Here is a 113595-nt window from a genome sequence, read left to right as displayed (position 1 = left end):
CGGCGAGATCATGGCTTTTGTCGGCCAGGACTTCGTGGTCACGGTGCGGCACGGCCGACACGGCTCGCTGGGCCCGCTGCGCGAGGAGCTCGAGGACGACCCGGCGCAGCTCGCCAAGGGTCCGGCCGCGGTGCTGCACGCGGTCGCCGACCATGTGGTCGACGACTATCTGAGCGTCACCGACTCGGTGCAGGCCGACATCGACCAGGTGGAGTCGGCCGTGTTCGCGGCGGACGGTGTGCATGTGGACCCGGGCCGCATCTATCAGCTGAAGCGTGAGCTGCTGGAGCTGAAGCGGGCCGCCGTGCCGCTGGGCCGCCCGCTCGACGAACTCGCCACCCGGCCGATACGGGTGGTCGCCCCGGAGATACAGGCCTACTTCCGGGACGTCTCGGACCATCTGCTGCGGGCCACAGAGCAGATCGCGGCCTTCGACGAACTGCTCAACTCGATCCTCCAGGCGCATCTCGCGCAGGTCACCGTGGCGCAGAACGAGGACATGCGGAAGATCACGGCGTGGGCGGCGGTGATCGCCGTGCCGACCATGGTGTGCGGGCTGTACGGCATGAACTTCGACCACATGCCGGAGCTGCACTGGAGGTTCGGCTACCCCCTGGTGATCGCCGCGATCTCCGTCGGCTGTCTCGCGCTGTACCGCGGGTTCAGGCGCAACGGCTGGCTGTGACGGCTCTGGCCCGGTCCGCGCCGACGGGCGGACCGGGCCGGAACGGGGAGTGCGGGCCAGCGCAGAGGTCAGTGGCGGGAGCGTGAGTAGACGCTCTCGGCCCAGGAGGCGATCTGGTCCTCGGTGAGGTGCTGGGCGAGGTCGGCCTCGCTGATCATGCCCACCAGACGCTTGTTCTCGATCACCGGGAGTCGGCGGATCTGGTGGCCCTGCATCTCCTGGAGCACCTCGCTGACGTCGGCACCCGCATCGATCCAGCGCGGGGTGCCCTGGGCCATGTCGCCCGCGGTCACCCTGGACGGGTCGTGGCCCATGGCGACGCAGCCGACGACGATGTCCCGGTCGGTGAGGATGCCGCAGAGCCTTTCGTTCTCGTCACTGATGGGCAGTGCCCCGACGTTCAGTTCGCGCATGAGCCGGGCGGCGCGGTCCAGGGTCTCGCGGGCGGGGATCCACTGGGCGCCGCGGTGCATGATGTCTCCGGCGGTGGTCATGGTGTACCTCCCGGTGCCGGGCGGCCGGCACGGCGCGCGACACGCCGCTGGTACCGGCGCCCTACATTCTTGCCGCGCCGCCCGGGGTCCGCATGTCTTCCCGCCGTCCGCTCAGCCGTTCCACGCCGGGCGGCGGGGATCGTCGGCGCGTATCAGGACGTCGGCCGTGGCGGCCGGGTCGGTCTCGTCCGTGTAGCGCGCGAAGGCGGGCAGCATCCAGTGGTCGGATTCAGGGGTACGGCGGTGCAGGGCGCCCGGGGAGAGGAGGAGATGGACGGTCAGATCGAAGGGGAACCAGTGTTTCAGGAGGAGCGGACCGTGCAGCAGCAGCACCCCGCCGGGCGGGAGCCGGACATAGGGAGTGCGGGTGGCCCGGTCGGTGACCGGGTCCCACAGGTCGGGCAGGACACGGCCGTCGCCGCCGGGTTCCAGCGGGCCGAAGACCTCGCGCCACAGGGCGCCGGTGTCGAGCCAGCCGTCGTAGTACGACTCCGGGTCCCGGTGGCCGTGTTCCAGCCGCAGCGAGGCGGGGCGCAGGAAGCCCTCGGCGGCGACCACCAGCGAGGGGCGGCCGCGCACCCGCAGTGCCTCCGAGACCCGCTCGGCGAGGTCCCCCGGGCGCGCCGCGGGGGCGCCGTCGAAGGCGACGCGCGGCCAGGGACCGCCGTCGCCCGGCGCCAGGTCCAGCAGACGCTCGGCGAGGAGGTCGCCGAGCCGGTCCCAGGTGATCGCTTCGAGTCGCACAGGGCCCATGATGCGTCAGGGGTTGTGCCGTCCGTGCGGTGCGTCCGGGACCGGCCCGTTCCCCGGCCGTCCGGGGCGGGGAAGGAATCCTGCATGGCATCCCGCACCCGCCCGGCGCCGTCCCCCGCCCCCACCGTCACCGTCACGGGCCCTCTTGTCGTCCAGCCGCTCAGGAAGCGGCACTGTGCCCGGTGCCGGCGCGGGCCGTGCACGCTGGTCGTCCTCGACGAGGGGGTGCCGCGCTGCCTCGACTGCGCGGACCTGGGGCATCTGGTGTTTCTGCCACGCGGTGACACCGCACTGACGCGGCGGGCGCGGGAGGAGAGCGGGCTGTCGGCGGTGGTGGTGCGGTTCAACCGGCGCAGAAGCCGCTACGAGCGGCAGGGCGTCCTCGTCGAGGAGGCGGGGCTCGCCCGCGCCGAGGAGCGGTGTCTGGCCGACGCGGAGGCGCGGCGGCGGCGCCGGGCACGGGACGCACGGCACCGGGCGGCGCAGGACATACGGTTCGCGGACGCGTTCGCGTCGGAGATCCAGCGGCTGTTCCCCGGCTGTCCGTCCGGCCGGGCCCGGGACATCGCGGGGCACGCCGCGGAGCGGGGCAGCGGACGGGTCGGGCGGAGCGCGGCCGGGAGGGCGCTGTCCGAACGTGCGGTGACCTCGGCGGTCAGAGCGTCGGTGCGGCATCTCGACACGCCGTACGACCGGTTGCTGATGGAGGGGGTGCCCTGGCACGAGGCGCGGCGCAGGATCACGCCCGTGGCGGAGGCGGTGCTGCGGACATGGCGGGAGGCGGGGCGCGGCTCTGCGGGGTGAGGATGGAACAAAGCGGGGTGAAGGCGAGCAAGACGGGAACTCGGCTCGACGGGCGGGAGTTGAAGCTGACATGGACGGTGGGCCGTACATGGTGCTGGTGGTGCTGGGTGTACTGGGGACGGGGCTGATGGCCGGGGTGTTCGGCGCCTTCTCGTTGTTCGTCATGCGGGGGCTGGCCGCGCTGCCCCCGGCACAAGGTGTCGCCGCGATGCAGGCGGTCAACTCGTCCGCGACGACACCGGCGTTCATGGTCCTGTTCCTCGGCGCGGCGGTGCTGTGCGCGGTGATCGCGGTGGTCACGTTCGTGCTGTGGCCGGACGGCACGACGCTGGAACTGCTGCTGGGCAGCGCCCTGTATCTGACCGGCGCGTTCGGGGTGACGGTGGCGGCGAACGTGCCGCGCAACGAGGCACTGACGCGGATGGAGCCGGGGACGTCGGAGGCCGTCACGTACTGGCCCTCGTATGTGCGGGAGTGGACCATGTGGAACCACGTCCGCATGATCGCCTCGGGGGCCGCCGCGGTCTTCTACATAGCGGCTCTCGTCTGAGGGCTCTGAGGGCACGGACGTCGGGTCCGGCTGTCCGGACGGCGGCCGGCGCGGACCTCCCGCCGGCGGCGGGCCGACCCGCGCCGACCTGAGAGAAAACGTTGTCCCTGCCCTGCCCTGCACGGCCGCACGACGGGACGTATCGTGGCCGAAAGAGCGTCGCCCGCCGATGACGCATGCACGCCGTCGGCGCACGTCACGCCCCTGCCAGGCAGCGACATGCAAGGAACACGGCCATGGCCGATCCCAAGGGCTTCATGACCACGCCCCGCCAGGAGTGGCCCCGCAGACCGGTCGAGGAGCGGGTCCGGGACTGGACGGAGGTGTATGTCCCGGGCGGGCTGCTGCCGATCGTCAGCAGGCAGGCCGACCGCTGCATGGACTGCGGCATCCCGTTCTGCCACGAGGCCTGTCCACTGGGGAACCTGATCCCCGACTGGAACGACCTGGTCTCGCGCGAGGACTGGCGGGCGGCGAGCGAGCGGCTGCATGCGACCAACAACTTCCCGGAGTTCACAGGGCGGTTGTGCCCGGCTCCGTGCGAGGCGGGCTGTGTGCTGGCGATCAACCAGCCGGCCGTCACGATCAAGAACGTCGAATGCGCGATCGCCGACCGGGCCTGGCAGGACGATCTCGTGCCGCCCCGCCCGCCGGAGCGGCTGTCCGGGTGGAGCGTCGCGGTGATCGGGTCCGGGCCCACCGGCCTCGCGGCGGCGCAGCAGCTGACGCGCGCCGGGCACACGGTCGCGGTGTACGAGAAGAACGACCGGCTCGGCGGGCTGATGCGCTACGGCATACCCGAGTTCAAGATGGAGAAGCACCATCTCGACCGGCGGCTGGAGCAGATGCGGGCGGAGGGCACCAGGTTCCGTACGTCGACGACCGTCGGCCGGGATGTGGGCGCGACGGAGCTTCGGTCGCGCCACGACGCGGTGGTGATCGCCACGGGCGCCATGGCGTGGCGGGAACTTCCGGTACCCGGGCGGGAGTTGGCCGGGATCCATCAGGCGATGGAGTATCTGCCGCTGGCGAACCGAGTGCGCGAGGGCGACCTGGAGAGGTCACCGCTGTCGGCCGCGGGAAAACACGTGATCATCGTGGGCGGCGGCGACACCGGGGCGGACTGTCTCGGCACCGCGGTGCGGGAGGGCGCCGCGTCCGTGACCCAGCTGGACATCTACGGTCTGCCCGGCTCGGAGCGCGACGAGAACCGGGAGCCGTGGCCGACGTATCCGAAGGTCTACCGGATGTCCGCGGCCCATGAGGAGGCGCGCGAACTGCGTACGGCGCCCGCGGCGGACGCGGATGCACGGCTGTTCGCGGCGTCGACGCTCCGCTTCACGGGCGACACGGCCGGACATGTGCGGTCGCTCCACCTGGTCGAGGTGGACGCGGCACGCCGCCCGCAGCCCGGCACCGGGCGGACCCTGCCCGTCGACCTGGTGCTGCTGGCGCTCGGTTTCTCCGGGCCCGACCGGTCGGACGGGCTCGTCGACCAGTTCGGGCTGGCCATGGAACCGCGTGGCACGATCAGCAGGGACGCGGGCTTCGCGACGAACGTCGCCGGTGTGTTCGCCGCGGGGGACGCCGCGCGCGGCCCGTCGCTGATCGTGTGGGCGATCGCGGAAGGGCGTGCGGTGGCCGCCGCGGTCGACCGTCATCTGGCGGGGAGTTCGCGGCTTCCGGCGCCGATATCGCCGTACGACCGGCCGATGGCGGTGTGACGCAGCGCCGGCGGCCTCGGGGAGAGGCCCTGGGTGGGTGGCCGATGGGCCCGGTCAGGGCTTGCGCGCCACCGCTCCGTACCCCGGGATCACACCGTCGTCCTGTCCCGGAACGGGCTCGCCCAGTTCCGGATGCCACTTGTGGACGATCTCCACGCCGGGTTCGACGAGTTCGAGGCCGGTGAAGAAGCGGGCGAACTGCTCGCGGGAACGCAGCGCCAAGGTGACGCCGGCGGCCTTGAGCTTCTCGGTGGCCGCGGCCGACTCCTCGGGGGTGAAGTCGGCGGTCGCATGGGTCATCATCAGAAAACTGCCGGAGGGCAGTTCGGCGAGCAGGCGCTCGACGAGTTCGTGGGCGCCGTCCGAGTCGGGGACGAAGTGCAGCAGCGCGACGAGCGAGAGGGCCACCGGGCGGCCGAGGTCGAGGATCTTCCCGGCCGCGTCCATGATGGTGGCCGGATCGCGCACGTCGGCCATGAGATATTCGGTCACGCCCTGCGGGGTGCCGCGCATCAGGGCCGCCGCGTGGGCCAGCACGATCGAGTCGTTGTCGCAGTACACGACACGCGCGTCCGGCACGATCCGCTGGGCGATCTGGTGGAGGTTGGGTTCGGTCGGGATGCCCGTGCCGATGTCGAGGAACTGGCGTACTCCCTGCTGCGCGAGCCAGCGGGTGGCGCGGTGCATGAACCCGCGGTTGACCTGCGCCATCACGGGGACGCGCGGGTCGAGGGCGAGCATCTGACGGCCCATGGCCTCGTCGACGGGGTAGTTGTCCTTGCCGCCGAGGTACCAGTCGTAGATCCGAGCGGGGTGGGGCCTGCTCGTGTCGATCTCGGCAGGGGTCTGCCCGGTCATCTCGAACTCCATGGGGCCGTATCGCAAACAGTGATCAAGTCAGTGCCAAGATAAGGGAGTTGCCAGAACACAAGTGAGTGATAACCAGCCTAGCGACACCGGGCACGGGACACCGGCTGTCAGGACACCAGGAAGTCGGCCTCCCCCGCCTTGGCGCCCTCGATGAAGGCAATCATCTCGTCGGTGGTGTAGATCAGAGCGGGCCCGTCAGGGTCGGTCGACTGACGTACCGCGATACGTCCGTCGGCGAGCTTCATCGCCTCCAGGCAGTTGCCGCCGTTGCCGCCGCTCCACGGCTTGTGCCAGCCCTGGCTGCCCAGCTCCCGTGCCGGCATGCCGTTGTAGACATGTTTGCGCGGCTTGGTGAGGTCCATTCACAGCTCCTTGCGGAGATCCCGGAGGATCTCCTTCGTGCGTTGTGCAGTGGCGGCCTGCGCCGCCATGCGGTCCATGACCTCGAGGTGGGTGGCCACCTCGGGACGCGCGTCGAGATAGACGGCGCCGGTCAGGTACTCGCTGTAGACCATGTCCGGAAGTTCGGGCATGGCGAATCGGAAGAGCACGAAGGGCCCGAACGTGCCCGGGTGCGGCCCGCTCGAGAAGGGGGCGACCTGGAGCGTCACATTGGGCAGCTTCGTGGCCTCGATCAGTCTGTCGATCTGGTCACGCATCACCTCCGGGCCGCCGACCGGACGGCGCAGGACGGTCTCGTCCATCACCGCCCAGAAGCGCGGTGCGTCGGGGCGGCTGAGGAGTTCCTGGCGCTGTCTGCGCAGTGCGACATGGCGCTCGATGTCCTCGGGCCGGGTCTGGCCGATGGCTCCCGACTTCAGGACACCGCGTGCGTAGTCCTCGGTCTGGAGCAGACCAGGGACGAAGTGCGGCTCGTAGGACCGGATGAGGCCGGCCGCGCCCTCCAGGCTGACGTACATGGAGAACCAGCCGGGCAGGATGTCGTGGAACCGCTGCCACCAGCCGGGCTGATTGGCCTCCTCGGCCAGCTGGACGAAGGCCTCGGCCTCCTCGTCGGTGACGCCGTACGCCTTCAGGAGCAGTTGGAGGTACGGGATCTTGAACGCGACCTCGGCCATCTCCATTCGGCGGACGGTGGCCGGTGCGACGCGCAGGATGCGCGCGGCTTCCTCGCGCTTGAGACCCGCGCCTTCCCGCAGGTCCAACAGGCGTCTGCCGAGGACGACCTGTCCCACCGTCGGCGCGGACCGCGGTTCGCTCACGCTGCACCTCCACCCAGGATTCCCGACAGCCCGACGGCGCCATTCGAAGACCCGTTCGATGATCCGGCCGGATCCTCGCCGATCCCAACTGGCGCCGTTCGTCGTGCTGTTGCGAGCAGTGTGCCACGCGCTTCCACTTCGTCACACAGCACTCTGCATTTTCCATAGTGACACTTGCCAAGTGTTCACGACGGGGCGATAGTGGCAAGCGTGATTCCGTCCGCGCCCTTAGGAACAGACGCCGCCGCAGGCCGCCTCGGACTCGGCGCCGCCGCGGGAGCGGGCCCCTCCGGGGCCGCTGCCGAGCGCCGGTTCCGCTTCGAGTTGGCCGCACACCCTGGCTCCCCCGCACAGGCCAGACGGCTGACGCGGGCACGGCTGACCGGCTGGTCGGTGTGCGAGGACACCTGCGACACGGCGGCCCTGGTGATCTCCGAGCTGGTCACCAACGCCATAGTCCACACCGCGAGCAGCCATGTGGTGTGCGAACTGCACGACCACGACGACCTGGTGCGGATAGCCGTGCGCGACGAGGGATGCGCGCCCGGCGAGCCCCATCCGTCGCCGCGGCGGCCCGAGGAGGAGCACGGGAGGGGGTTGCTCCTCATCGAGGCGCTGTGCCGTGCCTGGGGTGCCCAGGAGAGCGGCACCGGCCTGCTCGTGTGGGCCGAACTGCCGCACGGGGAGGGCGCCGAGGCAGCCGGGGGCGCACACGGCCCCGGCGCCGCGGACGGCGCCCACGGCGACCTCGGCTGGGGACCCCGGCCGAAGCCGACGACGTCCGGTGGGCCGGGCGGGCCGGGTGGTCCCTGCGGGCCTGGCATGCCTGCAGAGGCAGTCGGGGCCGACAGGGCCGGCGGACCGGGTGCGGCGGAGGGATCACACCGGACCGCGGGACCACTCCCGGCCGCGGGCCGCGGGATCGACGCGGCCCACGGCCATGGAGCCGACGGGGTTGACAGCCACGCAGCCGAAGGCGTCCGCGCCACCGGGATCACGGCTGTTCCCTCCGTCGAGGGCGAGGCCGCAGGCCCTCGCCACGGCGTCGGCGAGGCCCTCCGGCAGGGCGTCGCGCAGCTCCGGCAGTACGGCCTGGCCGTGGGCCGCCCCCGCAACCCCGGAACGGAATGGGGGTGAGCGCGGTGCCCGGTGCCGGCGGTCAAGTACTCGGTATGGACACCCTGGTCCGGCTGGGACGCGAACTGCGCCCGCCCGTCATACCCCGGCGGCTGTCGGTGCCCGAGGGCATGACAGCACCGCTCGGCTGTGACGCGGTGGCCGTTCCGGCCGTCTTCGGCCCGCTCGTTCTGCCCCGGCTCCCCCGCGTGGGATGCGTCTACGCCGACGAGGCGCACTGGTGGTGGATCGTGCCGTCCGACTCCGACTACGCCCTCCAGTGGCCCGCTCCCGCACGCTACGCCGTCGGCGCGGTCCTGCCCGACGTCCCGCACGCCCCCGGCCTCATCCACCGGCCGGACGGCACGCTTCCGTACACCCCGCCGATCCCCCTCTACCTGGCTCTGTGCCGGGTGACCGGGACGACACCCGGCTGGTCACGCCCGATCAACGCCTGACCCGGGCGGACCGGACCGCGGGGACCGCGGCGGTTCCACGGCATGACGGCGCCGTACGGCGCAGAGGGCGCGCAGGCAATCCGTACCGCCGGGACACGCCGGTCGTGGGCGCCGTAGGGACACACCGGCCGCGCGGGCCATGGCGTCCGTCAGACGCAGGAGCCGTAGCGGCCGTCCGGACGCAGCAGGCCGCGGCGGGGCGCACCCGGCGATCACCGGCTTCCGCCATCGCGCACGCCCGGCGCGCACCCGTCCCACCGGCCCGCGCCCTGCCACCGGCACCGTCCACCCCGCAATAGTGGCCCTCCGTAGGCAGTCGGGGGAGGTCGACGGTGGGCAAGAAGCGTGACGCAGGGCAGCCCGAGGTGTCGGAGTCGGAGCAGCTGCTCTTCGGGGGACCGCTGCGCTACGACACGGGCTGGAGCCGGCATGATGACGCGTTCCTGGAGCTGAGCCTCCGTGCCATGGTGACCCGGCTGCCCGGACTGCTGGCGTCCAGCTTCCGGCTGGCCTGGCAGGCCGACCGGCGTGCCGCGCGGATCGTGCTGGCGGCCGAGGCGGGGCGGGGTGCGGTGCAGGCCGTGAGTCTGCTCGCGGTGAACACCGTTCTCGGCCGGGTGCTGGCGGCGGGTGCGATCGAGGACCGGCTGCGCGAAGCGGCGCCGGCGCTGGTCGTGATGGCCGCCGTCCTGCTGGTGGGCGCACTGCTGCGGGCGGCGTCGGTGTACGCGACCGGTCTGCTGGAACCGAAGGTGGAGCGCGTCGCCACCGAGCGCTATCTGGAGCGGGCGGCGGCCGTGGAGCTGTCGGCGATCGAGGACCATGCCTTCCACAAGCTGCTGGACACCGCGCAGTACGGCGCCTCCTCGGCCCGGCGCATGATCTCGTACAGTACGCGCGTCATCAACGCGATGATCTCGCTGATCACCGCCGCCGGTGTGCTGACCGTGCTGCATCCGGCGCTGCTCCCGCTGCTCGCCACGATGACGGTGCCGAGCGCGTGGAGCGCGCTGACGACCGCGCGGCGGCGGTACGAGTCGTTCCACATCTGGGTGCAGCACGCGCGCGCGGGGCATCTGATCAGCGGGCTGCTCACCGAACCGGAGGCCGCCCCGGAGATCCGTGTGCACGGCGTAGGCCCCTTCCTGTTGCGGCACTACCGCTCGATGTCGGAGGCGGCGGAGGCCGAGCAGGCACGGCTGGCGCGGCTGGCGGCCCGGACCGGGCTGATCGCGGCCGCCTTCACGGGCCTCGCGACCGTGGCGACGTACGCCACGCTGGGCGCGCTGCTGCTGACCGGGACGATGGCGCTGTCGGTGGCGGGGACCGCGGTGATCGCGATCCGCACCGGCTCGGCCAGCCTGGACAGTCTGGTGCTGGAGATCAACCAGCTCCACGAGGAGGCGCTGTTCGTGGGCGATCTCCAGCGGCTGTACGCCGAGGCGGCCGAGCGGGCGATCCCGGTCGGCGGGGAGCCGCTGCCGAAGGACCCCCGGGAGATCCGCTTCGAGAACGTCACCTTCCGCTACCCCGGCGACTCCTCCCGCCCGGCGCTCGACGACGTCACCCTCACGCTGCCGCTCGGCCGTATCGTCGCGCTGGTGGGTGAGAACGGCTCCGGCAAGACGACGCTGGTCAAACTGCTGGCGGGCCTCTACAAGCCGGACCGGGGCCGGATCCTGTGGGACGGCGTGGACGCGGCGGCAGCGGACCGGCAGCAGCTCGCCGAGCGCATCGCGATGGTGGCGCAGGACTTCAAGCGCTGGCCGTTCACGGCCAAGGTCAATGTCGCCGTCGGCCGGTCCGCCGCACCGCTGACCGACGAACGGCTGGCGTCGTCGGTGACCGAGGCGGGCGCCGAGGACGTGGTCGCGGATCTGCCGCACGGCCTGGACACGCTGCTGGCCCGCCAGTTCAGCGGGGGCCACGAGCTGTCCGGCGGGCAGTGGCAGCGCCTCGGCATCGCACGGGCCGCCTACCGGCGCGGGCACATCCTGATCGTGGACGAGCCGACGGCGGCGCTGGACACGCGGGCCGAACTGGAGGTCTTCGAGAAGATCCGCGCCCTGGCCGGGAGCGGCCAGTCGGTGGTCCTGATCACCCACCGGCTGGCGTCGGTGCGGCACGCGGATCTGGTGCACGTACTGGACCAGGGCCGGCTGGTGGAGTCCGGCACGCCCGACGAGCTGCTGGCGGCTGGCGGTGTCTACGCGGAGCTGTACTCGCTCCAGGCGGATCAGTTCACGGTGAAGCTGCCGGCTGCCCCGGTGCGCGAGGCGGGCTGACGCATGGTCCCGGGCCCTCCCGGCCCGGCGCCGGCACAGACCCTAGGCGACGGCGTCGGCCGTGTCACCGCTCCGTACGATGACCAGGAACGTGTCCGTGGCGAGGTCCATGACGACCTCGGCGGGCAGGCCCTCCAGACGTCGTGCCTGTGCGAACTCCTCCGCGGGCCACGAGCCGCGCGGCCCGCCGGCTGGGAAGCGTTCGAGCACCGTTCGCCCGTTCACCCTGCACCTCCGTGTTGTGCTGTACGTGTGTAGTTAAACGCCAAACACCGGGTGAACGCCTCGCCGAATGACCTTACTGAGACATAGTTGACACAGATTCCATACGCAGTGTGAGCCCCCTCTCAGCAACCTTGCGAACATTGGCAGCATTTGCCCGTATCGCTCCCCCATTGCCATGAACGGAGCGCATACCTCGGGCTTGATCGCTGTGCATGCCGAACGGCGCTACTCGCGGCGGCCCGCTGCGTCGGAGCTCAGGGGGTCCGTCAGACCGCCGCAGGTCCGTCAGACCGCCGTGGGCAGTGCGGGCTCGCGCAGGCCGAGGCTCCGGCGTCGGCGCTCCAGTTCGGCGAGGAGCCCGGCCAGGTGCTCGGTGTGGCGGGGGGTGAGCTCGCCGGCGGCGTCGAGGTGGACGGCGCACGCGGTGGTGGTGTCGACGAGCGTCTCCAGCAGCGCCGCGATCTCGTCGGTGCCCTCCGTGTGCCGGGCGAGAGCGGGCAGTTCGGCGGAGGCGAGGGCGATGGCGGCACGGGCCTCGGCGAGGGTGCGGTACGCCTCCCGGCGCAGCGCCCAGCGCTCGGCGCGGTCGGCGGTCGCCCCGGGCTCCCGGGACATGGCGGGCGCGCCGGAGGCGGTCGGCTCGCCGAGGACATGGGTGAGGTAGGCGTGCGCGGCCGTGTTGGCGGTGGTGAGCCGGGCGCGCACGCCGCCGCCCCGCTGCCCCGGCATCGGCAGATGGCCGACGATCAGTACGATCGCGCAGGCCAGCAGCGTCTCGAAGACGCGGCCACCGGCGGGCTGCGGTTCGCCGCCGGCCATGACGAGGGCCAGCACCAGAACGGTGACGACGGCGGTCTGCGCGGCGAAGTGCCGGGTGGCGACCGGGAGCAGCGCCCCACTGACGGTGACCAGCAGGATCACCCCGGCGGGCTGGGGCAGTACGGCGGCGAGCGCGGCGAAGCCGAGGGCGCCGAGCACGGTCCCGGCGGCCCGGCACAGCACCCGTGAGGCGAGCGGCCCGAGGTCGGGCTTGACGAGGAACACGGCGGTGGCGGGCAGCCAGTACCAGTGCTGGTGCGGCTGGTTGCCGTACCAGTGCGCGTGGCGCAGGACCTGGGCGATGGCCACGGCGGTGCCGAAGGACAGGGCGACGCGGAAGCCGTACTCGCGGCCGCCCGCGCCGAGGGCCGCCTCGAAGCGGTCGGCGGCACCGCGACGGCGCTCGTGCAGCCGGTGCCCGCCCTCCTCCTCGGCCCGGTCGAAGGCCTCGGCGGCACGCAGCAGTGCGTCGTCGAGGGCGCGCAGGGCCGGTACGGAGCGGCTGGGCGCGGGCAGCGGGCCGGTGGCGGTGTTGCCGCGCACGGCGGCGGCGAGCCGCCGGGGTCCCTGAGCGGCTCGTCCGGGGACGGGCTCCCCGGCCCAGGCGAGCGCGGTCGCGGCCTCGGCGAGGGGCAGTGCGGCGGTGTACTGGGCGTGCAGTCTGCGCTCGGCGGCGGAGCTGGCCCAGAACCGCAGGCGGGGCCCGGTGAGGGCGTCCTGCGCGTGGTCGAGGGCGGCGGTGAGCGCGGTGCGCCGGGCTACGGCGGCGTCGGTCCCGGCGGCTTCGAGCAGCGCGGCGATGGCGTCGTAGACCCCGGCGACGGCATCGCGTTCGCCGTCGAGGAGGTACTCGCGGCCGATCGCCCGGGGCGAGGGCAGGGCCAGCCGCAGCAGGAGCAGCCATCCCGCTCCGGCGAGGAAGGCGAGGGCCCGCAGCCAGCCCGGTTCGGGCAGCGGCAGACCGGCGCCCACGGCGGAGAGGGCCAGCAGTTGGGTACCGGCGCCGGAGGCCACCGGGCCCACGGCGATGACGCTTCCGGCGACGAGGGCGACGGCGGTGAGGAGCAGGGTCAGCGCCACGGCGCCGAGGTACTGTCCGGCGTACGTGCCGAGCAGCAGGCCCGCGACACCGGCGAGCGCGGGTGCCCCGATTCGCCTGACCGCGGCGCGGCGGCTGCCAGGGCGGTCGTTGATGCCGGCGAACATCGCGGCGATGGCGGCGACGACACCGACGCCGGTGTGGTGCGCGAGCACGCCTGCCAGGAGCAGCGGCCCGCCGGCCAGCGCCCCGCGGGTGACGGCGCTCCACGGCACCGGGCCGCGCTGGGCGCGCAGGACATGGGCGAGCCAGGGGGGCAGGGTGAAGCGCGGGGTCCGGCTCGGGTGCCGGGTGTGCGTCCGGGGACGGAAACGGACGGCGGGGCGTGACACAGGGCTCCTGTCGTGGTCGACGGCGGTGGATGCCTTCGGGCGACGGTGGCCGGGCTGGGTCTGCGGTCTCCATGGTACCGAGGGCGCCGCAGCGGGAGGGGTCGGGGGTGTTTCGCGACCATGACGGTCGCCGGGAACGGGAGCGGGCCCGAGGGCGTAGCCTGCCCCCGGGCCCTGTGAGGCCGCCCACGATCACACACCGGCACGCTTGAGAGCCCGGGTGAGGTTGATGTCGCCGCGTCCTGCCTTTGGACCACCGCGCATCGAGCTGCGCGGGCAGGACTTGAACCTGCATTTCGACGTCCGGGCCCCGGGCCCGGTCGATCCGGCGATCGGCGGCGAATGCTGAGTCTGGAGCGAGAGTCTGAGATTGATCGCGGTCTGCCTCTGCCAGTTGGGCCACCGCGGCATGGTGTGATGCCGCGGGGAGGGCTCGAACCTCCACCGGAACCGCTCCGTCACGACAAGCTTCAGCTTCAGCTTGCGCTCCTCGCGCACCCCGGTCGCGATGGACCAGGGAGTCTTGAAGACTACCCGAAGAGGTAGCCGAACACGGCGTCACCGATCCTCTGGTCGACGACGTCGACGCCGTTGGCCTCCTCGCGGGCGAACTTCACGGCCTGCTGCAACCTCTCGACGCGGTCGAGGAGTTCATTGACGCGTCGGGCGGGCAGCGCGCCGGAGAACTTCACGGTCGTCCAGTAACCGACCGGGATGTCCTCGTAGTACACCTCGACCTGGGCCGGGTGCTTCTCGGTCGCCTCCGCCTTGACGTGGTTGCGCGGGACCTTCTTGGTGCGCAGGGTCCGTACCGGCTCGGTCTTCCAGGAGTCGGTGGAGGGGTCCTGGATCCAGGACTCGGAGGCGTCGAGTACCGGCAGCTTCCGCACAAAGGTGTTGAGGTCGACGAGCTGCTTCTCGAGGAACAGCAGGTAGGCCACGGGCGCCTCGGAGAGGAGCACCCGGCCGTCCACCTTCACATCGGCGCGTGCGCTGCAGTTGGCCCAGTCCTTGGTGGCGGTCACGTCGAAGAGCCGGGTCAGGGTGGCCGCGGTCTCCCGCAGCACGTCTTCAGCCTTGACCTGCACCCGCGTGGACTCCGGCGGCAGTTGCTCGCCCTCCTCGTCCTTCGGCTGGTACGTCCGCGAGATACCGGCCAGCAACGCGGGCTTCTGCAGCCCGTGATGAGCTGCCGTCAGGTCCTGATGCGCCTTGGACTTGATGCCCTTCTCCACTGCGATGATCTGATTGAGTTTCGCCACGCCAGGGACGTTAGCAGCGGGAAGTCCATCACCTCGAAGCATTATTCGCCGTCACCCGCCGCCGGAGCGGGCGGAAATCGGGATGCGGGGACCGTTCCGGGGCCCGGAAGATCGGAGGGGTCCCTTCTTTTCCCTTCTTTCCCTGTCAGGAGTCCCGCATGATCCGGCGTGTTGTGGCACCTGGGCTGTTCTCGCCGCCCGTCTACTCGCATGCCTCCGTCGTCGAAGCCGGTGCGCGGCTTGCGTTCCTTGCGGGGGCGGTGCCGCTCGACGCCGAGGGGGAGGTGGTCGGGGTGGGGGATCCGGAACGGCAGGCCGAGCAGGTGATCGCGAACCTGGCCGAGCAGCTGAGAGCCGTGGGCAGCGATCTGGCGCATGTCGTAGCCACGGACGTGTATGTGGTGAGCGGTGAGCCGTCGGTGCTGTCAGCGGTGTGGGAGGTGGTGACGGCGTCGGGGCTGAGTCTGGGGCCGCATTCGTCGACGCTCGTCGGGGTGGCCTGCCTCGGGTACACCGGCCAGCTCGTGGAGATCACAGCCACCGCCGTCGTGCCCGACGAGACACCCGTGTGAGTGCCGCGGGCGGCGGTTCGGGGGCCGGCTCGTCAGCGGCCCGCCGACCGGACCGGCAGCACATGCAGCCCCGCCGCTGTCGCCGCCGTGCGCAGTACCTCCTGGAGCATCTCGGGGGTGAGGAGGCCCGTGAAGGTGTTGCGCTGGCTGACGTGGTAACAGGCGAAGAGGGCGAGGTCGCCCAGCTGTACCCGGGTGCCGTGGGCGAAGACGGGGCGGGGGCGGGGCACCGGCCGGCCCGTCTCGGCCAGCGCGGGCAGGGTGGCCTGCCAGCCCCAGGCTCCGAGGACGACCACCGCCCGCAGCGTCGGCCGCAGCAGCCGCAGCTCCTGGACCAGCCAGGGGCGGCAGGTGTCCCGTTCCGCGGGTGTCGGCTTGTTGTCCGGCGGGGCGCAGTGAACAGGTGCCGTGATCCGCACACCGGACAGCTCCAGCCCGTCGCCCGCGCTCACCGACGTCGGCTGCGAGGCCAGCCCCACGTCGTACAGCGCCTGATACAGCACATCCCCCGACCGGTCCCCGGTGAACATCCGGCCGGTGCGGTTGCCGCCGTGTGCGGCGGGCGCCAGTCCGATGATCAGCAGCTTGGCGTCCTGCGGGCCGAAGCCGGGCACCGGCCGTCCCCAGTACGTCCAGTCGGCGAAGGCCGCCCGCTTGACCCGGGCCACCTCCTCCCGCCACTCCACCAGCCGCGGGCAGGCTCTGCACCCTGCTATGCGCTCGTCCAGTTGTGCCAGTCCCCCGGCGGGTGGTCGGCGCAGATCGTCTTCCATGCGTCCACCGTAGGACCCGCCCTACGCCCCCGGGAAAATCCGTCCGCGTCCCGCCGCCCGGGAAGCTAAGGTCGGGAGCATGGCTTCCCAGGGTGACCAGGACAGGGACGGCGGACCGGGCACGGACGCCGGTGCCGGGCGCGCTGCCGACGGCCCGGCCACCGCCGCGGGCGCTCAGGGCGCCGTCGTCGATCCGAAGACCGCCGCCGCGATCGCCGCCGCCGAAGCCGCGGGGCCCGCCGACGGTGGGACCGTGCGCATCGACAGCTGGATCTGGGCCGTACGCCTGATCAAGACGCGTTCCCTGGGCGCCACCGCCTGCCGCGGCGGGCATGTGCATGTGAACGGAGAGCGGGTGAAGCCCGCCTACTCCGTCCGCGTCGGCGACGAGGTGCGGCTGCGGCACGAGGGGCGGGAGCGGGTCGTCATCGTCAGGCGCCTCATCCGCAAGCGGGTCGGCGCCCCCGTCGCCGTCCAGTGCTACATCGACAACTCCCCTCCGCCCCCGCCGCGCGAGGTGGTCGCCCCCGCAGGCATCCGCGACCGCGGCGCCGGCCGGCCCACCAAGCGCGACCGGCGCGAGATGGAACGCCTGCGGGGCTTCGGCGGTCTGCCCGGCGGACCGCCGACCGATGGTCCGCCGTCCCGCCGCCGGCCGTCCGCCGGGCGGTGATCGGTCGTCGGCCGACGACCTTCAGCCTGTCCCGTCGGTCGTCCGGTCCATCCGGGCTGTCCCGTCGGTCGTCTACTCCATCGGCACGGCCCTCACCCACGTCCCGTCCTCGGTCAGATACTGGTCCGCCTTCAGACCCGACTCCTTCAGCGCCTCCTCGAACTGCTCCTTCGTCAGGGGCCGGGTTCTGAACGTCTGGGTCCAGACCGCGTCCGGGAACGCATACTCGGCGCGCACCGAGTTCGCCCCGTCCCCGAGCGGCTCCGCCGACAGCATCCGCACGGTGAAGCCGGCGGGGTCGACCCGCTCGCGCGGTATGTCCGTGTGCCAGTCCTGGCCCTCCCGCTGGATCAGCACCTGACCGCCCGACGCGACATGCCGCACACAGGTCCGCAGCAGACCGCGCCGCACCTCCAGGTCTCCGGCGTGCACGAGGAACGACCCCAGCATCACCACGTCGAACGACTCGCCAAGATCGAGATCCTCGATCGGGCCGCATATCGTGCGCGCCCCGCGGACGCGTGCCAGCATCTCGGCGGACTCGTCGACCGCCGTGACCGTGAAACCCCGCTCCAGCAGCGCGTGCGTCACCCGGCCGACGCCGCTGCCCAGTTCCAGGATGTGCGCGCCCGCCGGGACGGCCGCGGCGATGACATCCGGCTCGCTCCCCACCGGCAGCCGCGCGTACAGTTCCACCGCGCAGCCGTCCGGGGTGATCGCTCCGGGACCCGTTCCCTCATACCCTTCACGCATTTCCAGCTTCATACCCGGACAACGGCCCGCGTCCGCACGCCCGTTCCCACACCGTCCCCGGTTCACCCTTTCGGGTAATCACGGCGCCGACACCCGCTCCCCCGGTCCCGTGGAGAACCGCGTCGGCGGAGAGTACGTTTCAAGCAGGAGCAGTGGTCACGATGCGTACGGGCAGTGAACCGGTGACCGCTCGCAGTGCGCTGCGGGCCCGGTTCTGGCTGAGCGTATGGGGGCTGATCTGGGCCGTTCCGGGGACGGTCGCGTTCGTGCTCGTCGGACTCACCGGCTGGGCCGTGGTCTGCGGGGTGCTGAGCGCTGTGATCGTCGTCGACCTGGCGATGATCGTCCGGCACATCCGGCAGGGCCCGCACTATCAGCCGGGGCGCGATGTCCCCCCGTACCGTCCACCGTATCCCCCGCCACGGCACCGCCATCCATGACCCGGGCGTCCATGCCCCCGAGCAGTGTCCGCGAGCCCCGCCCCCTCACACGTCGAACCGCGCCGCCTTCAGATACTGCGGGTTGGGGTCAAGGGCCGCGGCCAGCCGGAAGTGACGCTTGGCCTGGTCGGGGCGCCCCTGACGTTCGTAGGTGCGGGCCAGCGCGAAGTGGGCGAACGCGTTGTCCGGCTCCCGCTCCAGCACGACGGCGAACTCGAGTTCGGCGGGCCTCAGTTGCGCGGCGGCGAAGAACGCCCGCGCGCGCAGCAGCCGCGCGGCCGTGTTCTCGGGGTGCGCGGCAATGACTCCGTCGAGCAGCTTCACCGCACCCCGTGGGTCCCGTGCGGCAAGCAGTTGCTCCGCGGCACGGAAGTCGATGACATGCGTCTCCGGACTCCGTCCGGGTGAACCGCTGGTCTCGGGCACGGCGAAATCCTTCCCTCGCTGCCCCGGTTCAACGCCCGTGACAGGCCCACTATTCCGATTCTTCGTCCCGGTTCAGGGCGCCCACGGTCCTGTTATGCACGGTTAGGGCCCTGGCGAGCCCCGGACACCGTCGTGATCCGGCCACATCGGACGAACCCCGCCGGGACGGCGGTGAAACGGCCGCGCGGCAGGCAGTCACACGCGCCGCAACGGTCGTCGACGCGACAGCCACGCCACCGGGACGGTCCTGGGAAAGACACTCATCCCTGCCGGGACGCGCGCTCCGTCAGCTCCGTCCACACCTCATGGACCCGGCGCCGCAGCTCTTCCAGGGGGACGTCGTTGTCGATGACTATGTCCGCGGCGGCCAGGCGCTGCTCGCGTGTCGCCTGCGCGGCCATGCGGGCGCGGGCGTCCTGCTCGGTCATGCCGCGAAGCCGTACCAGCCGGTCGAGCTGGGTCCCGGGGCTCGCGTCGACGACCACCACGACGTCGTACAGCGGCGCCAGGCGGTTCTCGGTGAGGAGCGGGACGTCGTGCACGACCACCGCGTCCTGGGCGGCGGCGCCCTCCAGTTCACTCGAACGGGCGCCCACCAGGGGATGGACGACGGAGTTGAGGACGGCGAGCTTCGCGGGGTCGGCGAAGACGACGGAGCCCAGCTTGGGGCGGTCGAGTCTGCCGTCCTCGGTGAGCACCTCTTTGCCGAACGCCTCCACGACGGCCGCGAGTCCGGGAGTTCCGGGCTCGACGACCTCCCGCGCGATGCGGTCGGCGTCGATCAGCACCGCGCCGTGCTCCACGAGAAGCCGCGACACCTCGCTCTTGCCGGCGCCGATCCCGCCGGTCAGGCCCACCCTCAACATGAGCCGAAGCCTAAGGCCTGTCCGGCGGATCAAGTCGGAGGAAACCGACGGCACCCATTGGCCCAGGTGAGCGGGGGCTGGTGCGTGCAACTGCAAGGCGGAGGAGGGAGTCGACGCGGAGCGTCGGCGAGTGACGACAACGCCGCAGGTGCGCGTGCCAGCCCCCGCGTCTCCGGCATGATCCGCCGGACAGGTCTTAAGGCCTGTGTGCCGGACACCGCCGGGCGGACGGGAAGGTGACGACAGGCCTTGCGGTCATGCCGTCCGGCTCAGCCCTCGCCCTCCCGCTCGGCCAGGAACCGCTCGAACTCGCGGCCGATCTCGTCGGCGGACGGAATGTCGACGGGCTCGGCGAGCATGTTGCCGCGGCTCTCGGCGCCGGCGACGGCGTCGTACTGGTGCTCCAGGCCCTGGACGAGGGCGGTGAGCTCCTCGTCGCCCTCCCGGATCTGGCGGTCGATCTCGGTCTGGGTGCGGTGCGCCTCCATGCGCAGCGTGTGCGCGACGCCGGGCAGGACCAGGCCGGTCGCCCCCGTGATCGCCTCCAGGACGGTCAGCGACGCGTCGGGGTACGGCGAGCGGGCGATGTAGTGCGGCACATGGGCGGCGACGCCCAGCACATCGTGCCCGGCCTCCATCAGGCGGTACTCGAGCAGCGACTCGGCGCTGCCGGGCACCTGGGCCTCGTCGAAGGGACTGCGATGGCCCGGCACCAGTTCGGTGCGGTTGCCGTGCGGGGTGAGGCCGACGGGACGGGTGTGCGGGACGCCCATCGGGATGCCGTGGAAGTTCACCGACAGCCGGACGCCGAGCCGCTCCACGATCTGCCGCACGGCGGCGGCGAAGCGCTCCCACTCCACGTCCGGTTCCGGGCCGGACAACAGCAGGAAGGGCGCTCCGGTGGCGTCCTGGACGAGGCGGACCTCGATCGCGGGCTCCTCGTAACCGGTCCAGCGGTCGCGCTGGAAGGTGAGCAGCGGGCGGCGGGCCCGGTAGTCGACGAGCCGGTCGTGGTCGAAGCGGGCCACAACCTGCTGGGGCAGCGAGTCGAGCAGTCCGTCCACGATCTGGTCGCCGGTCTCCCCGGCGTCGATGTATCCGTCGAAGTGGTAGAGCATGACAAGACCGGCCGACTCCTGGGCCAGCGCCATGTCGACGACGGCCAGCCCCTTCGGCTCCCACGTGTACAAACCCTGCGGATCCAGCACGATGACCTGCTCCTCCTCGTGTTCGTACCCGACAACGCCCGGCGGGGCACGGGCATTCCCGCCCGGTGTCTTGATCGGCTGTGCTCTTAGGGCCTTTTCATGCTGGCCGCCCGGCCCTGAGTCGCGGCTGAGCCGCGCCGCCGATGCCTGAGCGGGGCTGAAGCGGAGCCCTGCGTCGACCGGTCGCGGCGTACGGTCACCGCTGTGCGCCGCAGTCCCGGACTCCCGGAGGTCTCCGTGACATCTGCGCGGCCGACGGGCCGACGGCAAGGCCGACGGGCCGACCGCATGGCCGACGGGCCGACCGCATGGCCGACGGGCCGACCGCATGGCCGACGGGCCGACCGCATGGCCGACGGGCCGACCGCATGGCCGAGGGGCCGCACCTCGGAAGGTACGGCCCCTCGGCCACCGTTCAACGGCTACCGGCTGAACGCCGGTTCAGCGGCGAGCGTCAGCTCTGGCCGCCGGCCAGCTTCTCGCGCAGGGCGGCAAGCGCCTCGTCCGAGGCCAGCGCGCCGGAGTTGTCGGCACCCTCGGAGGAGTACGACCCACCGGTCGCTGCCGGAGCAGCGGCCTCGCCGCCCTCGGCGGCAGCGGCGGCGTCGGCCTCGCGGGACTTGATGACCTGCTGCTGGTGCTGCTCGAAGCGGGTCTGCGCCTCGGCGTACTGGTGCTCCCACGCCTCGCGCTGGGTCTCGTAGCCCTCGAGCCAGTCGTTGGTCTCGGGGTCGAAGCCCTCGGGGTAGATGTAGTTGCCCTGGTCGTCGTAGGACGCGGCCATGCCGTACAGGGTCGGGTCGAACTCGACCGTGGCCGGGTCGGCACCGAATGCCTCGTTGGCCTGCTTCAGCGAGAGGCTGATGCGACGGCGCTCGAGGTCGATGTCGATGACCTTGACGAAGATCTCGTCGTTGACCTGGACGACCTGCTCCGGGATCTCCACGTGGCGCTCGGCCAGCTCGGAGATGTGCACCAGACCCTCGATGCCCTCGTCGACGCGCACGAACGCACCGAACGGAACCAGCTTCGTGACCTTGCCGGGCACGACCTGGCCGATCTGGTGGGTGCGGGCGAACTGCTGCCACGGGTCTTCCTGGGTCGCCTTCAGCGACAGGGAGACACGCTCGCGGTCCATGTCGACGTCGAGAACCTCGACGGTGACTTCCTGGCCCACCTCGACGACCTCGGACGGGTGGTCGATGTGCTTCCAGGAGAGCTCGGAGACGTGGACGAGACCGTCGACGCCGCCCAGGTCCACGAAGGCACCGAAGTTGACGATCGAGGAGACGACACCGGAACGGACCTGACCCTTCTGGAGGGTCGTGAGGAACGTCTGGCGGACCTCGGACTGGGTCTGCTCGAGCCAGGCGCGGCGGGACAGGACCACGTTGTTGCGGTTCTTGTCCAGCTCGATGATCTTCGCCTCGAGCTCCTTGCCGACGTACGGCTGAAGGTCGCGGACACGGCGCATCTCGACCAGGGAGGCCGGGAGGAAGCCGCGGAGGCCGATGTCGAGGATGAGACCACCCTTGACGACCTCGATGACGGTACCGGTGACGATGCCGTCCTCTTCCTTGATCTTCTCGATGGTGCCCCAGGCACGCTCGTACTGGGCGCGCTTCTTCGAGAGGATCAGGCGGCCTTCCTTGTCCTCCTTCTGGAGGACCAGGGCCTCGATCTCGTCACCGACGGCGACGACCTCGTTGGGGTCGACGTCGTGCTTGATCGAGAGCTCGCGGCTCGGGATGACACCCTCGGTCTTGTAACCGATGTCGAGCAGGACCTCGTCCCGGTCGACCTTCACGATGACGCCGTCGACGATGTCGCCGTCGTTGAAGTACTTGATCGTCTCGTCGATCGCGGCGAGGAAGGCTTCCTCGTTACCGATGTCGTTGACCGCTACCTGCGGGGTGGTGGCGGTGGTCTCGGTGCTGCTCGTCATGTGGGAAAGGGCTCCGGTACGGACATTGAAGTCGTAGGTACTGCATTACGCCAGGAGCCCGTTTCGCTCTGATGAAGCCGGACAGCCAAGGAAGCGCCCCACCAAGGAAAACGGTGACGGCGCCTCGACAACCGAGGGGACATACAACAGATGCGAGCACAGCCTGCTACGTCTGAGGTGCGCAGGCCCGCAGCGCAACTTGTAGCATACGGGGGCAGCCAGGCAGGGTCAATGCACGAAGGCGCACACCCGGGGCGGAACGCCGCATACCCGGCACAAGAACCGTCCCACGAGGCCACCCGGGCCCGCGGGAATCTCTTCCGCGTCACCCGCGCGCGTCGGGCTGGACGGAAGAGTACGACGAGGGAGCCGATCATCCAAGTGCCCGAACCGTTCGAGCCCGAAGCCACCCGCCGTGCCTCCGGCGTCGCGGAGAGCGCCCGGGCCAACCGGGGCTGGTGGGACCGCAACGCCGACGAGTACCAGGTGGAGCACGGCACGTTCCTCGGCGACGACCGCTTCGTCTGGGGCCCCGAGGGTCTGGACGAGGTGGAGGCAGAACTGCTCGGCCCGCCCGAGGAGCTGAAGGGCAAGGACGTCCTGGAGATCGGCGCGGGCGCCGCGCAGTGCTCGCGGTGGCTGACGGGGCAGGGTGCGCGGCCGGTGGCGCTGGATCTCTCCCACCGCCAGCTCCAGCACGCGCTGCGGATCGGCGGTTCGTTCCCACTGGTCCAGGCGGACGCGGCCGCGCTGCCGTTCGCTGACGGCTCGTTCGACCTGGCGTGCTCGGCGTACGGGGCGCTGCCGTTCGTCGCCGACCCGGTGCTGGTGCTGAGCGAGGTGCGCCGCGTGGTGCGGCCCGGGGGCCGCTTCGTGTTCTCGGTGACGCATCCGCTCCGCTGGGCCTTCCCCGACGAGCCGGGCCCCGAGGGGCTGTCGGTGTCGGGGTCGTACTTCGACCGCACGCCCTACGTCGAGCAGGACGACGACGGGCACGCGGTGTACGTCGAGCACCACCGGACGCTCGGCGACCGGGTCCGGGACATCGTCGCGGCGGGCTGGCGGCTGGTCGACCTGGTGGAGCCGGAGTGGCCGGCCTGGAACACCTCGGAGTGGGGCGGCTGGTCGCCGCTGCGCGGGAACCTGATCCCGGGAACGGCGATCTTCGTGTGCGAGCGGGACTGACTGCCGGGCACGACTTCCGCTGCACGCGCGCGTGAGCCGCTTGCACGGGCTGTGCGGGCTGTGCGCGCGTGAGGGCCTTTGCTGCTTCCTGCACGATGCTTTTCGGAACGCACGCGCGCGTGCGTTCCGAAACGGACCGCACGCGCGCGTGGGCCGAGCCGTTCGTCAGGCGTACGACACTGGGGTCGTGATCCGCTACGACGCCCTGGACGCGCTCCCTGTCCGCAGTGCCCTGCCCGCTCTCATGGACGCCCTCGCGGACCGCGGCACGGCCGTCCTGGTCGCTCCGCCCGGCACCGGCAAGACGACGCTGGTCCCGCTGGCCCTGGCGGGGCTCCTCGGCGACACCCCGGCGTGTCGCGTGGTCGTGGCCGAGCCGCGCAGGATCGCCGCACGGGCCGCGGCCCGCCGGATGGCGTGGCTGCTGGGCGAGAAGGTCGGCCGGAGCATCGGTTACACCGTGCGCGGTGAGCGGGTCGTGGGTCCGCACGCGCGCGTGGAGGTCGTCACGACCGGTGTGCTGCTGCAGCGCCTCCAGCGGGACCAGGAACTGGCCGGTGTCGACGTCGTCGTGCTCGACGAGTGCCATGAGCGGCATCTGGACGCGGACACGGTGGCGGCATTCCTGTGCGACGTGCGGGAGACGCTGCGGCCCGAGCTGCGGCTGGTCGCGGCCTCGGCGACGACCGACGCGGAAGGCTGGGCGCGGCTGCTGGGCGGCCGCGGCGGCGCGCCGGTGGTGGAGGCGGCGGGTGTGTCGTATCCCGTGGAGGTGGTGTGGGCACCGCCGGTACGGCCCGTACGGCCGCCGCACGGCATGCGCGTGGACCCCGCGCTGCTCGGCCATGTGGCATCCACGGTGCGGCGGGCGCTCGCCGAGGGGCAGGGCGACGTGCTGTGCTTCCTGCCCGGCGTGGGCGAGATCGCGCGGGTGGCCGGGCAGCTCACCGGCGTCGGCGAGATCGACGTGCTCCAGGTGCACGGGCGGGCCCCGGCGGCGGTGCAGGACGCGGTGCTGTCGGCCGGGGAACGGCGCCGGGTGGTGCTGGCGACGTCGGTGGCGGAGTCCTCGCTGACGGTTCCCGGGGTGCGGGTGGTGGTCGACTCCGGCCTCGCGCGTGAGGCGCGGGTGGACCACGCGCGTGGGTTGAGCGCACTGACGACGGTACGGGCCTCGCAGGCGGCCGGACGGCAGCGGGCGGGTCGCGCCGGGCGCGAGGCCCCGGGGACCGTCTACCGGTGCTGGGCGGAGGCCGAGGACGCCCGTCTGCCGCGTTTCCCGGCGCCGGAGATCCAGGTGGCCGATCTGACGGCGTTCGCGCTCCAGGCCGCCTGCTGGGGCGATCCGGACGCAGCCGGACTGGCGCTGCTGGATCCGCCTCCGGCCGGGGCGATGGCGGCGGCGCGGGAGGTGCTGTCGGCGATCGGCGCGGTGGACACCGCCGGGCGGGCAACGGACCGCGGGGTCCGGATGGCCCGGCTCGGCCTGCATCCGCGCCTGGCACGGGCGTTGCTCGACGCCTCGGCCGCCGTGGGCCCGGACCTGGCCGCCGAGGTCGTGGCCCTGCTGAGCGAGGAACCCCCGCGGGAGTACGGCGACGACCTCGCCACCGCCCTGCGCACGGCCCGCCGGGGCGGCGACACGTACGCGCCCCGCTGGCGCAGGGAGGTACGACGCCTGCGCGTTGCGGCCACGGGGCCGGCTGGGCCGCCCGCTGCCGTCGGGCAACCGCCGACGGATACCGAACCCCGCCGCGACAGCATGGTGCCCACAGGTCCTGCGGACCGACCGGACGGCGGCGACAACGGCCGGCGGCCCGGGGCAACCGTGGGCGGGCCCGCGGACGCCGCCCACGACGCCGGGGGGCCGCAGAAGGGCACAGCGCGCCAGCCGGACGGCGGCAGCCGCGGCGTCGGTGGTGGCCGCGAGGGTGAGGACGCTCGGATCGGCGTCGTCGTCGCTCTCGCGTTTCCCGAGCGGGTCGCCAGGCTGGACGGCGGGTCGTATCTCATGGCGTCCGGCACCCGGGCCGAGGTGGACGCGGGGTCGGCGTTGCACGGGGCGTCGTGGATCGCGGTGGCCGTGGCCGACAGGCCGGTCGGCAGCAGGCACGCGCGCGTGCGGGTCGGCGCCGTCATCGGGGAGGACACAGCCCGGGGCGCCGCCGGGGCGTTGGCCGGGGCGCGGGACGAGGTGCGCTGGGCCGACGGGGATGTCGTCGCCCGGCGTGTCGAGCGGCTGGGGGCGATCGAGATGGCGGTGCGGCCGCCGGCCGACGCCGATCCCGCCCTGGTGCGCGGCGCGCTGCTCGACGGGCTGAGGCAGGAAGGGTTCGGGCTGCTCAGGTGGACGCAGGATGCCGTCGTGCTGCGGCAGCGGCTGGCGTTCCTGCGGCTGCGCCTCGGAGAGCCGTGGCCGGACGTGTCGGACGACGCGCTCCATGCCCGCGTCGACGAGTGGCTGGAGCCCGAGCTGAGCCGGGCCCGCCGGCGTGCCGATCTCACGCGTGTCGACGCCGGGCAGGCACTCACCAGGCTGCTGCCCTGGGCGTCCGGCGAGGCGGCGCGGCTGAACGAACTCGCCCCGGAACGCATCACCGTGCCCAGTGGGTCCAGAATCCGGATCGACTACGGGAACCCCGAGCAGCCGGTGCTGGCGGTGAAGCTCCAGGAGATGTTCGGGCTGCGCGAGTCACCGTCGGTCGCCGGGCTGCCACTGCTGGTCCATCTCCTCTCCCCCGCCGGGCGGCCCGCGGCGGTCACCGCGGACCTCGCCTCCTTCTGGGCGGACGGCTACCGGAGCGTCCGGGCGGAACTGCGCGGACGGTATCCGAAGCATCCCTGGCCCGAGGATCCGGCGACGGCCGAGCCGACGCGGCACACCACCGCACGGCTCAGGCGCTGACCGGCTGTGGCGCCTCGGCCGCGGCGGGCGCGGGATCGGCAGGACGCCTGGCGCGCGCCTCCAGCCAGAGGGAGAGGGCCAGCAGCAGGGTGCCCAGGATCAGAAAGCCCCAGGGCAGGTAGGACGTCATCAGCAGGACCAGGGTGCGGTTGCTCTTGACCAGCGCGACGGTGTGCCGGATGTAGTCCTCGCGCATCTTCACGTGTCCGGCGAACGCCGTCACCTTGTCACGCCCGCCGAGCAGGGTGCCGCCGCGCAGTTCCTCCTTGTGGATCTCCTCGCCGTAGACGGGCGCGCCGGTGACGGGCTCGACCCAGAACTTGCGGACCGTGGTGTACCAGCGGGTCGTTCCCGTCTTGGCGACCGACTCGGGGGTGATGCCCTTGACCGGCATGACCTTGGGGAACCTGACCTGGGTCCACGGGATCGTCTGCTCGAAGTAGTACACCTCGACGCCGCGGAAGGTCGTCGTGCCCTTGTAGTGAATGGGGTGGGTGGTGCGGGTCTGGGCGTCGAAGTACTCGTAGTCCCGTTTCTCGGTCAGGAACGGCCACTTGAACTCGATGCCGTCCCTCTTCACCGGGTCGCCGTCGACCGCCTCGCCGGTGGCGTGGACGGGTTCCTGGCTGTGGGCGTCGAAGATGTAGCGCTCGGGGATCTCGGAGACCATCTTGCCGTCGGGGCCCTGGACGTAGGACAGGCCGTCCCAGACGACGACGTCCCGGCCGGCGGTCCGCTCGATCTGCTTGGCGGCCGCCACGTTCCCCTTGAGGGTCTGCACGATGGTGACTTTGGAGACCTTGCGGGCCTTCATGGTGCCGTAGTCGAGGAGGGTGGCGCCCTTCGCCTCCAGGACCATGTCCTGGTACTGGCCCGCGGGGATCTTGGCCAGGCGCGGGAAGGCGTACCAGCGCAGCAGTGGGGACAGCGCCGCGAAGAACACGGCGAGGGCGAGCAGGATCAGACTGGCCCTGCGGTGCATCTCGGCCTCCCTGCCGGGTGTCTACGGGTGCGCGGGCACTGTGGTCAGCAGCGGCTTCGGGGATGTCGTACCGTCCGGTGTGCCCATGGCGGTGAGGGCGAGGACCAGGGCGACCGCGACGGCGAGACCGGTCGCGGCGGCGATCAGGGCACGCATACGGCCTCCCACCGGGCGGAACTGGAGTGTGCGCGGCACACCGCTGACACATCGTCAGGTCCGGCACCGTAGCAACGGGCGGGCGAGATGAGAACAGGTCGCGCACACGGACGAGGGGCGCCCCGCCGCCGAAGCGGAGGAGCGCCCCTCGACCGGGCTGCCGGGCTGCCGGGACTACGTCGTTGCCGAAGCGCTCGGCGACGGACTCGCCGACGGGGTGGCGGGCGCCGTAACCGTCAGCTGGACCGTGAGCACGGCCCCTCCGGTGGTGGTGATGCGCAGCAGGAACGTGCCGGTGGTGTCGTCCGCGTACAGCTTGGGCAGCGTCAACTGGCCGTCGGCGTCCGTCTGGAGCCCGGTCAGGGTGCGTACGGTCTTTCCGTCCGCGTCCTTGAAGTAGGGGCCCTTGTCGTTCTCGGTGGCGTCGTCCGCCGACTTGATCAGGGTGGCGGTGGCGGCGACCTTGTCCGCGACGGCGCCCTTGTACGTCGCCTTCACGGTGACCTGGTCGGCGAACTCGCCGCCCGCGGTGCAGGTCAGCTCGGTGTCGGTCGTGCGCGCGAGGGTGTCGGCGGCCCGGTCGGTGACCGTCGCCCGGTAGTCGAGTCCGGGCAGCGCACGGCCCACGACGACTGCGCGGACGGTGAAGCCGCCGGTCTTCTCGCCCGCCTGGAGCGCAGGCGCGACGGCCGTGCCGGAGCTGTCGGTCCGGACCGTGACGACGGTCTCGCCGCCGGTGAAGGTCGTGTCGGTGTCGCCGAGGATGGTGAACCTGACCCGGACCTTGGCGACACCCTTGCCCTTCTTGTTCTCCGCGCGGGTGCTGATCTTCGCGGTGAAGGCGTCGCCCGCCATGGCGCTGAGCGTCGCGGTGCCGGGGTCCTCGATGTGGTCCACCGTCTGGGTGGGCGTCGGCGTCGGCGTGCTGGGGCTGCTCGGCTTGTCCTTCGACGGCGGCGTCGGACTGGGGCTGGATCCGCCGCTGCCGGAGCCCGAGCCCGGTTTCGACGTCGCCGGGGATGTGGGCGTGGGGTCGGCCCCGCTGCCGCTGTCGCTGCGGTTGGAGGGCACGGTGCCGGAGCCGTCCGGGATCGAGTGGGTGCCCTTGCGGTAGTACTCCAGCCACGTCAGGACCGTGTTCAGGTAGTCCTGCGAGTTGTTGTAACTGAGGATCGCGCTGTGCAGGTCGCTCTGCTGGGACAGGTCCCAGTTCATGCGGCACAGATAGTGTCCGGCGGCCAGCGCGGCGTCGTAGACGTTGTTGGGGTCCTTCTTGCCGTCGCCGTTGCCGTCGCGGCCCGCCCAGGCCCAGGTGGACGGGATGAACTGCATGGGGCCGACCGCGCGGTCGTAGGTGCTGTCGCCGTCGTACAGGCCGCCGTCGGTGTCGCGGATGCTGGCGAAGCCGTTGCCGTCGAGGACGGGGCCGAGGATCGGCGACAGGGTGGTGCCGCTCGCGTCGACGCGGCCGCCGCGGGCCTGGCCGGACTCGACCTTGCCGATGGCCGCGAGGAGTTGCCAGGGCAGGTTGCAGCCGGGCTTGGAGGTACGCAGTTCCTCGGCGGCCTTCTTGTAGGCGTCGAGGACGGTCGCCGGAATGCCCGCCTCGGTGTCGCCGGTCGAGACGGAGGTCCCGGTCGTCGGGGAGGGGCTGGTGCTGGGGTAGGGGCTGTTCAGCGACGGCAGGTCCGTGTAGTACGGCGAGTTGCCGGTGGCGCTGTCGTCCTGGACGGGATCCTGCGTGGACTGCCCTGCGGCGCTCTGTCTGCCGGCGTCGTCGTTCGTCACCGCCGGTGCCTGGGACGCCGACAGAGCCGCGACCGCTGCCGCGGCCACGGCGGTGGTCGCCGCCCCCTTGCGCAGCCTCCTGCCGAAGTGCGCCGCCATAGAGTGAATACCTCCCATGGACGCCCGTGCGCCCGTCTCCGTCGTCTGTGTGTGCCTGCTCGCACTGGTGTGACGGTTGACTCGTTGCCGCGGTTGCCCCCGTGCCCCATTCGGGGCAGTTGTTCCTTTGTTCGACTGCCTGACGGTCCAGTCGTGCGTCCCCGCACAGTGACCCAGGTGACCCTACGACAACTTGTTTGGGGCGGGCACCCGTTGACCACCGATTTTCACCAGTTGGCCATGTCGCGTTGTACCGGGACGGCGTCCCGCATACTGGACAGTCGTGATCACCCGGCCGGCGGCCGGCCGACGACCAGGGGGCGTACGTGCCGTTCACTCTCAGCCATGCGGCGGCCGTGCTGCCCGCCGTGCGCACGGACGGGTCCGGCCGCGGCCGGCTGGTGCCCGCGGTGCTCGTCGCGGGGTCCTTCGCGCCGGACCTGACGTACTACGCGGCGAGCGTGCTGCCCGGGGCGATGGAGTTCGGTGCGGTCACGCACTCCTTCCCCGGTGTGTTCACGGTCGACGTTGCGATCGCATGGGTGCTGACGGGGCTGTGGCTGTTCGCACGCGAGCCGCTGGTGGCGTTGCTGCCGCGGACCCGGCAGGGGCGTCCGGCGGCGCTGCTGCGCTGCGGTGCGTCCCGCGCGCGTGTGACGCCCGGTACGGCGTGGTGGTGGTACGTGTCGGCGGCGCTCGGCTCGCTGACTCATGTGGTGTGGGACGCGTTCACCCATCTCGACCGCTGGGGGATGCGGCTGCTGCCCGTCCTCGGCCGGAACCTGGCCGGATTCCCTCTGTACTGGTACCTCCAGTACGGCGGTTCGCTCGTCGCCGCGGTCGTGATCGCCGTCTTCGTGGTGACAGCCCTGCGGCGGACCCCGCTCGGCGCGCCTGTGGGCATCCCGGTGCTGTCCCTGCGGGACCGCTGGTGGGCGCTGGCGGTGTTCGGAGGCTGCGCGGCGGTCGGGGCGGCGGAGCGGATCTCGCAGTCGTGGGCCTACCTGGAGCCGGCGGCACGGCCCTGGGAACTGATCCCCACAGTGTGCTTCGGGCTGGGTGCGGGGCTGGTGCCGGGCCTGCTGCTGTACGTCGCCGGGGTCAGGGTGTGGCGTCCGGTCCCGGTGCCTCGGGACCCGGCGGAGGTCCCGGTGGCGCGCTGAAGGGGGCCGGTGGGCTCGCGGCCGTGACCACGGCCGCGACGAAGACCGTCATGGTACGCACCGGGCGTGCCCGGGGCCGCCAGGCACGGGCCAGAGCCAGGCAGTTACGGCCCACCTCGGCCCACTGACGCCAGATCGGCGGCTCTGCTTCATCGGCGGTGACGCCCTCGGCCGGTGCGCGGCGGGTGAGCCGGTCCCGGACGTCCGTGGCCGCCCGGCTGAGGACTTCGGCGGGGGCGATGGGGATGCGGACGGTGCTCGCGTCCGGCGCGACGGCCGGCCGCACCGGGGTCGGGGCCGCCGCGGCGCGGAAGCGTATCCGTGCGCGGACCGTCGCCTGCGCCCGGACCGCCCAGCGGTGGAGCATGCGTATACCCATGGCCGCATCCTCACGGCCGCCCCGACAGGGGACGCCGTTTTCGGCGGCCACACGAGTGACGCACCCTGCGGGGCTTCGGCCGGGAGACGGGAGATACGTGTGGCCTCGGGCCGGAGACGTACGGCGGGGGCGGCACCGCCGGTACGACCGCTCCGGCCCGCCCCGACGCGCCTCGTCAGCGAGCCCGACCGGGACGGACCGGGCAGCGCGCGCCCTGCAGTGCCGCCGCCCATGCCCAGATCGCCCCAGATCTCCCCGAACCGCCGGAGGCTAGTGCGCCGCCGACTCCCAGTCCGGGCCCACGCCGACCGATACGTCCAGCGGTGCTCTCAGGCGGACCGCGTTCGCCATCTCCCGGCGGACGAGTTCCTCCGTGGCCTCGCGTTCGCCCGGGGCGATCTCCAGGACGATTTCGTCGTGGACCTGGAGCAGCATCCGCGACTTCAGCTCCGCCTCACGCAGTGCCCTGTCGACCTGGAGCATGGCGATCTTGACGATGTCGGCGGCCGTGCCCTGGATCGGCGCGTTCAGGGCCATGCGCTCGGCCATCTCGCGGCGCTGCCGGTTGTCGCTGTTCAGGTCGGGGAGGTAGCGGCGGCGGCCGAAGAGGGTCTCCGTGTAGCCCGTCGCTCGTGCCTCGGCGACCACCCGCTGCAGATAGTCCCGTACCCCGCCGAACCGCTCGAAGTAGGCGTCCATCAGGGCACGGGCCTCGGCGGCCTCGATGTTCAGCTGCTGGGAGAGGCCGAAGGCGGACAGGCCGTACGCCAGGCCGTAGGACATGGCCTTGATCTTGCGGCGCATCTCCGCTTCCACCGCGCCCGGTTCGACCGAGAAGACCTGCGCGGCGGCCGTGGTGTGCAGGTCCTCACCGGAGGTGAACGCCTCGATCAGGCCCTCGTCCTCGGAGAGGTGGGCCATCACGCGCATCTCGATCTGGCTGTAGTCCGCGGTCATGAGGGACTCGAAGCCCTCGCCGACCACGAAGCCGCGGCGGATGGCGCGGCCCTCGTCGGTGCGGACCGGGATGTTCTGGAGGTTGGGGTCGGTGGACGAGAGACGGCCGGTCGCGGCGACGGTCTGGTTGAACGTGGTGTGGATACGGCCGTCGGACGCGATCGTCTTGATCAGGCCCTCGACCGTGACGCGCAGCTTCGCCTGCTCACGGTGGCGGAGCATGATGACCGGCAGTTCGTTGTCCGTCTGGGTGGCCAGCCAGGCCAGGGCGTCGGCGTCCGTGGTGTAACCGGTCTTGGTCTTCTTCGTTCTGGGCAGCGCCAGTTCACCGAAGAGGACCTCCTGGAGCTGCTTGGGCGAGCCCAGGTTGAACTCGTGCCCGGCCGCCGCGTGCGCCTCCTTCACGGCCTGCTGTACGGCGCCCGCGAACATCTGCTCCATGGCCTCCAGATGGGCCCGGTCGGCGGCGATGCCGGACCGCTCCATCCGGGCCAGCAGGGCGGAGGTGGGCAGCTCCATGTCCCGCAACAGGTCGGCCGCGCCGACCTCCTGGAGGCGGGCCTCGAATGCCTGGCCGAGGTCGAGAACGGCGCGGGCCTGGATCATCAGGGACTCTGCCGCGCTGTCGTCTTCGACCCCGAAGGCGAGCTGGCCGTCGGCCGCCGCGGCGGGGCCCAGCTCGCGGCCGAGGTACTCCAGTGACAGTGCGTCGAGGTCGAAGGAGCGGCGGCCGGGCTTGACCAGGTAGGCGGCGAGCGCGGTGTCCATGGTGACGCCGTCGACGCGCCAGCCGTGCTCGGCGAGGACACGCATGGCGCCCTTGGCGTTGTGCAGGATCTTGGGCTTGCCGGGGTCGGCCAGCCAGGCCGCGAACGCGTTCTCGTCGGCCTCGTCCAGCTCGGACGGGTCGAACCAGGCGGCCGGTCCCCCGGCCGCGGCGAGCGCGATCTCGGCGACCGAGCCGGTGCCCAGCGCCCAGGCGTCGACCGTGACCATGCCGAGGGGCCCGCTGCCGTGCCCGGCGATCCAGCCGGACAGTTCGCCGGTGCCGAGCACCGTGCCGTCGATCTCCACACCGTCCGCACTGACCGGCGAGCTGACGGCCTCCTCGGCACCGGGGTCGACGGCGAGGAGCCGCTCGCGCAGGGACGGGTTCCTGATCTCCAGGGTGTCGAGGACCAGCGCGACGGCCTTGCGGTCGTAGGCTGCGCGCTCGAGGTCGGCGACCGTCCGGGGCAGCTCCACGGCGCGCACCAGCTCGGTCAGACGGCGGTTGAGCTTGACCGACTCCAGATGGTCGCGCAGATTCTGGCCGGCCTTGCCCTTGACCTCGTCGACCCGCTCGACCAGCTCCGCGAACGAGCCGAACTGGTTGATCCATTTCGCGGCGGTCTTCTCGCCGACGCCGGGGATGCCCGGCAGGTTGTCGGACGGGTCGCCGCGCAGAGCCGCGAAGTCGGGGTACTGCGCCGGGGTCAGCCCGTACTTCTCGAGGACCTTCTCCGGGGTGAACCGGGTCAGCTCCGAGACGCCCTTCGTCGGGTACAGCACCGTGGTGTGCTCGGTGACCAGCTGGAAGGAGTCGCGGTCGCCGGTGACGATGAGCACCTCGAAGCCCTCGGCCTCGGCCCGGGTGGCGAGGGTGGCGATGATGTCGTCCGCCTCGTACCCCTCGACGGCGAAGCGCTCGGCGTGCATGGCGTCGAGCAGCTCGCCGATCAGCTCGACCTGGCCCTTGAACTCGTCCGGCGCCTTGGAGCGGTTCGCCTTGTACTCGGTGAACTCCTGGGAGCGCCAGGTCTTGCGGGAGACGTCGAAGGCGACCGCGAAGTGGGTGGGCGCCTCGTCGCGCAGTGTGTTGGCCAGCATCGACGCGAAGCCGTAGATCGCGTTCGTCGGCTGTCCCTGCGCGGTGGTGAAGTTCTCCGCGGGCAGCGCGTAGAACGCGCGATAGGCCAGCGAGTGCCCGTCCATGAGCATCAGCCGCGGGCGGCTGCCGCCGGAGGTCTTGTCGGTCGTCTTCGGTGCTGTCTCTGCCACGTCCCCGATCCTGCCACGCCCCACTGACACTCGGGGCCCGCGACCGCCCGGGCCCTTCGCTCCCCGGCCTCGGGCCCCTGCTCCGCCGCCCCCTGCCCGGCCGGATCCCCGCCCCGGCACCGCCTCCGCCTCCGCCTCCGCCTCCAGTACGTCCTCGGCACCCCGGCCCCCGGACGCCCGGCCCTCGCGATCAGAGCCGGCCGAGCGGAACCCTCCGTCGCGCCTGCGCCGCCGCACACCCGCCTCCCGCCGCCGTCACCGCCCCGTGCGAGGATCGGAGAAGGACCCGGACCTCACCACCTGCCAGTGAAGGAGAGCCCGAGATGGCGACGAAGCCCCCCAAGGCTGATCCGGTTCAGGACGCGCCGGACGTCTCCGCACCCCCGCACACGGCGGCGGGGCTGTCGGCCGTCGGGCACACCCTGCGTGCCGCCACGCAGCAGATGGGCGTGAAGCGCACGGCACTGACCCTGCTGCACGTCAACCAGAAGAACGGCTTCGACTGCCCGGGCTGCGCCTGGCCGGATCCGGACCACCGGCACACCGTGGAGTTCTGCGAGAACGGCGCGAAGGCCGTCGCCGAGGAGGCCACCCTGCGCCGGGTCACCCCGGAGTTCTTCGCCGCGCACTCCGTCGCAGATCTGGCCGGCCGGAGCGGCTACTGGCTGGGGCAGCAGGGGCGGCTGACGCATCCCGTGTATCTGCCCGAGGGCGGGGAGCACTACGAACCGGTCAGCTGGGAGCGCGCGTTCGACATCGTCGCCGAGGAGCTCCAGCGGCTCGGCTCGCCCGACGAGGCCGTCTTCTACACCTCCGGGCGCACCAGCAACGAGGCGGCGTTCCTCTACCAGCTGTTCGCCCGGGAGCTGGGCACCAACAATCTGCCGGACTGCTCGAACATGTGCCACGAGTCGTCCGGTTCGGCCCTGTCGGAGACGATCGGCGTCGGCAAGGGCAGCGTTCTGCTGGAGGACCTCTACCAGGCCGATCTGATCATCATCGCAGGGCAGAACCCGGGGACGAACCATCCGCGGATGCTCGCCGCCCTGGAGAAGGCGAAGGCGGGCGGCGCACGGATCATCAACGTCAACCCGCTGCCCGAGGCCGGCCTGGAGCATTTCAAGAACCCGCAGACGCCCAAGGGCCTCACCGTCGGCACACCCCTGACGGACTTGTTCCTCCAGATCCGCATCGGCGGCGACCAGGCGCTCTTCCGCCTGCTCAACAAGCTGGTCCTGGAGACTGAGGGCGCGGTCGACGAGGCGTTCGTGCGGGACCACACGCACGGGTACGAGGAGTTCGCCGCGGCCGCGCGGGCCGCCGACTGGGACGACACGCTGGCGGCGACGGGCCTCACGCGCGCGGAGATCGAGAAAGCGCTCGGCATGGTGCTCGCCTCGAAGCGCACCATCGTCTGCTGGGCGATGGGCCTGACCCAGCACAAGCACTCCGTGGCGACCATCCGGGAAATCGTCAACTTCCTTCTGCTGCGCGGCGCCATCGGCCGCCCGGGCGCCGGCGTGTGCCCGGTGCGCGGCCACTCCAATGTGCAGGGCGACCGCACGATGGGCATCTTCGAGCGGCCCGCCAAGGCGTTCCTGGACGCCCTGGAGAAGGAGTTCGGCTTCGCGCCGCCGCGCGAGCACGGTTACGACGTCGTACGGGCCATCCGCGCGATGCGCGACGGGAAGGCGAAGGTCTTCTTCGCCATGGGCGGCAACTTCGTGTCGGCGTCGCCCGACACGGACGTCACCGAGGCGGCGATGCGCCGGGCGCGGCTGACGGTGCACGTGTCGACGAAGCTCAACCGCTCGCATGCCGTCACCGGCGCGCGTGCGCTCATCCTGCCCACCCTGGGCCGCACCGAACGTGACCTCCAGGGCAGCGGCGAGCAGTTCGTGACCGTCGAGGACTCCATGGGCATCGTGCACGCCTCACGCGGCCGTCTGGAGCCCGCGAGCACGCACCTGCTGTCCGAACCGGCCATCGTGTGCCGCCTCGCCCGGTGTGTCCTGGGCGAGGACAGCACGGTGCCGTGGGAGGAGTTCGAGAAGGACTACGCCGCGATCCGTGACCGCATCGCGCGCGTGGTGCCCGGTTTCCAGGACTTCAACGCGCGCGTGGCGCACCCCGGCGGTTTCGCCCTGCCGCACGCCCCGCGCGACGAGCGCCGTTTCCCGACGGCCACCGGCAAGGCCAACTTCACGGCTGCGCCGGTCGAGTACCCCCAGGTGCCGGAAGGACGGCTGCTGCTCCAGACGATCCGTTCGCACGACCAGTACAACACCACGGTCTACGGCCTCGACGACCGCTACCGGGGCATCCGCAACGGCCGCCGGGTGGTGCTGGTGAACCCCGGGGACGCGCGTCGGCTCGGGGTGGCCGACGGGTCGTACGTCGATCTGGTGGGCGAGTGGAAGGACGGCGTGGAGCGGCGGGCGCCCGGTTTCCGTGTCGTGCACTACCCGACGGCACGGGGCTGCGCGGCGGCGTACTACCCGGAGACCAATGTGCTGGTGCCGCTGGACGCCACCGCAGACACCAGCAACACACCTGCCAGCAAGTCCGTCGTGGTGCGTCTGGAACAATCGGGCACCGACTGAGCGTTTGCTCAGTGACAGCCGGAACGGCGGGGAACTACGAACGGAGCAGGACGGCATGGGTGAGCAGCAGCAGGTGACGTTCCCTCAAGAGGTCGTCGACGAGTACGCGGAACTGGGCGTCGACCTGCCCGCCCTGTTCTCGGCCGGACATCTCGGCAGCCGGATGGGCGTCCAGATCGTGGAGGCGTCCGCCGAGCGTGTCGTCGGCACGATGCCGGTGGAGGGCAACACCCAGCCGTACGGGCTGCTGCACGGCGGCGCCTCCGCGGTCCTCGCCGAGACGCTCGGCTCGGTGGGCTCGATGCTGCACGGCGGCAGCCGGAAGATCGCCGTCGGTGTGGACCTGAACTGCACGCACCACCGCGGGGTGCGCTCCGGCCTGGTCACGGGCGTGGCCACCCCCGTCCACCGGGGGCGGTCCACGGCGACGTACGAGATCGTGATCAGCGACGAGGCCGGCAGACGGGTCTGCACCGCCCGCCTGACGTGCCTGCTGCGGGACATGACGGCGGAGGACTGAGCCCTCCGCTGGAAGTGCCGCAATGAGGCGTCAAGGCGCCGCCGTCGCCGACCAGTTGTTCCGGTACCGGTCCGCAGGGCCGTGCGGACCGGTACCGTGACGGCACCCCCAGCGGAGGTCCGTGGCAGTGAGCGGCACAGGTCCTGTGGAGCCGGGCGAGGGCACGCGCGCGTGGGACGTCCAGGACGTGGCGGCCGCCCGGCCGTCGGAACGAGCCCGGGGCCGTATGGGGCCGTTGTACGCCCGCCACCGGCGCGCCGTCCTGGCCGTGTCCGCGGCGGCCGCCCTGCTCACGGCCGGCGGGTACCTCTGTGCAACCCGCCCGAAGCCGCCGGCGCCGCCCGAAGCGCCGTACCCCGCCCAGGCGGTGGAGGTCGGGTTCCTCTCGGAGCGGGCCGTACCGCCGGGCTCCCCGCCCCGCAGTTTCAGCTTCGCGGTGCTGCTCAGCGTGCACTCCGGACCGCCCGTCACCGTGACCCGGGTGACACAGCCCTACGCCGGACTGTCCCTGGTCACGGAGCCGCGCGCGCCGTTCAGAACAAAGGCGGGCGCTTCGCGCAAGATCACGATAACCATGCACGTGACCGAATGCCGAAGTGTGCCAAGGAACGCCGGACTGCCTTTCCTGGATGTAACTCTTCGTAATACGCGCGCAATGCAAGTACAGAGTTTCATCCTCGGTCCCCGTTACGCGCAGCACCTCTCAGAAGCGATCGAAGTCGCTTGCGGCAGCTCTTCCACGTAACCACCAAAACCATCGAGACACCTGAACGAACCTCGATGGGTCCTGCGATTTCTCAGCATGTGGACAGGGCGAATCGGCCTGAATTCCGCTGTTCCCCCCACCGTGTACCGCTCTGCATTACCCCGTGTCATAACAAGAGCGTCACAGCATTCGCCAGCCCCTCCTCCATGTTCGCCCCTCGCGCTTAGAGTCACGGCCAGTCACCGCCCTCCGGAATGCAACTCGGCCCAGGGCGCGACTCGGCCGTTTCCAGGGGGATACGGCTGTGTCAGGGAAAGGACTGATCGTGCGTCAACGTTCGCTCATCGCCATCACCGCCGCGCTGGCTGCGGGAGCACTCACCCTCACTGCCTGCGGCTCGCGTGGCAGCGGCGACAAGGGTTCGGACTCCGGCAGCGGTGGCACCACCGTCGTCATCGGTGTCGACGCCCCGCTGACCGGCGACCTGTCCGCACTCGGCCTCGGCATCAAGAACTCCGCCGACCTCGCCGCCAAACAGGCCAACAAGAAGAGCTACGTCAAGGGTGTCACCTTCAAGATCGAGGCCCTGGACGACCAGGCGCAGCCCTCCTCGGGCCAGACGAACGCCACCAAGTTCGTCAGCGAGAAGGACGTCCTCGGCGTGGTCGGCCCGCTGAACTCCGGCGTCGCGCAGTCGATGCAGAAGGTGTTCGACGACGCGAAGCTGGTCGAGGTCTCCCCGGCCAACACCAGCCCGGACCTGACCCAGGGCGCCAACTGGCAGACGTCGAAGAAGCGGCAGTACAACTCGTACTTCCGTACCGCGACCACGGACGCCATCCAGGGACCCTTCGCCGCGCAGTACGTCTACAACAAGGCGAAGAAGACCAAGGTCTTCGTGATCGACGACAAGAAGACCTACGGCGCCGGCCTGGCCGCCACCTTCACGGCCGAGTTCAAGAAACTCGGCGGCAAGGTGGCCGGCACCGAGCACATCAACCCCGACACCAAGGACTTCTCCGCGGTCGCGACCAAGGTCAAGAACTCGGGTGCCGACGTGGTCTACTACGGCGGCGAATACCCGCAGGCCGGCCCGCTGAGCAAGCAGATCAAGGCAGCCGGCGCTAAGATCCCGCTGATCGGCGGTGACGGCATCTATGCCGCCGACTTCATCAAGCTCGCGGGCACCTCGGGCACCGGTGATCTCGCCACTTCGGTCGGCGCGCCCGTCGAGACCCTGGCCTCCGCCAAGGAATTCGTCACGAACTACAAGGCCGGCGGATACGCCGAGGTGTACGGCGCCTACGGCGGTTACTCCTACGACTCGGCCTGGGCGATCATCGAGGCCGTGAAGAAGGTCGTCGACGACAACGGCGGAAAGCTTCCCTCCGACGCCCGCGCGAAGATCACCGCGGCGGTGCAGAACGTCTCCTTCGACGGCGTGACCGGCAAGGTCTCCTTCGACGAGTTCGGCGACGCCACCAACAAGCAGCTCACCGTCTACTCGGTCGAGAGCGGCGCCTGGAAGGCCGTGGAGTCCGGTACCTACAGCGGCGGGTGATCCACACCCCCACTCCCGAGCCGCGCGGGGCGCTGTTCCACTGGCGCCCCGCGCGGACCCGCATCCGGCCCCATCCGTCGCACTTTCCGACCCCTCTCGGAGGACATGCGGTGAACGAACTGCCGCAGCAGCTGGTCAACGGCCTGCTACTTGGATCCATGTACGGCCTGGTCGCCATCGGCTACACGATGGTCTATGGCATCGTCCAGCTCATCAATTTCGCCCACGGCGAGATCTTCATGACCGGCGCGTTCGGCGCGCTCACGGTCTACGTGTACATCCTTCCCGACGGCACCTCCATGTGGGTGGCCCTGCCGCTGATGCTCGTCGGCGCCATCTTCGTCGCCGTCACCATCGCCGTCGGAGCGGAACGGTTCGCCTACCGCCCCCTGCGTACCGCGCCCCGCCTTGCGCCCCTGATCACCGCCATCGGTCTCTCCCTCGCCCTTCAGCAGGCCGTCTGGGCCTGGTACCCGGAGGCGAAGTCCGCCCGCACCTTCCCGAGCATCCCGGGCGGCCCCTTCGACATCGGCAACGTCACCATCCAGACCGGTGACATCTTCCTGCTGGTCGCGGCCCCGGCCAGCATGGCGTTCCTCGCCTACTTCGTGATGCGCACCCGTACCGGACGCGGTATGCAGGCCACCGCCCAGGACCCGGACACCGCGAAGCTGATGGGCATCAACACCGACCGGATCATCGTCATCGCGTTCGCCCTCGGTGCCACCTTCGCCGCCGTGGGCTCGGTCGCCTACGGCCTGAAGTACGGTCAGATCGACTTCCGCATGGGCTTCATCCTCGGTCTGAAGGCGTTCACCGCGGCCGTCCTCGGCGGTATCGGCAACATCTACGGCGCGATGCTCGGCGGTGTCGTCCTCGGTGTCGCCGAGGCGCTGTCGACGGCCTACATCGCGGACATCCCGGGCATGGACAAGTTCGGCAGCCAGTCGTGGGCAGACGTCTGGGCGTTCGTACTTCTCATCCTCGTGCTGCTGTTCAGGCCCCAGGGTCTGCTCGGCGAGCGCGTCGCGGACAGGGCGTGACAACGATGACCACACAGACCGCAGCACCCACCCCCAGCGCGCCCCCGGCCGCCCCGTCCGGACTCGTCGGCCTCCCCGTCCCGCTCGGCAGGGCTCTCGCCACCGGCGGCGGCGTCCTCACGGTCATCTCCACGTTCCTCGCCTGGACATGGACCTCGGCCTTCCCCGGCGACCTCACCGTCTACGGCTACCCGGGCGGCCTCCAGGTCCTGGTCCTGATCGGCGGCATCCTCACCACCCTCTTCGGCATCGCCTCCTACGGGGTGAGGGGCCTCGCCTGGCTGGTGCCCGGGAGCGCCGACAGCGCCCTGAAGCTGGCCGCGCTCGGTACCTTCGCCACCGCCTGGTACACCGTGATCGCCATCAGCGTGAAGCTCGGCGGGCTGGTGAACCTGGAGCCCGGCGGCTACTTCGTCGCCGTCGCCACGCTAGCCGCTCTCATCGGCGCGCTGGCCCTGCCGTACGAGCGCCCTGAGCCCGAACCGGCCGATCCGGACGACACCGGCTGGGAGCTGTTCCGCCACAACACCCGGCACCACGTGAACGTCTTCAAGGCCGCCTTCTCCGCCAAGCCCCTGGCACCGGCGCCGGCGCTGCCCGCCTGGGCCGACATCCTGGTGATCGCCGCGGCCATGGCCGCCGGTCTGATCGTGTTCACCTACGGCATCGGCACCGAGTACGACCAGCTGTTCATCGGCTTCCTCATCACCGCGGGCTTCGGATTCGCCTCCCTCTTCAGGGCCGGGCTCGTGGCCCGGGTCTCGGCGATCACCGCGCGCCACCGCAACATCACCATGACCGGCGCCTTCCTCGCCGCCGCGGCCTTCCCGTTCACCCAGTCCGACGACCAGTACGCGACGATCGGCGTCTACATCCTGATCTTCGCCACCGTCGCCCTCGGCCTGAACATCGTCGTCGGCCTCGCCGGTCTCCTGGACCTCGGCTACGTCGCCTTCCTCGGCGTCGGCGCCTACACCGCCGCCCTGGTCTCCGGCTCGCCCTCCTCCCCGCTGCACGTGCAGTGGCCGTTCTGGGCCGCGGCGCTGGCGGGAGCGGCCGTCGCCATGGTCTTCGGCGTCCTCATCGGCGCCCCGACCCTGCGACTGCGCGGCGACTACCTGGCCATCGTGACGCTCGGCTTCGGTGAGATCTTCCGCATCACCGTCCTCAACATGGACGGCACCTCGGGCCCCGACGTCACCAACGGCTCCAACGGCATCTCGTCCATCCCGGACGTGAACATGCTCGGCTTCGACTTCGGCAAGGCGCACACCCTGCTCGGCACCACCGTCGGCCGGTTCGCGAACTACTTCCTGCTGATGCTGGTCATCACGCTCATCGTCGTCGTGGTCTTCCAGCGCAGCGCCGACTCCCGCATCGGCCGCGCCTGGATCGCCATCCGCGAGGACGAGACCGCCGCGCTCGCCATGGGCATCAACGGCTTCCGCGTCAAGCTCATCGCCTTCGCGCTGGGCGCCTCCCTGGCGGGCCTCGCCGGTTCCGTCCAGGCGCACGTCACCTACACGGTGACCCCGGAGCAGTACCAGTTCGCCCATGTCGTCCCGCCCAACTCGGCGTTCCTGCTGGCCGCGGTCGTCCTCGGCGGCATGGGCACCATCTCCGGGCCGCTGGTCGGCGCCGCCCTGCTGTATCTGATCCCGGCCAAGCTCCAGTTCCTGGGCGACTACCAGCTCTTCGCCTTCGGCGTCACGCTCGTGCTGCTGATGCGCTTCCGTCCCGAGGGCCTCATCCCCAACCGGCGCCGCCAGCTCGAGTTCCACGAAGAGACCGAAGCGCCCGCCGTACTCGTCAAGGCAGGGGCCTGACCACGATGACCACCGACACCATCCCCCAGGACGCCGCACCCGGCGCCTCCGCGCCCGGCGAGACCGTCCTCGACGCCCGCGGCGTCACCATGCGCTTCGGCGGTCTGACGGCCGTGCGGAACGTCGACCTGACCGTCAACAGCGGTGAGATCGTCGGCCTGATCGGCCCCAACGGCGCGGGCAAGACGACCTTCTTCAACTGCCTCACCGGCCTCTACGTCCCCACCGAGGGCGAGGTCCGCTACAAGGGCGACGTCCTCCCTGCGAAGTCGTTCAAGGTCACAGCCGCCGGCATCGCCCGCACCTTCCAGAACATCCGTCTGTTCGCCAACATGACGGTCCTGGAGAACGTGCTCGTCGGGCGCCACACCCGCACCAAGGAGGGCCTCTGGTCGGCCCTGCTGCGCGGCCCGGGCTTCCACCGCGCGGAGGCGGCCTCCCGCGCCCGCGCCATGGAGCTGCTGGAGTTCGTCGGACTGGGTGCAAAGGCCGAGCATCTCGCCCGCAATCTCCCCTACGGCGAGCAGCGCAAGCTGGAGATCGCCCGCGCGCTGGCCAGCGAACCGGGCCTGCTGCTCCTGGACGAGCCGACCGCCGGCATGAACCCGCAGGAGACCAGGGCCACCGAGGAGCTGGTCTTCGCGATCCGCGACCAGGGCATCGCGGTCCTCGTCATCGAGCACGACATGCGCTTCATCTTCAACCTCTGCGACCGCGTCGCCGTCCTGGTGCAGGGCGAGAAGCTCGTCGAGGGCGACAGCGCGACCGTGCAGGGCGACGAGCGGGTCGTCGCCGCGTACCTCGGCGAACCCTTCGAGAACGCTCCCGGCGACGAGGAGGCGGCCGAGGTAGAAGCGGCCGAGGCGCACGCCGGGCCCCCGCGGGCCGAGACCACGACGGACGCCGTGCCCGGCAAGGAGAACGACCGATGACCGCACTGCTCGAAGTCGAGGACCTCCGGGTCGCCTACGGCAAGATCGAGGCCGTCAAGGGCATCTCGTTCACGGTCGAGGCGGGCGAGGTCGTCACCCTGATCGGCACCAACGGGGCCGGCAAGACGACCACCCTGCGCACCCTCTCCGGGCTGCTGAAGCCGGTGGGCGGGCAGATCAGGTTCAACGGCAGGTCGCTGAAGAAGGTCCCGGCCCACCAAGTGGTCTCGCTGGGCCTCGCCCACTCCCCCGAGGGGCGGCACATCTTCCCGCGCATGACCATCGAGGACAATCTGCGTCTCGGCGCGTTCCTGCGCGGCGACCGGCCGGGCATCGAGAAGGACATCCAGCGCGCCTACAACCTCTTCCCCATCCTGGGCGAGCGGCGCAGGCAGGCTGCGGGCACCCTGTCGGGCGGCGAGCAGCAGATGCTGGCCATGGGGCGGGCGCTGATGTCCCAGCCGAAGCTGCTGATGCTGGACGAGCCGTCCATGGGTCTGTCGCCGATCATGATGCAGAAGATCATGTCGACGATCGCCGAGTTGAAGTCCCAGGGCACGACGATCCTCCTCGTCGAGCAGAACGCCCAGGCGGCGCTCTCGCTCGCCGACCACGGGCATGTCATGGAGGTCGGCAGCATCGTCCTGTCGGGCAGCGGCCAGGACCTGCTGCACGACGAGTCGGTGCGCAAGGCCTACCTCGGCGAGGACTGACACCTCCGTCGGCGGCCCGCCCGCCCGCACAGCCCGAGGCCCGCGCCCCTTTCTCCGGGGGCGCGGGCCTCGTGGCACGTCGGGGCGCTGTCAGCCCTTGTCGGCCTTCGCGGCCTTGGCGGCCTTCTTCTCGTTGCTGTCCTGGATCACGGCCTCGGCGACCTGCTGCATCGACATGCGGCGGTCCATGGAGGTCTTCTGGATCCACCGGAAGGCGGCCGGTTCCGTCAGCCCGTACTCCGTCTGGAGGACGGACTTCGCGCGGTCGACAAGCTTGCGGGTCTCCAGCCGCTGGGAGAGGTCGGCGACCTCCTGTTCCAGCTGCTTGAGCTCGGTGAACCGGGACACCGCCATCTCGATGGCCGGGACGACGTCGCTCTTGCTGAAGGGCTTCACCAGATACGCCATGGCACCGGCGTCCCTGGCCCGCTCGACGAGGTCGCGCTGCGAGAACGCGGTCAGCATCAGCACGGGGGCGATACGCTCGCCGGCGATCTTCTCGGCGGCGGAGATGCCGTCGAGCTTGGGCATCTTCACATCCAGGATGACCAGGTCCGGCTTGTGCTCACGGGCCAGCTCGACCGCCTGCTCACCGTCACCGGCCTCGCCGACGACCGAGTAGCCCTCTTCCTCCAGCATCTCTTTGAGATCGAGCCGGATCAGGGCCTCGTCCTCGGCGATGACGACACGGGTCGTCAGCGGAGGCACGTGCGACTTCTCGTCGTTCGGCTCGTCTGCGGGCTGAGTGGACTCGGGGGCGGTCACGGGGGGCTCCTTGGTGCGAGCAGGCCGGATTGTGCGCTAATGCAGCCTACCTAGAGGCGGGGGCATGTGGTGACCCGGTATGCTTCCGGAGGCCAGTCCTGCCGGGTTGGTGGAATGGCATACACGGATGTCTCAAACACATCTGCCTGAGAGGGCTTGCGGGTTCGAATCCCGCACCCGGCACTTCACCACGGAGGATCACCAGCCTGTGATCCTCCGTTTTTCCGTCCGTCGTGGCGATCGTTTCCGTACGGCGTGACATCGGTCCGCACGGCGTGACATCGGAAATGACACCGGGAACGCTGCCACGCCGTACGGCCTGGGCGGCTCGGCCGCACCCCGTCAGCTCAGGCAGTCGTCCTCGCCCACATGGTGGACCCGGACCAGGTTGGTGGTGCCGGGGCCGCCGGGAGGGGAGCCTGCTGTGATGATCACCGTGTCGCCCCGCTGGCAGCGGCCGTACTTCAGGAGCAGTTCGTCCACCTGGTCGACCATGGCGTCCGTGGAGTCGACGCGGGGGCCGAGGAAGGTCTCCACACCCCAGGTCAGGCTCAGCTGGGAGCGGGTCGCGGGCTCCGCGGTGAAGGCCAGCACCGGGATCGGGGAGCGGTAGCGGGAGAGGCGGCGGGCGGTGTCGCCCGACTGGGTGAAAGCGACCAGGAACCTCGCACCGAGGAAGTCCCCCAGTTCGGCGGCGGCCCGGGCCACCGAGCCGCCCTGGGTACGGGGCTTGCTGCTCTCCGTGAGCGGCGCGAGGCCCATGGCCAGCAGGTCCTCCTCGGCTGCCGCCACGATGCGGGCCATGGTGCGCACTGTCTCGATCGCGTACTTGCCGACGCTGGTCTCGCCGGACAGCATCACCGCGTCCGTGCCGTCGATGACCGCGTTGGCGACGTCGGAGGCCTCCGCGCGCGTCGGCCGCGAGTTGTCGATCATCGAGTCGAGCATCTGGGTGGCGACGATGACCGGCTTGGCGTTGCGCTTGGCGAGCTTGATCGCGCGCTTCTGGACGATCGGGACCTGTTCGAGGGGCATCTCGACGCCCAGGTCGCCGCGCGCGACCATGATGCCGTCGAAGGCGGCAACGATGTCGTCGATCGCCTCGACCGCCTGCGGCTTCTCCACCTTGGCGATCACGGGGACACGGCGGCCCTCCTCGTCCATGATCCGGTGGACGTCCTGGACGTCGCGGCCGCTGCGTACGAACGACAGCGCGACGACGTCGAAGCCCGTGCGCAGCGCCCAGCGCAGGTCCGCCTCGTCCTTCTTGGAGAGGGCGGGGACCGACACGGCGACGCCGGGCAGGTTGAGGCCCTTGTGGTCGGAGATCACGCCGCCCTCGACGACCGCGGTGCGCACCCGGGGGCCGTCGACGGAGGCGACTTCGAGGCAGACCTTGCCGTCGTCGACGAGGATGCGCTCGCCGGGGGTGACATCGGCGGCGAGGCCGGCGTAGGTGGTGCCGCAGATGTCGCGGTCGCCCTCGACGCCCTCCTCGACGGTGATGGTGAAGGTGTCCCCGCGTTCGAGGAGTACAGGGCCTTCGGAGAAGCGGCCGAGGCGGATCTTCGGGCCCTGGAGGTCGGCGAGGCAGCCGACGCTGCGGCCACTCTCGTCGGCGGCCTTGCGTACGCGCTGGTAGCGGTCCTCGTGCTCGGCGTAGCCGCCGTGGCTGAGGTTGAATCGGGCCACGTCCATACCTGCTTCGACCAAATCCTTGATCTGGTCGTATGTTTCGGTGGCTGGGCCCAGGGTACAAACAATCTTTGCTCGGCGCATGGTTCGAGACTATGCCCTTACCAACGGGTAAGGGCTCGACCTCACGTGACTGCCCAACAACCTTTGCATGAAAGGTTATTGACAACCGCCGAACGGTGCGGCAGGGCGCTCCGATGAGCATACGGATCACGCCGTGCGGTCAGGTCACAGCTGCGGCGGCAGCATCGTGAAGCGGGCGTTGACCTGTGCGTGGACGTGCTGGCGCTCGGGTTCGAGGTCGAGAGGCGTGGCCACCTCGCTCGCGCCGCCCGGGGCCGCCATGGCGCGCATACGGCCGGTGGCGCGGCCGTAGATCTCGGGGCTCTCCGCGCCGGTGTCGGCGAGTTCGACGAGCGCGGCGAGCGAGGTGCCGAGCGCCTCGGCGTATTCGCGGGCCCGCTGGACCGCCTCCCGTACGGCCTGCTGGCGTGCCTGGCGGTGGACGGGTGAGTCGGGGCGCAGGGCCCACCAGGGGCCGTCGACGCGGGTGAGTTCCAAGTCGGCGAGCCGGGTGGTGAGTTCGCCGAGTGCGGTGAAGTCGGCGAGTTCGGCGGTGAGACGGACGGCGCCGTGATAGGTGCGCACGCGTTCGCCGCGGCCGCGGGTGGTGAGTTCGGGTGTGAGGGAGAAGTGGCCGGTCTCCAGGCGCTCCACGGCGTCACCGTAGGACTTGACCAGGTCGAGGACGGCCGTGTTGCGGCGGGTGAGGTCCTCCAGGGCGGAGCGCCTGTCCTTGCCGCGGGCGGCGACGGTGATGCCGATCCTGGCAATCTCCGGGTCGACCTCGAGGTGCGCCTCCCCGCGGACGGCGATACGGGGAGCGTCGGGGGTGCCGTACGGCGTGGCGGCGGGCCGGGACTCCCCGGCGGGGATGGTCATACGTACCACTCTGTCACGCCTTGGCTGCTTACGGAGCATCAATTGTGCTTCCAGGTCACCCAATCGCAACCTTCCGGACCTGTTGCTGTCGGTCATGAGCGGGTCAGAATCTACGCGCGTCATCGACCGTTCACGCACCACTTCCTCACCAGGAGGACGAGACATGCCACTCAACCGCCGGAAGTTCATCAAGAAGTCCGCCGTGACCGGGGCGGGGGTGGCCCTGGCGGGGACGGCGGCGGCTCCGGCGGCGCAGGCCGCGGAGACCACGTCGGCGCACAAGCGGCCGGCGAAGCGGTACTCGCTCACCGTCATGGGCACGACCGACCTGCACGGGCACGTGTTCAACTGGGACTACTTCAAGGACGCGGAGTACGCCGACAAGGCCGGCAACGCGCAGGGCCTGGCCCGGATCTCGACGCTGGTGAACCAGGTCCGCGAGGAGAAGGGCCGCTGCAACACGCTGCTGCTGGACGCGGGTGACACGATCCAGGGCACCCCGCTGACGTACTACTACGCGAAGGTCGACCCGATCACCGCCAAGGGCGGGCCGGTGCATCCGATGGCGCAGGCGATGAACGCCATCGGCTACGACGCGGCGGCGCTCGGCAACCACGAGTTCAACTACGGCATCGAGACGCTGCGGAAGTTCGAGTCGCAGCTCCGTTTCCCGCTGCTCGGCGCGAACGCGGTGGACGCGAAGACGCTGCGGCCGGCGTTCCCGCCGTACTTCATCAAGAAGTTCCATGTGCCGGGTGCGCCGCCGGTGAAGGTGGCCGTGCTGGGTCTGACGAACCCGGGCATCGCGATCTGGGACAAGGCGTACGTCCAGGGGAAGCTGGCGTTCCCCGGTCTGGAGGAGCAGGCCGCGAAGTGGGTGCCGAAGCTGCGGTCGATGGGCGCGGACGTGGTCGTCGTGTCGGCGCACTCGGGCTCGTCGGGCACCTCGTCCTACGGTGACCAGCTCCCGTACGTCGAGAACGCGGCGGCGAATGTGGCGAAGCAGGTGCCCGGCATCGACGCGATTCTCGTCGGTCACGCGCATCTGGAGATCCCGGAACTCAAGGTCACCAACGACAAGACCGGCAAGACGGTCGTGCTGTCCGAACCGCTGTGCTACGCCGAGCGGCTGACGCTGTTCGACATCGAGCTGGTGCTGGAGAAGGGCAGGTGGACGGTGGAGTCGGTGTCCGCCTCGCTGCGCGACAGCAAGACGGTTGCCGACGACCCGGAGATCACCAAGCTGCTGACGGACGAGCACGCGAAGGTCGTGGAGTACGTCAATCAGGTCGTGGGCACGGCGACGGTCACCCTGACGACGGTCGAGGCGCGCTACAAGGACGCCCCGATCATCGACCTGATCACCAAGGTGCAGGAGGACGTGGTCAAGGCTGCGCTGGCGGGCACGCAGTACGCCTCGCTGCCGGTGATCGCGCAGGCGTCGCCGTTCTCACGGACGTCGGAGATCCCGGCCGGCAAGGTGACGATCAAGGATCTGTCTGGTCTGTACGTGTACGACAACACGCTGGTCGCGAAGCTGATGACGGGTGCGCAGATCCGTGCGTACCTGGAGTACTCGGCGCAGTACTTCGTACAGACGGCATCCGGCGTGGTGATCGACACGGAGAAGCTGACCAACGCGAACGGCCGCCCGGACTACAACTACGACTATGTGTCGGGCTTCCAGTACGACATCGACATCGCGCAGGCGGCGGGTTCGCGGATCAAGAACCTCACCTACAACGGTGCTGCACTGGACGACTCCCAGCAGTTCGTCCTGGCGGTGAACAACTACCGCGCCAACGGCGGCGGCGCGTTCCCGTATGTCGCGTCGGCGACCGAGCTGTGGTCGGAGTCCACGGAGATCCGCACCCGTATCGCGGAGTGGGTGACCGCGAAGGGTGTTCTGGACCCGAAGGACTTCGCGTCGGTCGACTGGAAGCTGACCCGCGACGGCACGCCGGTGTTCTGATCTCGTCCTCTCCGACAGGTCCTCACCCCTCCTGCGGGGGTGAGGACCCAGAGGGACGGCGATCCTATGCCTGGCGGACTCTCAGGGCGCGTGCCAGATCGTCCAGTTGGTCGGCGAGTCTGCGGCGCAGGGCGGGAATGGGGTCCGCATCGCGGAGGGCCTGCTCACCGAGGCGGAGGGTCTCGGGGTCGACGACGCAGGCCGGGAAGGCCCAGCGGCCCGCGGCCTCCGCGATGGCGGGGCCACGGCGGGCGGCGAGGGCGACCGCGTCCTCGTAGTAGCGCGGGACGTACCCGACGACCAGGTCGGCCTGTTCGGGCTGCCAGAAGCCCTGGGCGGTCGCGGTGAACAGGTAGTTGGACAGGTCGTCGGTGGCGAACATCGCCTCCCACGCGCGCGCCTTGGCGTCCGGGTCGGGCAGTGCGGCACGGCAGCGGGCGGCGCCCTCCTGGCCCGTGGCGCTGGGATCGCGGTCGAGTTCTGCGGCGACGGCGTCCTCGTCGACGGCGCCGAGGACGGCGAGCCGGCCGAGCACCCGCCAGCGCAGTTCGGGGTCGAGCTCGGGGCCGCCGGGCACGGTCCCGTCGGCGAGCCAGGCGGCGATGGTCTCGGGAAGCGCCGCAGCGTCGATGAAGTGGCGTACGGCGATGAGGCGCAGTCCGGGGCTGTCGCCGTCCTCGGTGCGGCGGATGAGGTCGCGGCACAGGGCCCTGAGGGTGGCGAGCGCGGCAGGGCGGTCCTGGGGGTCCAGATACCGGTCGGCGACCTGGGCCGAGGCGAAGGACAGGACGCCCTGGACGACGGCGAGGTCCTTCTCGCGCGGGAGGTGGGCGCGGGCGGCCTCCAGATAGGCACCGGGCGGCAGTTCGCCGTCGCGGACGGCATCCCTGAGCGCATTCCACACGACCGCGCGCGTGAGGGGTTCGGGCAGCCCGGACAGGCCGGTGCGGACGGCGTCGAAGGAGCCGTCGTCGAAGCGGATCTTGGTGTAGGTGAGGTCGTTGTCGTTGAGCAGGAGCAGCGCGGGGCGTTTACCGAGGGGCAGCGGCGCGGTCTGCGGCACGTCGAGGTCGAGGCGGTGGCGCAGGACGAGGCGGCCCTCGTCGAGGTCGTCGTCGTAGAGGCCTACGGCGATGCGGTGCGGGCGGCTTCCGGCGCGCTGCACGGTCAGGGCGCAGGTGCCGTTGTCGCCGGGGGTGATGTGCGGGGTGAGGGTGTCGACACCGGTGGTGCGCAGCCAGGCGTCGGCCCAGGCGTGGACGTCGCGTTCGGTGGCGCCGGAGAGGGAGTCGATGAAGTCGGCGAGGGTGGCGTTGCCGAACCGGTGGTGCGCGAAGTGGGCGTTGATGCCGGCCAGGAAGTCCTTCTCGCCGAGCCAGGCGACGAGCTGGCGCAGTGCGGAGGCGCCCTTGGCGTAGGAGATGCCGTCGAAGTTGAGCAGCGCGGAGGCCGTGTCGTCGACGGCCTCGGGGGCGACGGGGTGGGTGGAGGGGCGCTGGTCGGCGTCGTAGCCCCAGGACTTGCGGGACACGCCGAAGTCGACCCAGGTGTCGGTGTAGCGGGTCGCCTCGATGAGGGTCTGGTAACCCATGTACTCGGCGAAGGACTCGTTGAGCCAGATGTCGTCCCACCACTTGAGGGTGACGAGGTCGCCGAACCACATGTGGGCCATCTCGTGGGCGACGACCATGCCGCGCACCTGGCGCTCGGTGTCGGTGACGGCGGATCGGAAGACGAACTCGTCGCGGAAGGTGACCAGGCCGGGGTTCTCCATGGCGCCCGCGTTGAACTCGGGGACGAACGCCTGGTCGTAGGAGTCGAAGGGGTAGGGCTCCTCGAACTTGTCGTGGTAGCGGTCGAAGCACGCGCGCGTGATGTCGAGGAGTTCGTCGGCGTCGGCGTCGAGGTAGGGGGCGAGGGAGCGGCGGCAGTGCAGTCCGAAGGGCAGGCCGCGGTGTTCGGTGACCACGGAGTGCCAGGGGCCCGCGGCGACGGCGACGAGGTAGGTGGAGATCAGCGGGGTGGGTGCGGCCTTCCAGTGGCCCTCCGCCGTGCGTTCGGTGACGCCGTTGGCGAGGACGGTCCAGTCCTCGGGGGCGGTGACGGTCAGCTCGAAGACGGCCTTGAGGTCGGGCTGGTCGAAGGCGGCGAAGACGCGCTGCACATCGTCCATGAAGAGCTGGGTGTAGACGTAGGTCTCGCCGTCGGTGGGGTCGGTGAAGCGGTGCATGCCCTCGCCGGTGCGGGAGTAGCGCATGGCCGCGTCGACGCGCAGTTCGTGCTCGCCCGCGCCGAGTCCTGCCAGCGGCAGCCGGTTGCCGTCCAGGGTGCCGGGATCGAGGGGCTGTCCGTCGAGGGCGACGGAACGCAGCTCGGCCGGCTTCAGCTCGACGAACGTGTCGGTGTCCGCACGCGCGGTGAACCTGACGACGGTACGGGAGCCGAAGGTCTCGTCCCCGGTCGTCAGATCGAGGTCGATCGTGTACCGGTGTACGTCGAGGAGCTCGGCACGGGTCTGCGCTTCGTCGCGCGTGAGTACGGACATGGACGACATGCTGCCCGATAGCACTGACAAGGCACAGGGGCCGACCGGTACGAGCGCTATGTCCGCTTGTGTGCGGGCGTGGTCCGCCGGGGCCCGGTGATGTCACACCGTCCGGCCGGTCGCCGGTGGTGAGTGGTTTCCCGCGTCATCGGCGATGCGCTCGTGGTGCCGGATGACCTCGGCGATGATGAAGTTGAGGAATTTCTCGGCGAACGCCGGGTCGAGTCTGGCGTTCTCGGCGAGGGAACGCAGCCGCGCGATCTGGCGTGCCTCGCGGGCCGGATCGGCGGGCGGCAGCTGATGCGCGGCCTTGAGGTGGCCGACCTGCTGGGTGCACTTGAAGCGTTCGGCGAGCATATGAACGACGGCGGCGTCGATGTTGTCGATGCTCTCGCGCAGCCTGGCGAGCTCCTGGCGCACGGCCGGGTCGACATGTCCGGGTCCGGTGCCGGTGTTGCTGGTGGTCATGGGGGCCCACCCTATGGGGTGGAGGGCCGGTGGTCCGTCGGCGGGACCGTGCGGGGGGCGGGGTGCGGGCGGGGCTGCGGTTGCTCCATCGGGGTGATCCGGCGGTGCGGGGGAACCGGCCGTCGGCGGCGGCCGTTCCACCATCGACGGGCACGACCGGGCGGACCCGTCGGGAGCCGACCTCACCAGCGAAGGAGGGAACGACCAATGAGAATCCCCTCACCTCCGCATACAGTGGAATCGAGTTCAGGGCGTCTTTGGGGGTACGGGACGTGGCGGACGACGGACCGGTCGTGCACGGCTACCCACATCTGGAGACGGTGCGGGCAGCCGTCACCGCGCTCTACAGACGGCTGTCGTACGACACCATCCAGACCTTCTCGACCAGCGTCGCCCCCGCCGACGTGGCCTTCTGCGACACCGACGACCTGCATCTGGGGGCACAGCGGGTGGCCCGCGAGATCGTCCGGCACCTCCGGCTGCCGGACGCCCGGCTGATCGTCAGCTTCCGCGAGATGACCCATGCGGCGAACGTCGAACTCGCCGCGGGCCCGGAGTACTTCGTGGAGCTGAACGACCGGTTCCGCACGCACCGCAGGGACATCGGCGCGGCCTTGGCCCACGAGGTGATGCATGTCTATCTGCACCGCGCGGACCTCGCCTTTCCGACGACCGCGGAGAACGAGATCCTCACGGACACGGCGACCACGTATCTGGGCGCGGGCTGGCTGCTGCTCGACGCCTACCGGGAGGACTCGGCGTCGTCGCAGAAGCTGGGCTACCTCACGCCGGAAGAGTTCGGGTACGTCCTGGCCAAGCGGTCCCTGGTGTTCGCCGAGGACCCCTCGGTCTGGTTCACCAGCCCGCAGGCGTACACGGCTTTCGAGAAGGGCATGGTCCAGGCCCGCCGTGACGAGCAGCAGCCCCCGCTGACGGCGGCGGGCTGGGCGGGCCGCCGCCGCTACGCCCGCGACCGGCGCCACGCCCAGGACCTGCACCCCTCCCCCGCCGGCCCGCTGTCCGGGGTGCCCTACAGCTTCACCCCCGACAGCCGGGGCCCACTGCGGGTGTCCTTCCCGTGCCCGACCTGCCACCAGCGGATCCGGGTCCCGGTGAAGGGCCGGATGCGGGCACGCTGCGGACTGTGCCGGACGGTGCTGGAGTGCGATACGTAGGCCCTGGGTGGGTGGGGGAACGGGGGCGTATTGGGGCGGGGCGGGGTGGGGCGGTAGGGCATGGGCGGGAGGGAGGGAGGGGAGGGGGGAGGGCCCTCGGACGTAGTGGGTCCGGTCCGGGTGGGACGGGTCGGCCAGGACAGGACGAGTCGGGTCGGTCAGGACGGGACGGGCGGTCAGGCGCCGTAGGCACGGCTCGGGGGTGCTGCCTCGGAGAGGAGTTTCAGTGCCGTCTCCCCCGCCTCCGCCGGGGTGTGGCGGTTGTGTCTGTCGGCGGTGGGGCCGGGATGCCAGCCCTCCATGACGGTGATCCGGCCGCCCTCGGCTTCGAAGACCCGGCCGGTGACTCCGGCGCTGGCGGCGGAGCCGAGCCAGACCACGAGGGGGGAGACGTTCTCCGGGGCCATGGCGTCGAAGCCGGTGTCGGGGGCGGTCATGGTGTCGGCGAAGGTGTGTTCCGTCATACGGGTGCGGGCGGCGGGCGCTACGGCGTTCACTCCGACGCCGTAGCGGGCCAGTTCGGCCGCGGCGACCAGGGTGAGGCCGATGATCCCGGCCTTGGCAGCGCTGTAGTTGGCCTGTCCGACCGAGCCGAGCAGGCCCGCGCCGCTGCTGGTGTTGACCACCCGTGCCACGGGTGTACGGCCGGCCTTGGTCTCGGCCCGCCAGTGTGTGGCGGCGTGTTTCAGGGGCAGGAAGTGGCCTTTGAGGTGGACGCGCATCACGGCGTCCCAGTCGTCCTCGTCGAGGTTGACGAGCATACGGTCGCGCAGGAAGCCGGCGTTGTTGACGAGGGTGTCGAGGCGGCCGTAGGTCTCCAGGGCGGTGCGGATCAGGGACGCGGCGCCGTCGGTCGTGGCGATGTCTCCGCCGTGGGCCACGGCCTCGCCACCCGCGGAGCGGATCTCCGCCACGACCAGGTCGGCGGGGCTGCCCGCGCCGGGATTGCCGTCGAGGCCGACGCCCAGGTCGTTGACGACGACCCGGGCGCCCTCTGCGGCGAACGCGAGGGCGTGGGCGCGTCCGAGGCCGCGTCCGGCGCCGGTGACGGCGACGACGCGGTCCTCGCTGAGTGCGGTCATCTCGTTTCTCCTTGTCTTTGTCGGCCGTGTCAGCCGTGTCAGCCGTCGTCTCTGCCGGCCGTCGCTGCGGTGAGGAACGCGGGCCGCTCGCCGCCACCGTGCACCTGGAGGCTGGCCCCGCTGATGTAGGCGGCGGAGGCGGAGGCGAGGAAGACCGCGGCGGCGCCGATGTCGGAGGGCGCGGCCAGCCGTCCGAGCGGGACGGTGGCGGCGACTGCCGCGATGGCCTCGTCACCGCCGTAGTGGAGGTGGGCGAGTTCGGTGTGGACCATGCCGACGACCAGGGTGTTGACGCGGACCTCCGGCGCCCACTCCACCGCCATGGAGCGGGCCAGGTTCTCCAGTCCCGCCTTGGCCGCACCGTAGGCGGCCGAGCCGGGCGAGGGGCGGGTGGCGCTGACGCTGCCGATCATCACGACGCAGCCCCGGGTGCGCCGCAGTTGCTCGTAGGCGGCGAGGGAGGCCGTGAGCGGGGTGACGAGATTGAGTTCGATCACCCGTGCATGGCGTTCGGCGTCGGCGTCGGCCAGCAGCCGGTGGGGGGTGCCGCCGGCGTTGTTGACGAGGACGTCGAGCCGTGGCAGGGCATCGAAGAAGGCGCGCACAGCGGGCGGGTCACGCAGGTCGAGAGGGGTGAACTCGACGCCACCGAGCGGTACTTCGGGCGGTCTGCGGGCGCAGACGAGGACCCGGGCGCCGGTGGCGGCGAAGGCGCTCGCGATCCCGGCGCCGACGCCGCGGGTGCCTCCGGTGACGACGACGGTTGTGCGGTGGGGCGAGTTGTCCACAGGCTCTCCCGCTCCTCTGCTCCGGCTGCTAGCGTCGAAGACCTCACACCTAACAAATGTTTGGTGGAAAGGCAGCTGAGTGCGAAGGTAGCTGATGCGTCCATGGGTGTCTCCACCTCGTCCCCGCGAAAGGGGATTTCGCTCGTCACGGTCGACTTCCCACCGGTGAACGCGGTGCCGGTGGCCGGCTGGTTCGCGCTGGCCGACGCCGTGCGCTCGGCGGGCCGCGATCCGCAGGTGCGGTGCGTGGTGCTGGGCGCGGAGGGGCGTGGGTTCAACGCGGGTGTGGACATCAAGGAGATACAGACGGGCGGGCAGGGCGCGCTGCTGGGTGCCAACCGGGGCTGCGCGGAGGCGTTCGGGGCTGTGTACGAGTGCGAGGTGCCGGTGGTCGCGGCGGTGCACGGCTTCTGTCTGGGCGGCGGCATAGGCCTGGCCGGGAACGCGGATGTGATCGTGGCGAGCGAGGACGCGGTGTTCGGGCTGCCCGAGCTGGACCGGGGTGCGCTGGGCGCGGCCACCCATCTCGCTCGGCTGGTGCCGCAGCATCTGATGCGGGCGCTGTATTACACCTCGCGCACGGCGAGCGCGGCCGAGCTGCATGCGCACGGCTCGGTGTGGCGGGTGGTGCCGCGGGACCGGCTGCGTACCGCTGCGCTGGAGCTGGCCGGGGAGATCGCCGCGAAGGACGGTGAGCTGATCCGTCTGGCCAAGGCGGCGATCAACGGCATAGACCCGGTCGATGTGCGCCGGAGCTACCGCTTCGAGCAGGGCTTCACCTTCGAGGCGGGGCTGAGCGGGGTGGGTGACCGGGTGCGTGACGCCTTCGGGAGGCAACCGAGGCAGGGGAGGGCCCTTGGGACGGAGGAGGCCCTCGGGACGGCGAGGGAGGGGGTGTAGATGGCGGACAAGACGATGACGGCCGACGAGGCCGTCTCCCGGCTGACCGACGGAATGACCCTCGGCATCGGCGGCTGGGGTTCCCGCCGCAAGCCGATGGCGCTGGTCAGGGCATTGCTCCGGTCTGGGATCGGCGATCTGACCGTGGTCTCGTACGGTGGCCCGGACGTCGGCATGCTGGCTGCCGCGGGCCGGATCCGCAGACTGGTCACGGCCTTCGCCACCCTCGACTCGATCCCCCTCGAACCGCACTACCGGGCGGCGCGCGAGCGGGGGGCGTTCGAGCTGACGGAGGTCGACGAGGCGATGTTCATGTGGGGGCTGCGCGCGGCGGCGAACCGGCTGCCTTTCCTGCCGGTGCGGGCGGGCGTCGGGTCGGATGTGATGCGGGTCAACCCGGACCTGCGGACGGTCGTTTCGCCCTACGAGGACGGGGAGACGTTCGTCGCGATGCCGGCGCTGCGGCTGGACGCGGCCCTGGTCCATGTCAACCGCGCCGACCGGCTGGGCAACGGGCAGTGCCTGGGGCCGGACCCGTACTTCGACGATCTGTTCTGCGCGGCGGCGGACACGGCGTACATGTCGTGCGAGCGGATCGTGGACACGGCCGAGCTGACGAAGGAGGCGGCGCCGCAGAGTCTGCTGATCAAGCGTCATGTGGTGACGGGTGTGGTGGAGGCTCCCAGCGGGGCGCACTTCACGTCCTGCGCACCGGACTACGGGCGGGACGAGGCGTTCCAGCGGGCGTACGCGGGCGCGTCCTGGCCGGAGTTCGCGGGGCGGTTTCTCGGCGGGGACGAGCGGGCGTACGGGTCGGCGGTGCGGGCCTGGCACGAGGAGCGGTCATGACTACACGGTCTCCCGACAGCCCGTCCCATGCGGCGGCGGAGTACACGCCGTCCCTCCCCACCCGCGCCGAGTACTGCGTGATCGCCTGTGCCGAGGCATGGCGCGGGGCCGGTGAGATCCTGGCGAGCCCGATGGGCCTGATCCCCTCGGTGGGCGCACGGCTGGCCAGGCTCACCTTCGCGCCGGACCTGCTGCTGACCGACGGCGAGGCGATGCTGGTGGGTCCGGACGGCACGGTGGAGGGCTGGTTGCCGTACCGGCAGCATCTGGAACTGGTGGCCGGGGGCCGACGGCACGTGATGATGGGCGCGAGCCAGATCGACCGGTTCGGCAACCAGAACATCTCGTGCATCGGTGACTGGGCGCGTCCCGCGCGGCAGTTGCTCGGGGTGCGGGGTGCAACGGTGAACACGCTGAACAATCCGACGAGTTACTGGATCCCGAGACACTCACGGCGGGTGTTCGTGGCGAAGGTCGACATGGTGTGCGGGGTGGGGTACGACAGGGCGGCCGCGCATCCGGGTACGGCCCGCTATCACCGCATCGGGCGGGTGGTCTCCGACCTCGGTGTGTTCGACTTCGCCACGCCGGACCGGTCGATGCGGCTGGCGTCGGTCCATCCCGGGGTGAGCGTGGACCAGGTGCGGGAGGCGACCGGGTTCGCGCTGACCGTGCCGGAGGAGGTGCCTGCGACGAGGGAGCCGAGTGCGGCGGAGCTGCGGCTGATCCGTGAGGTGATCGATCCGGGGAACACCCGGGTGAGGGAGGTGGGGGGCTAGTGGAGACCGCGTTCACCAGGCTGGTCGGGGTCCGCCGTCCCATCGTGCAGACCGGGATGGGCTGGGTGGCGGGTCCGCGGCTGGTGTCGGCGGTGGCGGAGGCGGGGGCGCTGGGGATCCTGGCGTCGGCGACGATGACGCCGGACCGGCTGCGTGAGGCGATACGGGAGGTCAGGTCCCGTACGGCGGCGCCGTTCGGGGTGAATCTGCGGGCCGACGCGGCGGACGCGGCCGACCGGGTGCGGATCATGATCGACGAGGGGGTCCGGGTGGCGTCGTTCGCTCTCGCTCCGTCGCGGGAGCTGATCGCGGAGCTGAAGGAGGCCGGTGTGGTCGTCGTCCCGTCGGTGGGGGCGCGACGGCACGCCGAGAAGGTGGCCGCGTGGGGTGCGGACGCGGTGATCGTGCAGGGTGGCGAGGGCGGCGGGCACACCGGGGAGGTGGCGACGACGGTGCTGCTGCCGCAGGTGGTGGACGCGGTGCGGATACCCGTCGTCGCGGCGGGCGGTTTCTTCGACGGCCGGGGTCTGGTCGCCGCGCTGGCCTACGGGGCGGCGGGGGTGGCGATGGGTACGCGGTTCCTGCTGACGTCGGAGTCGACGGTGCCGGACGCGGTGAAGGCGCGTTATCTGGCAGCGGCGGTACGGGATGTGACGGTCACCCGGGCGGTCGACGGTCTGCCGCACCGGATGCTGCGCACGGACCTCGTCGACTCGCTGGAGAGCGCGGGCCGCACCCGCGCCCTGCTCCGCGCGGCCCGCCACGCGGCGGCCTTCCGCAGACTCTCCGGCCTCACCTGGCCCGAACTCCTCCGAGACGGCCACGCAATGAGACACGGCAGATCCCTGACCTGGAGCCAGACCCTCCTCGCGGCGAACACCCCGATGCTGCTGAGATCGGCGATGGTGGACGGCCGAACCGACCTCGGCGTGATGGCCGCAGGCCAGGTGACGGGCCTGATCGAGGACCTGCCGTCCTGCGCGCAACTGGTGGACCGGGTGATGTCCGAGGCCGGGGAGGCCTTGGCCGCACTGAGAACGGTCGCACGAGAGCCCACGGCAAAAACCACGGACGGCTGACTGAGTCCGCGGTGGAAGTTCTGGAAACAGCGGCCTCGAGGTGGCTGGGAATGGGGGCGTAGGCGGCTTCGGCGGGGCCTCGGGCTCGACTCGGGCGGGTTTCGTACCCGTGGCACCGACCGCGGCCGGGCAGGAGCTCACCCGCCTGTTCATGCCCTCGGCAGATCTGCTCTGACCTGGTGTTTCTCAGGGATCTGCCTAGGCTGGGGGCTCCGTGCAACGGCATCGGAGGGGATTGCGTGAGCGCTGAAGCCGCCGGATACGACGCCAGCCACATCAAGGTGTTGGAGTGGCCGCATGTCATTCGCAAGCGGCCCGGTATGTATGTGGGCTCGACCGGGGAACGCGGCCTGCACCACCTGGTGTTCGAGGTCGCCGACCGGGCGGTGAGCGAGGTTCTGGACGGCCGGGCGAGCTGCGTCGATGTCGCCCTCATGACCGATGGGGGTGTGCGGGTCGCCGACGACGGTCCAGGGGTGCCCGTCAAGGCCACCGGGGACAGAAGCGGTCCCGGTCTCGAAGCCCTGCTGACCCCGTTTCAGCGGGGTACGGCCTCTTGACCGCCACACCGTGTGCATGGGCTTCGTCGGCGGCGGGCCCTGTGTCACCAACGCCTTGTCCAGCCGACTGACGGCCGAGGTGCGGCTCGAGGGAGTGCGTTGGGTCCAGGAGTACGCGCGGGGCGTCGCGCTCGCCGCGCACGGACCTGGGGGTGATGGCCGCGGGCCAGGTGGCCGGCTTGATCGAGGACCTGCTGTCGTGCGCGGAACTGGTGAACCGGGTGATGTCCGAGGCCGAGGAGACCATGGCCGAGCTGGGCGCGGTCACGCCGGAGCGCACGCCGACCAACAACAAACTAGCCGTGTACACGTTCACGTGTACACTGTGGTCATGTCCGAGTCTTTGAGTATCCGTGAAGCACGCGCCGGGTTCGCCACGATCCTCAGCAAGGCGGAGGCAGGCGCAGCAACCGTCATAACACGCAACGGCAAGCCGGTCGCGGCACTCGTGCCCATGTCCGACTACGACGCGCTTGAGGAAGCTGCCGACGAACTACTGGCGCGGGAGGCACTCCAGCACCTGGACGAGCCGACAGTGACCATGGCCGAGGTTCTCGCCGACCTCTTCAAAGAGGACCACGACGCCGCGTGAAGTATGCATTCCGTTTCACTGCCACCGCCCAGCGGCAACTCCGGGCCATCGACCGCACGAGCGCGATGCGTATCCTGACCGCCCTCACGCGGCTCGGTGACGACCCTTACCGCGACGACGCCGATGTGAAAAGGCTATCCGGGCACGACGAGCTCTACCGTCTCCGGGTCGGCGACTTTCGTGTCGCCTATTGCATCGATGACGGCCAGCTGATCATCCTCGTGGTCAAGGTCGGCAACCGGTGCGATGTGTACCGGTCACTGTGACGCCCCAAGGTGCGAGCGGGTCAAGCGTTCGAGGAGCCGCTCCCGCCCGCAGCCCCCTCACAGCCGTTCGATGATCGTCACGTTGGCCTGGCCGCCGCCCTCGCACATGGTCTGGAGGCCGTAGCGGGTTGCGGTGCGTTCCAGTTCGTGGAGGAGGGTGGTCATCAGTCTGGCGCCGGTGGCGCCGAGGGGGTGGCCGAGGGCTATGGCGCCGCCATTGACGTTGACCTTGGACGGGTCGGCGCCGGTTTCCTTCAGCCAGGCGAGGACTACCGGGGCGAAAGCCTCGTTGATCTCGACCAGGTCGATGTCGTCAATGGTGAGGCCGGTCTTCTTCAGGGCGTGCGCGGTGGCCGGGATCGGGGCGGTGAGCATGCGGATGGGGTCCTCGCCGCGTACGGAGAGGTGGTGGACGCGGGCGCGGGGGCGCAGGCCGTGTTCGCGTACGGCGCGTTCGGAGGCCAGCAGCAGGGCCGCCGCGCCGTCGGAGACCTGGGAGGAGCAGGCGGCGGTGACGGTGCCGCCGTCGATGACCGGCTTGAGCGCGGCCATCTTCTCCAGTGAGGTGTCCCGGCGCGGGCCCTCGTCGGCGGTGACGTCGCCGTAGGGCACTGTCTCGCGAGCGAAGCGGCCCTCGTCGGCCGCGCGGAGGGCACGGCGGTGGGAGCGCAGGGCGAACTCCTCCTGGTCGTGGCGGGTGATGCCCCACTTGGCGGCGATCATCTCGGCGCCGGCGAACTGGTTGACGGGCCGGTCCCCGTAGCGGGTGCGCCAGCCGGTGCTGCCCGCGAAGGGGCCCTGGGTGAGGCCGAGCGGTTCGGCGGCCTGGCGGGTGGCGAAGGCTATGGGGATCATCGACATGTTCTGCACACCCCCGGCGACCACCAGGTCCTGGGTGCCGGACAGCACGCCCTGCGCGGCGAAGTGCACGGCCTGCTGGGAGGAGCCGCACTGCCGGTCCACGGTCACGCCGGGCACCTCCTCGGGCAGCCCGGCGGCCAGCCAGCAGGTGCGGGCGATGTCGCCGGCCTGCGGGCCGACGGCGTCGAGGCAGCCGAAGACGACGTCCTCGACGGCGGCCGGGTCCACGCCGGTCCGCTCCATCAGGGCGGTCAGGACGTGCGCGCCCAGGTCGGCCGGGTGTACCCCAGCGAGTCCTCCGCCGCGCCGCCCGACGGGCGTGCGGACCGCTTCGACGATGTATGCCTCGGCCACGGTGGGTTCTCCTTACGGCTCTTCGCGTACGGCGATCCCGTCCAGCACCATCGACAGGTACTGCCGGGCGATCTCCTCGGGGCTGTGCTGTCCGCCGGGCCGGTACCAGGACGCGGCGACCCAGACGGTGTCGCGCACGAAGCGGTAGGTGAGCCGGATGTCGAGGTCGGACCGGAAGACCCGGTCGGCGACGCCGCGCTCCAGCGTGGACAGCCATGCCTTCTCGAACTTGCGCTGCGACTCGGCGAGGAACGCGAAGCGCTCCTGCACGGCGAGTTGCTTGCTCTCCTTCTGGTAGATCGCGACGGCGGCGCGGTGCCGGTCGATCTCCCGGAACGACTCGGTGACCAGGGCCTCCAGTGTCTCGCGGGGCCCGAGTGCGGCGGCGAGGACGGTGTCGTAGCCGTCCCACAGCTCGTCGAGGAAGGTCCGCAGGATCTCCTCCAGCATCGATTCCTTGGAGTCGAAGTGGTAGTAGAGGCTGCCCGCGAGGAGTCCCGCGTGGTCGGCGATCCTGCGCACGGTGGTGGCGTTGTAGCCCTGTTCGGCGAAGACCTCGGCGGCGGTGTGGAGGAGTTCGCCGCGGCGGTCGCGGGCGGCGGCACCGGTCGCGGCGGGCTCCGGGGCGGTCGCGGCGGGCTCGGGGGCGGTCACCTGGGGCTTCTTCTTGGTCGGCACGCGTCCATTGTCGTCCGCCCGTCCGTCAGGGGTGCCGGCTGCTGACGGAGACGACCTCGCCGGTCATGTACGACGAGTAGCCGGACGCCAGGAACACGATCACGTTGGCCACCTCCCAGGGCTCCGCGTACCGTCCGAAGGCCTCGCGCGCGGTGAGGTCCGCGAGCAGTTCGGGTGTCGTCACCTTCACCAGGTGGGGATGCATGGCGAGGCTCGGCGCGACCGCGTTGACCCGCACCCCGTAGGCGGCGGCCTCGACGGCCGCGCAGCGGGTCAGGGCCATCACCCCGGCCTTGGCGGCCGCGTAGTGGGCCTGTCCGGCCTGGGCGCGCCAGCCCACCACGGAGGCGTTATTGACGATCACCCCGCCCGCGCCGGAGGCACGCATGGCGCGCAGTGCGGCCCGGGTGCAGCGGAAGGTGCCGTTCAGTGTCACGTCGAGCACCTTCGACCATGCGTCGTCGGTCATGTCGGCCAGTTCCGAGGTGCCGCCCAGACCGGCGTTGTTGACGACGACGTCCAGCCGCCCGTGCACCCGCTCAGCCGTGTCGAACAGGGCCCGCACCTGAGCCTCGTCGGTGACGTCGCACGGCTGCGCGGCAACGGCGTCCGCGCCGAACTCGGCGGTCAGCGCGGCCTCGTGCTCCTTGAGCCGACGCGCATGGGCGTCGCTGACGAGCACGCGGGCGCCCTCCTCCAGGAAGCGCCGCGCGGTGGCCCCACCGATGCCCGCGCCTGCCGCCGCGGTGACGACGGCGGTGCGCCCCGCCAGCAGTCCGTGCCCGGGAACGTACGCCGGACTCTCGACGCCTGTCATGACCCCACGCTAACCTACCAAACACTTGTTAGGGAAGGAGCCGGACGGTGGACCTCACGCTCTCCCCCGCCGACGAGGCATTCCGCGCCGAGGCTCGCGCCTGGCTGGCCGCGCATGTGCCCGCGGTCCCGCTGCCGTCCCTGGAGACGGCGGCGGGCTTCGCGGCGCACCGCGCCTGGGAGGCCGAACTGGCCGCGGACCGCTGGTCGGTGGTGTCGTGGCCCGAGGAGTACGGCGGCCGGGGCGCGGGGCTGGTGCGGTGGCTGGTGTTCGAGGAGGAGTACTGGGCGGCGGGCGCGCCGGGCCGGGTGGGCCAGAACGGCATCAGCCTGCTCGCCCCGACCCTCTTCGACCACGGCACGGAGGAGCAGCGCGTGCGGGTGCTGCCGCCGATGGCGTCCGGCGAGGTGGTCTGGGCGCAGGCGTGGTCGGAGCCGGAGGCGGGCTCGGACCTGGCCTCGCTCACCTCGCGTGCGGTGCGCACGGCGGGGGGCTGGCTGCTGAGCGGGCACAAGACGTGGTCGTCGCGCGCGGCCTTCGCGGACCGCGCGTTCGGTCTGTTCCGCAGTCATCGCGACACTCCGAAGCGCCATCAGGGCCTGACCTGTCTGATGTTCGACCTGCGCGCCCCCGGCGTCACGGTCCGCCCGATCGGCCGTCTCGACGGGAAGCCGGCCTTCGCGGAGCTGTTCCTGGACGAGGTGTTCGTGCCCGACGAGGATGTGATCGGCGAGCCGGGGCAGGGCTGGCGGATCGCGATGGCGACGGCAGGCAGCGAGCGCGGGCTCACCCTGCGTTCCCCCGGGCGGTTCCTCGCCGCCGCCGGGCGGCTGACGGACCTGTGGCGGGCGTGCGGCCGTCCGGATCATGTGCGCGACAGGGTGGCGGACGCCGTGATCGGAGCCCGTGCCTACCAGTTGTTCACCTACGGCGGTGCCTCCCGCTTCCTGGCGGGTGAGCCGCTGGGCCCGGAGTCCAGTCTGAACAAGGTGTTCTGGTCGGAGTACGACATCGCGCTGCACGAGACGGCCCTCGACCTGCTCGCGGAGGCGGGCGGAGGCGGCGAGTACGAGTACGAGTGCGGCTACGAGGGCGAGTGCGCGGACACCGACTGGGCGGAGGGGTACGTGTTCTCCCTCGCGGGGCCCATCTACGCGGGCACCAACGAGATCCAGCGCGACATCGTCGCCGAGCGGCTGCTCGGCCTGCCGAAAGGGCGCCGCTGATGCGTTTCCTCCTCGACACCGAGCAGCGCGCGTTCGCGGACTCCCTGGACGCCCGGCTGAAGGCCGCGGACACCCCGTCGGTGGTACGGGACTGGAGCCGGGGCGAGCACGGCGGCGGCCGTGCGCTGTGGCGGGAGCTGGCCGAGGCGGGCGTGTTCGCGCTGGCGGTGCCCGAGGAGTACGGGGGGTTCGGCCCCCGTCCGGTCGAACTGGCCGTCGCCTTCATCGAGCTGGGGCGGCACGCGGTACCGGGACCTCTGGTGGAGACGGTGGCGTCGGCCGCCCTGCTGACCCGGCTCGGCGACCCCGGCCCGGCCGGACACCTGCTGCCCGCACTGGCCTCGGGCGAGGCGACGGCGACCCTGGCACCGGCCGACGGCGGCCCTCTGCTGGACGCGGACGTGGCGGACGTACGGCTAGTGGTGTCCCGTCGATTCACGGGACCCGAACTGCGTCTGGCCTCCGCCCCCACGGCCCCGCCCCGCCGCTCCCTCGACCCCGCCCGCCGTCTGTTCCGCCCCCCTCCCGGCGGCGAACTTCTCGCCACCGGGCCCCGTGTCACCGTCGCCGCGGCCCACGCGCTCACCTGGGCCCGGCTGGCCACCGCCGCCCAGGCCCTCGGCACCGGACTCGCCCTGCTGGACCGCACAGTGGCGTACGCCGTGCAGCGCACCCAGTTCGGCGTGCCGATCGGCACCTTCCAGACCGTCAGGCACCGGCTGGCGGACGCCAGGATCGCCCTGGAGTTCGCGCGCCCCCTGCTGTTCGGCGCCGCGCTGACCCTGGCCCCGGCCGATGTGGCCGCCGCGAAGGTCACCGCCTGCGAGGCGGCGTACACGACGGCCCGCACCGCGCTCCAACTGCACGGCGCGATCGGCTACACGACGGAGTACGACCTGTCCCTCTGGCTCACCAAGGCCCGCGCCCTGCTCACCGCCTGGGGCACCCCGAGCCGGTGCCGGGCGGCGGTGCTGGACGAGGGAAGCGGCCTGTAGAGGCCCCTCTTCGTCCGGTCCCGCCGGTCACTGCTCCCCCACGATCCCCAGCCCCCGTGCCGCCGCCAGCCACGCCGGGAACTCCCCCACCAGCCGGTCGTAGAGCTCGGCATCCGGCATCCGCCGCGGATCGGAACCGGCGTGGAAGAAGCCGGCGTTGTCCACCACCCGGTGCTCGGGCACCGCCAGTTCGTCGAGCTTGCGCAGGAAGTCGAACTGCTTGCTGCGCGGGTCGCCGAACCCGATGAACTGCCAGAACAGCGGCAGCTTGGCCGCCTTGCACAGATACCGTTCCGCGGCGAGCTTGTTGATGGGGCCGCCGTCGGTCTGGAAGACCACCAGGGCGGGGTCCTGGGCGCCGCTGTCGAGGTAGTGGTCGATGACGGCGTCCATCGCCAGGTGGTAACTGGTCTTGCCCATGTGCCCGAGTCCGGCGACGATCCGCTCGACGCTGCCCCGGTGCCCGGCCAGGGCGATGTCGGTCACGGCGTCCACGTCGGTCGAGAAGAAGACCACCGGGACGTGTCCGTCGTCGTCGAGGTGGGCGGACAGCCCGAGCACCCGGTCGGCGAGTTCCTGGACGGAACCGTCCTTGTAGTAGGGCTTCATGGAGCCCGAGTAGTCGATCACGAGGTACACGGCGGCCCGCCGGCCCTCCAGCCCGTGCCGGGCGAGGGACGCCCCGGCGCTCTTGTACAGGCTGACCAGCGCGGGCGCGGTCTCCTCGACTTTCTTCAGACTGATCGCCACCGTGGCTCCCTGTTCTCCCGCTGTCAGTTTCTTTCGCTGTCTTTCGCTTTCCTTCGCTATTTTGTTCGCTGCCGTCCCCACCGGCCCAGCCACCCCGTCAATCCCCTCCGCATCGTTCGTATCGCCCGCATCACCCAAGGAGCCGGTCGTGGATTCCGAGTCCACCGTCACCACCTGCTATCGCCACCCCACGGTGGAGTCCCACGTCCGCTGCACCCGCTGCGAGCGGTACATCTGTCCGGACTGTATGCGCGAGGCCCCCGTCGGCCACCAGTGCGTGGAGTGCGTGAAGGAGGGCGCGCGGTCGGTGCGCCAGGCGCGCACGCCGTTCGGCGGCCGGATCTCGGCGGTGCCGCTGGTGACGTACGTCCTCATAGGGCTGAACGTCCTCGGCTATCTGGCGGAGGTGGTGCGGCCGTCGGTGGTGGACCGCTTCGCGATGCTCGGCGCGCGGCTGGTGGGCCCGGACGGCCTGTACTACGTCTGGCAGTCCGGCTACCCCACCGGCTACCACGCCGACGGTGTGGTCGGCGGGCAGTGGGAGCGGATGCTGACCGGCGCGTTCCTGCATCTGCCGCCCAGCGCGGGGACGTTCGGGATCCTGCACATCGTGATGAACATGGTGACGCTGTGGAATCTGGGCCGTGTGGTGGAGCCGCTGCTGGGCCGGTTGCGCTTCGCCGTGCTGTATCTGCTCTCCGCGCTCGGCGGCTCGGTGCTGGTACTGCTGGTTGCGCCGGGCACCCAGACGGTCGGCGCGTCCGGCGCGATCTTCGGCATCGGCGCCGCGTACTACGTGATCGCACGCAGGATGGGCGCCGACATGCAGAGCGTCAACCGGTTCATGGCGGGGCTGCTGCTGTGGCTGCTGCTCTCCGCCATGTACACCTCCTGGCAGGGCCATCTCGGCGGGCTGCTCGCGGGCGGTCTGGTCACGCTGGCGTACGCGTACGCACCCCGGGACAGCCGCCGCACCCTGGTCCAGGCCGGAACCTGCGTCGCACTGCTGGTGCTGCTGGTGGTCCTGACGGCCGCCAAGGTCGCCCAACTCGGCGGCTGACCGAGAGCGGCGGGCCGAGACCGCTGACCGGGGCCGGTGGCCGACCCGCAGTCACCGCCCCTCCCCGGCCCGCCGGAGTCACTTCGTCCACTTCTCCCGCAGCACCTGCTCCGCCGGTTTCCCGTGCGGGGTGTACGCCAGCGCGGCGGGCGTCTCCCCGCTGCCCGGCCAGTCGTCCCACATCCACCAGCACACCCCCGCCCACCATGCGCGGCCCGCGAAGGAGTCGAGCAGCGCCCGGTAGGCGGCGGCCTGTTCGGCGTCGCCGGGGTGTTTGCTGACGGTCCAGGAGAACGGCTCGGTCGACGAGCCGCGCTGGCTGACATACCCCGCCTCGGTGAACAGGATCTTCCGGCCCTGGCGCGCGGAGTACGCGGCGAGGCTCCGGGCGATCGGCGTCCAGGCCTGGCGCAGCCGGGCGGGGTCGGTGGTGGGCCTCTCGGACAGCGGCCAGTAGGCGTCGATGCCGATGAGGTCGAGGTCCTGCCAGAAGTGGATGTGCCGGTACTCGTCGTAGTTGGCGGCGTAGGTGAGCGGTCCGTCGTAGTGGTCGCGGACCGCGCGGATCACCGTCCGCCAGGCAGCCGTGTCGCCGGAGACCCCGGCGAGTTCGGTGCCGACGGCGAGCTGCTCGACGCCGGTGCCGGCGGCGAGATCGGCGTAGTGGGTGATGAAGCGGCGGTACGCGGCGAACCAGGCGGCGCGGTCGCGGGGGCGGATCCCGGCGCGGTCCTCGTCGCCGGGCAGGTCGATGTGCGGCTTGATCATCACCTTGAACCCGGCCGTGTGCGCCCGCCGCACGATGTCGCGGACGCTGGTGTCGCTCGCGGTCTCCTCGGTGGTGTGCGGGCCGGAGTCGGTGACGCGGTTCTGGTACCAGGTCGGGGTGAGGGTGATCCAGCGCGCGCCGGTCGCCCTGATGTCCCGCAGATAGCGCGGGGCTGCCGGGCTGTCGTAGTCGGCGCGGTTCCAGGAGGGCAGGGTCATGCCGCGCATGACGGTCGTCCGGAGTTCGGGGCGGGAGGCGGATGTGCCGCCGTGGGCGGAACCGGGCCCGCTGCCGGAGGAGCAGCCGGTGACGGCGAGGAGGGCCGCCGCCACGAGGGCGGCGGCCTTCCTCATCGGGGCGGGCCGGCTCACAGGGCCGCCGGGCTGACGAAGGTGTAGCCGAGGGCCTTGATGCCGTCGACGGTGTCCTTGAGCGGCTGGACCGGGTAGTAGGGGTGGTAGAAGAAGCTGGCGAAGCCGTCGCGGACGGCGAGGTTCGCCTTGGCTGCGGCGATCAGGTCGGCGGGCAGCCGCGCCGGGTGGTTGTTGAACGCCTCGGGCTCGTAGTTGCCGATGTTCTCGGGCAGCACCTTGGTGCCGTAGACGTCCTTGACGACGTACGGGAAGAACTGGCCGATGAACCGGTTCGGCTCGGCCGAGGCGCCGCTGAGGGTGCCGGCGAAGTAGAGCGAACGCTCCAGGCGGGCGTTGAAGTTGGCGCTGAAGACCTTGTAGTCGGCGGCGGAGCCCGCGTAGTGCGGGGTGGTCCACAGGGTCGGCTTCGGCAGGCCCGCCTTGGTGAACTCGGCGAGTGCGGCGGTCACCCGGGCCTGCGCCCAGAGGGCGGAGTCCTCGGCGACCGGGCCGTCGTAGACGACATTGTCCGCGCTGTCGATGTGCGCCCGGTAGAACTCGAAGTCGTCGCCGGTGACGCCGTTGTAGGGGTTGGCCGTGTTGCCGTGCTGGTGCGTGTAGCCGTGGTCCATCAGGACGGCGCCCCGGTCCAGCATGTACTTGATGGCGCTGACCACCTGCGGCCGCTCAGAGAGCGTGACCGTCTGCGCCACGCCGTTGTTGTAGGTGCCGTTGGGGTCCGTGTAGACGGGGATCACGTTGATGCCGTAGGGGATGTTCTCCGACTTGAGGTAGTCGGCGACGGCCCGCAGGCTGGCCGGGTCGGCGTCGGGGCTGATGTCCTCCAGGCGGACCATCGCGCGGTGCCGCTCGGCCGTGGCCGGGGCGAGGGCGTCGAACAGCAGGTCCTCGAAGGCGATCACGCGGTCGGTCTCGGAGACGTAGGAGAACGGGATCTCACCGAGGTAGGTGAGGTTGGCGGAGCGGATCGCCCAGCCGAAGGTGTGCCCGTTGGAGGTGTCGAGGCCCTCCGCGAGCCGGGTGACGGCAGGATACCCGGGGCCCGTCAGGACGTCGGGGCGCAGCACGCCGCCGTCCTGTCCGGCCGGGATCTTCCGGGTGAGGCTCTGGCCGCGGTACGTCACCTGCGTGACGGTGCCTACGGAGCCGCCGTCCGCGTAGTACGACGAGGTCGGGTCCCAGCCGTACGTCTGTGTGAACTGGGCGGTGCCGATGGAGTCCGCCATGCCCCAGATGTTGGCGCCCAGCCAGGTCACCGGGGTTGTCGAGGCGGCGACGTCCTGGTAGAAGGCGGCCGGGACGGCGTCCGGGACGGAGCCGCCGTAGTAGGTCGAGCCGAGGTAGATCACGGAGGTGTACGAGTTGATCGTCCCGGCGGTGTACTGCTGGACCGGCTTGGCGGTCACGGTGCCGAAGTGGCCCGCGAGGTTGGCCGTGGCCATCGCGTACAGCTCGCCGAGCTGGCCGTAGGGGCCGGTGGTGTCGTAGAGCACGAGCGTGGTCGGGTCGGCGGCGGTGGTGGCCCCCAGCGGGGTCGCCCGGCGGGTCGCCGTGGCCGAGGCACGGACCGGGCTGACCGCGCCGGCCCTGGTGACCGTGGTGGCCCTGGTGGCCGTGGTGCGGGCGCGGAAGGGCTTCGGGCTCGGCCGGTCGTGCCGGGCCCGGTCGGCGGCGAGCTGGGCCTGTGCCCAGCCCTTGAGGTCGACACGGTTGACGGCGGACCCGGGATGGCGTGACTCGCCGGGGTGGCGGCGTCCGCTCGCCGCGTTCGCGCCGGCGGCCAGGAACGTGCCGCTCAGCAGTGCGGTCAGGAGCAGCAGGACTACGGAGCACCTGGAGAATCCGGTGAATCCTCGTCGTCGAGGACGGAACATGTGCAGCAGTGGTCTCACGACCTTTCCCCCCACTTTGCCAAGTATTGGCAAAGACTTTTTCCTTGCGAAGTCACCGATTCTTCTGATGATCAAGAGGGGTGTCAACGCCCCGATGGGTGAATTCCAGGAGAGTCATCAGACCCCACCAGAAGATCGGACATGTCCTTTTTTCTGATGCACTTCAGAGTCGGCCGCCGGGTCTGCTAGGTTCACCACCGCGCGATGGGGACGCGCACCGAAAAGTGGGGGGAAAATGTACGGACGACCCGCTGTGGGGACTCTGTTACCACTGGCAGGAGCTGTGGCGGCGCCGGAAGCGGTGCCCGGACTGCCATTGGCCAAAACCTTACAGGCGATAGCCGGAGCCGGATTCATGTTCTATTGTCTGGCGGCTTGCCTGATACTCCTGGCCCGTGTAAAGCTCCGATGGAGCAGGAGCGGCCGTGACCATTGAGCCGCTCCTGTGGTCGAGCATCACTCTGATTGTGATGGCCGGCTGTTACAACAGTGGTCTGTTTGTGCTCTCGCGGCGCAGAATTCGCCGTTCCCGTATCGACCGGCGGGAGCGTTTCTACGTATTTCTGCTGGCCTGTCTGAACGAGGAGAAAGTCCTCTCGGAAAGCCTTGCCCGTATCACCTCGTTGCCCGCCGGGAATTTCATGGCACTGGTGATCGACGACGGCTCCGACGACCGTACGGCCGAGATCGCGCGGGCCGCCGACCCGGACAGGGTGCGGCTGCACCGCCGTACCCCGCCGAACGCCCGCCGCGGCAAGGGCGCCGCCCTCAACGACGGCGTGCGGCATCTCAGGGAGTCCGGGCTGCTGGCCGGCCGGGACCCCGCGGACGTCGTGCTGTGCGTGGTCGACGCGGACGGACGGCTGGACCCGCATGTCGTGCAGTCGGTCGACCCGTACTTCGACGACCCGGGCACCGGCGCCGTGCAGATCTGCGTCCGTATGTACAACCGTCACCAGGGGCTGCTGGCGCGGATGCAGGACATGGAGTTCGTCGTCTACGGCGATGTGTTCCAGAGCGCGCGGCGCTTCATCGGCAGCGTGGGCATGGGCGGCAACGGGCAGTTCATGCGGCTGTCGGCGCTCGACACCCTCGACGGCGACGGCCCCTGGAGCGACAGCCTGACCGAGGACCTCGATCTCGGGGTGCGGCTGATCGCCAAGGGCTGGACCACCATGCACTGCACGACGGCCGCGGTCTCCCAGCAGGCCGTGCTCAGTCTGCGCCGGCTGGTGCGGCAGCGCTCCCGCTGGTTCCAGGGCCATCTCCAGTCGGCACGTCTCGTCCCGCTCATCCTGCGGGACGTGCCCACCCGTCCGGCGCTCGATCTGCTCTACCACCTCTCCAGCCCGGTCCTGATCCTGCTCACCTCGCTGCTGCCGCTGTCCTTCCTGGTCGCCCTCGCGGCCACGGTCGCCGCCTCGGTGCAGCTGGGGCATCCGCTGGTGTCACCGATGTGGCTGCTCGGCCCGTATCTGCTCTCGTTCACGGCGGCCTACGCCTACGGTTTCGTCTACGCCAAACGCGAGCGTGAACTCGGCCTGATGCGCTGCGTGCTGCTCGCGCACGTCTTCGTCTTCTACGGCTACATCTGGTTCGCCGCCGGCTGGTGGGGGTTCTGGCGGATGCTCACCGGCAAGAACACCTGGCTGAAGACGGCCCGCACCTGAGCACCGCTCCGTCCGGTGCCGGGCGGGTCCGCGTCCGCGCGCCCGCCCGGCCCTCGCCCTGATCTCTCATCGCTGATCGCTGATCCCCGATCTCTCATCGCTCATCTCTCTGCACCGCACCGCAAACAGCACGTGGTCGCGCGGCGATCACGCATGCCCGAGGGGGGCTCCTTCATGTCCGCATCCGCGTCGACGACATCCGCGTCCACGTCCGGACCGACCGTTCCGGTACGTGCCATGCTGGTGCTCGGCACCCGGCCCGAGGCCATCAAACTGGCCCCGGTGGCACGGGCGATGGCCGCCGACATCCAGTTCGACCCGGTCGTCGTCACCACCGGCCAGCACCGTGAGATGCTGCACCAGATGCTCGATCTGCTGTGTGTCGACGCCCGGATCAGGCTCGATGTGATGCGCGAGCGGCAGCAGCTGTCCGAGCTGACCGCCCGTCTGATCGGCGAACTCGGCCATGTCATGCGGGATCTGCGGCCCGATCTGGTCATGGTGCAGGGGGACACCACGACCGCGCTGGCCGGTGCCCTGGCCGCCTTCTACGAGAAGATCCCGGTCGCCCATGTGGAGGCCGGGCTGCGCACCGGCGTCATCGACAACCCGTTCCCCGAGGAGCTCAACCGCAGCCTCATCGGCCGTATCGCCCGCTGGCACTTCGCACCGACGCCGGCCGCGGCCCGGCATCTCAGCGCGGAGGGCGTCCCCGAGGAGCAGGTCTTCGTCACCGGCAACACCGTGATCGACAATCTGCTGTGGGTGCTGGCCGAGGGCACCGGCACCTCGGCGTTCCGCACCGGCGCCAAGCGGATCCTGGTCACCCTGCACCGCCGGGAGAACCAGGGCGAGCGGATGCGGGGCATGGGCCGGGCGCTGACCCGGCTCGCGTCGCGCGGGGACGTGGAGATCGTGCTGCCGCTGCACAAGAGCCCGGCCGTACGGGACGCGCTGCTGCCCGAACTCGACGGCCACGACGGCATCACGCTCGTCGAGCCGCTGGGCTACCTGGACTTCGCGGCCACCCTCGCCGAGTGCGACCTCGTCCTCACCGACTCGGGCGGTATCCAGGAGGAGGCGCCCAGTCTGAGCAAGCCCGCGCTGGTGCTGCGCACCACGACCGAGCGCCCGGAGGCCGTCGAGGCGGGAGCGGCCCGGCTCGTGGGCACCGACCCGGAGACCATCGTGCGGTGCGCGGAGCGGCTGCTGGACGACCCGGCGGAGTACCGGCGGATGGCCGCCGCGGGCAACCCGTTCGGCGACGGCCGGGCCACCGCCCGCGTCCTCGCCCAGCTCGCCGAGGACTTCGCCGCCGACGTGCCGGTCGGCCTCACCGTGTCCGGGCCGTACACGGCGCCGCCCGGACCGTACTCGGCATCCGAGCCGTACACGGCGTCCGAGCCGTACACGGCATCCGGGCCGTACTCCGCCGCATGACACCGCCGCCCCCGCGCCCCCGGCGCCGCATCCCGCACCTCGCACCGGTCCCGCCGGGGCGCGGGGGCCGTCTGTTCACCGCCCTGGCGCTGACGCTCGCGGCGGCGGCCCTGCTGTCGGTCGTCGTGGTCCGGTGCCAGGGCCCCGGCGCACCCCCGCCCGAACCCTGGACGGACGGCTCCCTGCACGGCCGCTGGCTGTCGGTGTTCAACGGCCACGGCACCAACACGGGTGACGACGGCTCCCTGTCGCTGTCCCCGAGGGCCGCCGAGGACCGCGGCACCACGCACGCCGGGCTGGTAGTAAGCATCGCCTCCTACCGCGACGTACGGTACGAGGCGCGGATGCGGACGGTACGGCAGCTGCGGGACCCCGGGCCGAACCCCTGGGAGGTGCCGTGGCTGGTGTGGGCGTACACCGACCCGGAGCACTTCTACTACGTCACCCTCAAGCCCAACGGCTGGGAGCTGGGCAAGCGGGATCCCGCGTATCCGGGGGGCCAGCGTTTCCTGGCCACCGGGCGGCGGCCGTACCCGGTGGGCGCCTGGTACGCGGTGCGGGTGCGGCAGGACGGGGCCGTGCTCACCGTGGAGGCCGGCGGGCGGCGGCTGGTGATGTTCACCGACATCGAGCGGCCGTACGCCGCGGGCCGGGTGGGGGCGTACACCGAGGACGCGACGGTCAGGTTCGAGGGGCTCATAGCGCACTCCGGCTGACGGCGACCGCGGACGTCGGAAGGCGCAAGGCGGCGCCTGCCCAGTCGTCCGGTCGGGGACTGGCGGGCAGGCGCCGTCTGGGGAGTCACCGGGGTTGTGCCCCGGGATGACCCGCCCGTACACCTTTGTACGGGACACTGTGCGATGTTTCTTGCTGCGCCCTCTGCGGGCGCTCAGACCATCAGCGCGCGGTCCGTCGGCCTCACCGGTGCCGGCAGGGAGCTGGCGCCGGTCAGGAAGCTGTCGACACCGCGGGCGGCGGAACGGCCCTCGGCGATCGCCCACACGATGAGCGACTGGCCGCGGCCCGCGTCACCGGCGACGAACACACCCGGCACATTGGTCTGGAAGTCGGCGTCGCGGGCGACGTTGCCGCGCTGATCGAGCTCCAGGCCGAACTGCTCGACCAGGCCGTTCTCCCGGTCGGTGCCGGTGAAGCCCATGGCCAGGGTGACCAGCTGGGCGGGGATCTTGCGCTCCGTGCCCGGCTTCTGGGTCAGCGAGCCGCCCGTGAACTCGACCTCGGCCATGTGCAGCCACTGGACGTTGCCGTCCTCGTCGCCCTCGAAGTGGGTGGTCGAGACGGAGTAGACCCGCTCGCCGCCCTCCTCGTGGGCGCTGGTCACCTTGTAGAGCATGGGGAAGGTCGGCCAGGGCTGGTCGACCGGGTCCCGCTCGTCCTCCGGGCGGGGCATGATCTCCAGCTGGGTGACCGAGGCCGCGCCCTGGCGGTGGGCGGTGCCCACGCAGTCGGCGCCGGTGTCGCCGCCGCCGATGACGACGACGTGCTTGCCCTCGGCCGAGATCGGCGAGGTGACGTAGTCGCCCTCCTGGACCTTGTTGGCCAGCGGCAGATACTCCATCGCCTGGTACACGCCCTTGAGCTCCCGGCCCGGGACGGGCAGGTCGCGGGAGGTGGTGGCACCGGCGGCGATGACGACGGCGTCGTAGCGCTTGCGCAGATCGCCGGCCTTGATGTCGCGGCCGATCTCGACACCGGTGCGGAAGCGGGTGCCCTCCGCGCGCATCTGCTCGATACGGCGGTTGATGTGCCGCTTCTCCATCTTGAACTCGGGGATGCCGTAGCGCAGCAGGCCGCCGACGCGGTCGGCGCGCTCGTACACCGCGACGGTGTGGCCCGCCCGGGTGAGCTGCTGGGCGGCGGCCAGGCCCGCGGGGCCCGAGCCGATGACGGCGACCGTCTTGCTGGAGTGGCGCTCGGGGATCTGCGCGGCGACCCCGCCGGCCTCCCACGCCTTGTCGATGATGGAGACCTCGACGTTCTTGATGGTGACCGGCGGCTGGTTGATGCCGAGCACACAGGCCGCCTCGCAGGGCGCCGGGCACAGCCGCCCGGTGAACTCCGGGAAGTTGTTCGTGGCGTGCAGCCGCTCGGCGGCGGCGGTCCAGTCACCGCGGTAGGCGAAGTCGTTCCACTCGGGGATCAGGTTCCCGAGCGGACAGCCGTTGTGGCAGAACGGGATGCCGCAGTCCATGCACCGGCCGGCCTGCTTGCCGATGATCGGCAGCAGCGAGCCGCGGACATAGACCTCGTTCCAGTCCTGGAGGCGCTCGCCGACGGGGCGGGACGTGGCGACCTCACGGCCGTTCTTCAGGAAGCCCTTGGGGTCAGCCATTGCTCGCCGCCTCCATCATCTTCTGAGTGATCTCGGTCTCGGACAGACCGGCTCGCTCGGCGGCGTCCTTGGCGGCGAGCACTGCCTTGTAGGTGGTGGGGATGATCTTGGAGAACCGCTCCACCGCGGTGTCCCACTCCGCGAGCAGCTTCCCGGCGACCGTGGAGCCCGTGTCCTCCTGGTGGCGGCGCACCACGTCGTGCAGCCACTCCTTGTCCGTCTCCGCCAGGGCCTCCACGGCGGCGAGGTTGCCGGAGTTGACGTTGTCGCGGTCGAGGTCGATGACGTAGGCGACACCGCCCGACATGCCCGCCGCGAAGTTGCGGCCGGTCGGGCCGAGGACCACGGCGTGGCCGCCGGTCATGTACTCGCAGCCGTGGTCGCCCACGCCCTCGGCGACCACCGTCGCGCCGGAGTTGCGCACACAGAACCGCTCGCCGGTACGGCCCCGCAGGAACAGCTCGCCGCCGGTCGCGCCGTAGGCGATGGTGTTGCCGGCGATCGTCGAGTACTCGGCGAGGTGGTCGGCGCCCCGGTCCGGGCGGACGACGACACGGCCGCCGGAGAGGCCCTTGCCGACGTAGTCGTTGGCGTCGCCCTCCAGGCGCAGGGTGACACCGCGCGGCAGGAAGGCGCCGAAGGACTGGCCCGCGGAGCCGGTGAAGGTGATGTCGATGGTGTCGTCGGGCAGGCCCGCCCCGCCGAACTTCTTGGTCACCTCGTGGCCGAGCATGGTGCCGACGGTGCGGTTGATGTTGCGGATGGCGACCTGGGCGCGCACCGGCTGGGCGTCGGTCGCCGAGTCGGCCGCGAGGGCGTCGGCGGCGAGCTTGATCAGCTCGTTGTCGAGCGCCTTCTGCAGGCCGTGGTCCTGGGCGACCGTCTGATGGCGCAGCGCGCCCTCGGGCAGCTCCGGCACATGGAACAGCGGGGCCAGCTCCAGACCCTGCGCCTTCCAGTGGTTGACGGCGCGGGTCACGTCGAGGGCCTCGGCGTGGCCGACGGCCTCCTCGACGGTGCGGAAGCCCAGCTCGGCGAGCAGTTCGCGGACCTCCTGCGCGATGAACCGGAAGTAGTTCACGATGTACTCGGCGCGGCCGGAGAAACGCTCCCGCAGAACGGGGTTCTGGGTGGCGATGCCGACCGGGCAGGTGTCGAGGTGGCAGACGCGCATCATGACGCAGCCGGACACCACGAGCGGGGCGGTCGCGAAGCCGAACTCCTCGGCGCCGAGCAGCGCGGCGACGACCACGTCGCGGCCCGTCTTGAGCTGGCCGTCGGTCTGTACGACGATGCGGTCGCGCAGCCCGTTGAGCAGCAGGGTCTGCTGGGTCTCGGCGAGGCCGAGCTCCCAGGGGCCGCCCGCGTGCTTGAGGGAGGTCAGCGGGGAGGCGCCGGTGCCGCCGTCGTGGCCGGAGATCAGCACGACGTCCGCGTGGGCCTTGGACACACCGGCGGCGACCGTGCCGACGCCGACCTCGGAGACCAGCTTCACATGGATGCGGGCGGCCGGGTTGGCGTTCTTGAGGTCGTGTATGAGCTGGGCGAGGTCCTCGATGGAGTAGATGTCGTGGTGCGGCGGCGGGGAGATGAGCCCCACGCCCGGCGTCGAGTGCCGGGTCTTCGCCACCCACGGGTAGACCTTGTGGCCGGGCAGCTGGCCGCCCTCGCCGGGCTTGGCGCCCTGCGCCATCTTGATCTGGATGTCGTCCGCGTTGACGAGGTACTCGCTGGTCACGCCGAAGCGGCCGGAGGCGACCTGCTTGATGGCGCTGCGGCGCGCCGGGTCGTACAGCCGATCCGGGTCCTCGCCGCCCTCACCGGTGTTGGACTTGCCGCCCAGCTGGTTCATGGCGATGGCGAGGGTCTCGTGCGCCTCGCGGGAGATGGAGCCGTACGACATGGCGCCCGTCGAGAAGCGCTTGACGATCTCGGAGACCGGCTCGACCTCGTCGACGGGGATCGACGGCCGGCCGGAGGCGAAGGTGAACAGACCGCGCAGCGTCATCAGACGCTCGGACTGCTCGTTCACGCGCTCCGTGTACTTCTTGAAGATGTCGTAGCGCTTGGTGCGGGTCGCGTGCTGGAGACGGAAGATCGTCTCCGGGTCGAACAGATGCGGTTCGCCCTCGCGGCGCCACTGGTACTCGCCGCCGATCTCCAGGGCGCGGTGGGCGGGCGCGATGCCGCTGACCGGGTACGCCTTGGCGTGCCGGGCGCCGACCTCCTTGGCGATGACGTCGATGCCGACGCCGCCGAGCTTGCTGGTGGTGCCGGCGAAGTACTCGGCGACGAAGCCCTCGTCCAGGCCCACGGCCTCGAAGACCTGGGCGCCGCGGTAGGAGGCGACGGTGGAGATGCCCATCTTGGACATGACCTTGAGGACGCCCTTGCCGAGGGCGTAGATCAGGTTGCGGATGGCCTGCTCGGACTCGATGCCGTTCAGGAAGGTGCCCGCGCGCACCAGGTCCTCGACGGACTCCATCGCCAGGTACGGGTTGATGGCGGCGGCGCCGTAGCCGATCAGCAGGGCGACGTGGTGGACCTCGCGGACGTCACCGGCCTCGACGAGCAGGCCCACCTGGGTGCGCTGCTTGGTGCGGATGAGGTGGTGGTGGACGGCCGCGGTGAGCAGCAGCGAGGGGATCGGCGCCTGCTCGGCGTCGGAGTGGCGGTCCGACAGGACGATGAGGCGGGCGCCGTTCTCGATGGCGGCGTCGGCCTCGGCGCGGATCTCCGCGAGGCGCGCGGCGAGGGCTTCGCCGCCGCCGGAGACCCGGTACAGGCCGGAGAGGGTGGCGGCCTTGAAGCCGGGCATGTCGCCGTCGGCGTTGATGTGGATGAGCTTGGCCAGCTCGTCGTTGTCGATCACCGGGAAGGGCAGGACGACGCTGCGACAGGAGGCGGCCGTGGGCTCCAGCAGGTTGCCCTGCGGGCCGAGGGCGGAGCGCAGCGAGGTGACGAGCTCCTCGCGGATGGCGTCCAGCGGCGGGTTGGTGACCTGCGCGAACAGCTGGGTGAAGTAGTCGAACAGCAGCCGGGGGCGCTCGCTGAGCGCGGCGATCGGCGAGTCGGTGCCCATCGAGCCGATCGGCTCGGCGGCCGCCTTGGCCATCGGCGCGAGGATGATGCGCAGCTCCTCCTCGGTGTAGCCGAAGGTCTGCTGGCGGCGGGTGACCGAGGCGTGGGTGTGGACGATGTGCTCGCGCTCGGGGAGGTCGCCGAGCTCGATCTCGCCGGCCTGGAGCCAGTCGGCGTAGGGGTTCTCGGCGGCGAGCTGCGCCTTGATCTCGTCGTCCTCGATGATGCGGTGCTCGGCGGTGTCGACGAGGAACATCCGGCCGGGCTGGAGGCGGCCCTTGCGGACGACCTTCGCGGGGTCGATGTCGAGGACGCCGACCTCGGAGCTGAGGACGACGAGGCCCTCGTCGGTGACCCAGTAGCGGCCGGGGCGCAGTCCGTTGCGGTCGAGGACGGCGCCGACCTGGGTGCCGTCGGTGAAGGTGACGCAGGCGGGGCCGTCCCAGGGCTCCATCATCTGGGCGTGGAACTGGTAGAAGGCGTGCCGGGCGGGCTCCATGGAGTCGTGGTTCTCCCACGCCTCCGGGATCATCATCAGCACGGAGTGCGGCAGCGAGCGGCCGCCGAGGTGGAGGAGTTCGAGCACCTCGTCGAAGGACGCCGAGTCGGAGGCGTCGGGGGTGCAGACCGGGAAGAGCCGGTCGAGCCCCTTGTCCCCGAACAGTTCCGAAACCAGCTGGGACTCGCGGGCTCGCATCCAGTTGCGGTTGCCCTTGACGGTGTTGATCTCGCCGTTGTGCGCGACGAACCGGTAGGGGTGGGCGAGCGGCCACGACGGGAAGGTGTTCGTGGAGAACCGGGAGTGTACGAGCGCGATCGCGGAGGCGAAGCGGCGGTCGGACAGGTCCGGGAAGAAGGGCTCCAGCTGGCCCGTGGTGAGCATGCCCTTGTAGACGATCGTGCGGGCCGACAGCGACGGGAAGTAGACGCCCGCCTCGCGCTCGGCGCGCTTGCGCAGCGCGAACGCCTTGCGGTCCAGCGCGATGCCCTCGCTGCTGCCGTCGGTCACGAAGATCTGCCGGAAGGCGGGCATGGTGGAGCGCGCGGTGGCGCCGAGCAGTTCGGGTGCGACGGGGACCTCGCGCCAGCCGAGGACGGTGAGGTTCTCGTCGGCGGCGATCGCCTCGATACGGGCGACCGCGTCCGCGGCGTCGTCCTCGGGGAGGAAGGCGATGCCGACGGCGTACGCCCCGGCGGCGGGCAGCTCAAATCCGGCCACCTCGCGGAAGAAGGCGTCGGGGACCTGGGAGAGCAGTCCGGCGCCGTCGCCCGAGTCGGGCTCGGAGCCGGTCGCGCCGCGGTGCTCCAGATTGCGCAGAACGGTCAGCGCCTGCTCGACCAGCGTATGGCTCGCCTCGCCCGTGAGGGTGGCCACAAAGCCGACACCGCAGGCGTCGTGCTCGTCGCGGGGGTCGTACATACCCTGCGCAGCAGGGCGAGCATCCATGAAGGACCAGTTCTGGCCATTCTCGGAATGCTGGGACGGCTGGCGCGGCGTACGCATCGGCTCTCCCGTCGTCGTCATGTGGCATATGCAAGGTGCCGAGGGACGACGTTGGCCCTCTGCGTGAGTGCAAAATTTCGTGCAGGTTACATGATGGAAGCATTCCCGGGAACCGAAAAGTCCGTTCCAACATGCGAGCACCGCGCGGCCACGGGAGGGTTCCGCGCCGGGCGGTGAGTGAAGGGGGACCGATGGGGACAGATCGGTGTCCGTCGGTCCTGGGGCGAGGGAGGCTTCGTCGTCCACCTCGTGGGTGCATGGCAGGCGTCATTGCCCGCGGCGCTTACGGCTCATGCCCGGCGGACAACGACTCGAAACCAGCGAGTAACAACTACTTATACGGTCCGTCGCATAAGTAGCAGTCACCTCATCCTACGGCCGTTCCGAACAGGTTGCCCAGGACGTACGTCACACCGGCCGCGGCGGCACCGAGCCCGAGCTGGCGCAGCCCGCTGTACCACCAGGTGCGCGCGGTCACCTTGGCCACGACCGCGCCGCAGCCGAAGAGCCCGAACAGGGCGAGGATCAGGGAGGGCCACAGGACGGTCACCCCGAAGAGGTACGGCAGTACGGGGAGGATGGCACCCATCGCGAAGGCACCGAAGGACGACCAGGCGGCGACCATCGGCGAGGGCAGCTCGCCGGGGTCGACACCGAGTTCTTCGCGGGCGTGGATCTCCAGCGCCTGCTCGGGGTCGTGCGAGAGCTGCCGGGCCACCTCGCGGGCCAGCTTCGGCTCGACACCGCGCGCCTCGTACAGCGCCGCGAGCTCCTCCTCCTCGGCCTCCGGGTGCTTGCGCAGCTCACGGCGCTCGACCTCCAGTTCCGCCTCGACCAGCTCGCGCTGCGAGGCGACGGAGGTGTACTCGCCGGCCGCCATGGAGAAGGCACCGGCGGCGAGGCCGGCGAGGCCCGTGATGACGATGGCCTGATGACCGACGTCTCCGCCCGCGACGCCGGTGATCAGGGCGAGGTTGGACACCAGGCCGTCCATGGCGCCGAAAACTGCGGGACGCAGCCAGCCACCGTTCACATCGCGGTGCGTGTGATTGTCCCGGTGCGCCACATGGAGTGCGGCATCGGTGTCGATGATGGCCATACGGGAAATCCCCCCAAGGGAAGCTAAGGCAAAGCTAACTTTAGACCAAGTCTACTTTTCGATAACACGAAGATACGCCGGGAGATTCCCCCGCGCCAGCAAGGGGAGGCTGGGCTAATCAGCGCTTTTGTCTCCGCCGGCACGTCCCGGGTCTTCGGGATGCCGGTCGGCCGGGTGACCGGATGCCGCCGACCGGGTGCCACCGACCGTGCCGCCGACCGGGTGACACTGCCACGCGAACGGCTCTCCCGCCGTTTCGCCGTGGGACACATCCCCCATGGCACCGACCGCCCGTACCACCCCGGTCCCGGCCGACGGGAACGCCACCGGGAACGCTATCGGGAACGCCCGGGGGCACGACCCCGGGCCGCGCGCACGGGGACGCGGCGCACTGCTCGGCCTCGCCGTCGGGGACGCCCTCGGGGCGCCCGCCGAGAACATGAAGCCCTCGGAGATCCGCGCCCGCTGGGGCCGTATCACCGGCTACGTCGCGGAACGTCCCGCGGGTACGGACGACACCGAGTACGCGATCTTCTCGGGGCTGCTGCTGGCCCGGCACGGCTCGTGCCTCACCCCGGCGCATGTCGAAGCGGCCTGGCACGAGTGGATCGCCGACCGCGACGAGGGTCCCTTCCGCGGCGCCGGTTTCAGCGAGCGCGGCACGCTGGAGAACCTGCGCCGGGGGCTCGCGGCGCCCATCTCCGCGCAGCACCGGCACGCCTGGAGCGACGGGCTCGCCATGCGGGCGGCGCCCTTCGGGGTGTTCGCCGCGGGCCGTCCCGCCGAGGCGGCCCGACTGGTCGCGATCGACGGTGCGGTGAGCCACGACGGCGAGGGCATCTACGGCGGCCAGGCGGTCGCGGCGGGAGTGGCGGCGGCGATGACGGGGGCGCCGCCCGGCACCGTGATCGCCTCGGCGCTGGCCGTGGTCCCGGACGACTCCTGGACCGCGCGGTCACTGCGCCGCGCGGTGACGGCGGCCCATCGCGGCGAACGCGCGGTGCGCTCCGCGGTGGTGATCGGGGGCTACCCATGGACCGACCTCGCGCCCGAGGCGGTCGCACTGGCCTTCGGGGCGTACGCGGCGGCGGACGGCGAGTTCCGGGACGCGGTGCTGACGGCCGTCAACATGGGCCGCGACGCCGATACGACTGCGGCGGTGGCGGGGGCGCTGGCTGGGGCGACGCAGGGGGAGGCGGCGATCCCGGAGGAGTGGGCCCGTGCGATCGGGCCGGCTCGGGGGAGTTGTCTGCCGTCGATGGCGGGCCATCACATTCTGTCGGTGGCCGACGCGCTGACGCCGGAGGCGGGGCCGTGAACCCGCCGTCGCCCTGGTCGGAGGGGGGAGGGGCCGGCCTTCCGGTGCCGGACTCGGTGGAAGCGGCGGAAGCGGCGGAAGTGGTGGAAGCGCCGGGTGCGGTGGATGCGGTGGAAGCGCCGGGTGCGGTGGATGCGGTGGGTGTTCCGGTGCGGGTCCAAGCGGGATGCGCCCCCGCCGCCCCTTCCCGGTCCCGTCCCCGGGGGCTTCGCCCCCGGGCCCCCGGGCCTTTGCCCGCCCACCGCCCGACTCGGTCGGCTGGAATGCGGACCCAGAAGGACAGCCAACGCACCCTAGGGCTTCTCCTCGGCCTCGCCGCCGGTGACGCCGCCGGATGGCCCGCCGCACGTCACCGGGCGTCCCGTATGCCCGACTGGACGCGTCGGCTCACCCGTGAGCTCGACACCTTCGCCGAGCACAACGCGACGACCACCCTCCCCGTCCCCATCGCCCTCAACCAGCCCCCCGAACCCCTCCGTCTCGGCCCCTCCGACGACGCCGAGTGGGCGGCGTTCGCCGCGGAGGCCCTGCTCCGTGCCGGGGACGACACCGCCCTCGGCGACCTCAGCCGCGAACGCCGTACCCGCGCCGCCATCGATCTCACCTGGAGCGCCGTCGCCTCCGAGATCGGTGCCGCGGCCGAGCGCGCCCCGGAGGTCGAGTCCGCCGTGCTCCCCCTGCGCGCCCGTATCTCCGTGCGCGCCGGACTCGGCAACCTCGCCGCCGGTCTGCGTCCGCCCGCCAGCGGCCACGACAACCCGCACTACTTCGACGACGCCGCCTGTGTCCGTGCCTGCGTGCTGGCCGTGGCCCACCCCGGGGACGCGGCCCATGCCGCCGACCTCGCCGAGTTCGACGCCCGTTACACCCAGGACGGCGACGGGGTGCACGGCGCCCGCGCCATGGCGGCGGCCCTCGCGCTCGCCCTCGCCGGAGCGGACACCGACGCCTGCGTGGCGGCGGCGCTCGCGGAACTCCCCCAGACCACGGAGATCGGCCGCAACGCACGCCACGCGCTGCGCCTCGCACACGACGGCGAGAGCGCCTTCGCCCTCGTCCCTCTGCTGGAGCACCAGATCGTGGACCACGTCTACAGCTACGGCATCGCCGCCGCCGAGACCGTCCCGGTCGCCCTGGCCCTGGTCACCGCGGCCCGCGGCCGGATCGCGGAGGCGGTACCGGCCGCGGCCTGTCTGTCCCGGGTCGCCGACTCCGCCCCGGCCCTCGCGGGCGCGCTGACCGGGGCGCTCGGCGGGGCGGCAGCGATCCCCGACTCGTGGCGGGACGCCTGCCGGGTCCTCTCCGGCTGTGTGCTGCCCCGTCTCACCGGTACCGATCTGGTGGAACTCGCCGGGCTGCTGGAAGCCGCACAACCGGCCCCGCCAGGGGGATGATTCGGGCATGACGCCCATAGGAGAAGACACGCTGGAGAGTCGCATCACCTCCGCCCTGGTCGGCGCGGCGGTGGGCGACGCCCTCGGCGGGCCCGTCGAGGGCTACTCCCCGGACCAGATCCTCGAACGCCACGGCGGCCGCGTCCACTGCATCGTCGGCCCCTGGAACGGCGACGCCTGGCGCACCGCCCGCCCCATCGCGCCGTACCACAAGGGCGACGGGCACGTCACCGACGACACCTTGATGACGCATGCGCTGGTGCGGGTGTACGCGACGGTCCGCGACCATCTCGACGCATACGCCGTCGCCGAGCATCTGGTGCCCGACCTGATGACCGAGCCCCGCTGGATCCCGGAGCTGGAGGCGGAGGCGCTTCTGCTCCAGCGGATCTTCCTCGCCGAGAAGTGGCTGGTGGCCCGGCTGCACTACGGCCACGCCGACCCCCGTGAGGCCGGGGCGGGCAACATCGTCAACTGCGGTGCCGCGATGTACATGGCGCCGGTCGGCCTGGTCAACGCGGCCAACCCGGCGGGCGCGTACGCCGAGGCCCTCGACATCGCGGGCGCCCACCAGTCGTCGTACGGCCGTGAGGCCGCCGGTGTCTTCGCGGCGGCGGTGGCCGCGGCGTGTACGCCGGGGGCGACGGCGGACTCCGTGGTGACCGAATGCCTGGCCCTGGCGAAGGACGGGACGCGCGCGGCGATCGAGGCGGTCTGCGAAACGGCCGCCCGGCACACGGAGTTCGAGCCGGCGCTGGCCGCGCTGCGGGAGGCGGTGGCGCCGTACGACACGGTCGGCCCCGACTACCGCGCACCCTCCCTCGGCGCCCGCCGCCCCTCCCGGCTGCACGCCATCGAGGAACTCCCCGTCGCCCTGGGGATGCTGACGGTGGCTCGGGGCGACTACCGCCAGACGGTCCTGGGCGCCGTCAACTACGGCAGGGACTGCGACTCCATCGCGACGATGGCCGGAGCCGTCGCGGGCGCCCTCGGCTCCCCGGTGCCCGAGGAGTGGTCCAAGCAGGTCGCCGAGGCCAGCCGCCTCGACCTGTGGGAACCGCCCCGCACCCTCACCGCGGTGACCCGCGAGATCTTCACCCGGGACCTGCACCGCCGCCGCACCCACGAAACGGCCTTCACCGCCCTGGGAGGCTCCTCTTGCCCCGACTGACCCCGTCTCGTCCCGACCGGCGGCGGAAGCTCGCCGTACGCACCGAGCCGGGAGGCGCCCTGTGCTGCGACTGACCTGGGTCCAGCCCGAGGATCTGCTGGGGCACGAGCTTCGGCAGGCCTCGCAGGACGGGCGGGAGCCGTCGGCTGTCGCGGCTCGGTGGGCCGCGGCGGGAGGGCCGGGCGCGCCGGTGCGGGCGGGGGCCTCGCCGCAGCCGGTGTCGCCGTATCTGCGGCTGCTCGCCGAGGATCTGCTGGACGAACTGGCCGATCTGCCCAGCTCACTCGCGGACCGTGAGCCGACCGGCCTCGCGAGGATCAAGGCTCTGTGTCCCGACTGGCCGGCCAGGCCCGACACCCCGCCGGCGGTTCCCGCGCCCCGCGCGCTCGAGGCCGCCTGGCTCGGCAGGGCGGCGGGCTGTCTGCTGGGCAAGCCCGTCGAGAAGCTTCCCCTGGACGGCATCCGCGCGCTCGCCCGCGCCACCGGCAACTGGCCGCTGACGACGTGGTTCACCGGCCGGGGTCTGCCCGACGATCTCGCCGCGCGCCACCCGTGGAACCGCAGGTCCGCTGCCACCTCCCTCGCCGAGAACATCGACGGCATGCCCGAGGACGACGACCTCAACTACCCGCTGCTCAACCTGCTGCTGCTCCAGCGGCACGGCCGGGGCTTCACCACCGCCGACGTGGCCCGGCTGTGGCTCGATCTGCTCCCCGCGGGCCGCACCTTCACCGCCGAGCGCGTCGTCTACCGCAATCTGCTGTGCGGCGTCGAACCCCCGCGCACCGCCCGCCACCGCAACCCGTTCCGCGAGTGGATCGGCGCCCTGATCCGCGCCGATGTGCACGGCTGGACCAACCCCGGCGACCCCGCGGCCGCCGCCGGACAGGCCCACCGCGACGCCGCCCTCAGCCACACCGCGAACGGCGTCTACGCGGCGATGTTCACGGCGGCGGTGATCGCGGCCGCCGCCACCGGCACGCACGATGTGCACGCCTGTCTGCGCACCGGGCTCACCGTGGTCCCGCCGCGCTCCCGGCTCGCCCTGGCCGTCCACGACGCGATCCGGCTCGCCCGCACCCACGAGGACTTCGACGACGTGGTGGACGAACTCCACGCCCGCCACTCCGCCCGCTACCACTGGGTGCACGCCATTCCCAACACCGCGCTCGTCGCCGCCGCCCTCACCCACTCCGGCGGCGACTTCGAGGGGGCCGTCTGCCGTGCCGTGTCCGGCGGTTGGGACACCGACTCCAACGGCGCCACCGCGGGAAGCGTCACCGCGCTGCTCGCCGGTTCACCCGCCGCCCTGCCCGAGCGGTGGACCGCTCCTCTCAAGAACCGGCTCGCCACCTCCGTCGCCGGTTTCGACGGCGTCGGCTTCGACACCCTCGCCCGGCTCACCCACCAGGAGGCCCGCCGCCCATGACCACACCGCCGCCCGCCACCGGCCCCGCGACCGCCGCGCCGCCCCTGAGCGGCCTGCGCGTCCTCGACCTGGCCACCCTGTTCGCGGGACCGCTGGCCGCGACGATGCTCGGCGACTTCGGCGCCGAGGTCGTCAAGATCGAGCACCCCGCCAAACCCGACCCGACCCGCGGCCACGGCCCCTCCAAGGACGGCGTCGGTCTGTGGTGGAAGCTGCTGGGCCGCAACAAGCGCACCATCACCCTGGACCTCTCCACGCCCGGTGGCCGCCGCACCCTGCTGCGGCTGGCCGCGACCGCCGATGTGATCGTCGAGAACTTCCGCCCCGGCACCCTGGAGCGCTGGCACCTCGGCTGGGACGAACTGTCCGCCGTCAACCCGCGGCTGGTGCTGGCCCGCGTCACCGCCTTCGGCCAGTTCGGCCCGTTCGCGCACCGGCCCGGCTTCGGCACCCTCGCCGAGGCGATGAGCGGCTTCGCCGCGATCACCGGGGAGCCGGACGCCCCGCCGACGCTCCCGCCGTTCGGCCTGGCCGACTCCATCGCGGGCCTCGCCACGGCGTACGCGGTGATGACCGCGCTGACCGCCCGCGACCGCACCGGCCGGGGCCAGGTGGTCGACATGGCGATCATCGAGCCGATCCTCACCGCCCTCGGCCCGCAGCCCGTCTGGTACGACCAGCTCGGCCACGTCCAGCCGCGCACCGGCAACCGTTCCCAGAACAACGCCCCGCGCAACACCTACCGCACCGCCGACGGAAGCTGGGTCGCCGTGTCGGCGTCGGCGCAGTCCGTCGCGGAGCGGGTGATGCGGCTGGTCGGCAGGCCCGAGCTGATCGAGGAACCGTGGTTCGCCACCGGCGCCGAGCGGGCCCGGCACGCCGACGAGCTCGACGCGGCGGTCGGCGACTGGATCGCCCGGCGCCCGCGTGCCGAGGTGCTGGACGCCTTCGAGAAGGCCGAGGCCGCGGTGGCGCCGGTGCAGGACGTCCGGGACGTGATGGACGACCCGCAGTACCGGGCCCTCGACAGCGTCACCACCCTCGACGACCCCGAACTCGGCCCGCTGCGCATGCAGAACGTCCTCTTCCGGCTCTCCGCCACCCCGGGCGCGATCCGCTGGGCCGGGCGGCCGCACGGCGCGGACACCGAGGAGGTGCTGACCGAGCTGGGCCTCGACGGCGCCGAACTCGCCGCCCTGCGCGCGGAGGGCGCCGTATGACGACCGAGGCCACGGCGACCCCGCTCACCTGGCTGTACGCCCCCGGTGACCGGCCGCAGACGGTGGCCAAGGCGCTGGCCGCCGGGGCGGACGTGGTCGTCGTCGACCTGGAGGACGCGGTCGCCCCCGACCGCAAGGCGTACGCGCGTGCAGCCACGGCCGAACTGCTGGGCGAGCCCCAGCCGGTGCCGGTGCATGTCCGGGTGAACGCCCTGGACGGCCCCTGTGCGGCGGCCGACCTGCGGGCTGTGGCGGGACTGCCGGGGGTGGCCGGGCTACGGCTGCCCAAGGTGACCTCGCCGCAGCAGATCACCCAGGTCACCGCGGCCGTCGAGGTGACCGAGGTGACCGAGGCCGTCGAGGTCACCGGGGCCGCGCCGCCCGCCGGGGGCGGTGCGCTCGCCCTCTACGCCCTGCTGGAGACCGCCCTGGGCATCGAGCGGGCCTTCGCCATCGCCTCCGCCCACCCGGCGCTGCGCGGTGTCGGGCTCGGGGAGGCCGATCTGCGGGCGGATCTGGGGGTGCGCAGCGACGAGGGGCTGGACTGGTGCCGTTCCCGGGTGGTGGTGGCCGCGCGGGCGGCCGGACTCGCCCCGCCCGCCCAGTCGGTGCACCCCGACACCCGGGATCTGGAGGGCCTGGCCGCGTCCTGCGCACACGGCCGGGCGCTCGGTTTCCTCGGCCGCGTTGCCATCCATCCGCGCCAGCTCCCCATCATCGAGCGGGCCTATCTTCCGACCGGGCGGGAGATCGAGGAGGCCGAGACGATCGTCAAGGCGGCCGCGACGGAACGCGGCGCCCAGGCCCTGCCGGACGGCCGTTTCATCGACGCGGCGGTGGTGGCCATGGCACGGCGGACGCTGGCGCTGGCCCGGCGGTCCTGACAGACGGACGGGCGCCCGGTCGAACTCCGGGCGACCGTATCGCCGTAGCGCGGCAGTCGTGTCGTCGTGCAGGCCGGGTCAGGACTTCTTCGGCGCGGAACCCGCCTCGTCCTTCGCCGCCTCTTCTGCTGCCGGGGCCTGCTCCTGGTCCCGCTCCCCGGTCTTCGGCTCCGCAGCCCCGGTCTTCGTCAGGTCGGGGGTCTTCGGGTCGGGCGCCTCCGCTTCGGACGCCTTCCCGGTGGCCTCGGACTCGGCCTCGCCGGACTTCCCTGCGGCGCCTTCGCCTTCCGCGGCCTCGTCCTCGCCCTTCACCACGGTCGCCTCCACGGCGGCCGGTTCCACCACGAGTTCCCGGCCGGGCCGCTTCTTCGCCGAGACCACCATGTACGTCACCGCGAGCAGGAACACGATCATCGCGGTCCAGTCGTTGAGACGCAGGCCCAGGATGTGGTGGGCGTCGTCGACGCGCATGTACTCGATCCAGCCCCGGCCCACGCAGTACGCGGCGACGTACAGCGCGAAGGCGCGGCCGTGGCCCAACTTGAAGCGGCGGTCGGCCCAGATCACCAAGAAGCCGACGCCGATGCACCACAGCGACTCGTACAGGAACGTCGGGTGGTAGTAGCCGGGCACCCTGCCGTCCGAGGACGACGTGATGTGCAGCGCCCAGGGCACATGCGTCTCACGCCCGTACAGCTCCTGATTGAACCAGTTGCCCCAGCGGCCGATGGCCTGGGCGAAGGCGATACCGGGCGCCACCGCGTCGGCATACGCCGGGAGCGGGATACCGCGCCGGCGGCAGCCGATCCACGCGCCGACCGCGCCGAGCGTGATCGCGCCCCAGATGCCCAGGCCGCCCTCCCAGATCTTGAACGAGTCGACCCAGTCACGGCCCTCGCTGAAGTACAGCTCGTAGTCCGTGATCACGTGGTAGAGCCGTCCGCCGACCAGGCCGAAGGGCACGGCCCAGACCGCGATGTCGGCCACCGTGCCGGCCTGCCCGCCGCGGGCGATCCAGCGCCTGTTGCCGAGCCAGACGGCCACGAAGACGCCGATGATGATGGAGAACGCGTAGCCGCGCAGCGGAATGGGCCCGAGGTACAGGACCCCGCGCGACGGGCTGGGGATGTAGGCAAGTTCCATGGCAGAGTCGACGCTACCGTGCCGGGCAGGGCACTCGTCGTGAAGCCCGGCTACGGGTCCATAACGGGGGCGTGAGAAACGCTTACTTCCTGGCGGTTTCCTCCACCATCTGCTTCAGCTTGGCCGGGGTCATGGTCTGGTCCTGGTAGATGTTCTTCCCGTCGAGCAGCACGGTCGGGGTACCGGTGAATTTGCCGGTCTGGAACGCCTTGTGGGACTTCGCCACCCAGCTGTTGTGCGTACCGTTCTCGACGCAGGCGCGGAAGGCGGGGGTGCCGAGGCCGGGGACCTTGCCCGCCAGTTCGATCAGTCTGCTGTCGTCGGCGAACGCGTCGTCGGTCTCCTTGGGCTGATTCTCGTACAGCACGTCGTGGTAGTCACGGAACTTTCCGGCGTCCTGTGCGCAGGCCGCGGCGTTGGCCGCGTGCCGGGAGCCGCTGCCGCCGAGGTTGCCGTCGATCAGCGTGACCAGGTGGTACTCGACTCTCAGCTTCCCGGCGTCGGTCAGCTCGCGGAGCGTCGGCCGGTACGCCGTCTCGAACGCCTGGCAGGCCGGGCAGCGGAAGTCCTCCCACACCGTGAGCACGGACTTGGCGCCGTCCTTGCCGACCGGGATGGCAAGGCTGTCCTTGCCCTGGGCCCCCGACGGCGCCACCACCGGGCCCGTGGCGGCCTTGCCGCTCCCCTTGCCCGAGTTCGCGGCGATGACGCCGATGACCGCGGCCAAGGCCAGGACGCAGAGCACGGTCGCGCTCACGATCAGAGTGCGCCGCCGCCGCTCGGTGGCCTGCTGTTTCTCGCGCTGGAGCGCCAGCCGGTCCCTGGCGTTCCGCTTTCCGTCTCGGTTCTTCTCGCTCACACCCGGAGAACGACCCGGGGAGGCGCAATGCGCCTCCCCGGCCCCAGCTCCACCCGTTCGAGTGACCGGACAACGCCGGACATCGCCGGACATCACTGCTCACGCTCGTGGACGCCCGTGGACGCCCCTGAACGCCGGTGGTGCGCGGCTACGCCTGCCGGCGCACGCCCTTCGCCAGTTCGCCCGCGAGGCTGCGGACAGCCTCAAGACCGGCCGCCTGGTCCGGCGCGTCCAGCATCCGCTTGACGAACGCGGATCCGACAATCACCCCGTCGGCGAAGGCGGCCACCTCGGCGGCCTGCGCCGCGTTCGAGACGCCGAGTCCGACACAGACGGCGAGATCGCTGCCGGTGGCCCGGGTGCGCCCGACCAGGTTCTGGGCCTGCGCGCCGACCGACTCACGGGTGCCGGTGACACCCATCAGCGAGGCGGCGTAGACGAAGCCGCTGCCCGCCGCGGTGATCTCGGCGAGCCGCTCATCCTTGCTGCTGGGCGCCACGACGAAGACCGTCGCGAGGCCGTGCTTCTCGGCGTGTTCCCTCCACAGCGCGGACTCCTGCACCGGCAGGTCGGGCAGGATGCAGCCCGCGCCGCCCGCCTCCGCGAGTTCGGCGGTGAACCGCTCGACGCCGTAGCGGTCGATGGGGTTCCAGTACGTCATCACGAGCACGGGCCTGCCGGTCGCGATGTACGCCTCCCGGACCGTGCGCATCACGTCCGCGATCTTGACGCCGCCGCGCAGGGCGATGTCGTCCGCGGTCTGGATGACCGGGCCGTCGAGCACCGGGTCGCTGTGCGGCAGACCCACCTCGACGACGTCGGCGCCGGAGTCCAGGACGGCCTTGACCGCCTCGATGCCGCCCTCGACGGTCGGGAAGCCGGCCGGGAGATAGGCGATCAGCGCCGCGCGTCCCTCCGCCTTCGCGGCGGCCAGGGTGTCGGTCAGCAGCCGGATGTTCCCGCTCACTTGGCGTCCCCCTCGATCTCGGCGGTGTCGCTGTCCGCGTCGGCGGCGACCTCGGCGTCCACGCCGTTGTCGTAGAGGCCGAAGTAGCGGGCGGCGGTGTCCATGTCCTTGTCGCCGCGGCCGGACAGGTTGATCACGATCAGCCCGTCCTCGCCGAGTTCCCTGCCGACCTCCAGGGCACCGGCGAGCGCGTGGGCGCTCTCGATCGCCGGGATGATGCCCTCGGTGCGCGACAGCAGACGCAGTGCCTGCATCGCGGCGTCGTCGGTGATCGCGCGGTACTCGCCGCGGCCGCTCTCCTTGAGGTAGGAGTGCTCGGGGCCGATGCCCGGGTAGTCCAGACCGGCCGAGATCGAGTACGGCTCGGTGATCTGGCCCTCCTCGTCCTGGAGGACGTACGACCGGGAGCCGTGCAGGATGCCGGGCTCACCGGCGGTGAGGGTGGCCGCGTGCTCGCCGGTCTCGATGCCGTGGCCCGCGGGCTCGCAGCCGATGAGGCGGACGCCGGTGTCGGGGATGAACGCGTGGAACAGGCCGATGGCGTTGGAGCCGCCGCCCACGCAGGCGACGGCGGCGTCCGGGAGCCGTCCGGCGCGCTCCAGGAGCTGCCGCCTGGCCTCCACGCCGATCACCCGGTGGAAGTCGCGGACCATGGCGGGGAAGGGGTGCGGGCCCGCTACGGTGCCGAACAGGTAGTGGGTGTGGTCGACATTGGCGACCCAGTCGCGGAACGCCTCGTTGATGGCGTCCTTCAGGGTGCGGCTGCCGGACTTCACGGACACGACCTCGGCGCCGAGCATCCGCATCCGGGCCACGTTCAGGGCCTGGCGGCGGGTGTCGATCTCGCCCATGTAGATGGTGCACTCCAGGCCGAACAGCGCACAGGCGGTGGCCGTGGCGACGCCGTGCTGGCCCGCGCCGGTCTCCGCGATGACGCGGGTCTTGCCCATCCGCCGGGTCAGGAGGGCCTGGCCGAGCACGTTGTTGATCTTGTGGGAGCCGGTGTGGTTGAGGTCCTCGCGCTTGAGGAACATCCGGGCGCCGCCGGCGTGCTCCGCGAAACGGGGCACCTCCGTGAGGGCGCTGGGGCGGCCGGTGTAGTTCACGAGCAGATCGTCGAGCTCTCGGGCGAACTCGGGGTCGTGCTTCGCCTTCTCGTACTCGACGGCCACCTCGTCCACGGCGGCGACGAGGGCCTCCGGGATGAACTTGCCGCCGAACGCGCCGAAGTAGCCCTCGGTGCTCGGGATCCGACCCTCTGGGTCGGGGATGAAGAAGTCGCTGGACATGCGGTACCTCGCTGGGGCGCGCGGCCCCGGGTGCGGTGGGATGGGGTCGACGTGTCGGCGCGCGCCGACGCCCCGCGACGGCGTCAGCCGTGTGGGGTCGTCACCGGTGCGTGGCGTGAGGCGCGGCCGGGGCCGCGGGCCATCGCATCCCGTTCACCTGACCGGGTTCGTCACCGATGACGTACCGCACCCGGCGCCCGTGCACACGCCTTGCCGGCGCGCGGCAGCCCCTTGGGCGGCAGCCGCGGGCGAGACGCGCGTAGGGGTTCCTGGCGGTCGTGGTGATCAGCATCGGGGTCGAGTTTACCGTTGCCCCTGACGGGGGACGGAGCGTTTTCGAGTGCGGGCACGTCGTGGCTCGTCGCGCCCACGCGGCGGAGCCGCATATCGATACAGCCCCGCGCCCCTAGGGGGGTGCAGGCCACGTCGGCTGGCAAGTGCCGCAGCCTGCGGGCAATCGGCCTTGCCCCTGGCAGCACCGGTAAGTGGTCCCGCCCCCGACCGGCCAGGTCAGCCGCGGTCCTGGCGGAGGGCCGGGTGGGCGCCCGCTGCGACCAGGTCGGAGACCGCCGTGCGGGGGTCTCGGCCGGTGACCAGGGACTCCCCGACCAGCACCGCGTCGGCGCCCGCGTTCGCGTAGGCGATGAGGTCGTGCGGCCCGCGCACACCCGACTCCGCGACCTTGACGATCCCCGGCGGGATCTCCGGCGCGACGCGGTCGAACGTCGAGCGGTCCACCTTCAGCGTCTTCAGATTCCGCGCGTTGACCCCGATGACCTTGGCCCCCGCGTCCACCGCCCGCTCGACCTCGTCCTCGTCGTGCACCTCGACCAGCGGCGTCAGCCCGATGGACACCGCACGCTCGATGAGCGACTCCAGCGCGGGCTGCTCCAGCGCCGCCACGATCAGCAGCGCCAGGTCGGCGCCGTACGCCCGGGCTTCCCACAGCTGGTACGACGTGACGATGAAGTCCTTGCGCAGCACGGGGATGTCCACCCGCGCCCGGACCGACTCCAGGTCGGCCAGCGAGCCGCCGAAGCGACGCTGCTCGGTGAGCACGGAGATGACGGCCGCGCCGCCCGCCTCGTAGTCCGCGGCCAGGCCCGCGGGGTCGGCGATCGCGGCCAGGGCACCCTTGGAGGGGCTGGACCGCTTGACCTCGCAGATCACCTTGACGCCGTCGCCGCGCAGAGCGGCGGCGCCGTCCTTGGCGCTGGGAGCCTTCGCCGCGCGCTCCTTGAGCTCGTCGAGGCTGACGCGCGCCTGCCGCTCCGCGAGGTCGGCACGGACTCCGTCGATGATCTCGTCGAGCACACTCACGCGAGCGGCCCCCTTCCAGACGGTTGACAGTTCAAGCGGTCGAGCGTTTCCGCCGAACCTGCCCGCTGCGGTGAGCGCGGCGGTGGAAATCGGTGGGCACTACGACACTGCGATGGTATCCGGACCGAGGGGGATGCTTCGCATCCGGTTGACGCCGGGCCCCCTCACCAGGACCGGACCGCCGGTCAGGGGTGCAGCCAGCCGCCGAACGGCAGATTCCGTACCACGGTGAACAGCGCCACCACGATCCCTATCAGCCACAGCTGCCCCCGCCCCAGCTCCATCCGCGTCGGCCTGCCGCGTGCCGCCCGGACCACCCAGACGGTCCACAGCACGGCCGCGGCGAAGAAGCCGGCGACGGCGACGGCGTTGTCCTGGAGCGCCGTCGCCAGGTCCCCGCGGACGAACGCGTGTGCGCAGCGCAGTCCGCCGCAGCCGGGGCAGTAGAGGCCGGTGTAGTGGTACAGCGGGCACGGCGGGTAGTGGCCGGGCTGGTTGGGGTCGACGGTCCCGACGTAGGCGAAGGCCCCGGCGACGGCGGCGAGCAGCCCGGCGGGCACGGCCAGCCGCCCCAGAGCCGTTCCGGCCTCGGGCGTATTCCTCGTGGTGCGCGCGGTCCTCGCGGTCCTCGGGGCCAGGACCCCGTCGGCGTCGGCGTTCACGCCTCGTATTGTGCCGTGTGGCACCGCGTACGCGCGCGGGGCGCCGACATGCGTGAGGGGCGCCCCCGGAGCGGTGCCGACCGCCCCGGACACACCCCCGCGGGTTCAGCTCTCCGAGGCGACCGGCTCGCGCACCTCGGTGACGGCGGCCACGGGCCGCGGCGAAAGGTGGGTGTCCCTGGGCTGACCGAGACCCATCTGGCGCATGATGCCGCCGACGAGGGCACCGGAGACGGTGAGGCCGATGCCGACCCAGAAGCCGACGGGTTGCGCCATGACGATGAACACGCTCGCTACGCAGAACCCGATGAAGGCGATGATGACACCGGTCCACGCGGCCGGGGTGTGTCCGTGTCCGTGGCTGCTGCCCGCCATGACTTGCTCCTCGATGCGGTGTACGGGACGTACGTGTCTTGAGCCGGCGTCCGCCGGATACTCGCCGCCTATTGTCCCGTACGCCCCCACGTACCCGTGCGCGGGGTCCCCTTTCGGCCCGCGTCTGATTGCCCACACCGGCCCTCGAGCCGCACCCGGAAGACCCTGTGCGGGGTGCCTGCGGCTGCGGTGGTTGTCGGGTGCGGGTGCGTCGTGGCTTGTCGCGCAGTTCCCCGCGCCCCTAGGGGAGTTGCAATCGACGTCGCCCGGATGGCCGCGTAACGCCCACTTACGCCGGGTCCGTGCCTGTTCCCTCCTAGGTCCTGTCTGGAGTCCGGATCACGAGTTCGGTAGATCGCCTGCGTCATGGGGTCCCTCCTTGATAGGCCATCGGCCATGGCGCGAGGCGATCTCACCGACGAGCAGTGGGCCCTGATCGAGCCCCACCTTCCGATCGCCGCAGTCGGGCCCATCCCCGACCTGCGGAAACACTTCAACGCGGTGATGTGGCGGTTCCGCACGGGCAGTCCCTGGCGCGACCTGCCCAGCGAGTTCGGGCCCTGGCAGAGCGCGTACGACCGCTTCCGGATCTGGGCGACGCAGGGCGTCTTCCAGCACCTGATGGAGGCGGTGATCGCCGAGGCCGCTGACCGGGGTCAGGCGGACCTGGGCCTGGTCAGCGTGGACTCGGCGACAGCACGGGCGCACCACCACGCCGCCGGGATGGCACTGGAACCCGAGCAGTTGGCGGCCCTGGAAGCGGCCGCCGAGTCCGAAAAGGGGGCGCCGTGGAGGGACAACAGCCGCAGGACGGACAGTGCGAGGACGACGCGGGCGCTGAGCGGCGACGGGCCCGCCGACGGCACCGGGCCCGTCTGAAGGCCGCACAACTGGGGCGTTCCCGGGGAGGGCTGACCAGCAAGATTCACCTGGCGGCCGACCGGCGCTGCCGTCCGCTGGCGTTTGTGCTCACCCCCGGACAGGCCGGCGACAGCCCGCAGTTCGTCCCGGTCCTGGAGCGGGTGAAGGTGCGCGGGCCGGTCGGGCGTCCCCGGACCCGACCGGACGCAGTGGCCGCGGACAAGGCTTACTCCAGCCGCCGTAACCGCCGCTACCTGCGGCGTCGTGGAATCCGGGCGGTGATCCCGGAGAAGGTGGACCAGGCCGCCAACCGGAAGAAGCGCGGTTCGAAGGGCGGTCGCCCGGTCAGCCACGACGCGGCCTTGTACACCGAGCGCAACACCGTGGAGCGGTGCATCAACCGGCTGCGGAACTGGCGAGGCATCGCGTTCCGCTTCGACAAGACCCCGGAGAGCTACGAGGCCGGACTGCATCTGTGCGGTGCGATGCTCTGGCTCCGCAGCATCGCACCGCAGTCGTGATCCGAACTCCAGACAGGACCTAGACCGGGTCCGGACCGGTCGGGTCCTCGCCGCGGTCCAGGGCCTTCCACAGGTCCTCCGGGCGACCGGGGTCGGTAGACGGGGCGCGGCGGGGTGTGGCGTCGCGTTCGTAGCGGGCGGACATCGCGGGCCACCGGCGGCCGTAGCGCAGGGCGAGGAGGCCGGCGAGGAGGATCAGGAGGCCGCCGACGGCCGCGGCGTAGGGCCACGCGGTGTGGCTGAGCGCGTCCACGGCGGCCGAGGTGTCGCCGGTGGCCTTCGCCGCCTGCTCGTCCAGCGCGGAGCTGTCGCGCGCGCCGTACAGCGCGGCGGCGACGATTCCCGCGCCGGACAGGGCGAGGAGCCCGGCGACCAGCAGGCGTCCGGAGCGGCGGACGGCGAAGACGGCGACGAGAGCGGCGAGGCCCACTATGGCGAGGGCCGCGGGGACGCCCGTGACGTCGCTGCCCTTGGCGGTGAGCGGGAAGGAGCCGCCGGCCACCGTCGCGGTGCCCTGGGACCAGCGCTGCCGGCTGGCCAGCAGGGCCACGGCCGCGCCGAGGGCGCCGAGCAGCAGGGCGGCGGCGAGGCTGCGGCGGCCGGAAGGGGCGGTACCGGAAGGGGCCGCGGCCTCGGAACGGGGGTGAGGAACAGCAGTCACGTACCCCACTATCGCCTGAACCCCGGGCGAACCGTGACTCGGGGCGGGGCGGCGCCGGTCACACCGACGGCAGCCGGTTGGCGGTGTGCACCGCGCGCAGCACTGCCGCCGCCTTGTTGCGGCACTCGGTGTCCTCCGCCACCGGGTCGGAGTCGGCGACGATCCCGGCCCCGGCCTGTACGTACGCTGTGCCGTCGCGCAGCAGGGCGGTGCGGATGGCGATGGCGGTGTCGGAGTCGCCCGCGAAGTCGAGATAGCCGACGCAGCCGCCGTACAGACCGCGGCGTGAGGGTTCGAGCTCGTCGATGATCTGCATCGCGCGGGGTTTGGGCGCGCCCGAAAGGGTGCCTGCGGGGAAGCACGCGGTCAGCACGTCGAAGGCGGTACGGCCCCGCGCCACCCGGCCGGTGACCGTGGAGACGATGTGCATGACGTGCGAGTACCGCTCGACGGACATGAAGTCGACGACCTCGACGGAGCCGGGCTCGCAGACCCGGCCCAGGTCGTTGCGGCCGAGGTCGACGAGCATCAGGTGCTCGGCGCGTTCCTTGGGGTCGGCGAGGAGTTCCTCGGCGAGGGCCTGGTCCTGCTGCGGGGTGGCGCCGCGGTGCCGGGTGCCCGCGATGGGGTGCACCATGGCACGCCCGTCCTCGACCTTCACCAGGGCCTCGGGGGACGACCCGACGACGTCGAACGCCGCTCCGTCCCCGTGGGGGAACCGGAACAGGTACATGTAGGGCGACGGGTTGGTGGCGCGCAGCACCCGGTAGACGTCGAGCGCGCTCGCGGCGCAGGGGGTCTCGAAGCGCTGCGAGGGTACGACCTGGAAGGCCTCGCCCGAGCGGATGCGCTCCTTGATGTCCTCGACGGCCGTCCGGAAGTCGGGGCCGCCCCAGAGCGCGGTGTACTCGGGCAGTTCGGAGGGCGGCAGCTGGGTGGCCGGCTGGGCGACGGGGCGGGAGAGGTCCGCCTCCATGACGTCCAGGCGGGCCACGGCGTCGGCGTAGGCCTCGTCGACGCCGGTGTCGAGGTCGTTGTGGTTGATCGCGTTGGCGATCAGCAGGACCGAGCCCTCCCAGTGGTCCATGACGGCGAGGTCGCTGGTGAGCAGCATGGTCAGCTCGGGAAGCTTCAGGTCGTCGCGTTCACCGGGGCCGATCTTCTCCAGGCGGCGGACGATGTCGTAGCCGAGGTAGCCGACCATGCCGCCGGTGAAGGGCGGCAGGCCCTCCTGGTGGGGGGTGTGGAGGGCCTCCAGGGTGGCGCGCAGCGCGGCGAGCGGGTCGCCGTCCACGGGGACGCCGACGGGCGGGGTGCCGAGCCAGTGGACCTGGCCGTCGCGTTCGGTGAGGGTGGCGGCGGAGCGGACGCCGACGAAGGAGTAGCGGGACCAGGAGCGGCCGTTCTCGGCGGACTCCAGCAGGAAGGTGCCGGGGCGTTCGGCGGCGAGCTTGCGGTAGAGCGCGACCGGGGTGTCGCCGTCGGCGAGGAGCTTGCGGGTGACCGGGATGACCCGGCGGTCGGTGGCCAGCTTGCGGAACGTCTCGAGATCCATGGCGGCAGACCTTACTGACCTGCGGCGGCAGGACCCGAATCGGCGCCGTCGGCCCGTCCTCCCGCGTCCGCGGACCGCCCGTCGCCGCCCTCGACCCGCCCTCCGGCGTCCGCGCTCCGCACCCCGCCGCCCCCGGACCGCGCATCGCCGTCCTTCAGCAGCACATCGGCGTCGAAGCAGGTGCGGTCGCCGGTGTGGCAGGCGGCGCCGACCTGGTCGACCTTGACGAGCAGGGTGTCGCCGTCGCAGTCCAGGGCGACGGACCTGACCCACTGGAAGTGGCCCGAGGTGTCGCCCTTGACCCAGTACTCGCGGCGGCTGCGCGACCAGTAGGTGCAGCGTCCCGTGGTGAGCGTGCGGTGCAGCGCCTCGTCGTCCATCCAGCCGAGCATCAGCACCTCACCGGTGTCGTACTGCTGGGCGATCGCGGGGACGAGTCCGTCGGGGCTGCGCTTGAGGCGCGCGGCGATCCGGGGATCGAGGCTGCTGTGCTGGGGCATGCCGGTCATGCGGTCATTGTGCCGCGCCGGCGGGGCCGCATCCGGCGCGTGTCCACTGGGCGGACCCGTTACGTGGTCGTAGGCTGACGGTATGTCGACCTTTGCCCAGCGTGAACGGCTCCTCTTCGCCGACCTCCTGGAAACCGCGGGCCCGGACGCCCCGACCCTCTGCGAGGGCTGGACGACCCGCGATCTCGCCGCGCATGTGGTGGTGCGCGAGCGCCGCCCGGATGCTGCGGGCGGCATCCTGATCAAGCAGCTCGCCTCCCGGCTGGACCGGGTGATGGCGGAGTTCGCCGCGAAGCCGTACGAGGAGCTCGTCCAGCTCATCCGCTCGGGCCCGCCGCGCTTCTCGCCGTTCAATCTGAAGCAGGTCGACGAGATGTCGAACACGATCGAGTTCTACGTCCACACCGAGGACGTCCGCCGGGCCCGACCGGAGTGGGCGCCGCGCGAGCTGGACCCGGTCTTCCAGGACGCGTTGTGGTCCCGTCTGGAGCGCGCCGCCAGGCTGATGGTCCGGGGCGCCCCCACGGGCGTGGTGCTGCGCCGCCCGAACGGCCAGACGGCGGTCGGCCGCCGCGGAACGCCGGTCGTCACGGTCACCGGCGAGCCGTCGGAGCTGCTGCTGTTCGCCTACGGCAGGCAGAGCGCCGCCAAGGTCGAGCTGGACGGCGACGCGGAGGCGATCGACAAGCTGCACTCGGCGAAGCAGCTCGGCATCTGAAGCCCCCTCCCGAGGAGCTCCCCATGATCAAGGTCGCGATGACCAGCGTCTTCGTCGACGACGTCACGAAGGCGCAGGCCTTCTACACCGGCATCCTGGGCTTCGAGACCCGGCTGGACATGGATCTGGGCGGCGGCACCCGCCTGGTCACGGTCGGCGCGGCCGAGGGCGCCCAGCCCGACCTCCAGCTGCTGCTGGAACCCGGTCAGGGGCCGATCGCGGAGCCGTACCGCACGGCGCTGCGGGCGGCGGGGCTGCCGTGCATCGTCTTCTCGGTGGACGACATCGCATCGGAGTACGAACGCCTGACCGGCCTGGGCGTGCACTTCACCCAGGAACCCCGCGAACAGGGCCCGATGATCGCGGCCGTCCTGGACGACACGGTGGGCAACCTTATCCAACTGGTACAGCCGAAGACCTGAGCCGGCGCCCCGCCAGGGAAGCGACCGGGCCCGGGCTCGGCGCAGCGTCACCGGACCGGGTGGCCCGCCTCGCGCAGGGCCTGCTTGACCTCGCCGATGCGGAGGTCGCCGAAGTGGAAGACCGAGGCGGCCAGGACGGCGTCCGCGCCGGCAAAGACGGCCGGGGGGAAGTCGGCCAGGGTGCCTGCGCCACCCGAGGCGATCAGGGGGACCGTGACGTGTTTGCGGACCGCGGCGATCATCTCCAGGTCGTAGCCGTCCTTGGTGCCGTCGGCGTCCATGGAGTTGAGGAGGATCTCGCCCGCGCCGAGGTCGGCGGCCCGGTGGGCCCATTCGATCGCGTCGATGCCGGTGCCGCGGCGGCCGCCGTGGGTGGTGACCTCGAAGGAGCCGGACGGGGTGCGGCGCGCGTCGACCGACAGGACGAGCACCTGGCGGCCGAAGCGTTCGGCGATCTCGCGGATCAGGTCCGGGCGGGCGATCGCGGCCGTGTTGACGCCGACCTTGTCGGCGCCCGCGCGCAGCAGCTTGTCGACGTCCTCCGCGGTGCGGACGCCGCCGCCGACGGTGAGCGGGATGAAGACCTGTTCGGCGGTGCGGCGGACCACGTCGTAGGTGGTCTCGCGGTCGCCGGAGGACGCGGTGATGTCCAGGAAGGTCAGCTCGTCGGCGCCCTCGGCGTCGTAGACCTTGGCCATCTCGACGGGGTCGCCCGCGTCGCGCAGGTTCTGGAAATTGACGCCCTTGACGACCCGGCCGCCGTCCACGTCCAGGCAGGGGATGACTCGGACCGCCAGGGTCATGAATCCACGGCTCCTTCGAAAACGTACTTCACGCACTTCACGCACTTCACAAAAGCTTGCAAAAGCTTGTCTCTAGCCCATCTCTAGCCCCGGAAGGCTTCCAGTTCCACTTCGACCAGGATGCGCGGGTCGACGAAGCCCGCCACGACCAGCAGGGTCGAGGCCGGGCGCACGGCGCCGAACAGCTCCTTGTGGGCGCGGCCCACCTCGTCGACGTCCCGTGCATGGGTCAGGAACATTCGGGTGCGGACCACGGACGCGATGTCCAGGCCGAACTCGCCGATCGCCTCGACCGCGCTGGTGAAGGCCACCTTGGCCTGCTCGTAGGGGTCGCCCTCCCCGTACAGCACGCGGCCCCGGAAGGCGGTGGTGCCCGAAACCAGCACACGGTCCCCCGCCGCCACGGCGCGTGCGTAGCCGAAAGGCTCTTCCCAGGGACTTCCGCTCTGCACCCGCCGTACGGCTTCGGACGTCATGGCGACACTTCCTCCAGTGCTTCTTCCAGGGTGAACGCCTTCGCGTACAGGGCCTTCCCGACAATGGCGCCTTCGACACCGAGAGGCACCAGTCCGGCGATGGCGCGCAGGTCGGCGAGGGAGGACACACCGCCGGAGGCAACCACCGGGCGGTCGGTGGCTGCGCACACGTTCTTCAGCAGGTCCAGGTTGGGGCCCTGAAGGGTGCCGTCCTTGGCGATGTCGGTGACGACGTAGCGGGCGCAGCCCTCCTTGTCGAGGCGCTCCAGCGTCTCGTAGAGGTCGCCGCCGTCGCGGGTCCAGCCGCGTCCGCGCAGGGTGGTGCCGCGTACGTCGAGCCCTACGGCGATCTTGTCGCCGTGCTGCGCGATGACCTCGGCGACCCACTCGGGGGTCTCCAGGGCGGCGGTGCCGAGGTTGACGCGGGTGCAGCCGGTGGCGAGGGCGGCGGCCAGGGAGGCGTCGTCGCGGATGCCGCCGGACAGCTCGACCTTGATGTCCATGGCGCGGGTGACCTCGGCGATCAGTGCCCGGTTGTCGCCGGTGCCGAACGCGGCGTCGAGGTCGACCAGGTGCAGCCATTCGGCGCCGGAGCGCTGCCAGGCGAGGGCGGCCTCCAGGGGAGAGCCGTACGAGGTCTCCGTCCCGGACTCGCCGTGCACGAGGCGGACGGCCTGGCCGTCGCGGACGTCGACGGCGGGGAGGAGTTCGAGCTTCGCAGCCATCAGAGGGTTCCGATCCAGTTGTTCAGCAGCTGGGCTCCGGCGTCGCCGGACTTCTCGGGGTGGAACTGGGTGGCCCACAGCGCGGCGTTCTCGACGGCCGCGACGAACGGCTCACCGTGCGTCGCCCAGGTGACCCCGGGGGCGCGCATCGAGGGGTTGTGCAGCTCCAGGTCCCAGTGGTGGACGGCGTAGGAGTGCACGAAGTAGAAGCGGGCGTCGCTGTCGAGTCCGGCGAACAGTTCGCTGTCCTGCGGGGGCCGTACGGTGTTCCAGCCCATGTGGGGCACGATGTCGGCCTTGAGCGGCTCGACGGAGCCGGGCCACTCGGCCAGGCCCTCGGTCTCCACCCCGTGCTCGATGCCGCGCGCGAACAGGATCTGCATGCCGACGCAGATGCCGAGCACGGGCCGCCCTCCGGCCAGTCGGCGGTCCACGATCCAGTCGCCGCGCGCCTCGCGCAGCCCGTTCATACAGGCGGCGAAGGCGCCGACGCCGGGCACCAGCAGCCCGTCCGCGTTCATCGCCTTGTCGAAGTCACGGGTGATCTCGACATCGGCGCCCGCGCGCGCGAGGGCCCGTTCGGCGGAGCGGACGTTCCCGAAGCCGTAGTCGAAGACGACGACGCTCTTGGCGCTCCCGGAGGCGCTCAATTCCACACCTCCAGGCGCATGACGCCCGCGATCAGGCACAGCCCGGCGGCGAGGGACAGCAGCACGATGAGGCTCACCGGCATCTTCTGCTTCACGAAGGAGATGATCCCGCCGACGAAGAACAGCCCGACGAGGATCAGCAGGGTCGAGGTGCTGTTCACAGCGCGCCCTTCGTGGAGGGGAGGATGCCGGCCGCGCGCGGGTCCCGCTCGCTGGCGTAGCGCAGGGCCCGGGCCAGCGCCTTGAACTGGCACTCCACGATGTGGTGCGCGTTGCGCCCGTAGGGCACATGGACGTGCAGGGCGATCTGGGCCTGGGCGACGAAGGACTCCAGGATGTGCCGGGTCATCGTGGTGTCGTACTCGCCGATCATCGGCGCCATGTTCTCGGGCTCGGTGTGCACGAGGTAGGGGCGGCCGGAGAGGTCGACGGTGACCTGGGCGAGGGACTCGTCCAGCGGGACCGTGCAGTTGCCGAAGCGGTAGATGCCGACCTTGTCGCCGAGGGCCTGCTTGAAGGCGGCGCCGAGGGCGAGGGCGGTGTCCTCGATGGTGTGGTGCGAGTCGATGTGCAGATCGCCCTCGGTCTTCACCGTGAGGTCGAACAGGCCGTGCCGGCCGAGCTGGTCGAGCATGTGGTCGTAGAAGCCGACGCCTGTCGAGACGTCGGTCCTTCCGCTGCCGTCGAGGTCGATCTCGACGAGGACGGAGGTCTCCTTGGTGACCCGCTCCACGCGTCCGACGCGGCTCATGCGCTGTGCTCCTCGGTGGTTGGGAGAGGGGTTGGGAGAGTCCCGGTGGCGGGGACGAGCAGGTCCTTCAGGTCGCGCGCCGCGGCGAGGAACGCGTCGTTCTCCTCGGGCGTCCCCGCGGACACCCGCAGCCGCCCGGGCACCCCGTTGTCGCGGACCAGGACGCCCCGGTCGAGCAGCCGCTGCCACGCCTGGTGCGGGTCGGCGAACCGCCCGAACTGCACGAAGTTGGCGTCGGACGGCGTGACGTCGAAGCCCATCCCGCGCAGCTCGTCGACCAGCCGGTCGCGCTCCGACTTCAGCTGCTCGACATACCCGAGCAGGGTGCCGGTGTGCTCCAGCGCGGCCAGCGCGGTCGCCTGGGTGACGGCGGACAGGTGGTACGGCAGCCTGACCAGCTGGACGGCGTCCACGACGGCCGGGTGCGCGGCGAAGTAGCCGAGCCGGAGCCCGGCGGCGCCGAACGCCTTCGACATGGTGCGGGTGACGACGTAGTTCGGGCGGCCCTCCAGCAGGGGCAGCGCGGAGGTGCTGTGGCTGAACTCCGCGTACGCCTCGTCCACGATCAGCATCGACGGCTTCGCCTGCTGCGCCGCCTCGTAGAGGCCGCGGACGAACTGGGGCGGGACCGCGTTGCCGGTGGGGTTGTTGGGGGTGGTGAGGAAGATGACGTCCGGCCGGTGCTCCAGGACGAACTCCCGCGCCGCCACGGGGTCGATGGTGAAGTCCTCGCCCCGCGGGGCGGACAGCCACCGGGTGCCGGTGCCGCGCGCGATGAGGCTGTGCATCGAGTACGACGGCTCGAAGCCCAGCGCGGTACGGCCGGGGCCGCCGAAGGTCTGGAGCAGCTGCTGGATGACCTCGTTGGAGCCGTTGGCCGCCCAGACGTTCTCCAGGCCGACCGGGTGACCGGCCGTGTCCGTCAGGTACTTGGCCAGCTGGGTGCGCAGCTCTACGGCGTCCCGGTCCGGGTAGCGGTTGAGATGCCGGGCCGTGTCACGCACCCGCTCGGCGATCCGCTCGACCAGCGGCTCGGGCAGCGGGTAGGGGTTCTCGTTGGTGTTCAGCCGTACCGGCACGTCCAACTGGGGAGCGCCGTAGGGGGACTTGCCGCGCAGTTCGTCCCGTACGGGCAGATCGTCGATGGAGAAGCTCACTTGCTCTCAGGCACCTTCCAGCCGAACCTCGCCTTGATCGCCGCGCCGTGCGCGGGCAGATCCTCCGCCTCCGCCAGCGTGACCACGTGGTGCGCGACCTCGGCCAGCGCGTCCTTGGTGTAGTCGACGATGTGGACACCGCGCAGGAACGACTGCACGGACAACCCCGAGGAGTGGCAGGCGCAGCCGCCGGTGGGGAGGACGTGGTTGGAGCCCGCCGCATAGTCGCCGAGCGAGACGGGCGCCCAGGGGCCGACGAAGATCGCGCCCGCGTTCTTCACCCGTTCGGCCACCGCCGCCGCGTCCGCCGTCTGGATCTCCAGGTGCTCCGCGCCGTAGGAGTCGACGACCCGCAGCCCCTCGTCGATGCCGTCGACGAGCACGATCGCGGACTGCCGGCCCGCGAGGGCCGGGACGATCCGGTCCTCGATGTGCTTGGTCGCCTCGACCTGCGGCGCCAGCTCCTTCTCCACGGCGTCGGCGAGCTCGTCTGAGTCGGTGACCAGCACGGCCGCCGCCAGCGGGTCGTGCTCGGCCTGGCTGATCAGGTCGGCGGCGACATGCACCGGGTCGGCGGTGTCGTCCGCGAGGACCGCGATCTCGGTGGGGCCGGCCTCGGTGTCGATGCCGATCTTCCCGGTGAAGTAGCGCTTGGCGGCGGCGACCCAGATGTTGCCGGGGCCGGTGACCATGTCGGCGGGCGGGCAGGACTCGGTGCCGTACGCGAACATCGCGACGGCGGTGGCTCCGCCCGCCGCATACACCTCGTCCACGCCGAGCAGCGCGCAGGCGGCGAGGATCGTGGGGTGCGGCAGTCCTCCGGTGGCGGCCTGCGCCGGGGAGGCGAGCGCGACGGACCCGACCCCGGCCTCCTGCGCCGGGACCACGTTCATCACCACGGACGACGGGTAGACCGACCGCCCGCCGGGCGCGTACAGCCCGACGCGCTCGACCGGGATCCACTTCTCGGTGACCGTGCCGCCGGGCACGACCTGCGTGGTGTGAGCCGTACGGCGCTGGGCGCGGTGCACCAGCCTGGCGCGGCGGATGGACTCCTCCAGGGCCGCGCGCACGGCCGGGTCCAGCTCGTCCAGCGCCCCGGCGATCGCCTCGGCGGGGACCCTCACGGACTCCAGCCGCACCCCGTCGAACTTTTCGGCGAAGTCGATCAGCGCCGCGTCGCCCCGATGATGCACGGCTTCGCAGATCGGACGCACCTTCTCCAGGGCGGCCTGAACGTCGAACTCGGCTCGGGGCAAAATGTCGCGCAGGGCGGGGCCCTCGGGAAGGGCGTCGCCGCGCAGATCGATTCGGGAGATCACGGGCTCAATTCTCTCAGACCCGGCTCGGACGCCGTGCGCCTGTTTCAGTGATTGATACGCAGCCGGCGACTCACCACCGGACATCGGCAGGCCCGACCGCGGACGTCGCCCGGCCAGGCAGCCGAGTGCGGCCCCAGCACCCGGGCGTGCCAGGGCGGCCCCGGCGCCCGGGCGTGGCCGGGCAGCCCGGGTGTGGCTGGATTGCGGTGGTGGGGTGGGTGGAACCCGGAAGATCGGCTTCACGTCTATGTTCCGGGCGGCGCTCCACGGGCATCACAGGCAGACAGGCGTCACGGACCGTCTCAGGAGACTGGCCGCAGAGGGAAGGAAGGGAACGCCGTGACCGAGGGGGCCGGGCTTCGGGCCGGGGAGCCGCCGGATGATCTCACCGCCGTCGAGACCGGGATGTGGCAGGCGTTCCGCAACGGCAGCGTGTACGACCTGAGCAGCGGGGACGTCGCCGTGGACGATCCGCACGGCGGACACCCCTGGGGCCCCGAGCGGAGCGTACGGGCGCGCATCGTCGCCTGGCTGCTGCTCGACGGGCCGCCCGCGCTCGCGGGCCGGGTGTCCTCGCTGAAGCTGGTCGGCGTGCGGATCGCGGGCTCGCTGGACGTGGCGGGCGGCACGGTGGCGACGTACGTCGAGCTGAGGAGCTGCCGGTTCGAGCAGGACGTGCTGGTCCCGGAGGCCCGGTTCGCGACGCTGCGGCTGGTGAACTGCTCGGTGCCGCGGCTGGAGGCGGCACGCGTCCACACCGAGGGCGACCTGCATCTGCCGCGCTGCCGCTTCCACAACGGCGTCCGGCTCACCGACGCGCACATCGGCACCGACCTGATGCTCAACCAGGCCATCGTTCACCGCGACCGCACCGGCCGCTCCATCGCCGCCGACGGTCTGAGCGTCGGCCAGGACCTCCAGGCCGAGCTGCTGGAGTCGCACGGCGAGCTGAGCCTGCGCAGCGCCAAGGTCGGCGTGTCGCTGAGTCTGCGGGGCGCGCAACTGTTCAACCCGCAGGGACGGCTCGCCCTGAACGCCCCCCAGCTCACCGTGGAGCGGTCGCTCTACCTCACCCCGGCCGGCTTCGGGTCGCCGTGGCAGAGCGGCACCACACCGGCGCAGGGCACCCGCGTGCAGCGCTTCGAGTCCCGGGGCGGGGTACGGCTGGACGACGGGCGGTTCGGCGACGCCGTCGACCTCCAGCGGGCCCGGTTCGACTTCACCGACGTCCAGGAGCTGTCACTGCGGCGCGTGCAGACACCCGAGTTACGGTTCCTGAGCGAGCGCCCGCAGCGCGGGAAAGTCGTGCTGTCGGGGGCACGGATCGTCAATCTGGTCGACCGGGCCAGCGCCTGGCCGGGGCCCGGCAATCTGCACATGGGCGGATTCTCGTACGAGAACCTCGTGCCGCAGGGCCCGTTCCCGCTGGCGGAGCGGCTGGACTGGGTGGCCGCCGCGACCGCCGAGTACAACCCCGAGCCCTACGAACGGCTCGCCACCGTGCTGCGGGCCGCCGGCGAGGACGAGGACGCGCGCGAGGTGCTGCTCGCCAAGCAGCGCCGCCGGCGCGAGAGCCTGCCGCTCGCCGGGAAGCTGTGGGGGTACGCGCAGGACCTCACGGTCGCCTACGGCTACCGTCCGGGCCGGGCCGCCGTGTGGATGGCGGTGCTGTGGGCGGCGGGCTCGGTCGCCTTCGCGCACGCCGCGCACCCGCCGGCCGGGTCCGGGCATCCGCCGTGGAACCCGACCCTCTACACGCTCGACCTGCTGCTGCCGGTCATCGACCTGCGCCAGGCCGACGAGTGGCAGCTGCGCGGCGGCTGGGAGTGGCTGTCCGTGGTGCTCATCCTCATGGGCTGGATCCTGGCGACGACGGTGGCGGCGGGTGCGACCCGGCTGCTGCGGCGCGGCTGAGGCCCCCCGCCCGGTTCCTCCGGGGCGTAACGGGGCGCGCAGGATCGTCGTGGGCGCGGCGAGACCCGCCGGCGCCGGGGGGGCCCGCCAGGGGGCACCGGAACCCGCTGAGAGGCGTCGTGGGGGACGGACGTACCGCAGCCGGACAAGCGGACTGCGCACCCGCACAGAGCGCCCGCACAGCTCACCGACAGCTACCGGACGGACACTTTTTACCCGCCCTTGACCCGAGCCCGTACAACTTTCCGGCACCTGCGAATGCCCACTGGCGCTCCCCCGACCTGCGGTCTTTCAATGGTCGACACCATGGCTCTGCTGCCCCCCTTCATCCGAGCGTCACGGATCAGAACCCCCCATGCACGCACCGCCGCCGCACCCGCCACCGCCGCCGACGACGACGTGTTCCTCGACGCACCCGACGCCCGCCTCGGCCCCGTCCTCGTGGCCGCCGGACGAGGCGAGTACGAACCCGCCGCCGCCCTGCTTGCCGCCACCCGCGCCGCCGCCGAGTGGGAGGTCCGCGACCGCTGTGTGGAGCGGCTGGCGGGGTTCGCGCGGTCGCGGGGCGAGTGGTTCGACAGCTGGCGCACCGCGGAGCCGCACGACCCCGACGGGCTGCTGGTCGGGGCCCAGCTGGCGGTGGACCGCGCCTGGCCGTCGCCCGGCCGGGCCGAGCTGCTGCGCGCGGTGAGCCCGCTGATCACGGTGGCGGCGCAGCTGGACGCGCGCGACCCGGTGCCGTGGCGGCTGGCGCTGGACCACGCGCGCGGGGCGCGGGCCGGGCACACGTACTTCGGCGAGCTGTGGGAGGCGGCGGTACGGCGCGCTCCGCACCACTACGGCTGCCATGTGGCGGCGCTGCGCTATCTGGCCGCCTCGTGGCGCGGCTCGCACCGCGAGTGCTTCGACTTCGCCGACCGTGCCGCGCAGGATGCGCCGCACGCCTCGCTGCTCCAGGCACTGCCCGCGCGCGCGGCGTTCGCCTGTCTGACCGACGGCGACGGCGACGGGCTGCCGAGAGCCCGGCTGGACGCGGCGGCGGACCGGGCGGTCGCGTTCTCCGCGCGCTTCCCGGCGGGCGACGCGTGGCCCGCCGAGATCCGCAACACGCTGGCGTACGTGCTGGTACGGCTGGAGCGCCACGAGGACGCCCTGGTCCAGCTGGGCCTGATCGGCCCGTACGTCACCTCGTTCCCGTGGGGACGGCTGTCGGACGATCCGCTGGGCCGCCTCCTGGAGGTGCGGGACGAGGTGCGCGAGGCGGTGCGGGCGGCGGTGTCCGCGGGGCCTTCGAGGGGCCCTGGGAGGGTCCGCCGCGGGCGTACTGGTCGTACCGGCTCCGGCCACCATTAGGCTTTTGCGCCGTGACCACTGTCCGTCTCCCGCTCTTCCCGCTGAACACGGTGCTGTTCCCGGGGCTCGTGCTGCCGCTGAACGTCTTCGAGGAGCGCTATCGCGCCATGCTGCGGTCGCTGCTGAAGACGCCCGAGGAGGAGCCGCGCCGGTTCGCCGTCGTGGCGATCCGCGACGGCCACGAGGTGGCGCCGAGCGGGCCCGGTATGCCGGACCCGACGGCGCTGCCGCAGCGCGGGCCCGCGGCCGGTTTCGGCACCGATCCGGTCAAGGCGTTCCACGGCGTGGGCTGTGTGGCGGACGCGGCGACGATCCGGGAGCGGTCCGACGGCACGTTCGAGGTGCTGGCGACCGGTACGACGCGGGTGCGGCTGCTGTCCGTGGACGCGTCCGGGGCGTTTCTGACGGGCGAGCTGGAGGAGCTCACGGAGCAGCCCGGCGACGAGGCGGGGGCGCTGGCGGAAGGGGTTCTGCGGGCCTTCAGGCAGTACCAGCGGCGGCTGGCGGGGGCGCGGGAGCGGTCGGCGCCGACGTCCGCGGAGCTGCCGGACGAGCCGTCCGTGGTGTCGTACCTGGTGGCTGCGGCGATGATGCTCGACACACCGACCAAGCAGCGGCTGCTCCAGTCCCCCGACACCGCGTCGCGGCTGCGTGACGAGCTGAAACTCCTTCGCTCCGAGACGGCGGTGATCCGTAGTCTGCCGTCGCTGCCCGCGTCGGATCTGACGCGTGGCCCGACGAGCCTCAACTGACGGACATCTGGAAGCGGTACATGGCGAAGAAGACGAAGAAGCAGCAGCACCAGCAGGGCGGCACGCCCGCGACGGTGGCACTGACGGCGGCGGGCGCGGAGTACACGGTCCACTCCTACGACCACGACCCCTCGCATCCGTCCTACGGCGAGGAGGCCGCCGAGGCGATGGGCGTGTCGCCGGAGAGGGTCTTCAAGACGCTGGTGGCGGAGGTCGACGGCACCCTGACGGTCGCCGTGGTGCCGGTGGCGGGCCAGCTCGATCTGAAGGCCCTGGCGTCGGCGGTGGGCGGCAAGCGTGCCGCGATGGCGGACCCGGCGCTCGCCGAGCGCACCACCGGCTACGTCCGCGGCGGCATCTCCCCGCTCGGCCAGCGCAAGAAACTCCCGACGGTCCTCGACGACTCGGCGTCCGCCCACCCGACGATCTGTGTCTCGGCAGGCCGCCGCGGTCTGGAGGTGGAGCTCTCCCCCGCCACGCTGGCCACCCTGACGGAGGCGGTCCTGGCGCCGATCGGCCGGCCGTAGCGACTCCGGGCGGGGGCGGCGACGGGTACGGCACCGGGTGACGGGTGGCGGGTGGCCGCCCGGGCCGTAGGGCACGTGCAGCGACGGGTGAGGGGTGCGGTGCGGCAAGGCGAGGACGGGCAGCACCGGGCACGTCGCGCGGATTGTCTGCGGGGGCGGGGTCGGGGGCCTGGCCTTCGGGCCGACCCACTCGGCACGACGGGCACAGGGCGCGGGCACAGGGTGCAGACGCCCGGGCGCCCGCGGACGCCGGCAGGGTGAAACACCACCGCTTCCCGGCCAGGGGGTACGGCGTCACCCGGCACCGTGGGCATCCCGCCCCCGGCCGAGGCAGCCCCGCCGACAGGGACGGCTACGGCGCTGGAGGGGGGCTGAACGGGTTGCGGTCCTGGGGGTAAGGGTCGCTCGGATACGTGCCATCGGGGAAGGGGCCGTGGGGGTACCAACCCTGGGGGTACGGGCCCTGAGGGTACGGGGGCTCGGGGTCCCGGGGGCCGAAGAGGGCCGTCAGGCCCAGGTGGACCAGGGTCGCCGCCAGGGGCCAGGCCAGCGGGGCCGCCCACTTCGAGTTCAGTTTCAGCGGGGCCGAGAAGGTCTCACCCTTCCCTGCCTGCTTGGCGTGGGCGATGACGTCCTGGGTGGGGCCGAGCCACACACCGAGGCGCCACGCCAGCAGCGAGCCGAGCAGCCCGCCGACCGCCAGGCCGATGACCAGCGGCACCCCGCCCCGGCGCCGCACCAGGAACACCACGAGGGCGCTGACCGCGCCGAAGGCCAGCGCCAACAATATGAAGGTGCCGTCGACGCCGATCGCCTGCTCGCCCTCACTGTCCTTGAGGTAGACGACCCAGTTCTTGTCGACGACGTCGCCGACCAGCGGCACATGCGGTGCCAGCCACCACCACAGCAGACCGAGCAGCACCCCGCTGAGCGCCACCGCCACCGCGATCACCGCGGCCGCCAGCACCTCCGTCTTCATGCCCGGCCCGGTGTCCGGGTGCACAGGTGCCGGACAGCCGGTTCCTGCGGCAGGGGGCGGCCACGCCCCGTCGTCGTGCGGGGAATGCTCGTGCGGCGGCGGAGGCGGAGTCAACGGTGCGGTCACCAGGACATCGTGCCAGGCCCCGCTGTGCGGCGCGTCACTGGACGGCGGCCCTCCGGTACGCCCAGGTGGCCGCGGCCAGTGAGGCGACCCCGACCACGGCGCAGACCGCCAGGTCACCTGCGACGAGCGCCCAGTCGGGGCGGGCGCCGAAGGTGCGCGCGAACGCTTCGACACCGTACGTCGAGGGCAGCAGATCCCTCATGAGCCGTACCAGACCGGGCATCCGCCCGGCCGGGAGCACGCCCAGCAGCAGCGCGGCGGACATGCCCAGCTGCCCCAGGAGCGTGGCCAGTTCGGGACGCGGCGCGAGCAGTCCGAGCGCGGCACCGAGGCCGGCGAGCGCGGCACCGGCGAGCGGGATCACCGCGGCGAGCACCCACACGTTGGTCAGCGGCAGCCCGAACAGCACGCCCCCGAAGACGGCGGTCGCCACGGTCCCGGGCACCGTGAAGGAGGCGTACGCCCCGGCCGCGCCCAGCACCACGGCCGCGGGCGGCACCGGCAGCGTGGCGTAGTGGTCGAGACCGCCGCTGCCGCGGAGCTGGCCGAAGTACTGCGCCAGCAGGTTCAGCCCGACGTACGCCACCACCAGCACCGCGGACCCGGACACGACGTAGCGGGCGTCCTGGCCGCCGGAGTCCACGACCCCGCGCATCATGATCAGGATGCCGACCGACTGGAAGGTCGCCACGAACAGCAGCGGGATGCGCGCCACGCGCGCGCGGGAGAGCTGCGCGCGGTAGACGGCGGCCAGGGACGGCCACAGCCGCGCCCGCGGGCCGAGTTCGGCGGCAGGCCTCGGCGCCGAGCCACGGCCGCCGGTCGGTACGGGGCCGGGCAGGACATCGGGGGATACGACACTCACCTCGGGGTGTTCCTCCTCACTCCCGGCCACGTGCCGGTGGACGCCTCATCCTGTTGTGAACTGTACGGACCGTACGGACCGGTTTGGCCGTAGACGCCGTAGAGGCCCTGGAGGCCGTACGGACCATACGGATACGGCGGCCGGCGCGCTCATGTCTTCACCAGCCCCTGCCCCTCGCCGCCGAGTTCCAGATACACGTCCTCCAGGCTGGGCGTGGCGAGCGTGAAGTCGTCCAGGGCGGCGAACGCGACCCCGCCGGTCACCGTGGCGACGGCGGAACGGGCCTCCTCGGGGGCCAGCCGCAGCGTCCAGCGCCGCCCGGACTCGGCTGCACGCTCACGCAGCGCGGCGACCTCGGGCACCTCCAGGGGCGGCCGTTCCCGCCAGACCAGTTCGACCCGTACCTCCCCGGCGACGCGCTCCTTGAGCCCGGCGGGCGTGTCGCAGGCGATGAGCCGGCCGTGGTCGATGACGGCGACCCGGTCGAGGACGGTCTCGGCCTCGATGACGTTGTGGGTGACCAGCAGCACGGTGGTGCCGTGTTCGGCGCGGCGCCGGTCGACGGCGGACCACACGGCGCGCCGGGCGACCGGGTCCATGCCGGTGGTGGGCTCGTCGAGGACG

The 113595-nt window shown here is 71.5% G+C and carries 104 protein-coding genes, 1 tRNA gene and 3 pseudogenes (2 of these 108 running past the window's edge); 51 read left to right on the top strand and 57 right to left on the bottom strand.

Annotated features, from left to right (window positions below):
• A protein-coding gene (locus ACSYGN_RS31305; RefSeq protein ID WP_460401552.1) for a magnesium and cobalt transport protein CorA crosses the window boundary here: on the top strand, positions 1-685 show its 3' portion. It extends 443 nt beyond the left edge of the window; the window shows 685 of its 1128 coding nt (coding positions 444-1128); its start codon lies beyond the left edge, outside the window; the stop codon is at positions 683-685.
• A gap of 68 nt (positions 686-753) precedes the next feature.
• Here ACSYGN_RS31305 and ACSYGN_RS31300 read toward each other — a convergent pair whose 3' ends face one another.
• Together ACSYGN_RS31300 and ACSYGN_RS31295 are read right to left on the bottom strand one after the other, a co-directional pair.
• Positions 754-1179 (bottom strand): CBS domain-containing protein, encoded by a 426-nt coding sequence (locus ACSYGN_RS31300; RefSeq protein ID WP_460401550.1) that lies wholly within the window; start codon positions 1177-1179, stop codon positions 754-756.
• 111 nt (positions 1180-1290) lie between these two features.
• Positions 1291-1923, bottom strand: coding sequence for a nucleoside/nucleotide kinase family protein (locus ACSYGN_RS31295; protein ID WP_460401548.1), 633 nt, complete (start codon positions 1921-1923; stop codon positions 1291-1293).
• A gap of 93 nt (positions 1924-2016) precedes the next feature.
• Between ACSYGN_RS31295 and ACSYGN_RS31290 the strand changes: the two genes are divergently transcribed.
• The 3 genes from ACSYGN_RS31290 (at position 2017) to ACSYGN_RS31280 (ending at position 5010) form a co-directional block, all read left to right on the top strand.
• Positions 2017-2736 carry a DUF2293 domain-containing protein gene (locus tag ACSYGN_RS31290; protein ID WP_460401546.1) on the top strand — a complete coding sequence of 240 codons (720 nt, stop codon included), beginning with the start codon at positions 2017-2019 and terminating at the stop codon, positions 2734-2736.
• Positions 2737-2806: 70 nt separating this feature from the next.
• Positions 2807-3286: an anthrone oxygenase family protein gene (locus ACSYGN_RS31285; RefSeq protein ID WP_460401544.1), complete on the top strand. Its 480-nt coding sequence runs from the start codon at positions 2807-2809 to the stop codon at positions 3284-3286.
• Between the two features lie 236 nt (positions 3287-3522).
• A complete protein-coding gene (locus ACSYGN_RS31280; RefSeq protein WP_460401542.1) occupies positions 3523-5010 on the top strand; it encodes a glutamate synthase subunit beta in 1488 nt (495 codons plus the stop codon).
• Positions 5011-5064: 54 nt separating this feature from the next.
• On the opposite strand, the gene ACSYGN_RS31275 is transcribed toward ACSYGN_RS31280, so the two are convergent.
• From ACSYGN_RS31275 to ACSYGN_RS31265, 3 genes are all read right to left on the bottom strand, one after another.
• Positions 5065-5868 carry an SAM-dependent methyltransferase gene (locus ACSYGN_RS31275; RefSeq protein ID WP_460401540.1) on the bottom strand — a complete coding sequence of 268 codons (804 nt, stop codon included), beginning with the start codon at positions 5866-5868 and terminating at the stop codon, positions 5065-5067.
• Positions 5869-5987: 119 nt separating this feature from the next.
• Positions 5988-6242 (bottom strand): DUF397 domain-containing protein, encoded by a 255-nt coding sequence (locus ACSYGN_RS31270; RefSeq protein WP_460401538.1) that lies wholly within the window; start codon positions 6240-6242, stop codon positions 5988-5990.
• The gene (locus ACSYGN_RS31265; protein WP_460401536.1) at positions 6243-7103 is read right to left on the bottom strand and encodes a helix-turn-helix domain-containing protein; all 861 of its coding nucleotides are present in this window, start codon (positions 7101-7103) and stop codon (positions 6243-6245) included.
• 174 nt (positions 7104-7277) lie between these two features.
• Here ACSYGN_RS31265 and ACSYGN_RS31260 point away from each other — a divergent pair.
• The 3 genes and pseudogenes from ACSYGN_RS31260 to ACSYGN_RS31250 form a co-directional block, all read left to right on the top strand.
• Positions 7278-7901: pseudogene (locus tag ACSYGN_RS31260) on the top strand (ATP-binding protein); the annotation flags it as partial.
• Positions 7902-8230: 329 nt separating this feature from the next.
• Positions 8231-8677 carry a hypothetical protein gene (locus tag ACSYGN_RS31255; protein ID WP_460401534.1) on the top strand — a complete coding sequence of 149 codons (447 nt, stop codon included), beginning with the start codon at positions 8231-8233 and terminating at the stop codon, positions 8675-8677.
• Positions 8678-9009: 332 nt separating this feature from the next.
• Positions 9010-10962, top strand: a complete 1953-nt coding sequence (locus tag ACSYGN_RS31250; protein ID WP_460401532.1) for an ABC transporter ATP-binding protein — start codon at positions 9010-9012, stop codon at positions 10960-10962.
• Between the two features lie 42 nt (positions 10963-11004).
• Here the strand turns inward: ACSYGN_RS31250 and ACSYGN_RS31245 are convergent, their stop codons facing one another.
• From ACSYGN_RS31245 to ACSYGN_RS31235, 3 genes are all read right to left on the bottom strand, one after another.
• A complete protein-coding gene (locus ACSYGN_RS31245) occupies positions 11005-11187 on the bottom strand; it encodes a hypothetical protein (protein ID WP_460401530.1) in 183 nt (60 codons plus the stop codon).
• A 285-nt stretch (positions 11188-11472) separates the two neighbouring features.
• Positions 11473-13437 carry an FUSC family protein gene (locus tag ACSYGN_RS31240; protein ID WP_460401528.1) on the bottom strand — a complete coding sequence of 655 codons (1965 nt, stop codon included), beginning with the start codon at positions 13435-13437 and terminating at the stop codon, positions 11473-11475.
• A gap of 530 nt (positions 13438-13967) precedes the next feature.
• Positions 13968-14699 (bottom strand): DUF7873 family protein, encoded by a 732-nt coding sequence (locus ACSYGN_RS31235; protein ID WP_460401526.1) that lies wholly within the window; start codon positions 14697-14699, stop codon positions 13968-13970.
• Positions 14700-14857: 158 nt separating this feature from the next.
• On the opposite strand from ACSYGN_RS31235, the gene ACSYGN_RS31230 reads away from it, so the two are divergent.
• A complete protein-coding gene (locus ACSYGN_RS31230; protein ID WP_460401524.1) occupies positions 14858-15271 on the top strand; it encodes a RidA family protein in 414 nt (137 codons plus the stop codon).
• Between the two features lie 32 nt (positions 15272-15303).
• On the opposite strand, the gene ACSYGN_RS31225 is transcribed toward ACSYGN_RS31230, so the two are convergent.
• Positions 15304-16044 carry a uracil-DNA glycosylase gene (locus ACSYGN_RS31225; RefSeq protein ID WP_460401522.1) on the bottom strand — a complete coding sequence of 247 codons (741 nt, stop codon included), beginning with the start codon at positions 16042-16044 and terminating at the stop codon, positions 15304-15306.
• A gap of 79 nt (positions 16045-16123) precedes the next feature.
• On the opposite strand from ACSYGN_RS31225, the gene ACSYGN_RS31220 reads away from it, so the two are divergent.
• Positions 16124-16717, top strand: coding sequence for an RNA-binding S4 domain-containing protein (locus ACSYGN_RS31220; RefSeq protein ID WP_460401520.1), 594 nt, complete (start codon positions 16124-16126; stop codon positions 16715-16717).
• A 72-nt stretch (positions 16718-16789) separates the two neighbouring features.
• Here the strand turns inward: ACSYGN_RS31220 and ACSYGN_RS31215 are convergent, their stop codons facing one another.
• A complete protein-coding gene (locus ACSYGN_RS31215; protein WP_460401518.1) occupies positions 16790-17470 on the bottom strand; it encodes a class I SAM-dependent methyltransferase in 681 nt (226 codons plus the stop codon).
• A gap of 161 nt (positions 17471-17631) precedes the next feature.
• Between ACSYGN_RS31215 and ACSYGN_RS31210 the strand changes: the two genes are divergently transcribed.
• Positions 17632-17910: a DUF6343 family protein gene (locus ACSYGN_RS31210; RefSeq protein ID WP_460401516.1), complete on the top strand. Its 279-nt coding sequence runs from the start codon at positions 17632-17634 to the stop codon at positions 17908-17910.
• A gap of 45 nt (positions 17911-17955) precedes the next feature.
• On the opposite strand, the gene ACSYGN_RS31205 is transcribed toward ACSYGN_RS31210, so the two are convergent.
• The 4 genes from ACSYGN_RS31205 to rpsA form a co-directional block, all read right to left on the bottom strand.
• Positions 17956-18336 carry a tetratricopeptide repeat protein gene (locus ACSYGN_RS31205; protein WP_460401514.1) on the bottom strand — a complete coding sequence of 127 codons (381 nt, stop codon included), beginning with the start codon at positions 18334-18336 and terminating at the stop codon, positions 17956-17958.
• A gap of 260 nt (positions 18337-18596) precedes the next feature.
• Positions 18597-19202, bottom strand: coding sequence for a dephospho-CoA kinase (gene coaE / locus ACSYGN_RS31200; RefSeq protein WP_460401512.1), 606 nt, complete (start codon positions 19200-19202; stop codon positions 18597-18599).
• 269 nt (positions 19203-19471) lie between these two features.
• Positions 19472-20410 carry a PAC2 family protein gene (locus ACSYGN_RS31195; protein ID WP_460401510.1) on the bottom strand — a complete coding sequence of 313 codons (939 nt, stop codon included), beginning with the start codon at positions 20408-20410 and terminating at the stop codon, positions 19472-19474.
• 454 nt (positions 20411-20864) lie between these two features.
• Positions 20865-22355, bottom strand: a complete 1491-nt coding sequence (gene rpsA / locus ACSYGN_RS31190) for a 30S ribosomal protein S1 (protein ID WP_460401508.1) — start codon at positions 22353-22355, stop codon at positions 20865-20867.
• A 231-nt stretch (positions 22356-22586) separates the two neighbouring features.
• Here rpsA and ACSYGN_RS31185 point away from each other — a divergent pair, with 231 nt between their 5' ends.
• Together ACSYGN_RS31185 and ACSYGN_RS31180 are read left to right on the top strand one after the other, a co-directional pair.
• Positions 22587-23540 (top strand): methyltransferase domain-containing protein, encoded by a 954-nt coding sequence (locus tag ACSYGN_RS31185; protein WP_460401506.1) that lies wholly within the window; start codon positions 22587-22589, stop codon positions 23538-23540.
• A gap of 187 nt (positions 23541-23727) precedes the next feature.
• Positions 23728-26445, top strand: coding sequence for an ATP-dependent RNA helicase (locus ACSYGN_RS31180; RefSeq protein ID WP_460401505.1), 2718 nt, complete (start codon positions 23728-23730; stop codon positions 26443-26445).
• Here the strand turns inward: ACSYGN_RS31180 and ACSYGN_RS31175 are convergent.
• From ACSYGN_RS31175 to ACSYGN_RS31165, 3 genes are all read right to left on the bottom strand, one after another.
• Entirely contained in the window at positions 26435-27427 is a 993-nt protein-coding gene (locus ACSYGN_RS31175) for a PorA family protein (protein WP_460401503.1), read from the bottom strand. The two genes, ACSYGN_RS31180 and ACSYGN_RS31175, sit on opposite strands and share 11 nt — an antisense overlap.
• A gap of 21 nt (positions 27428-27448) precedes the next feature.
• On the bottom strand, positions 27449-27583 hold the full coding sequence (locus tag ACSYGN_RS31170; RefSeq protein ID WP_460401501.1) for an SPW_0924 family protein: 135 nt from the start codon (positions 27581-27583) through the stop codon (positions 27449-27451).
• A 174-nt stretch (positions 27584-27757) separates the two neighbouring features.
• Entirely contained in the window at positions 27758-29470 is a 1713-nt protein-coding gene (locus ACSYGN_RS31165; protein ID WP_460401499.1) for a lytic transglycosylase domain-containing protein, read from the bottom strand.
• Between the two features lie 326 nt (positions 29471-29796).
• On the opposite strand from ACSYGN_RS31165, the gene ACSYGN_RS31160 reads away from it, so the two are divergent.
• Positions 29797-30633 (top strand): DUF4184 family protein, encoded by an 837-nt coding sequence (locus ACSYGN_RS31160; RefSeq protein ID WP_460401497.1) that lies wholly within the window; start codon positions 29797-29799, stop codon positions 30631-30633.
• Here the strand turns inward: ACSYGN_RS31160 and ACSYGN_RS31155 are convergent.
• Together ACSYGN_RS31155 and polA are read right to left on the bottom strand one after the other, a co-directional pair.
• Complete coding sequence (locus ACSYGN_RS31155) at positions 30572-31012, bottom strand: hypothetical protein (protein ID WP_460401495.1); 441 nt, start codon at positions 31010-31012, stop codon at positions 30572-30574. The genes ACSYGN_RS31160 and ACSYGN_RS31155 overlap by 62 nt on opposite strands.
• A 270-nt stretch (positions 31013-31282) precedes the next feature.
• Positions 31283-34009, bottom strand: a complete 2727-nt coding sequence (gene polA, locus ACSYGN_RS31150) for a DNA polymerase I (RefSeq protein ID WP_460401493.1) — start codon at positions 34007-34009, stop codon at positions 31283-31285.
• Positions 34010-34332: 323 nt separating this feature from the next.
• Here polA and ACSYGN_RS31145 point away from each other — a divergent pair, with 323 nt between their 5' ends.
• The 8 genes from ACSYGN_RS31145 (at position 34333) to ACSYGN_RS31110 (ending at position 43913) form a co-directional block, all read left to right on the top strand.
• Positions 34333-36612: an FdhF/YdeP family oxidoreductase gene (locus tag ACSYGN_RS31145; RefSeq protein ID WP_460401491.1), complete on the top strand. Its 2280-nt coding sequence runs from the start codon at positions 34333-34335 to the stop codon at positions 36610-36612.
• A gap of 55 nt (positions 36613-36667) precedes the next feature.
• Positions 36668-37132, top strand: coding sequence for a PaaI family thioesterase (locus ACSYGN_RS31140; protein ID WP_460401489.1), 465 nt, complete (start codon positions 36668-36670; stop codon positions 37130-37132).
• Between the two features lie 127 nt (positions 37133-37259).
• On the top strand, positions 37260-37877 hold the full coding sequence (locus ACSYGN_RS31135) for a Tat pathway signal sequence domain protein (RefSeq protein WP_460401487.1): 618 nt from the start codon (positions 37260-37262) through the stop codon (positions 37875-37877).
• Between the two features lie 286 nt (positions 37878-38163).
• A complete protein-coding gene (locus ACSYGN_RS31130; RefSeq protein ID WP_460401485.1) occupies positions 38164-39399 on the top strand; it encodes a branched-chain amino acid ABC transporter substrate-binding protein in 1236 nt (411 codons plus the stop codon).
• 110 nt (positions 39400-39509) lie between these two features.
• Positions 39510-40442 (top strand): branched-chain amino acid ABC transporter permease, encoded by a 933-nt coding sequence (locus tag ACSYGN_RS31125; protein ID WP_460401483.1) that lies wholly within the window; start codon positions 39510-39512, stop codon positions 40440-40442.
• A gap of 5 nt (positions 40443-40447) precedes the next feature.
• Positions 40448-42268 carry a branched-chain amino acid ABC transporter permease gene (locus ACSYGN_RS31120; RefSeq protein ID WP_460401481.1) on the top strand — a complete coding sequence of 607 codons (1821 nt, stop codon included), beginning with the start codon at positions 40448-40450 and terminating at the stop codon, positions 42266-42268.
• A gap of 5 nt (positions 42269-42273) precedes the next feature.
• Positions 42274-43200, top strand: a complete 927-nt coding sequence (locus ACSYGN_RS31115) for an ABC transporter ATP-binding protein (RefSeq protein WP_460401479.1) — start codon at positions 42274-42276, stop codon at positions 43198-43200.
• Complete coding sequence (locus tag ACSYGN_RS31110; protein WP_460401477.1) at positions 43197-43913, top strand: ABC transporter ATP-binding protein; 717 nt, start codon at positions 43197-43199, stop codon at positions 43911-43913. The genes ACSYGN_RS31115 and ACSYGN_RS31110 overlap by 4 nt, the downstream gene beginning before the upstream one ends.
• Positions 43914-44003: 90 nt before the next feature.
• Here the strand turns inward: ACSYGN_RS31110 and ACSYGN_RS31105 are convergent, their stop codons facing one another.
• Complete coding sequence (locus ACSYGN_RS31105) at positions 44004-44678, bottom strand: ANTAR domain-containing response regulator (RefSeq protein WP_460401475.1); 675 nt, start codon at positions 44676-44678, stop codon at positions 44004-44006.
• A gap of 100 nt (positions 44679-44778) precedes the next feature.
• Here ACSYGN_RS31105 and ACSYGN_RS31100 point away from each other — a divergent pair.
• A tRNA-Leu gene (locus ACSYGN_RS31100) sits at positions 44779-44861 on the top strand.
• Between the two features lie 159 nt (positions 44862-45020).
• Here the strand turns inward: ACSYGN_RS31100 and pyk are convergent.
• Positions 45021-46457, bottom strand: a complete 1437-nt coding sequence (pyk, locus tag ACSYGN_RS31095) for a pyruvate kinase (RefSeq protein WP_460401473.1) — start codon at positions 46455-46457, stop codon at positions 45021-45023.
• Positions 46458-46601: 144 nt separating this feature from the next.
• Positions 46602-47315, bottom strand: coding sequence for an SIMPL domain-containing protein (locus ACSYGN_RS31090; protein WP_460401471.1), 714 nt, complete (start codon positions 47313-47315; stop codon positions 46602-46604).
• A gap of 163 nt (positions 47316-47478) precedes the next feature.
• Here ACSYGN_RS31090 and ACSYGN_RS31085 point away from each other — a divergent pair, with 163 nt between their 5' ends.
• Positions 47479-49287, top strand: coding sequence for a bifunctional metallophosphatase/5'-nucleotidase (locus tag ACSYGN_RS31085; protein WP_460401469.1), 1809 nt, complete (start codon positions 47479-47481; stop codon positions 49285-49287).
• A gap of 64 nt (positions 49288-49351) precedes the next feature.
• Here ACSYGN_RS31085 and pepN read toward each other — a convergent pair whose 3' ends face one another.
• Together pepN and ACSYGN_RS31075 are read right to left on the bottom strand one after the other, a co-directional pair.
• Positions 49352-51832, bottom strand: a complete 2481-nt coding sequence (pepN, locus tag ACSYGN_RS31080; protein WP_460401467.1) for an aminopeptidase N — start codon at positions 51830-51832, stop codon at positions 49352-49354.
• A 102-nt stretch (positions 51833-51934) separates the two neighbouring features.
• A complete protein-coding gene (locus tag ACSYGN_RS31075) occupies positions 51935-52300 on the bottom strand; it encodes a chorismate mutase (RefSeq protein ID WP_460401465.1) in 366 nt (121 codons plus the stop codon).
• A 272-nt stretch (positions 52301-52572) separates the two neighbouring features.
• Here ACSYGN_RS31075 and ACSYGN_RS31070 point away from each other — a divergent pair, with 272 nt between their 5' ends.
• A complete protein-coding gene (locus ACSYGN_RS31070; RefSeq protein ID WP_460401463.1) occupies positions 52573-53475 on the top strand; it encodes a hypothetical protein in 903 nt (300 codons plus the stop codon).
• 176 nt (positions 53476-53651) lie between these two features.
• On the opposite strand, the gene ACSYGN_RS31065 is transcribed toward ACSYGN_RS31070, so the two are convergent.
• Positions 53652-54557 carry an SDR family oxidoreductase gene (locus ACSYGN_RS31065; RefSeq protein ID WP_460401461.1) on the bottom strand — a complete coding sequence of 302 codons (906 nt, stop codon included), beginning with the start codon at positions 54555-54557 and terminating at the stop codon, positions 53652-53654.
• Between the two features lie 38 nt (positions 54558-54595).
• The gene (locus ACSYGN_RS31060; protein ID WP_460401459.1) at positions 54596-55345 is read right to left on the bottom strand and encodes an SDR family oxidoreductase; all 750 of its coding nucleotides are present in this window, start codon (positions 55343-55345) and stop codon (positions 54596-54598) included.
• 102 nt (positions 55346-55447) lie between these two features.
• Here ACSYGN_RS31060 and ACSYGN_RS31055 point away from each other — a divergent pair, with 102 nt between their 5' ends.
• The 8 genes and pseudogenes from ACSYGN_RS31055 (at position 55448) to ACSYGN_RS31020 (ending at position 60370) form a co-directional block, all read left to right on the top strand.
• A complete protein-coding gene (locus ACSYGN_RS31055; protein WP_460401457.1) occupies positions 55448-56245 on the top strand; it encodes an enoyl-CoA hydratase family protein in 798 nt (265 codons plus the stop codon).
• Positions 56246-57094 (top strand): CoA transferase subunit A, encoded by an 849-nt coding sequence (locus tag ACSYGN_RS31050; RefSeq protein ID WP_460401455.1) that lies wholly within the window; start codon positions 56246-56248, stop codon positions 57092-57094.
• Positions 57091-57873: a CoA-transferase subunit beta gene (locus tag ACSYGN_RS31045; protein ID WP_460401453.1), complete on the top strand. Its 783-nt coding sequence runs from the start codon at positions 57091-57093 to the stop codon at positions 57871-57873. Before ACSYGN_RS31050 ends, ACSYGN_RS31045 begins: the two co-directional genes overlap by 4 nt.
• Positions 57873-58952: an NAD(P)H-dependent flavin oxidoreductase gene (locus tag ACSYGN_RS31040; RefSeq protein ID WP_460401451.1), complete on the top strand. Its 1080-nt coding sequence runs from the start codon at positions 57873-57875 to the stop codon at positions 58950-58952. Before ACSYGN_RS31045 ends, ACSYGN_RS31040 begins: the two co-directional genes overlap by 1 nt.
• Positions 58953-59191: 239 nt before the next feature.
• Entirely contained in the window at positions 59192-59512 is a 321-nt protein-coding gene (locus tag ACSYGN_RS31035) for a hypothetical protein (protein ID WP_460401449.1), read from the top strand.
• A 137-nt stretch (positions 59513-59649) separates the two neighbouring features.
• A pseudogene (locus tag ACSYGN_RS31030) lies at positions 59650-59859 on the top strand (hypothetical protein); the annotation flags it as partial.
• Entirely contained in the window at positions 59844-60104 is a 261-nt protein-coding gene (locus ACSYGN_RS31025) for a type II toxin-antitoxin system Phd/YefM family antitoxin (protein ID WP_460401447.1), read from the top strand. The pseudogene ACSYGN_RS31030 and the gene ACSYGN_RS31025, both read left to right, overlap by 16 nt.
• On the top strand, positions 60101-60370 hold the full coding sequence (locus ACSYGN_RS31020; protein ID WP_460401445.1) for a type II toxin-antitoxin system RelE family toxin: 270 nt from the start codon (positions 60101-60103) through the stop codon (positions 60368-60370). Before ACSYGN_RS31025 ends, ACSYGN_RS31020 begins: the two co-directional genes overlap by 4 nt.
• A 57-nt stretch (positions 60371-60427) precedes the next feature.
• Here ACSYGN_RS31020 and ACSYGN_RS31015 read toward each other — a convergent pair whose 3' ends face one another.
• Genes ACSYGN_RS31015 through ACSYGN_RS31005 form a run of 3 tightly spaced genes read right to left on the bottom strand, consistent with a single transcriptional unit; the run spans position 60428 to position 63080 of the window.
• Positions 60428-61585, bottom strand: a complete 1158-nt coding sequence (locus tag ACSYGN_RS31015) for an acetyl-CoA C-acetyltransferase (RefSeq protein WP_460401443.1) — start codon at positions 61583-61585, stop codon at positions 60428-60430.
• Between the two features lie 12 nt (positions 61586-61597).
• On the bottom strand, positions 61598-62263 hold the full coding sequence (locus ACSYGN_RS31010) for a TetR/AcrR family transcriptional regulator (protein WP_460401441.1): 666 nt from the start codon (positions 62261-62263) through the stop codon (positions 61598-61600).
• A 25-nt stretch (positions 62264-62288) separates the two neighbouring features.
• The gene (locus ACSYGN_RS31005) at positions 62289-63080 is read right to left on the bottom strand and encodes an SDR family oxidoreductase (protein WP_460401439.1); all 792 of its coding nucleotides are present in this window, start codon (positions 63078-63080) and stop codon (positions 62289-62291) included.
• 47 nt (positions 63081-63127) lie between these two features.
• Between ACSYGN_RS31005 and ACSYGN_RS31000 the strand changes: the two genes are divergently transcribed.
• Complete coding sequence (locus ACSYGN_RS31000) at positions 63128-64306, top strand: acyl-CoA dehydrogenase family protein (RefSeq protein WP_460401437.1); 1179 nt, start codon at positions 63128-63130, stop codon at positions 64304-64306.
• Positions 64306-65301 carry an acyl-CoA dehydrogenase family protein gene (locus ACSYGN_RS30995; protein ID WP_460401435.1) on the top strand — a complete coding sequence of 332 codons (996 nt, stop codon included), beginning with the start codon at positions 64306-64308 and terminating at the stop codon, positions 65299-65301. Before ACSYGN_RS31000 ends, ACSYGN_RS30995 begins: the two co-directional genes overlap by 1 nt.
• Before the next feature lie 27 nt (positions 65302-65328).
• On the opposite strand, the gene ACSYGN_RS30990 is transcribed toward ACSYGN_RS30995, so the two are convergent.
• On the bottom strand, positions 65329-66051 hold the full coding sequence (locus ACSYGN_RS30990) for a vWA domain-containing protein (RefSeq protein ID WP_460401433.1): 723 nt from the start codon (positions 66049-66051) through the stop codon (positions 65329-65331).
• 148 nt (positions 66052-66199) lie between these two features.
• Between ACSYGN_RS30990 and ACSYGN_RS30985 the strand changes: the two genes are divergently transcribed.
• Positions 66200-67111, top strand: a complete 912-nt coding sequence (locus ACSYGN_RS30985) for a rhomboid family intramembrane serine protease (protein WP_460401431.1) — start codon at positions 66200-66202, stop codon at positions 67109-67111.
• Between the two features lie 78 nt (positions 67112-67189).
• Here ACSYGN_RS30985 and ACSYGN_RS30980 read toward each other — a convergent pair whose 3' ends face one another.
• The gene (locus ACSYGN_RS30980; protein WP_460401429.1) at positions 67190-68233 is read right to left on the bottom strand and encodes a glycoside hydrolase family 113; all 1044 of its coding nucleotides are present in this window, start codon (positions 68231-68233) and stop codon (positions 67190-67192) included.
• 14 nt (positions 68234-68247) lie between these two features.
• On the bottom strand, positions 68248-70146 hold the full coding sequence (locus ACSYGN_RS30975) for a DUF2334 domain-containing protein (RefSeq protein WP_460401427.1): 1899 nt from the start codon (positions 70144-70146) through the stop codon (positions 68248-68250).
• A 425-nt stretch (positions 70147-70571) separates the two neighbouring features.
• Between ACSYGN_RS30975 and ACSYGN_RS30970 the strand changes: the two genes are divergently transcribed.
• The 3 genes from ACSYGN_RS30970 to ACSYGN_RS30960 all read left to right on the top strand — a co-directional run bounded on the left by ACSYGN_RS30970 (position 70572) and on the right by ACSYGN_RS30960 (position 73972).
• Positions 70572-71816, top strand: coding sequence for a glycosyltransferase (locus tag ACSYGN_RS30970; protein WP_460401425.1), 1245 nt, complete (start codon positions 70572-70574; stop codon positions 71814-71816).
• A 174-nt stretch (positions 71817-71990) separates the two neighbouring features.
• Positions 71991-73256, top strand: a complete 1266-nt coding sequence (wecB, locus tag ACSYGN_RS30965) for a non-hydrolyzing UDP-N-acetylglucosamine 2-epimerase (RefSeq protein WP_460401423.1) — start codon at positions 71991-71993, stop codon at positions 73254-73256.
• Positions 73253-73972 (top strand): calcium-binding protein, encoded by a 720-nt coding sequence (locus ACSYGN_RS30960; protein WP_460401421.1) that lies wholly within the window; start codon positions 73253-73255, stop codon positions 73970-73972. Before wecB ends, ACSYGN_RS30960 begins: the two co-directional genes overlap by 4 nt.
• A 173-nt stretch (positions 73973-74145) precedes the next feature.
• Here the strand turns inward: ACSYGN_RS30960 and ACSYGN_RS30955 are convergent, their stop codons facing one another.
• From ACSYGN_RS30955 to ACSYGN_RS30945, 3 genes are all read right to left on the bottom strand, one after another.
• Positions 74146-75609, bottom strand: a complete 1464-nt coding sequence (locus ACSYGN_RS30955; RefSeq protein WP_460401419.1) for a glutamate synthase subunit beta — start codon at positions 75607-75609, stop codon at positions 74146-74148.
• On the bottom strand, positions 75602-80194 hold the full coding sequence (gltB, locus tag ACSYGN_RS30950; RefSeq protein ID WP_460403845.1) for a glutamate synthase large subunit: 4593 nt from the start codon (positions 80192-80194) through the stop codon (positions 75602-75604). The genes ACSYGN_RS30955 and gltB overlap by 8 nt, the downstream gene beginning before the upstream one ends.
• Before the next feature lie 367 nt (positions 80195-80561).
• Entirely contained in the window at positions 80562-81293 is a 732-nt protein-coding gene (locus ACSYGN_RS30945) for a VIT1/CCC1 transporter family protein (RefSeq protein WP_460401417.1), read from the bottom strand.
• Positions 81294-81570: 277 nt separating this feature from the next.
• On the opposite strand from ACSYGN_RS30945, the gene ACSYGN_RS30940 reads away from it, so the two are divergent.
• The 6 genes from ACSYGN_RS30940 to ACSYGN_RS30915 all read left to right on the top strand — a co-directional run bounded on the left by ACSYGN_RS30940 (position 81571) and on the right by ACSYGN_RS30915 (position 88709).
• A complete protein-coding gene (locus ACSYGN_RS30940; RefSeq protein WP_460401415.1) occupies positions 81571-82611 on the top strand; it encodes an ADP-ribosylglycohydrolase family protein in 1041 nt (346 codons plus the stop codon).
• A gap of 263 nt (positions 82612-82874) precedes the next feature.
• Positions 82875-84005 (top strand): ADP-ribosylglycohydrolase family protein, encoded by a 1131-nt coding sequence (locus ACSYGN_RS30935; protein WP_460401413.1) that lies wholly within the window; start codon positions 82875-82877, stop codon positions 84003-84005.
• A gap of 7 nt (positions 84006-84012) precedes the next feature.
• A complete protein-coding gene (locus tag ACSYGN_RS30930) occupies positions 84013-85176 on the top strand; it encodes an ADP-ribosylglycohydrolase family protein (protein ID WP_460401411.1) in 1164 nt (387 codons plus the stop codon).
• Positions 85177-85237: 61 nt separating this feature from the next.
• Entirely contained in the window at positions 85238-86605 is a 1368-nt protein-coding gene (locus ACSYGN_RS30925) for an ADP-ribosylglycohydrolase family protein (protein WP_460401409.1), read from the top strand.
• Complete coding sequence (locus ACSYGN_RS30920; protein ID WP_460401407.1) at positions 86602-87825, top strand: CaiB/BaiF CoA transferase family protein; 1224 nt, start codon at positions 86602-86604, stop codon at positions 87823-87825. Before ACSYGN_RS30925 ends, ACSYGN_RS30920 begins: the two co-directional genes overlap by 4 nt.
• Positions 87822-88709, top strand: coding sequence for an HpcH/HpaI aldolase/citrate lyase family protein (locus ACSYGN_RS30915; protein WP_460401405.1), 888 nt, complete (start codon positions 87822-87824; stop codon positions 88707-88709). Before ACSYGN_RS30920 ends, ACSYGN_RS30915 begins: the two co-directional genes overlap by 4 nt.
• A 78-nt stretch (positions 88710-88787) precedes the next feature.
• On the opposite strand, the gene lgt is transcribed toward ACSYGN_RS30915, so the two are convergent.
• From lgt to ACSYGN_RS30875, 8 genes are all read right to left on the bottom strand, one after another.
• A complete protein-coding gene (gene lgt, locus ACSYGN_RS30910; RefSeq protein ID WP_460401403.1) occupies positions 88788-89852 on the bottom strand; it encodes a prolipoprotein diacylglyceryl transferase in 1065 nt (354 codons plus the stop codon).
• A gap of 82 nt (positions 89853-89934) precedes the next feature.
• Complete coding sequence (locus ACSYGN_RS30905) at positions 89935-90711, bottom strand: DsbA family protein (RefSeq protein ID WP_460401401.1); 777 nt, start codon at positions 90709-90711, stop codon at positions 89935-89937.
• 148 nt (positions 90712-90859) lie between these two features.
• On the bottom strand, positions 90860-91678 hold the full coding sequence (trpA, locus tag ACSYGN_RS30900; protein WP_460401399.1) for a tryptophan synthase subunit alpha: 819 nt from the start codon (positions 91676-91678) through the stop codon (positions 90860-90862).
• The gene (trpB, locus tag ACSYGN_RS30895) at positions 91675-92967 is read right to left on the bottom strand and encodes a tryptophan synthase subunit beta (protein WP_460401397.1); all 1293 of its coding nucleotides are present in this window, start codon (positions 92965-92967) and stop codon (positions 91675-91677) included. Before trpB ends, trpA begins: the two co-directional genes overlap by 4 nt.
• A 100-nt stretch (positions 92968-93067) precedes the next feature.
• Positions 93068-93259 (bottom strand): tryptophan biosynthesis modulator TrpM, encoded by a 192-nt coding sequence (gene trpM, locus ACSYGN_RS30890; protein WP_460401395.1) that lies wholly within the window; start codon positions 93257-93259, stop codon positions 93068-93070.
• Between the two features lie 218 nt (positions 93260-93477).
• Complete coding sequence (trpC, locus tag ACSYGN_RS30885) at positions 93478-94287, bottom strand: indole-3-glycerol phosphate synthase TrpC (protein WP_460401393.1); 810 nt, start codon at positions 94285-94287, stop codon at positions 93478-93480.
• Positions 94288-94472: 185 nt separating this feature from the next.
• Positions 94473-94958 carry a DUF2752 domain-containing protein gene (locus tag ACSYGN_RS30880; RefSeq protein ID WP_460403843.1) on the bottom strand — a complete coding sequence of 162 codons (486 nt, stop codon included), beginning with the start codon at positions 94956-94958 and terminating at the stop codon, positions 94473-94475.
• 96 nt (positions 94959-95054) lie between these two features.
• On the bottom strand, positions 95055-95324 hold the full coding sequence (locus ACSYGN_RS30875; protein WP_460401391.1) for an HGxxPAAW family protein: 270 nt from the start codon (positions 95322-95324) through the stop codon (positions 95055-95057).
• Positions 95325-95720: 396 nt separating this feature from the next.
• Between ACSYGN_RS30875 and ACSYGN_RS30870 the strand changes: the two are divergent.
• Positions 95721-96706: pseudogene (locus ACSYGN_RS30870) on the top strand (IS5 family transposase).
• A 19-nt stretch (positions 96707-96725) separates the two neighbouring features.
• Here ACSYGN_RS30870 and ACSYGN_RS30865 read toward each other — a convergent pair.
• From ACSYGN_RS30865 to hisI, 3 genes are read right to left on the bottom strand one after another with little or no spacing between them, the layout of a single operon-like run.
• Positions 96726-97376 carry a TIGR02234 family membrane protein gene (locus ACSYGN_RS30865; protein ID WP_460401389.1) on the bottom strand — a complete coding sequence of 217 codons (651 nt, stop codon included), beginning with the start codon at positions 97374-97376 and terminating at the stop codon, positions 96726-96728.
• A 49-nt stretch (positions 97377-97425) separates the two neighbouring features.
• Complete coding sequence (locus ACSYGN_RS30860; protein WP_460401387.1) at positions 97426-98922, bottom strand: anthranilate synthase component I; 1497 nt, start codon at positions 98920-98922, stop codon at positions 97426-97428.
• Between the two features lie 11 nt (positions 98923-98933).
• A complete protein-coding gene (gene hisI, locus ACSYGN_RS30855) occupies positions 98934-99431 on the bottom strand; it encodes a phosphoribosyl-AMP cyclohydrolase (protein ID WP_460401385.1) in 498 nt (165 codons plus the stop codon).
• Between the two features lie 82 nt (positions 99432-99513).
• Between hisI and ACSYGN_RS30850 the strand changes: the two genes are divergently transcribed.
• Positions 99514-100149 carry a TIGR03085 family metal-binding protein gene (locus ACSYGN_RS30850; protein ID WP_460401383.1) on the top strand — a complete coding sequence of 212 codons (636 nt, stop codon included), beginning with the start codon at positions 99514-99516 and terminating at the stop codon, positions 100147-100149.
• Between the two features lie 23 nt (positions 100150-100172).
• Complete coding sequence (locus ACSYGN_RS30845) at positions 100173-100571, top strand: VOC family protein (protein ID WP_460401381.1); 399 nt, start codon at positions 100173-100175, stop codon at positions 100569-100571.
• 47 nt (positions 100572-100618) lie between these two features.
• Here the strand turns inward: ACSYGN_RS30845 and hisF are convergent, their stop codons facing one another.
• From hisF to hisD, 8 genes are all read right to left on the bottom strand, one after another.
• Complete coding sequence (gene hisF, locus ACSYGN_RS30840) at positions 100619-101374, bottom strand: imidazole glycerol phosphate synthase subunit HisF (RefSeq protein ID WP_460401379.1); 756 nt, start codon at positions 101372-101374, stop codon at positions 100619-100621.
• Positions 101375-101457: 83 nt separating this feature from the next.
• On the bottom strand, positions 101458-101850 hold the full coding sequence (locus ACSYGN_RS30835) for a RidA family protein (RefSeq protein ID WP_460401377.1): 393 nt from the start codon (positions 101848-101850) through the stop codon (positions 101458-101460).
• Positions 101847-102575 (bottom strand): bifunctional 1-(5-phosphoribosyl)-5-((5-phosphoribosylamino)methylideneamino)imidazole-4-carboxamide isomerase/phosphoribosylanthranilate isomerase PriA, encoded by a 729-nt coding sequence (gene priA, locus ACSYGN_RS30830; RefSeq protein WP_460401375.1) that lies wholly within the window; start codon positions 102573-102575, stop codon positions 101847-101849. The genes ACSYGN_RS30835 and priA overlap by 4 nt, the downstream gene beginning before the upstream one ends.
• Positions 102575-103231, bottom strand: a complete 657-nt coding sequence (gene hisH, locus ACSYGN_RS30825) for an imidazole glycerol phosphate synthase subunit HisH (RefSeq protein WP_460401373.1) — start codon at positions 103229-103231, stop codon at positions 102575-102577. The genes priA and hisH overlap by 1 nt, the downstream gene beginning before the upstream one ends.
• Complete coding sequence (locus tag ACSYGN_RS30820) at positions 103222-103386, bottom strand: hypothetical protein (RefSeq protein WP_460401371.1); 165 nt, start codon at positions 103384-103386, stop codon at positions 103222-103224. The genes hisH and ACSYGN_RS30820 overlap by 10 nt, the downstream gene beginning before the upstream one ends.
• Positions 103383-103976, bottom strand: coding sequence for an imidazoleglycerol-phosphate dehydratase HisB (gene hisB, locus ACSYGN_RS30815; RefSeq protein WP_460401369.1), 594 nt, complete (start codon positions 103974-103976; stop codon positions 103383-103385). The genes ACSYGN_RS30820 and hisB overlap by 4 nt, the downstream gene beginning before the upstream one ends.
• Complete coding sequence (locus tag ACSYGN_RS30810; protein ID WP_460401367.1) at positions 103973-105133, bottom strand: histidinol-phosphate transaminase; 1161 nt, start codon at positions 105131-105133, stop codon at positions 103973-103975. Before ACSYGN_RS30810 ends, hisB begins: the two co-directional genes overlap by 4 nt.
• Positions 105130-106455: a histidinol dehydrogenase gene (gene hisD, locus ACSYGN_RS30805; RefSeq protein WP_460401365.1), complete on the bottom strand. Its 1326-nt coding sequence runs from the start codon at positions 106453-106455 to the stop codon at positions 105130-105132. Before hisD ends, ACSYGN_RS30810 begins: the two co-directional genes overlap by 4 nt.
• Positions 106456-106794: 339 nt before the next feature.
• Between hisD and ACSYGN_RS30800 the strand changes: the two genes are divergently transcribed.
• The 4 genes from ACSYGN_RS30800 to ybaK all read left to right on the top strand — a co-directional run bounded on the left by ACSYGN_RS30800 (position 106795) and on the right by ybaK (position 111001).
• A complete protein-coding gene (locus ACSYGN_RS30800; RefSeq protein WP_460401363.1) occupies positions 106795-108369 on the top strand; it encodes an oxidoreductase in 1575 nt (524 codons plus the stop codon).
• A gap of 294 nt (positions 108370-108663) precedes the next feature.
• Positions 108664-109722, top strand: coding sequence for a hypothetical protein (locus tag ACSYGN_RS30795; RefSeq protein ID WP_460401361.1), 1059 nt, complete (start codon positions 108664-108666; stop codon positions 109720-109722).
• Between the two features lie 11 nt (positions 109723-109733).
• A complete protein-coding gene (locus tag ACSYGN_RS30790; protein ID WP_460401359.1) occupies positions 109734-110474 on the top strand; it encodes an LON peptidase substrate-binding domain-containing protein in 741 nt (246 codons plus the stop codon).
• A 20-nt stretch (positions 110475-110494) separates the two neighbouring features.
• Positions 110495-111001, top strand: coding sequence for a Cys-tRNA(Pro) deacylase (gene ybaK / locus ACSYGN_RS30785; RefSeq protein WP_460401357.1), 507 nt, complete (start codon positions 110495-110497; stop codon positions 110999-111001).
• 352 nt (positions 111002-111353) lie between these two features.
• Here the strand turns inward: ybaK and ACSYGN_RS30780 are convergent, their stop codons facing one another.
• The 3 genes from ACSYGN_RS30780 to ACSYGN_RS30770 all read right to left on the bottom strand — a co-directional run.
• Positions 111354-112106 carry an AAA family ATPase gene (locus ACSYGN_RS30780; RefSeq protein ID WP_460401355.1) on the bottom strand — a complete coding sequence of 251 codons (753 nt, stop codon included), beginning with the start codon at positions 112104-112106 and terminating at the stop codon, positions 111354-111356.
• A 34-nt stretch (positions 112107-112140) separates the two neighbouring features.
• A complete protein-coding gene (locus ACSYGN_RS30775) occupies positions 112141-112971 on the bottom strand; it encodes an ABC transporter permease (protein ID WP_460401353.1) in 831 nt (276 codons plus the stop codon).
• 149 nt (positions 112972-113120) lie between these two features.
• Positions 113121-113595, bottom strand: the 3' end of a protein-coding gene (locus tag ACSYGN_RS30770; protein ID WP_460403841.1) for an ABC transporter ATP-binding protein. 497 nt of this gene lie beyond the right edge of the window; the window shows 475 of its 972 coding nt (coding positions 498-972); its start codon lies off the right edge, out of view; it ends in the stop codon at positions 113121-113123.

The organism is Streptomyces sp. YIM S03343 (genome assembly GCF_054729195.1).
This window is presented reverse-complemented; position numbering and strand designations above follow the sequence as displayed.

Bases quoted from the DNA above. Each gene is read 5' to 3' on its own strand.
- ACSYGN_RS31300 (WP_460401550.1), bottom strand. From the start codon at position 1,179: ATGACCACCGCCGGAGACATCATGCACCGCGGCGCCCAGTGGATCCCC.
- ACSYGN_RS31280 (WP_460401542.1), top strand. From the start codon at position 3,523: ATGGCCGATCCCAAGGGCTTCATGACCACGCCCCGCCAGGAGTGGCCC.
- ACSYGN_RS31140 (WP_460401489.1), top strand. From the start codon at position 36,668: ATGGGTGAGCAGCAGCAGGTGACGTTCCCTCAAGAGGTCGTCGACGAG.
- ACSYGN_RS31170 (WP_460401501.1), bottom strand. From the start codon at position 27,583: ATGCGTGCCCTGATCGCCGCCGCGACCGGTCTCGCCGTCGCGGTCGCC.
- coaE (WP_460401512.1), bottom strand. From the start codon at position 19,202: ATGTTGAGGGTGGGCCTGACCGGCGGGATCGGCGCCGGCAAGAGCGAG.
- ACSYGN_RS30935 (WP_460401413.1), top strand. From the start codon at position 82,875: ATGCGGACCCAGAAGGACAGCCAACGCACCCTAGGGCTTCTCCTCGGC.
- ACSYGN_RS30930 (WP_460401411.1), top strand. From the start codon at position 84,013: ATGACGCCCATAGGAGAAGACACGCTGGAGAGTCGCATCACCTCCGCC.
- ACSYGN_RS31075 (WP_460401465.1), bottom strand. From the start codon at position 52,300: ATGACCACCAGCAACACCGGCACCGGACCCGGACATGTCGACCCGGCC.
- trpB (WP_460401397.1), bottom strand. From the start codon at position 92,967: ATGTCCAGCGACTTCTTCATCCCCGACCCAGAGGGTCGGATCCCGAGC.
- ACSYGN_RS30920 (WP_460401407.1), top strand. From the start codon at position 86,602: ATGACCACACCGCCGCCCGCCACCGGCCCCGCGACCGCCGCGCCGCCC.
- ACSYGN_RS31120 (WP_460401481.1), top strand. From the start codon at position 40,448: ATGACCACACAGACCGCAGCACCCACCCCCAGCGCGCCCCCGGCCGCC.
- ACSYGN_RS30795 (WP_460401361.1), top strand. From the start codon at position 108,664: ATGGTCGACACCATGGCTCTGCTGCCCCCCTTCATCCGAGCGTCACGG.
- ACSYGN_RS31285 (WP_460401544.1), top strand. From the start codon at position 2,807: ATGGACGGTGGGCCGTACATGGTGCTGGTGGTGCTGGGTGTACTGGGG.
- ACSYGN_RS31215 (WP_460401518.1), bottom strand. From the start codon at position 17,470: ATGCGTGAAGGGTATGAGGGAACGGGTCCCGGAGCGATCACCCCGGAC.
- ACSYGN_RS31045 (WP_460401453.1), top strand. From the start codon at position 57,091: ATGACTACACGGTCTCCCGACAGCCCGTCCCATGCGGCGGCGGAGTAC.
- ACSYGN_RS31065 (WP_460401461.1), bottom strand. From the start codon at position 54,557: ATGACCGCACTCAGCGAGGACCGCGTCGTCGCCGTCACCGGCGCCGGA.
- ybaK (WP_460401357.1), top strand. From the start codon at position 110,495: ATGGCGAAGAAGACGAAGAAGCAGCAGCACCAGCAGGGCGGCACGCCC.
- pepN (WP_460401467.1), bottom strand. From the start codon at position 51,832: ATGTCCGTACTCACGCGCGACGAAGCGCAGACCCGTGCCGAGCTCCTC.
- ACSYGN_RS31290 (WP_460401546.1), top strand. From the start codon at position 2,017: ATGGCATCCCGCACCCGCCCGGCGCCGTCCCCCGCCCCCACCGTCACC.
- ACSYGN_RS31270 (WP_460401538.1), bottom strand. From the start codon at position 6,242: ATGGACCTCACCAAGCCGCGCAAACATGTCTACAACGGCATGCCGGCA.
- ACSYGN_RS31185 (WP_460401506.1), top strand. From the start codon at position 22,587: ATGCACGAAGGCGCACACCCGGGGCGGAACGCCGCATACCCGGCACAA.
- hisF (WP_460401379.1), bottom strand. From the start codon at position 101,374: ATGACCCTGGCGGTCCGAGTCATCCCCTGCCTGGACGTGGACGGCGGC.
- pyk (WP_460401473.1), bottom strand. From the start codon at position 46,457: ATGCGCCGAGCAAAGATTGTTTGTACCCTGGGCCCAGCCACCGAAACA.
- ACSYGN_RS31115 (WP_460401479.1), top strand. From the start codon at position 42,274: ATGACCACCGACACCATCCCCCAGGACGCCGCACCCGGCGCCTCCGCG.
- ACSYGN_RS30960 (WP_460401421.1), top strand. From the start codon at position 73,253: ATGACACCGCCGCCCCCGCGCCCCCGGCGCCGCATCCCGCACCTCGCA.
- ACSYGN_RS31085 (WP_460401469.1), top strand. From the start codon at position 47,479: ATGCCACTCAACCGCCGGAAGTTCATCAAGAAGTCCGCCGTGACCGGG.
- rpsA (WP_460401508.1), bottom strand. From the start codon at position 22,355: ATGACGAGCAGCACCGAGACCACCGCCACCACCCCGCAGGTAGCGGTC.
- ACSYGN_RS31090 (WP_460401471.1), bottom strand. From the start codon at position 47,315: ATGACCATCCCCGCCGGGGAGTCCCGGCCCGCCGCCACGCCGTACGGC.
- wecB (WP_460401423.1), top strand. From the start codon at position 71,991: ATGTCCGCATCCGCGTCGACGACATCCGCGTCCACGTCCGGACCGACC.
- ACSYGN_RS31005 (WP_460401439.1), bottom strand. From the start codon at position 63,080: ATGACAGGCGTCGAGAGTCCGGCGTACGTTCCCGGGCACGGACTGCTG.
- ACSYGN_RS30940 (WP_460401415.1), top strand. From the start codon at position 81,571: ATGGCACCGACCGCCCGTACCACCCCGGTCCCGGCCGACGGGAACGCC.
- ACSYGN_RS30980 (WP_460401429.1), bottom strand. From the start codon at position 68,233: ATGAGGAAGGCCGCCGCCCTCGTGGCGGCGGCCCTCCTCGCCGTCACC.
- trpM (WP_460401395.1), bottom strand. From the start codon at position 93,259: ATGCTGATCACCACGACCGCCAGGAACCCCTACGCGCGTCTCGCCCGC.
- ACSYGN_RS30955 (WP_460401419.1), bottom strand. From the start codon at position 75,609: ATGGCTGACCCCAAGGGCTTCCTGAAGAACGGCCGTGAGGTCGCCACG.
- ACSYGN_RS31055 (WP_460401457.1), top strand. From the start codon at position 55,448: ATGGGTGTCTCCACCTCGTCCCCGCGAAAGGGGATTTCGCTCGTCACG.
- ACSYGN_RS31155 (WP_460401495.1), bottom strand. From the start codon at position 31,012: ATGGGTATACGCATGCTCCACCGCTGGGCGGTCCGGGCGCAGGCGACG.
- ACSYGN_RS31220 (WP_460401520.1), top strand. From the start codon at position 16,124: ATGGCTTCCCAGGGTGACCAGGACAGGGACGGCGGACCGGGCACGGAC.
- ACSYGN_RS31225 (WP_460401522.1), bottom strand. From the start codon at position 16,044: ATGGAAGACGATCTGCGCCGACCACCCGCCGGGGGACTGGCACAACTG.
- ACSYGN_RS30945 (WP_460401417.1), bottom strand. From the start codon at position 81,293: ATGGCCATCATCGACACCGATGCCGCACTCCATGTGGCGCACCGGGAC.
- ACSYGN_RS30835 (WP_460401377.1), bottom strand. From the start codon at position 101,850: ATGACGTCCGAAGCCGTACGGCGGGTGCAGAGCGGAAGTCCCTGGGAA.
- ACSYGN_RS31050 (WP_460401455.1), top strand. From the start codon at position 56,246: ATGGCGGACAAGACGATGACGGCCGACGAGGCCGTCTCCCGGCTGACC.
- ACSYGN_RS31025 (WP_460401447.1), top strand. From the start codon at position 59,844: ATGTCCGAGTCTTTGAGTATCCGTGAAGCACGCGCCGGGTTCGCCACG.
- ACSYGN_RS30995 (WP_460401435.1), top strand. From the start codon at position 64,306: ATGCGTTTCCTCCTCGACACCGAGCAGCGCGCGTTCGCGGACTCCCTG.
- gltB (WP_460403845.1), bottom strand. From the start codon at position 80,194: ATGCGTACGCCGCGCCAGCCGTCCCAGCATTCCGAGAATGGCCAGAAC.
- priA (WP_460401375.1), bottom strand. From the start codon at position 102,575: ATGGCTGCGAAGCTCGAACTCCTCCCCGCCGTCGACGTCCGCGACGGC.
- ACSYGN_RS31210 (WP_460401516.1), top strand. From the start codon at position 17,632: ATGCGTACGGGCAGTGAACCGGTGACCGCTCGCAGTGCGCTGCGGGCC.
- ACSYGN_RS31175 (WP_460401503.1), bottom strand. From the start codon at position 27,427: ATGCACCGCAGGGCCAGTCTGATCCTGCTCGCCCTCGCCGTGTTCTTC.
- ACSYGN_RS31255 (WP_460401534.1), top strand. From the start codon at position 8,231: ATGGGGGTGAGCGCGGTGCCCGGTGCCGGCGGTCAAGTACTCGGTATG.
- ACSYGN_RS30875 (WP_460401391.1), bottom strand. From the start codon at position 95,324: ATGGCGGGCAGCAGCCACGGACACGGACACACCCCGGCCGCGTGGACC.
- ACSYGN_RS31145 (WP_460401491.1), top strand. From the start codon at position 34,333: ATGGCGACGAAGCCCCCCAAGGCTGATCCGGTTCAGGACGCGCCGGAC.
- hisI (WP_460401385.1), bottom strand. From the start codon at position 99,431: ATGACCGGCATGCCCCAGCACAGCAGCCTCGATCCCCGGATCGCCGCG.
- hisB (WP_460401369.1), bottom strand. From the start codon at position 103,976: ATGAGCCGCGTCGGACGCGTGGAGCGGGTCACCAAGGAGACCTCCGTC.
- ACSYGN_RS31165 (WP_460401499.1), bottom strand. From the start codon at position 29,470: ATGGCGGCGCACTTCGGCAGGAGGCTGCGCAAGGGGGCGGCGACCACC.
- ACSYGN_RS31230 (WP_460401524.1), top strand. From the start codon at position 14,858: ATGATCCGGCGTGTTGTGGCACCTGGGCTGTTCTCGCCGCCCGTCTAC.
- lgt (WP_460401403.1), bottom strand. From the start codon at position 89,852: ATGGAACTTGCCTACATCCCCAGCCCGTCGCGCGGGGTCCTGTACCTC.
- ACSYGN_RS31275 (WP_460401540.1), bottom strand. From the start codon at position 5,868: ATGACCGGGCAGACCCCTGCCGAGATCGACACGAGCAGGCCCCACCCC.
- ACSYGN_RS30915 (WP_460401405.1), top strand. From the start codon at position 87,822: ATGACGACCGAGGCCACGGCGACCCCGCTCACCTGGCTGTACGCCCCC.
- ACSYGN_RS30860 (WP_460401387.1), bottom strand. From the start codon at position 98,922: ATGGATCTCGAGACGTTCCGCAAGCTGGCCACCGACCGCCGGGTCATC.
- ACSYGN_RS31110 (WP_460401477.1), top strand. From the start codon at position 43,197: ATGACCGCACTGCTCGAAGTCGAGGACCTCCGGGTCGCCTACGGCAAG.
- ACSYGN_RS30850 (WP_460401383.1), top strand. From the start codon at position 99,514: ATGTCGACCTTTGCCCAGCGTGAACGGCTCCTCTTCGCCGACCTCCTG.
- ACSYGN_RS30845 (WP_460401381.1), top strand. From the start codon at position 100,173: ATGATCAAGGTCGCGATGACCAGCGTCTTCGTCGACGACGTCACGAAG.